This window comes from Arthrobacter sp. P1_B3 (genome assembly GCF_056406615.1).
This window is the reverse complement of record NZ_JBFTZV010000004.1, coordinates 114,239-229,581: the sequence shown is the minus strand read 5'-3', so window position 1 is coordinate 229,581 and position 115,343 is coordinate 114,239. Positions and strand designations below refer to the sequence as shown.

Annotated in this window: 99 protein-coding genes, 2 tRNA genes and 1 riboswitch (2 of these 102 running past the window's edge); of the genes, 64 read left to right on the top strand and 37 right to left on the bottom strand. The window is 67.8% G+C overall.

Annotated elements, in window-relative coordinates:
- The 4 genes from dapC to AC1D2F_RS06645 all read left to right on the top strand — a co-directional run.
- A protein-coding gene (gene dapC, locus AC1D2F_RS06660) for a succinyldiaminopimelate transaminase (RefSeq protein WP_476966434.1) crosses the window boundary here: on the top strand, positions 1-144 show its end. Its footprint begins 1,005 nt before the window's first position; only the last 144 of its 1,149 coding nucleotides appear in the window; the start codon falls outside the window, past its left edge; the stop codon is at positions 142-144.
- Between the two features lie 228 nt (positions 145-372).
- Positions 373-1,656: a citrate synthase gene (locus AC1D2F_RS06655; protein WP_028275687.1), complete on the top strand. Its 1,284-nt coding sequence runs from the start codon at positions 373-375 to the stop codon at positions 1,654-1,656.
- A 194-nt stretch (positions 1,657-1,850) separates the two neighbouring features.
- Positions 1,851-2,528, top strand: coding sequence for a TetR/AcrR family transcriptional regulator (locus AC1D2F_RS06650; protein ID WP_476966433.1), 678 nt, complete (start codon positions 1,851-1,853; stop codon positions 2,526-2,528).
- A gap of 48 nt (positions 2,529-2,576) precedes the next feature.
- The gene (locus AC1D2F_RS06645) at positions 2,577-3,188 is read left to right on the top strand and encodes a hypothetical protein (protein ID WP_364745712.1); all 612 of its coding nucleotides are present in this window, start codon (positions 2,577-2,579) and stop codon (positions 3,186-3,188) included.
- 21 nt (positions 3,189-3,209) lie between these two features.
- On the opposite strand, the gene AC1D2F_RS06640 is transcribed toward AC1D2F_RS06645, so the two are convergent.
- Positions 3,210-4,061, bottom strand: a complete 852-nt coding sequence (locus AC1D2F_RS06640; RefSeq protein ID WP_476966432.1) for a hypothetical protein — start codon at positions 4,059-4,061, stop codon at positions 3,210-3,212.
- Between the two features lie 110 nt (positions 4,062-4,171).
- Complete coding sequence (dapD, locus tag AC1D2F_RS06635; RefSeq protein WP_229995010.1) at positions 4,172-5,182, bottom strand: 2,3,4,5-tetrahydropyridine-2,6-dicarboxylate N-succinyltransferase; 1,011 nt, start codon at positions 5,180-5,182, stop codon at positions 4,172-4,174.
- Between the two features lie 133 nt (positions 5,183-5,315).
- On the opposite strand from dapD, the gene dapE reads away from it, so the two are divergent.
- A complete protein-coding gene (gene dapE, locus AC1D2F_RS06630) occupies positions 5,316-6,476 on the top strand; it encodes a succinyl-diaminopimelate desuccinylase (protein WP_414645489.1) in 1,161 nt (386 codons plus the stop codon).
- A gap of 118 nt (positions 6,477-6,594) precedes the next feature.
- Here dapE and AC1D2F_RS06625 read toward each other — a convergent pair whose 3' ends face one another.
- The 4 genes from AC1D2F_RS06625 to AC1D2F_RS06610 all read right to left on the bottom strand — a co-directional run bounded on the left by AC1D2F_RS06625 (position 6,595) and on the right by AC1D2F_RS06610 (position 9,876).
- Positions 6,595-7,431 (bottom strand): amino acid ABC transporter permease, encoded by an 837-nt coding sequence (locus tag AC1D2F_RS06625; protein ID WP_229995009.1) that lies wholly within the window; start codon positions 7,429-7,431, stop codon positions 6,595-6,597.
- Entirely contained in the window at positions 7,428-8,078 is a 651-nt protein-coding gene (locus AC1D2F_RS06620; RefSeq protein ID WP_229995008.1) for an amino acid ABC transporter permease, read from the bottom strand. The genes AC1D2F_RS06625 and AC1D2F_RS06620 overlap by 4 nt, the downstream gene beginning before the upstream one ends.
- A gap of 99 nt (positions 8,079-8,177) precedes the next feature.
- Complete coding sequence (locus tag AC1D2F_RS06615; RefSeq protein WP_229995007.1) at positions 8,178-9,062, bottom strand: glutamate ABC transporter substrate-binding protein; 885 nt, start codon at positions 9,060-9,062, stop codon at positions 8,178-8,180.
- A 58-nt stretch (positions 9,063-9,120) separates the two neighbouring features.
- A complete protein-coding gene (locus AC1D2F_RS06610) occupies positions 9,121-9,876 on the bottom strand; it encodes an amino acid ABC transporter ATP-binding protein (protein WP_229995006.1) in 756 nt (251 codons plus the stop codon).
- A 208-nt stretch (positions 9,877-10,084) separates the two neighbouring features.
- Here AC1D2F_RS06610 and AC1D2F_RS06605 point away from each other — a divergent pair, with 208 nt between their 5' ends.
- From AC1D2F_RS06605 to AC1D2F_RS06590, 4 genes are all read left to right on the top strand, one after another.
- On the top strand, positions 10,085-10,969 hold the full coding sequence (locus AC1D2F_RS06605; protein WP_229995005.1) for an LOG family protein: 885 nt from the start codon (positions 10,085-10,087) through the stop codon (positions 10,967-10,969).
- 50 nt (positions 10,970-11,019) lie between these two features.
- Entirely contained in the window at positions 11,020-11,376 is a 357-nt protein-coding gene (locus AC1D2F_RS06600) for a DivIVA domain-containing protein (RefSeq protein ID WP_364745725.1), read from the top strand.
- Positions 11,377-11,477: 101 nt separating this feature from the next.
- Positions 11,478-12,719, top strand: coding sequence for a hypothetical protein (locus tag AC1D2F_RS06595; protein ID WP_229995015.1), 1,242 nt, complete (start codon positions 11,478-11,480; stop codon positions 12,717-12,719).
- Between the two features lie 268 nt (positions 12,720-12,987).
- Positions 12,988-13,155 (top strand): DUF3117 domain-containing protein, encoded by a 168-nt coding sequence (locus AC1D2F_RS06590; protein ID WP_079550332.1) that lies wholly within the window; start codon positions 12,988-12,990, stop codon positions 13,153-13,155.
- A 125-nt stretch (positions 13,156-13,280) separates the two neighbouring features.
- On the opposite strand, the gene AC1D2F_RS06585 is transcribed toward AC1D2F_RS06590, so the two are convergent.
- On the bottom strand, positions 13,281-13,913 hold the full coding sequence (locus AC1D2F_RS06585) for an O-methyltransferase (protein ID WP_229995003.1): 633 nt from the start codon (positions 13,911-13,913) through the stop codon (positions 13,281-13,283).
- 273 nt (positions 13,914-14,186) lie between these two features.
- Here AC1D2F_RS06585 and sigE point away from each other — a divergent pair, with 273 nt between their 5' ends.
- The 3 genes from sigE to AC1D2F_RS06570 all read left to right on the top strand — a co-directional run bounded on the left by sigE (position 14,187) and on the right by AC1D2F_RS06570 (position 16,666).
- Positions 14,187-14,840: an RNA polymerase sigma factor SigE gene (gene sigE / locus AC1D2F_RS06580; RefSeq protein ID WP_476966431.1), complete on the top strand. Its 654-nt coding sequence runs from the start codon at positions 14,187-14,189 to the stop codon at positions 14,838-14,840.
- A gap of 116 nt (positions 14,841-14,956) precedes the next feature.
- Positions 14,957-16,189, top strand: coding sequence for a hypothetical protein (locus AC1D2F_RS06575; protein WP_476966430.1), 1,233 nt, complete (start codon positions 14,957-14,959; stop codon positions 16,187-16,189).
- 81 nt (positions 16,190-16,270) lie between these two features.
- Positions 16,271-16,666: a twin-arginine translocase TatA/TatE family subunit gene (locus tag AC1D2F_RS06570; RefSeq protein ID WP_476966429.1), complete on the top strand. Its 396-nt coding sequence runs from the start codon at positions 16,271-16,273 to the stop codon at positions 16,664-16,666.
- Positions 16,667-16,749: 83 nt separating this feature from the next.
- On the opposite strand, the gene AC1D2F_RS06565 is transcribed toward AC1D2F_RS06570, so the two are convergent.
- The 3 genes from AC1D2F_RS06565 to AC1D2F_RS06555 are packed head-to-tail and all read right to left on the bottom strand — an operon-like array spanning position 16,750 to position 20,001.
- Entirely contained in the window at positions 16,750-17,892 is a 1,143-nt protein-coding gene (locus AC1D2F_RS06565) for an Mrp/NBP35 family ATP-binding protein (protein WP_476966428.1), read from the bottom strand.
- 11 nt (positions 17,893-17,903) lie between these two features.
- Positions 17,904-18,737, bottom strand: a complete 834-nt coding sequence (locus tag AC1D2F_RS06560; protein ID WP_414645490.1) for a DUF1003 domain-containing protein — start codon at positions 18,735-18,737, stop codon at positions 17,904-17,906.
- Positions 18,718-20,001, bottom strand: a complete 1,284-nt coding sequence (locus AC1D2F_RS06555; protein ID WP_229994998.1) for a magnesium transporter MgtE N-terminal domain-containing protein — start codon at positions 19,999-20,001, stop codon at positions 18,718-18,720. Before AC1D2F_RS06555 ends, AC1D2F_RS06560 begins: the two co-directional genes overlap by 20 nt.
- A gap of 77 nt (positions 20,002-20,078) precedes the next feature.
- Between AC1D2F_RS06555 and AC1D2F_RS06550 the strand changes: the two genes are divergently transcribed.
- Positions 20,079-20,960 carry a YflT domain-containing protein gene (locus AC1D2F_RS06550; protein WP_476966427.1) on the top strand — a complete coding sequence of 294 codons (882 nt, stop codon included), beginning with the start codon at positions 20,079-20,081 and terminating at the stop codon, positions 20,958-20,960.
- Between the two features lie 91 nt (positions 20,961-21,051).
- Here the strand turns inward: AC1D2F_RS06550 and AC1D2F_RS06545 are convergent, their stop codons facing one another.
- Positions 21,052-22,635, bottom strand: a complete 1,584-nt coding sequence (locus tag AC1D2F_RS06545) for an aminopeptidase P family protein (protein ID WP_476966426.1) — start codon at positions 22,633-22,635, stop codon at positions 21,052-21,054.
- 123 nt (positions 22,636-22,758) lie between these two features.
- Between AC1D2F_RS06545 and AC1D2F_RS06540 the strand changes: the two genes are divergently transcribed.
- A complete protein-coding gene (locus tag AC1D2F_RS06540) occupies positions 22,759-23,604 on the top strand; it encodes a PHP domain-containing protein (RefSeq protein ID WP_476966425.1) in 846 nt (281 codons plus the stop codon).
- Between the two features lie 110 nt (positions 23,605-23,714).
- On the opposite strand, the gene AC1D2F_RS06535 is transcribed toward AC1D2F_RS06540, so the two are convergent.
- From AC1D2F_RS06535 to AC1D2F_RS06525, 3 genes are all read right to left on the bottom strand, one after another.
- Entirely contained in the window at positions 23,715-24,587 is an 873-nt protein-coding gene (locus tag AC1D2F_RS06535) for a DNA-methyltransferase (RefSeq protein WP_229994994.1), read from the bottom strand.
- An 8-nt stretch (positions 24,588-24,595) separates the two neighbouring features.
- The gene (locus AC1D2F_RS06530) at positions 24,596-26,353 is read right to left on the bottom strand and encodes a DEAD/DEAH box helicase (RefSeq protein WP_476966424.1); all 1,758 of its coding nucleotides are present in this window, start codon (positions 26,351-26,353) and stop codon (positions 24,596-24,598) included.
- A gap of 317 nt (positions 26,354-26,670) precedes the next feature.
- Positions 26,671-28,173 carry an RNB domain-containing ribonuclease gene (locus AC1D2F_RS06525; protein ID WP_364745744.1) on the bottom strand — a complete coding sequence of 501 codons (1,503 nt, stop codon included), beginning with the start codon at positions 28,171-28,173 and terminating at the stop codon, positions 26,671-26,673.
- 38 nt (positions 28,174-28,211) lie between these two features.
- Between AC1D2F_RS06525 and AC1D2F_RS06520 the strand changes: the two genes are divergently transcribed.
- Positions 28,212-28,886 carry a ferritin-like fold-containing protein gene (locus tag AC1D2F_RS06520; protein WP_476966423.1) on the top strand — a complete coding sequence of 225 codons (675 nt, stop codon included), beginning with the start codon at positions 28,212-28,214 and terminating at the stop codon, positions 28,884-28,886.
- Between the two features lie 96 nt (positions 28,887-28,982).
- On the opposite strand, the gene thiE is transcribed toward AC1D2F_RS06520, so the two are convergent.
- Positions 28,983-29,678 carry a thiamine phosphate synthase gene (gene thiE / locus AC1D2F_RS06515; RefSeq protein WP_476966422.1) on the bottom strand — a complete coding sequence of 232 codons (696 nt, stop codon included), beginning with the start codon at positions 29,676-29,678 and terminating at the stop codon, positions 28,983-28,985.
- Between the two features lie 26 nt (positions 29,679-29,704).
- Positions 29,705-29,825: riboswitch (TPP riboswitch) on the top strand.
- On the opposite strand from thiE, the gene thiO reads away from it, so the two are divergent.
- The 4 genes from thiO (at position 29,820) to AC1D2F_RS06495 (ending at position 32,953) form a co-directional block, all read left to right on the top strand.
- Positions 29,820-31,160 (top strand): glycine oxidase ThiO, encoded by a 1,341-nt coding sequence (gene thiO / locus AC1D2F_RS06510; protein WP_476966421.1) that lies wholly within the window; start codon positions 29,820-29,822, stop codon positions 31,158-31,160. (Overlaps the previous riboswitch by 6 nt.)
- Positions 31,157-31,393, top strand: coding sequence for a sulfur carrier protein ThiS (thiS, locus tag AC1D2F_RS06505; protein ID WP_229994168.1), 237 nt, complete (start codon positions 31,157-31,159; stop codon positions 31,391-31,393). Before thiO ends, thiS begins: the two co-directional genes overlap by 4 nt.
- Before the next feature lie 5 nt (positions 31,394-31,398).
- Positions 31,399-32,223, top strand: coding sequence for a thiazole synthase (locus AC1D2F_RS06500; RefSeq protein ID WP_290369369.1), 825 nt, complete (start codon positions 31,399-31,401; stop codon positions 32,221-32,223).
- Between the two features lie 58 nt (positions 32,224-32,281).
- A complete protein-coding gene (locus AC1D2F_RS06495; RefSeq protein ID WP_476966420.1) occupies positions 32,282-32,953 on the top strand; it encodes a 4a-hydroxytetrahydrobiopterin dehydratase in 672 nt (223 codons plus the stop codon).
- Positions 32,954-32,983: 30 nt separating this feature from the next.
- Here AC1D2F_RS06495 and AC1D2F_RS06490 read toward each other — a convergent pair whose 3' ends face one another.
- From AC1D2F_RS06490 to AC1D2F_RS06480, 3 genes are all read right to left on the bottom strand, one after another.
- The gene (locus tag AC1D2F_RS06490; RefSeq protein WP_229994166.1) at positions 32,984-33,286 is read right to left on the bottom strand and encodes a hypothetical protein; all 303 of its coding nucleotides are present in this window, start codon (positions 33,284-33,286) and stop codon (positions 32,984-32,986) included.
- A gap of 120 nt (positions 33,287-33,406) precedes the next feature.
- Positions 33,407-33,631 carry a DUF3107 domain-containing protein gene (locus AC1D2F_RS06485; protein WP_229994165.1) on the bottom strand — a complete coding sequence of 75 codons (225 nt, stop codon included), beginning with the start codon at positions 33,629-33,631 and terminating at the stop codon, positions 33,407-33,409.
- Positions 33,632-33,692: 61 nt separating this feature from the next.
- Positions 33,693-34,358: a TetR/AcrR family transcriptional regulator gene (locus tag AC1D2F_RS06480; RefSeq protein WP_414645492.1), complete on the bottom strand. Its 666-nt coding sequence runs from the start codon at positions 34,356-34,358 to the stop codon at positions 33,693-33,695.
- Between the two features lie 137 nt (positions 34,359-34,495).
- Here AC1D2F_RS06480 and moeB point away from each other — a divergent pair, with 137 nt between their 5' ends.
- On the top strand, positions 34,496-35,719 hold the full coding sequence (gene moeB / locus AC1D2F_RS06475; RefSeq protein WP_364745758.1) for a molybdopterin-synthase adenylyltransferase MoeB: 1,224 nt from the start codon (positions 34,496-34,498) through the stop codon (positions 35,717-35,719).
- Between the two features lie 84 nt (positions 35,720-35,803).
- Positions 35,804-36,838, top strand: coding sequence for an SDR family NAD(P)-dependent oxidoreductase (locus AC1D2F_RS06470; RefSeq protein ID WP_364745761.1), 1,035 nt, complete (start codon positions 35,804-35,806; stop codon positions 36,836-36,838).
- Between the two features lie 15 nt (positions 36,839-36,853).
- Here the strand turns inward: AC1D2F_RS06470 and AC1D2F_RS06465 are convergent, their stop codons facing one another.
- On the bottom strand, positions 36,854-38,218 hold the full coding sequence (locus AC1D2F_RS06465; RefSeq protein ID WP_364745764.1) for a glutamyl-tRNA reductase: 1,365 nt from the start codon (positions 38,216-38,218) through the stop codon (positions 36,854-36,856).
- Positions 38,219-38,421: 203 nt separating this feature from the next.
- Between AC1D2F_RS06465 and hemE the strand changes: the two genes are divergently transcribed.
- The 10 genes from hemE to hemL all read left to right on the top strand — a co-directional run bounded on the left by hemE (position 38,422) and on the right by hemL (position 49,689).
- Complete coding sequence (gene hemE / locus AC1D2F_RS06460) at positions 38,422-39,537, top strand: uroporphyrinogen decarboxylase (RefSeq protein WP_476966440.1); 1,116 nt, start codon at positions 38,422-38,424, stop codon at positions 39,535-39,537.
- A 4-nt stretch (positions 39,538-39,541) separates the two neighbouring features.
- Positions 39,542-41,032, top strand: coding sequence for a protoporphyrinogen oxidase (gene hemG / locus AC1D2F_RS06455; RefSeq protein ID WP_476966419.1), 1,491 nt, complete (start codon positions 39,542-39,544; stop codon positions 41,030-41,032).
- 290 nt (positions 41,033-41,322) lie between these two features.
- Positions 41,323-42,111: a hypothetical protein gene (locus AC1D2F_RS06450; protein ID WP_476966418.1), complete on the top strand. Its 789-nt coding sequence runs from the start codon at positions 41,323-41,325 to the stop codon at positions 42,109-42,111.
- Between the two features lie 136 nt (positions 42,112-42,247).
- Positions 42,248-42,994 carry a hydrogen peroxide-dependent heme synthase gene (gene hemQ, locus AC1D2F_RS06445; protein WP_229994159.1) on the top strand — a complete coding sequence of 249 codons (747 nt, stop codon included), beginning with the start codon at positions 42,248-42,250 and terminating at the stop codon, positions 42,992-42,994.
- Positions 42,991-44,274, top strand: coding sequence for a ferrochelatase (locus AC1D2F_RS06440; protein ID WP_476966417.1), 1,284 nt, complete (start codon positions 42,991-42,993; stop codon positions 44,272-44,274). Before hemQ ends, AC1D2F_RS06440 begins: the two co-directional genes overlap by 4 nt.
- Positions 44,271-45,269 carry a hydroxymethylbilane synthase gene (hemC, locus tag AC1D2F_RS06435; protein WP_229994157.1) on the top strand — a complete coding sequence of 333 codons (999 nt, stop codon included), beginning with the start codon at positions 44,271-44,273 and terminating at the stop codon, positions 45,267-45,269. Before AC1D2F_RS06440 ends, hemC begins: the two co-directional genes overlap by 4 nt.
- 20 nt (positions 45,270-45,289) lie before the next feature.
- Positions 45,290-46,279, top strand: a complete 990-nt coding sequence (locus tag AC1D2F_RS06430) for a uroporphyrinogen-III synthase (RefSeq protein ID WP_476966416.1) — start codon at positions 45,290-45,292, stop codon at positions 46,277-46,279.
- Complete coding sequence (gene hemB / locus AC1D2F_RS06425) at positions 46,276-47,259, top strand: porphobilinogen synthase (protein WP_364745785.1); 984 nt, start codon at positions 46,276-46,278, stop codon at positions 47,257-47,259. The genes AC1D2F_RS06430 and hemB overlap by 4 nt, the downstream gene beginning before the upstream one ends.
- Positions 47,256-48,344, top strand: a complete 1,089-nt coding sequence (locus tag AC1D2F_RS06420; RefSeq protein ID WP_364745787.1) for an LLM class flavin-dependent oxidoreductase — start codon at positions 47,256-47,258, stop codon at positions 48,342-48,344. The genes hemB and AC1D2F_RS06420 overlap by 4 nt, the downstream gene beginning before the upstream one ends.
- A 13-nt stretch (positions 48,345-48,357) precedes the next feature.
- The gene (gene hemL, locus AC1D2F_RS06415; RefSeq protein ID WP_229994153.1) at positions 48,358-49,689 is read left to right on the top strand and encodes a glutamate-1-semialdehyde 2,1-aminomutase; all 1,332 of its coding nucleotides are present in this window, start codon (positions 48,358-48,360) and stop codon (positions 49,687-49,689) included.
- A gap of 72 nt (positions 49,690-49,761) precedes the next feature.
- Here hemL and AC1D2F_RS06410 read toward each other — a convergent pair whose 3' ends face one another.
- The 4 genes from AC1D2F_RS06410 to AC1D2F_RS06395 all read right to left on the bottom strand — a co-directional run bounded on the left by AC1D2F_RS06410 (position 49,762) and on the right by AC1D2F_RS06395 (position 53,335).
- Positions 49,762-50,499, bottom strand: a complete 738-nt coding sequence (locus AC1D2F_RS06410) for an amino acid ABC transporter ATP-binding protein (RefSeq protein ID WP_364745790.1) — start codon at positions 50,497-50,499, stop codon at positions 49,762-49,764.
- Positions 50,496-51,260 (bottom strand): amino acid ABC transporter permease, encoded by a 765-nt coding sequence (locus AC1D2F_RS06405; protein WP_229994151.1) that lies wholly within the window; start codon positions 51,258-51,260, stop codon positions 50,496-50,498. Before AC1D2F_RS06405 ends, AC1D2F_RS06410 begins: the two co-directional genes overlap by 4 nt.
- Before the next feature lie 3 nt (positions 51,261-51,263).
- The gene (locus AC1D2F_RS06400; protein WP_229994176.1) at positions 51,264-52,199 is read right to left on the bottom strand and encodes an ABC transporter substrate-binding protein; all 936 of its coding nucleotides are present in this window, start codon (positions 52,197-52,199) and stop codon (positions 51,264-51,266) included.
- Positions 52,200-52,624: 425 nt separating this feature from the next.
- Positions 52,625-53,335 carry a 3'-5' exonuclease gene (locus AC1D2F_RS06395; RefSeq protein ID WP_229994150.1) on the bottom strand — a complete coding sequence of 237 codons (711 nt, stop codon included), beginning with the start codon at positions 53,333-53,335 and terminating at the stop codon, positions 52,625-52,627.
- 97 nt (positions 53,336-53,432) lie between these two features.
- Here AC1D2F_RS06395 and AC1D2F_RS06390 point away from each other — a divergent pair, with 97 nt between their 5' ends.
- The 3 genes from AC1D2F_RS06390 to AC1D2F_RS06380 all read left to right on the top strand — a co-directional run bounded on the left by AC1D2F_RS06390 (position 53,433) and on the right by AC1D2F_RS06380 (position 60,879).
- Positions 53,433-53,849: an MGMT family protein gene (locus AC1D2F_RS06390; RefSeq protein WP_229994149.1), complete on the top strand. Its 417-nt coding sequence runs from the start codon at positions 53,433-53,435 to the stop codon at positions 53,847-53,849.
- A gap of 113 nt (positions 53,850-53,962) precedes the next feature.
- A complete protein-coding gene (locus AC1D2F_RS06385) occupies positions 53,963-57,259 on the top strand; it encodes an ATP-dependent helicase (RefSeq protein ID WP_229994175.1) in 3,297 nt (1,098 codons plus the stop codon).
- The gene (locus AC1D2F_RS06380) at positions 57,256-60,879 is read left to right on the top strand and encodes an ATP-dependent helicase (protein ID WP_476966415.1); all 3,624 of its coding nucleotides are present in this window, start codon (positions 57,256-57,258) and stop codon (positions 60,877-60,879) included. The genes AC1D2F_RS06385 and AC1D2F_RS06380 overlap by 4 nt, the downstream gene beginning before the upstream one ends.
- Positions 60,880-60,931: 52 nt before the next feature.
- Here AC1D2F_RS06380 and AC1D2F_RS06375 read toward each other — a convergent pair whose 3' ends face one another.
- Positions 60,932-62,563: a macrolide 2'-phosphotransferase gene (locus tag AC1D2F_RS06375; protein ID WP_476966414.1), complete on the bottom strand. Its 1,632-nt coding sequence runs from the start codon at positions 62,561-62,563 to the stop codon at positions 60,932-60,934.
- A gap of 176 nt (positions 62,564-62,739) precedes the next feature.
- Here AC1D2F_RS06375 and nudC point away from each other — a divergent pair, with 176 nt between their 5' ends.
- The 3 genes from nudC to AC1D2F_RS06360 all read left to right on the top strand — a co-directional run bounded on the left by nudC (position 62,740) and on the right by AC1D2F_RS06360 (position 66,769).
- Complete coding sequence (gene nudC, locus AC1D2F_RS06370; protein WP_414645493.1) at positions 62,740-63,819, top strand: NAD(+) diphosphatase; 1,080 nt, start codon at positions 62,740-62,742, stop codon at positions 63,817-63,819.
- A gap of 140 nt (positions 63,820-63,959) precedes the next feature.
- The gene (locus AC1D2F_RS06365) at positions 63,960-66,098 is read left to right on the top strand and encodes an ATP-dependent DNA helicase UvrD2 (protein ID WP_476966439.1); all 2,139 of its coding nucleotides are present in this window, start codon (positions 63,960-63,962) and stop codon (positions 66,096-66,098) included.
- 29 nt (positions 66,099-66,127) lie between these two features.
- Positions 66,128-66,769 (top strand): M48 metallopeptidase family protein, encoded by a 642-nt coding sequence (locus AC1D2F_RS06360; RefSeq protein WP_229994147.1) that lies wholly within the window; start codon positions 66,128-66,130, stop codon positions 66,767-66,769.
- A gap of 7 nt (positions 66,770-66,776) precedes the next feature.
- Here AC1D2F_RS06360 and AC1D2F_RS06355 read toward each other — a convergent pair whose 3' ends face one another.
- The gene (locus tag AC1D2F_RS06355; RefSeq protein ID WP_364745797.1) at positions 66,777-68,291 is read right to left on the bottom strand and encodes a zinc-dependent metalloprotease; all 1,515 of its coding nucleotides are present in this window, start codon (positions 68,289-68,291) and stop codon (positions 66,777-66,779) included.
- 257 nt (positions 68,292-68,548) lie between these two features.
- Here AC1D2F_RS06355 and AC1D2F_RS06350 point away from each other — a divergent pair, with 257 nt between their 5' ends.
- The 4 genes from AC1D2F_RS06350 (at position 68,549) to AC1D2F_RS06335 (ending at position 73,515) form a co-directional block, all read left to right on the top strand.
- Complete coding sequence (locus AC1D2F_RS06350) at positions 68,549-69,697, top strand: YlbL family protein (RefSeq protein ID WP_476966413.1); 1,149 nt, start codon at positions 68,549-68,551, stop codon at positions 69,695-69,697.
- A gap of 216 nt (positions 69,698-69,913) precedes the next feature.
- Positions 69,914-72,922 (top strand): UPF0182 family membrane protein, encoded by a 3,009-nt coding sequence (locus tag AC1D2F_RS06345; RefSeq protein WP_229995990.1) that lies wholly within the window; start codon positions 69,914-69,916, stop codon positions 72,920-72,922.
- Positions 72,923-73,129: 207 nt separating this feature from the next.
- A tRNA-Met gene (locus AC1D2F_RS06340) sits at positions 73,130-73,203 on the top strand.
- Positions 73,204-73,438: 235 nt separating this feature from the next.
- Positions 73,439-73,515: transfer RNA gene (locus AC1D2F_RS06335), tRNA-Met, on the top strand.
- A gap of 119 nt (positions 73,516-73,634) precedes the next feature.
- Here the strand turns inward: AC1D2F_RS06335 and AC1D2F_RS06330 are convergent.
- The 3 genes from AC1D2F_RS06330 to AC1D2F_RS06320 form a co-directional block, all read right to left on the bottom strand.
- Positions 73,635-75,059, bottom strand: coding sequence for a cryptochrome/photolyase family protein (locus tag AC1D2F_RS06330; RefSeq protein WP_476966412.1), 1,425 nt, complete (start codon positions 75,057-75,059; stop codon positions 73,635-73,637).
- A 144-nt stretch (positions 75,060-75,203) separates the two neighbouring features.
- The gene (locus AC1D2F_RS06325; protein ID WP_229995992.1) at positions 75,204-75,995 is read right to left on the bottom strand and encodes a PspA/IM30 family protein; all 792 of its coding nucleotides are present in this window, start codon (positions 75,993-75,995) and stop codon (positions 75,204-75,206) included.
- Between the two features lie 139 nt (positions 75,996-76,134).
- The gene (locus tag AC1D2F_RS06320; RefSeq protein ID WP_476966411.1) at positions 76,135-78,186 is read right to left on the bottom strand and encodes a TPM domain-containing protein; all 2,052 of its coding nucleotides are present in this window, start codon (positions 78,184-78,186) and stop codon (positions 76,135-76,137) included.
- A 296-nt stretch (positions 78,187-78,482) separates the two neighbouring features.
- Between AC1D2F_RS06320 and AC1D2F_RS06315 the strand changes: the two genes are divergently transcribed.
- From AC1D2F_RS06315 to AC1D2F_RS06290, 6 genes are all read left to right on the top strand, one after another.
- Entirely contained in the window at positions 78,483-80,240 is a 1,758-nt protein-coding gene (locus AC1D2F_RS06315; protein ID WP_476966410.1) for a S1C family serine protease, read from the top strand.
- A 299-nt stretch (positions 80,241-80,539) separates the two neighbouring features.
- Entirely contained in the window at positions 80,540-81,340 is an 801-nt protein-coding gene (locus AC1D2F_RS06310; RefSeq protein ID WP_229993195.1) for an electron transfer flavoprotein subunit beta/FixA family protein, read from the top strand.
- Between the two features lie 16 nt (positions 81,341-81,356).
- A complete protein-coding gene (locus tag AC1D2F_RS06305; protein WP_476966409.1) occupies positions 81,357-82,310 on the top strand; it encodes an electron transfer flavoprotein subunit alpha/FixB family protein in 954 nt (317 codons plus the stop codon).
- 4 nt (positions 82,311-82,314) lie between these two features.
- The gene (locus AC1D2F_RS06300) at positions 82,315-83,094 is read left to right on the top strand and encodes a PIG-L deacetylase family protein (protein WP_476966408.1); all 780 of its coding nucleotides are present in this window, start codon (positions 82,315-82,317) and stop codon (positions 83,092-83,094) included.
- Positions 83,095-83,169: 75 nt separating this feature from the next.
- Positions 83,170-83,700: a gluconokinase gene (locus AC1D2F_RS06295; protein ID WP_229993190.1), complete on the top strand. Its 531-nt coding sequence runs from the start codon at positions 83,170-83,172 to the stop codon at positions 83,698-83,700.
- Between the two features lie 45 nt (positions 83,701-83,745).
- Complete coding sequence (locus AC1D2F_RS06290; protein WP_229993194.1) at positions 83,746-85,149, top strand: GntT/GntP/DsdX family permease; 1,404 nt, start codon at positions 83,746-83,748, stop codon at positions 85,147-85,149.
- A gap of 151 nt (positions 85,150-85,300) precedes the next feature.
- On the opposite strand, the gene AC1D2F_RS06285 is transcribed toward AC1D2F_RS06290, so the two are convergent.
- The 4 genes from AC1D2F_RS06285 to AC1D2F_RS06270 form a co-directional block, all read right to left on the bottom strand.
- Positions 85,301-86,188 carry an anti-sigma factor gene (locus tag AC1D2F_RS06285; protein WP_476966407.1) on the bottom strand — a complete coding sequence of 296 codons (888 nt, stop codon included), beginning with the start codon at positions 86,186-86,188 and terminating at the stop codon, positions 85,301-85,303.
- 10 nt (positions 86,189-86,198) lie between these two features.
- Positions 86,199-86,804 carry an ECF RNA polymerase sigma factor SigK gene (gene sigK, locus AC1D2F_RS06280; RefSeq protein WP_476966406.1) on the bottom strand — a complete coding sequence of 202 codons (606 nt, stop codon included), beginning with the start codon at positions 86,802-86,804 and terminating at the stop codon, positions 86,199-86,201.
- A 293-nt stretch (positions 86,805-87,097) separates the two neighbouring features.
- The gene (locus AC1D2F_RS06275; RefSeq protein WP_476966405.1) at positions 87,098-87,565 is read right to left on the bottom strand and encodes a tRNA (cytidine(34)-2'-O)-methyltransferase; all 468 of its coding nucleotides are present in this window, start codon (positions 87,563-87,565) and stop codon (positions 87,098-87,100) included.
- An 85-nt stretch (positions 87,566-87,650) separates the two neighbouring features.
- Positions 87,651-88,625, bottom strand: a complete 975-nt coding sequence (locus AC1D2F_RS06270; RefSeq protein WP_364745812.1) for a J domain-containing protein — start codon at positions 88,623-88,625, stop codon at positions 87,651-87,653.
- A gap of 141 nt (positions 88,626-88,766) precedes the next feature.
- Between AC1D2F_RS06270 and AC1D2F_RS06265 the strand changes: the two genes are divergently transcribed.
- Positions 88,767-89,690 carry a diacylglycerol/lipid kinase family protein gene (locus tag AC1D2F_RS06265; RefSeq protein ID WP_476966404.1) on the top strand — a complete coding sequence of 308 codons (924 nt, stop codon included), beginning with the start codon at positions 88,767-88,769 and terminating at the stop codon, positions 89,688-89,690.
- A 36-nt stretch (positions 89,691-89,726) separates the two neighbouring features.
- Here AC1D2F_RS06265 and AC1D2F_RS06260 read toward each other — a convergent pair whose 3' ends face one another.
- Positions 89,727-90,164 (bottom strand): Sec62 family protein translocation protein, encoded by a 438-nt coding sequence (locus AC1D2F_RS06260; protein ID WP_229993184.1) that lies wholly within the window; start codon positions 90,162-90,164, stop codon positions 89,727-89,729.
- A 91-nt stretch (positions 90,165-90,255) separates the two neighbouring features.
- Between AC1D2F_RS06260 and AC1D2F_RS06255 the strand changes: the two genes are divergently transcribed.
- On the top strand, positions 90,256-91,026 hold the full coding sequence (locus AC1D2F_RS06255; RefSeq protein WP_229993183.1) for a helix-turn-helix transcriptional regulator: 771 nt from the start codon (positions 90,256-90,258) through the stop codon (positions 91,024-91,026).
- 74 nt (positions 91,027-91,100) lie between these two features.
- On the opposite strand, the gene AC1D2F_RS06250 is transcribed toward AC1D2F_RS06255, so the two are convergent.
- Entirely contained in the window at positions 91,101-92,006 is a 906-nt protein-coding gene (locus AC1D2F_RS06250; RefSeq protein WP_476966403.1) for a DMT family transporter, read from the bottom strand.
- 94 nt (positions 92,007-92,100) lie between these two features.
- On the opposite strand from AC1D2F_RS06250, the gene AC1D2F_RS06245 reads away from it, so the two are divergent.
- The gene (locus tag AC1D2F_RS06245) at positions 92,101-93,342 is read left to right on the top strand and encodes a cysteine desulfurase family protein (RefSeq protein ID WP_229993181.1); all 1,242 of its coding nucleotides are present in this window, start codon (positions 92,101-92,103) and stop codon (positions 93,340-93,342) included.
- Here AC1D2F_RS06245 and AC1D2F_RS06240 read toward each other — a convergent pair.
- Positions 93,339-94,577, bottom strand: coding sequence for an NAD(P)/FAD-dependent oxidoreductase (locus AC1D2F_RS06240; protein ID WP_229993180.1), 1,239 nt, complete (start codon positions 94,575-94,577; stop codon positions 93,339-93,341). The two genes, AC1D2F_RS06245 and AC1D2F_RS06240, sit on opposite strands and share 4 nt — an antisense overlap.
- Positions 94,578-94,782: 205 nt before the next feature.
- Between AC1D2F_RS06240 and mnmA the strand changes: the two genes are divergently transcribed.
- The 7 genes from mnmA to AC1D2F_RS06205 all read left to right on the top strand — a co-directional run bounded on the left by mnmA (position 94,783) and on the right by AC1D2F_RS06205 (position 103,405).
- Positions 94,783-95,895: a tRNA 2-thiouridine(34) synthase MnmA gene (gene mnmA, locus AC1D2F_RS06235; RefSeq protein ID WP_081801692.1), complete on the top strand. Its 1,113-nt coding sequence runs from the start codon at positions 94,783-94,785 to the stop codon at positions 95,893-95,895.
- A gap of 296 nt (positions 95,896-96,191) precedes the next feature.
- Positions 96,192-97,820, top strand: coding sequence for an ABC transporter substrate-binding protein (locus AC1D2F_RS06230; protein ID WP_229993179.1), 1,629 nt, complete (start codon positions 96,192-96,194; stop codon positions 97,818-97,820).
- Between the two features lie 134 nt (positions 97,821-97,954).
- Complete coding sequence (locus tag AC1D2F_RS06225) at positions 97,955-99,046, top strand: ABC transporter permease (RefSeq protein WP_229993178.1); 1,092 nt, start codon at positions 97,955-97,957, stop codon at positions 99,044-99,046.
- Between the two features lie 2 nt (positions 99,047-99,048).
- The gene (locus AC1D2F_RS06220) at positions 99,049-100,062 is read left to right on the top strand and encodes an ABC transporter permease (protein WP_229993177.1); all 1,014 of its coding nucleotides are present in this window, start codon (positions 99,049-99,051) and stop codon (positions 100,060-100,062) included.
- Entirely contained in the window at positions 100,059-101,762 is a 1,704-nt protein-coding gene (locus AC1D2F_RS06215; RefSeq protein WP_476966402.1) for an ABC transporter ATP-binding protein, read from the top strand. The genes AC1D2F_RS06220 and AC1D2F_RS06215 overlap by 4 nt, the downstream gene beginning before the upstream one ends.
- Before the next feature lie 180 nt (positions 101,763-101,942).
- Positions 101,943-102,359, top strand: a complete 417-nt coding sequence (locus AC1D2F_RS06210) for a chorismate mutase (RefSeq protein WP_229993175.1) — start codon at positions 101,943-101,945, stop codon at positions 102,357-102,359.
- Between the two features lie 2 nt (positions 102,360-102,361).
- Positions 102,362-103,405 (top strand): uroporphyrinogen decarboxylase/cobalamine-independent methonine synthase family protein, encoded by a 1,044-nt coding sequence (locus AC1D2F_RS06205; protein WP_229993174.1) that lies wholly within the window; start codon positions 102,362-102,364, stop codon positions 103,403-103,405.
- Between the two features lie 57 nt (positions 103,406-103,462).
- Here the strand turns inward: AC1D2F_RS06205 and AC1D2F_RS06200 are convergent, their stop codons facing one another.
- Positions 103,463-104,185 (bottom strand): DUF4166 domain-containing protein, encoded by a 723-nt coding sequence (locus AC1D2F_RS06200; protein ID WP_229993173.1) that lies wholly within the window; start codon positions 104,183-104,185, stop codon positions 103,463-103,465.
- A 179-nt stretch (positions 104,186-104,364) separates the two neighbouring features.
- On the opposite strand from AC1D2F_RS06200, the gene mtrA reads away from it, so the two are divergent.
- The 7 genes from mtrA to secA all read left to right on the top strand — a co-directional run bounded on the left by mtrA (position 104,365) and on the right by secA (position 115,003).
- Complete coding sequence (mtrA, locus tag AC1D2F_RS06195; RefSeq protein WP_090583650.1) at positions 104,365-105,039, top strand: MtrAB system response regulator MtrA; 675 nt, start codon at positions 104,365-104,367, stop codon at positions 105,037-105,039.
- Positions 105,040-105,235: 196 nt separating this feature from the next.
- Entirely contained in the window at positions 105,236-107,116 is a 1,881-nt protein-coding gene (mtrB, locus tag AC1D2F_RS06190; RefSeq protein WP_229993172.1) for an MtrAB system histidine kinase MtrB, read from the top strand.
- Positions 107,113-108,831 carry an LpqB family beta-propeller domain-containing protein gene (locus tag AC1D2F_RS06185; RefSeq protein WP_229993171.1) on the top strand — a complete coding sequence of 573 codons (1,719 nt, stop codon included), beginning with the start codon at positions 107,113-107,115 and terminating at the stop codon, positions 108,829-108,831. The genes mtrB and AC1D2F_RS06185 overlap by 4 nt, the downstream gene beginning before the upstream one ends.
- Positions 108,832-109,048: 217 nt before the next feature.
- Positions 109,049-110,029, top strand: coding sequence for a ComF family protein (locus tag AC1D2F_RS06180; protein ID WP_229993170.1), 981 nt, complete (start codon positions 109,049-109,051; stop codon positions 110,027-110,029).
- 155 nt (positions 110,030-110,184) lie between these two features.
- Complete coding sequence (gene hpf, locus AC1D2F_RS06175) at positions 110,185-110,910, top strand: ribosome hibernation-promoting factor, HPF/YfiA family (RefSeq protein WP_229993169.1); 726 nt, start codon at positions 110,185-110,187, stop codon at positions 110,908-110,910.
- Positions 110,911-110,943: 33 nt separating this feature from the next.
- A complete protein-coding gene (locus tag AC1D2F_RS06170; protein WP_229993168.1) occupies positions 110,944-112,161 on the top strand; it encodes a winged helix-turn-helix domain-containing protein in 1,218 nt (405 codons plus the stop codon).
- A gap of 103 nt (positions 112,162-112,264) precedes the next feature.
- Complete coding sequence (gene secA, locus AC1D2F_RS06165; RefSeq protein WP_476966401.1) at positions 112,265-115,003, top strand: preprotein translocase subunit SecA; 2,739 nt, start codon at positions 112,265-112,267, stop codon at positions 115,001-115,003.
- A 145-nt stretch (positions 115,004-115,148) separates the two neighbouring features.
- On the opposite strand, the gene AC1D2F_RS06160 is transcribed toward secA, so the two are convergent.
- On the bottom strand, positions 115,149-115,343 hold the final stretch of the coding sequence (locus tag AC1D2F_RS06160) for an Rv3235 family protein (RefSeq protein ID WP_229993166.1). Its footprint extends 288 nt past the window's final position; only the last 195 of its 483 coding nucleotides appear in the window; its start codon lies off the right edge, out of view; its stop codon occupies positions 115,149-115,151.

Here is a 115,343-nt window from a genome sequence, read left to right as displayed (position 1 = left end):
GTGGGCCGCCTCGCGGACCGCGGAATCGTCGTCGGCCCCGGGGTTTTCTACGGCGACGCCGGAAGCGGGTTCATCCGGGTGGCGCTGACCGCCAGCGACGAGCGGATCGACGCCGCCGTCTCGAGGCTGGCCCCGGACGCGTAACAATGCTGTGACGCGTGCCACATGTGGCGTGTTTTCGGCGTTATGGACGCCTTACGGATTAGTACCACCCGCGAAGTGAAGGTACTTTTTAACTGACGATCAATGGTGGCTTTCCACAAGAAGGCAGCGCAGCCTTTGGAAATCCTGTCCGCACAGGATCCGCGGGCAGCTTCACCAGATGTTGGACCAGCTTTCGACAGAGGCCCCGATGCCTCATGAGGAGACTCCATGACTGAAACCACCAGCGCAACCCTGCGCCATGCCGGCGGCGAGCTCGAACTCCCGCGCATCAAGGTTGTAGAAGGAAACGAAGGCTACGACGTTTCCAAGCTGCTGAAGCAGACCGGCGCCGTCGCCTTCGACCCCGGTTTCATGAACACCGCAGCCACCACCTCGGCCATCACCTACATCGATGGTGACGCTGGCATCCTGCGCTACCGCGGCTACCCGATTGAGCAGCTGGCCCAGCACTCGAGCTTCCTGGAAGTCTCCTACCTGCTGATCTACGGCAACCTGCCGACCCCCACCGAGCTGGAATCCTTCGACCAGAGGATCCGCCACCACACGCTGCTGCACGAGGAGCTCAAGGGCTTCTTCAGCGGCTTCCCCCGTGACGCCCACCCGATGCCGGTATTGTCCTCGGCCGTGTCCGCGCTCTCGACGTTCTACCAGGACTCGCTGGATCCGTTCAACGCGGAACAGGTGGAAGTGTCCACCATCCGTCTCATGGCCAAGATGCCGGTCATCGCCGCCTACGCCCACAAGAAGTCGATCGGGCAGCCGATGCTGTACCCGGACAACTCGATGAACCTGGTGGAGAACTTCCTGCGCCTCAGCTTTGGCCTGCCGGCCGAGCAGTACGAGGTGGACCCGGTTATCGCCAAGGCCCTGGACCTGCTGCTGATCCTGCACGCTGACCACGAGCAGAACTGTTCCACGTCGACTGTCCGCCTAGTCGGCTCCTCGAACGCCAACCTGTTCGCGTCCGTCTCCGCCGGCATCAACGCCCTCTTCGGCCCCGCCCACGGTGGTGCCAACGAGGCAGTCCTGAAGATGCTGCGCCAGATCCAGGCCGACGGCATCAAGCCTGAGGACTACATGGAGAAGGTCAAGAACAAGGAGGACGGCGTCCGCCTCATGGGCTTCGGGCACCGCGTCTACAAGAACTATGACCCGCGCGCCAAGATCATCAAGGCCACCGCCCACGAGGTCCTCAGCAAGCTCGGCGGAAATGACGAGCTCCTGGACATCGCCATGCGCCTTGAAGAGAAGGCCCTGGGCGACGACTACTTCATCCAGCGCAAGCTCTACCCCAACGTGGACTTCTACACCGGCCTGATCTACAAGGCCATGGGCTTCCCCGAAAAGATGTTCACGGTGCTGTTCGCAATCGGACGCCTGCCGGGCTGGATCGCCCAGTGGCGCGAGATGATCAGCGACCCCAACACCAAGATCGGCCGTCCGCGCCAGCTCTACGTCGGCGAGCCGGAACGCAACTACCCGTCGCTGTAGTCCGCCCGCCTGCCATGGCAGGCACGCGACAGCAAGCACGACGCCGGCCGCGCACCTCCTTGAGGCGCGCGGCCGGCGTCTTTCCCGGGGTGCGCCATGCCGCTGTGACCTGCGCCGCTGTGACCTGCGCCACGCGTCCGGAGGTGTCGGTGTGCCCTCAGGCGGCGGCGGCACGGACGTGCTAAAAAAGACCAGTGCCTAAATTTGTCGACGCCGTAATCCGGCGACAGGAAGTAGTTGACGCGGTCTTCAGGATCATCGCCGCGGATGGTCTTGAGCGGGCCTCCCTGCGGGAGGTTGCAGATGAAGCGCAGCTGGCTGTCGGCTCGGTGCGGCACTATTTCGCCAGCAGCGACGAGCTCCTGACCCACGCGTTCGCCGTGGTGGTAGACCGGATCGTCGGACGCCTCACGGACGCGGACTCCTTGCTGGGCGACCTGCTGCCAGGGTCGGCGGAGCACCAGGCTGCCCTCATGGCACTGCTGGGTGAGTTTCTTCCGGTGGACGAGGAACGGGCGGTCGACGCCTGCGTCTGGATGGCCTTCAAGAATGCGGCCCGGACCAAGCCGTTCCTGGCCGCCGAGGCCGACCGGAGCCATCGCGCGGTGGCAGCAGTCGTGGGCGGACTTATCCTGGGCCTGGCCGCCGGCACGATCGACCCCACCGACGCCGATGGCCCCGCCGGAGTCGACCAGCAGGTGCTCGTCACGGAGGCGGAGCTGCTGCTGGCCGTCCTGGACGGTCTGACGATGCACGCCCTCCTGCAGCCTGAGTGGATGACGGCTTTGATGTGCAAGGACGTGCTCGAAGCCCATCTTGAGGGCCTGAACCGCAGGCTGTCGGCAGGGCAGCTTGCCGTTAACGCGTCATAACAACAGGAATAGACTGAGATAGTACGTCTTGCCAAGGGAGGCAATTGGATGCACCACACCGGCGGACCTGGCTGGCGGATCACGATGGATACTTCTGGTCCCATGCTGATTGCCCTTTACGTTCGTGACGCTGCCGGTCTGGACACTGCGGGGCACCCGGCGCTGTGCCACGCGGCCCCGAAGATCCGCGCCGCGGACCACTCTCATCTGATCGCCGAGGTTGGCGGCCCGGCGGCGCTCAAGACCGAATGGGAGGCCTGGTGGGAACAGCTGCTGAAGGCCTATCCGGAAATGTCCCCCGAGCTCTCCCCGCCGGGTTTCCGTGCCTTCGGCAATTCGCCGGCGCTCCGGCGCGTGCTGCAGGCCCACTTCGGGGCGGCCCTGACATGGGCCCGGGAACGCCGCGCGGAATACCTGGCCCTCGAGGCGGAGCGCGAAGCCAACGGCAACAACGAACTGCTGGCCGACATGGTGGAGGACCGCCTGCTTGACGTGGGACGCGCGTCAAAGGATTTCGGCCTGACGATCATCGAACTCCCGCTTGCGGAGCCGCGGGCCTGGTACCTGGAGCCCGACAAGATCATCATGAGCCGCGAGCTGTTGTCCCAGCCGGAGCTGTTCCGCAGCTACGTGCAGCCGGTGGTCGACCTACTGGTCTGAATTCGTGCAGCCCGCCGGGGCTCAGGCGCCGGGCGCGCCGGCGACGGTTACCCGGACCTGGCCGGCCGGGACTGAAGCCGGCTGCCAGCCGTCGCGGGACTGCCGGTTCCAGGCCCGGCCGTCGACCTCGACGTTGGTGATGGCGAGCTCCTTGGCGTTGGCCACTGCCCACTGCCCCACAGCCCAGGCCTGGGTCCCTTCGGCATCGACGAGCAGCGTCCGGCCGTTGGTGGACGTCTGGACGTCCCCAAGCGCAGCGGTCAGCTCTGAGGTGACGGCAGCGGGATCCCCGGCGGTGTCGGCGGACCGCAGCGAGCAGTCCAGGCCTGCGGGCGTCTGGCCGCTCAGGGCGGAGGCGAACGCACGGGCCATCGGCTCATGCTGGGCATAGGCGTCCGGGTATGCCGAGCGTTGGACCTGCTGGGCGGCATCGGTGATCTCCAGCGACTCGTACCCGGAGATCTCGACGAGCGCATCGTAGAAAGCATTGCTGGCGTGGTAAGGGTCCATCACCTGCGCCGTGGTGCCCCAGCCCTGGGACGGCCGCTGCTGGAACAATCCGCGCGAGTCGGGGCCGGCCTGGTCGCCATGGCCGATGTTGCGCAGTTTGGATTCCTGCATCGAGGTGGCCAGCGCGATGCTGGCGGCCCGGGCGGGAAGCCCGCGCCGGACAGCGACGGCGGTGATGAGGGAAGCGTTGGCCGCCTGGTCGGTGGCGAGGTCATCGCCGCCGCTGCCCGCGGCCGTGCAGCGTTCGGTGATCAACGTTTCCGATCGCTGCAGGAACGCCACCGCGGTGTAGATCGCGCCGGCGACCATCGCTAGGGTCAGCAGAAGAACGATCCGGCGCCGCCAGCTCCCTCTTCGTGCCACGAACTTACTCCCTCAGGCCCTTGCGGGCTGCGTCTTCGGCTGCTTCATCGTTGGGGGTTGACCCCGCCGGGCGGTCTTCGCCGCCCGCCATACCGTACCAGCCGGTGCGGTCAGTTGGCGTGCAGGGCCTCGTTGAGCTCCACGGTCTGCCCCTTGCGGGGGAGGACCTCAACCTCGCCGGTGGTGGAATTGCGGCGGAAGAGCAGGTTCGGAACCCCGGAAAGCTCCACGGCCTTGACGATCCGGCTGGTGTCTTCACCGTCGGCGTCCTTGGGGCCGATCACACGCACACGGGTGCCGGCGGTGACGTAGAGCCCGGCTTCGACGACGGAGTCGTCGCCGATGCTGATGCCCACGCCGGAGTTGGCGCCGAGGAGGACCCGCTCGCCGAGGGCGATCTTTTCCTTGCCGCCGCCGGAGAGGGTTCCCATGATCGAGGCCCCGCCGCCGACGTCGGACCCGTCACCGGCGACGACGCCGGCCGAGATCCGGCCCTCCACCATGGAGGTGCCCAGCGTTCCGGCATTGAAGTTCACGAAGCCCTCGTGCATGACGGTGGTGCCTTCGGCCAGGTGCGCACCCAGCCGGACCCGGTCGGCGTCGGCGATCCGGACGCCGGAGGGAACCACGTAGTCGACCATGCGCGGGAACTTGTCCACACCGAAGACGGTGACGGCGCCGCGCTTGCGCAGGCGCGCCCGGGTCAGTTCGAAGTCCTCCACGGCGGCGGGGCCGAAGTTGGTCCACACCACGTTGGGGAGCTTGCCGAAAATGCCGTCGAGGTTGATGCTGTTGGGCTGGACGAGCCGGTGGGAGAGCAGGTGCAGGCGAAGGTAGGCGTCCGCCGTGTCCGCGGGTGCTTCGTCCAGGTTGATCTGGGCGAAGACAACCTTCTGCTCGGTGCCCCGGTCCGGGTCGATGCCGCCGGCGGCGATGTCGATCAGCGACTGGTCCGCGTTCTCGAGCTCGCGCAGGTGCTCCTCCGCGATTCCGAGCGCGGGCGCCGGGAACCATACGTCCAGCACGGTGGCATCACCGTTGCGGGTGGACACGGTGGCCACGCCGTAGCCGAAGGCGGAGCGGGCGTCGGTGGGCACAGCGGAAGCAGCAGTTTCAGTCATGGCCCAAGTCTAACGAGAGGGCCCGCGGGCGCTGAAACGTGAGACGCCCAAGTGACAGGAGACGCTCGCCACCTATGCATGGGGACGGCACCTGTTGCGGCCCCGCGGGAAGGCGAACAGATAAAGTGGGACGGTGACCCCCACGAACCCGCGCACCCCTGCCACTGCCAGCGTCCCTGTCCGCACTCCGGTCCACTTGGACCTCCGCCAGGACGTAGCCCTGCTCACAGCCGCCCTGATTGACATCAACAGCGTCTCCGGCAACGAAAAGGTCCTGGCAGACGCCGTGGAACATGCCCTGCGCCTGCTGCCGCAGCTGGAGCTGGTCCGCGACGGCGATTCGATCATCGCCCGCACCAACCTCGGCCGCACCGAGCGCGTCATCCTTGCCGGGCACCTGGACACCGTGCCGCTCCCCATCACCGAGGGCTCGCTCGGGACCGTGCCGGCGTACTGGCCCTCCGGGGCCCCGGGGGAGGGGATCCTCTACGGCCGCGGCGCCACCGACATGAAGGGCGGCGTCGCCGTGCAGCTGGCGCTGGCCGCCACCATGTTCGACGCCGGGGCGGCGCCGGACAAGGACGTCACGTTCGTCTTCTACGACCACGAGGAAGTCGAGGCCGTGAAGAGCGGCCTCGGCCGGCTGGTGCGCAATCACGGATCCCTGCTCGGCGGCGACTTCGCGATCCTGCTCGAGCCAACCGACGGGACGGTGGAGGGCGGCTGCAACGGCACCAGCCGCTTCGAGGTGACCATGCGCGGCGAGGCTGCCCACTCGGCCCGGGCCTGGATGGGCAGCAACGCCATCCACGCCACGGCCCCGATCCTGGCCCGGCTGGCGGCGTATGAGCCGCAGACCGTGACGGTTGACGGCCTGGACTACCGCGAAAGCCTCAACGCCGTGAAGATTAACGGCGGCACGGCCGGCAACGTCATTCCGGACAAGTGCGTGGTGGAAATCAACTACCGCTTCGCGCCGGACAAGACCCCGGACGGGGCCGAGGCCGTCGTGCGCGAACTGCTGGACGGATTCGACGTCGTGCGCACCGACAGCGCCGCCGGGGCGCGGCCGGGACTGCACCACCCCGCCGCCGCGTCGTTCGTCGTCGCCGTGGGCGCGGAGCCGAAGCCCAAGTACGGCTGGACCGACGTCGCACGGTTCAGTGAGCTCGGCATTCCCGCGGTGAACTTCGGACCCGGCGACGCGCTGCTGGCGCACAAGGACAACGAACACGTCGAGGCAGACGCCATCAGGGAATGCCTGCGGGCGCTGCGGATCTGGCTCGGCGCCTAGCAGCGCACAGCGCAAGCCAAGCACGCACGAACGGGGCAACGGCACGCAGGAAGCCCGCAACGCACAAAGGGTCCGGAACCTCCGAGAGGTTCCGGACCCTTTTGTGGGTGGACGGGCTTTACTTGGCCGCAGGGATCCCGGCGACCGGCACGTGCGCCACGCCGCCGGCGGCCCGCTTGGAGCCGCGGCGTTCGAGCCAGATGGCCAGGCGGGAGACCGCCAGGTCGATCGCGATGTAAATGGCCGCGGCCACGAAGAACACCGGGAACAAGTACTGCGGGCCCAGGAAGTCGGCCATGACCTGCACGGCCCGGAGCAGCTCGCCGTAGGCGACGATGTAGCCGAGCGAGGTGTCCTTCAGCAGCACCACGAGCTGCGCGACCAGCGAGGGCAGCATGCGCCGAATGGCCTGCGGCAGCTCGATGGTCAGCCGGCACTGGAAACTGGTGAGGCCGATCGCCAGGCCGGCCTCACGCTGGCCTTTGGGCAGCGACTGGACGCCGGCACGGATGATCTCGGCGAAAATCGCCGAGTTGTAAAGGACCAGGCCGGCGACCACGGCGATGAATGAGCTGGTGGCAAAGACGAGCAGCACGAACAGCATCATGAGCACCACGGGCATGCCGCGCAGGAATTCCAGCACGATCCGGGTGGGCACCCTGACCCAGGCGTTGTCCGAGATGCGCAGCAGGCACAGGAGCAGGCCCAGCGGGAAGGCAATCACGGCCGCCACCGCCGCGGCGGCGAGCGTGGCGCCGATGCCGGCGGCGATCAGGGCCCAGACCTCGGGGAGCTGGAAGACCGCCCAGCGTTTGGGGTCGAAGATTCCCTGCTGGGCGAGGGTCATGACTGCCAGGACGAGCAGGCCGCCGATCACGATCACGCCGATGATGGAACCGATCAGCGAAATCCGACGGGCTTTGGGGCCGGGGACGTCATAGAGAACAGAGCTCATCGTGCGATCGCCACCTTTCGTTCAACGACGCTGGCGAGGTAGCCCAGCGGGATGGTTATCAGCAGGTAGAAGAATGCGACGCCGACCAGAACCCACATCACGGCGTCGCCGTTGGCGTTGGCCAGCTGCTTGCCCTGGCCGAAGAGTTCCAGCACATAGAACGCGCCGGCCACAGAGGAGTTCTTGACCAGGGCGATCAGAATGTTGATCAGCGGCGGGATCACGGTGCGCAGGGCCTGCGGCAGGATGATCAGGGAGAGCACCTGGCTGAAGTTCATACCGATGCTGCGGGCGGCCTCCGCCTGGCCCACCGGGACACTGTTGACGCCGGAGCGCACGGCCTCGGCGATGAAGGCCGAGGTGTAGGCGCTCAGGGCGATGATGGCGGCGACCTCGAACTGTTGGAACGTGACGCCGAGGCGGGGCAGAACCACCGCCGCGAAGAAGAACGCGATGGTCAGCGGCGTGTTCCGGACGATCTCGACGTACGTCATGCTGAAGCCGCGCAGCGCGGCGACGGGCGAGACGCGGGCGGCCGCCAGTACGGTGCCGAAGACCAAGGCGATAATTCCCGAGACCACGGACAAGAAGAGGGTTCGGAGAAAACCGTCCCAATACTGGGGGAGGTTTTCAATGATGACGTCCATAAGTTCCTTCAGCTGCGTTGAGGGGATTCCAGGCGAAAGACGGGAGTGGCGGCCGCCGGGCTGCGATGGATCCGCAGGCCCGGCAACCGCCACAGCCGACTAGTAGCGGTCGATCGTGGGAAGCGCGGGCGCGGTCTTGATGACGGTACCGGCGGTGTCCTCCCAGGCCTTCTTGTAGGACCCGTCCTTGTCGAAGGCCTCCAGCTGGTCATTGATCCACATGCGGAACGCGGTGTCGTCCTTCTTCAGGCCAATGCCGTACGGCTCCTTGGTGAAGGTCTGATCCGATGCCAGCTTGAAGGCGTCCGGTTCCTTGGACACGAAACCGGCAAGGATGACGTTGTCGGTGGTGACCGCTTCAACCTGCTTGTTCCGCAGCGGCTCCAGGCAGGCGGAGTACGTTGCGGCCGGCACCAGCACTGCTCCGTACTTCTCGACGATCGTCGAGGCCGGGGTGGAACCGGTCACGGAGCAGACGTTCTTGCCCTTGACGTCCTCGGGCTTGGTGATGGAATTGTTGTCCTTGTTCACCATGAGGGCCTGTCCGGCCTCGTAATACGGTCCGCCGAAGTCGACTTCGGCCTTGCGCTTGTCGTTGATGGTGTAGGTGGCGACGATCATGTCCACCTTGCCCTGCTTGATGAATTGCTCGCGGTTGGCGGAGACAGTTTCAACCCACTCGATCTTGTCGGCGGGGATGCCCAGCTTGGCGGCCACCAGCTTGCCGATTTCGACGTCGAAGCCGATCGGCTTGCCGTCAAGGCCCTTCTGGCCGAAGAGCGGCTGGTCGAACTTGGTACCGATGGTGATCTTGCCCGCGGATGCAAGCTTGGCCATGGTGGAATCGGCGGCAAAGCTCGGCTTCTCGGCTACGGGCGGGTTGGTGGTCGTGGAGGAGCTGCCGCCACAGGCGCTCAGGCTGAGCGCCAGTGCTGCGGAAGCGGCAACCAGAAGGGATTTCCTTCGGGTCAAAAATGCCTTCATGACATTCCTTTCATTGGGCGGCCGCCGTCCGGCGGCCAGGGTGCGAACTCGTAGTCGGTCAGTGTGTCAGCAGCTTGGACAGGAAATCCTTGGCCCGGTTGCTCTTGGGGTTGTTGAAGAACTCCTCCGGGGTCGCGTCCTCGACGATCTGGCCGTCGGCCATAAACACGACGCGGTCGGCCGCCTTGCGGGCGAAGCCCATCTCGTGGGTGACCACGATCATGGTCATGCCTTCCTTGGCGAGCTGGACCATGACGTCCAGGACCTCGTTGATCATTTCCGGGTCGAGGGCCGAGGTGGGCTCATCGAAGAGCATCACCTTTGGCTTCATGGCCAGGGCGCGGGCGATGGCCACACGCTGCTGCTGGCCACCGGAGAGCTGGGCCGGAAGCTTGGGGGCCTGCTGCCCGACGCCGACGCGCTCCAGCAGTGCCATGGCGTCCTTGTCGGCCTCGCCCTTGGGGACGCCCTTGACCTTGATGGGGCCGAGGGTGATGTTTTCCAGGATGGTCTTGTGGGCGAACAGGTTGAAGGACTGGAAGACCATGCCGACGTCGGCGCGCAGCTTCGCCAGTTCCTTGCCCTCCGCGGGCAGTTCCTTGCCATCGATCTTGATGTCGCCGTCGTCGATGGTCTCGAGGCGGTTGATGGCGCGGCAGAGCGTCGACTTGCCGGAACCCGAGGGGCCGATGACAACAACAACCTCACCCTTGCGGACGTTCAGGTTGATGTCCTTCAGGACGTGCAACTGGCCGTAATGCTTGTTCACGGCCTTCAGGGAGACGAGGGCATCGCCGGGCACTTGAGTAGTCATAGAACGAATCTAGCGAAGATTGACGCAATATGACCGCAATCACTCGGTTTAGTGCAGATCGTGATTCAAGAGATACCTGCACGTCAGCGTCGCCTGCGGGGCGTCCGCCGGCCTCCCTGCGGCCTCCCGCCCCGGTCCCCGGCCGCCGCCTGCTGCCGCTCCCGCGTCGACGCGCCGACGCGGCGTCGGCCGAGTTCCGCGCTAGCCTATGGGCATGAGTACCGATCCGCAGCACGGCCCCAAGCAAAACGCAGAACAGCAGCCCGCCGGAAAGCCGGCCCGCGAGGCCCGCACCACCCCGGCGCCCAACGGTATCCGCCACAAGGGCCCGCTTGAGCTGCGCCGCAAGGCCGCGAAGGTCACGATGTCCGATCAGACCTTGCTGGACACCAAGGGACCGGGCCAGTTCATCCACACCGACCCCTGGCGCGTCCTGCGGATCCAGAGTGAGTTCGTGGAAGGATTCGGCGCCTTGGCCGATCTCGGCCCGGCGGTCAGCGTCTTCGGCTCCGCCCGCACCGTGCCGGGGAGCCGGAACTACGAGCTCGGCGTCGAGGTCGGACGCCGGCTGGCCGAGGCCGGACTGGCCGTGATCACGGGCGGCGGACCCGGGTCGATGGAGGCCGCGAACAAGGGCGCCGTGCAGGGCAATGGCGTCTCCGTGGGACTCGGGATCGAACTGCCCTTCGAGCAGGGCATGAACCAGTGGGTGGACCTGGGCATCAACTTCCGGTACTTCTTCGCCCGCAAGACCATGTTCGTCAAGTATGCCCAGGGCTTCATCGTGCTCCCCGGCGGCCTCGGCACCCTGGATGAGCTCTTCGAAGCCATGGTCCTGGTCCAAACCCGCAAGGTCACGTCCTTCCCGATCGTGCTGCTGGGAACGGCTTTCTGGAGCCCTATGCTCGCGTGGGTCCGGGACACACTGGTCGCGGAGGGGATGGTTTCGGCCGAAGACCTGGACCTCGTGCAGGTGGTGGATGACCCCGCGCTGGCCGTCGAGCTGGTCGTGGAGGGCGCCGCCCGACACCGGAACCCGAACAGCGGCTCCACCAACGGCGGCGGCACCGTGAGCACCAAGGGAAACGGCTAAGGAACGCGGGGCTGACCCGTCCGGCCGCCGGCGTCTGGCACGATGGTCTAGTGAGTCTCTTCCTGGTCTTCCTGGCGATTGTGCTGATCGGCGTCGCCGTCCTCCTGGGCACCGGCCTGGCGCCGAAAATCTTCCGCCGACACCGGGACGGCGGTGCCGGCGAGTCCTTTGACGACGGTTTCGATGAGCCGGTCGCATCCCTGCCGCCGGTGCTGCTCCCCGAGCGCGCGGCCGCGGCGGATATCGACCGTCTGCGCTTCGCCGTCGGACTCCGCGGGTACCGGATGGACCAGGTGGATCAGGTCCTCGATGATCTGCGGGACCAGATCATCGCCAAGGACCAGAAGATCGAGGCCCTCGGGGAGGAACTGGAACGCCTCCGTCCGCCGACCGAAGAGCGTCCGTGAGCCACGTGGAAGACCCGGAGACTGTCGCCGAGCCTGAGGCCCTGAAACCGCAGGGATTGAACGCGGCGCTGTGGAGCCGCATCGCGGCCGCGGGCGCCCGTATGGCGCGGTGGCCGTGGTGGGTGCAGGTCGCCGGCCTGTACATCGCCGCCCGGCTGGTGAGCGCCTGCATCTTCATGGCTGCCGCCCTGCACCAGGGCGTGAATCCGTGGTTTCCCGCCAAGCCCGACTATTGGAACTTCATCAATATCTGGGACGCCCGCTGGTATGCCGAAGCGCTCCAGGCAGGGTATCCGGCGCTTCTGCCGACCGACGACGCCGGCACCGTCCAGGAGAACACGTGGGCCTTCTACCCCCTGTTTCCCGTGCTGGGCCGGGTGGTTTCCGGGCTCACAGGCACGGGTCCGGCGTGGTCGCTGACGGCCATTGCCCTGGTCTCCGGGATAGGCGCAGCCCTCGTGGCGTACAGGATTTTCCGGCACCGGGCCACGCACCGCTCAGCGCTCTGGGGGACCGTGTTCCTGGCGACTTTCCCGGTGGCGCCGGTCCTGCAGGTGCCTTACGCCGAATCCCTCAACCTGCTGCTGCTAGGCGCCGCGCTGCTGCTCGTCATGGAGCGCCGGTACCTGTGGGCCATGCCCGTCGTGGTCCTGATGTGCCTTTCCCGGCCAACCGGGGTTCCATTTGCCGTGATGCTGGGGCTGTTGTTGCTCTACCGCTTCTGGCAGCGCCTCGCGGCGCCACGCCTCACTGCGCAGGGCTTCGCCACGCAGGGCCCCACTGCGCAGGGTCTCACAACGCAGCGCCCGGACGGCGTTGCCGTCCCCAGCAACCCGGAGCTCTGGTCCCTGGCCGGCCTCACCGCCGTCAGCGGCATTGGCGCGCTGCTGTGGCCGGCCATCGCCTGGGCCGCGACCGGCGATCCGGGCGCCTACACCAAGACCGAAACCGCATGGCGCGGCGATGACCTGGTGCCGTTCAAGCCGTGGTTCGACGCCGGCATCATGCTGTTCGGGCCGACGCTCGGCGTGCTGGCACCCTTCGTGTTCGTTGCCGCGTTCACCCTGTTGATGATGTCCCGGCCCGTGGCCGCCCTTGGCACTGAACTGAGGCTCTGGTGCTGCTGCTACATGGGGTACCTGCTGGTCTTCCTGCACCCCCAGACCAGCACGTTCAGGATGCTGCTGCCGCTGTTCCCGCTCGCCCTCAGCGCCGCCCTTCTCTCGCGTTCCCGCGCCTACCGCGGTGCCGTGGTGGTCATGTTCGTGCTGTTGCAGATCGTGTGGATTGTGTGGCTGTGGGCGTGGGCGCAGCTGCCGGGCGGAGGGGACTATCCGCCGTGACGCACAGCACCATTTCGCGGTGCCGGACCGGCGTGGCGGGACGCGCTGGAAAGTCCAACGATTAGCTACGTGCGCATTGTTACGCGATAATAGAGGGTAAGCAAGGACAGAAGCACACTGAATAAAAGCAGACTGAGTATTCGGAAGCGATCTATTTGTGAGTTTGCCTGTCACGGCGGCCTGGAGGGCTGCCGGGCGGCTTGATTGGCCAAGCGGACGCAGCCCGGCCGGGCTGGTATGTCAGGGACTAATGGAGGGGATATTCCTTATGGCGGCAATGAAACCACGCACCGGCGACGGCCCAATGGAAGTGACGAAAGAGGGACGAAGCCTGATCATGCGTGTTCCGCTCGAAGGCGGGGGGCGGCTTGTAGTCGAACTCAATGCCGCTGAGGCGACAAACCTCAAGGAATGCCTCGTCGGCGTCACCGAATAGCGTCACGCCAAGAGCTTCGCAAAAGGGCGGGGTCCCGGCCAACAGGCTGCGGACCCCGCCCTTTTCTGTCTGCGCTTGACCTCTGCGTCGTGGCGGCGACTCTTTGGCTGCTGTTTCTTGGGCTGCTACTTCTTGACGGCGATCAGCAGGCCGTCGCCGGTGGGCAGCATCGCGGAGGCAAGGCGGTCGTCGTCGCGGATGGACTTGCCGATCTGGCGCAGCACCACCGTGGTGGCTTCCCGGGCGGCCGGATTCGCGACGCGGTCCTTGTCGAGGGCATCGTTGACGATCAGCAGGCCGCCGGACTTGAGCAGCCGCACGGCCTGTTCCACGTAACTGGGGTAGCTCGGTTTGTCGGCGTCGATGAACACAAGGTCGTAGGCCCCGTCCGTAAGGCGGGGCAGGACATCGCCGGCCCGGCCCGAAATGGTGCGGGTGCGGTTGGCGGGGCTGCCTGCTTCCTGGAACGCTTCGCGGGCGGCCTTGAGGTGTTCGACGTCGACGTCGATGGTGGTCAGGACAGCCTGCGGGCCCAGCCCGCGCAGGATGCACACGCCGGACACTCCCGCGCCGGTGCCGATCTCCACCGCGGTCTGTGCCTTGGACGCCGCCGCCAGCACAGTCAGCACGGCGCCCACGCCGGGACCGATCGGGGTCACGCCAAGCTCGAAAGACCGTTCGCGCGCGTGCAACAGGACCTCATCCTCGGCAGGCAGATCTTCTGCGTAGGACCAGCTCGTGGACTTATCGGCGCTCATGGGATATCGCTTTCTGGGCGGCAGGGGAGTGTTCACTACAGCGTACTGTGTCCGGCGGGACGGGACAGGGAGGCGCCAGCACCGTGGCCCCGGCAGGAGGGGAGCAGTTCTGCCTTCGGCGGAAGACCGCGATGGATCAGGAAATTCCCAGCTTATTTTGAAATGATGGGTATCCGCTCATCCGCGTGGTGATCGGCGTCGAATGAAGGGTGCAGGAACCTGTGCGAGCAGGCACAATTCAGGCGTAGGTACCATCCATGAGGGGAGCGGACGATGTCGATTCTGGCACCTGTCCCGGCAACTGAGGCAACTGATTCAACCGGCCAGTCACGGACCGCGGCGGACGCCGAATGGGTCCGGCCGACCTGGGAGGAAGTGGTGACGAACCACTCCGCCAAGGTCTACCGCCTTGCGTACCGGCTGACCGGAAACAAGTACGACGCCGAGGACCTCACCCAGGAGGTGTTTGTCCGCGTCTTCCGTTCGCTGGAGAACTTCAAGCCGGGCACGCTGGACGGCTGGCTGCACCGGATCACCACCAACCTGTTCCTGGACCAGGCGCGGCGCAAGAGCAGGATCCGCTTTGACGCCCTGGCCGATGACGCCGAGTCGCGGCTGCCGGGCCGGGAGCCCGGGCCGGAGCAAAGCTTCGAATTCAACAACCTCGACGTCGATGTTCAGGCGGCGCTCGAGGAACTTCCGCCGGACTTCCGCGCCGCCGTCGTGCTGTGCGACCTCGAGGGGTTGTCCTACGACGAGGTCGCCGCCGCGCTGGACATCAAACTCGGGACCGTCCGGTCCCGGATTCACCGCGGCCGGACCATGCTGCGTGAAAAGCTCGCGCACCGCGACCCGCGTCCGGCGCAGACGGCCAAGCAGTCCCTCAAGCCGCGGCTCAAGATGCCGCGCATCGCCGGCCTCCTCTGAACCTGTCAATGGGTTTGCTGAGACGTTTACTGGGAGGCTCTGGCTGCGGGTTCTGGGGCAGGACCGGCCGTGCCAGGATCGGCGCTACGAAATGGGCCGCCGGCCGCCATGATCATGTGGAATCGTGCGCCGAATGCCGTGCCCGGCAACAGCGCGAGCGCCAGTACCTCGAGAAGCTCCGCGGCGCCGCCGTGCCCGAGGCCAGCGAGGACCTGACCGCGCGGCTCCTGGCCCGGACCGGGCAGTTGGCCGCGGAACGCGCGGCGGCAGAACGGAAAGCCCCAGCGGAGCCGGAACGGACAGACGCGGAACAGACGGCCCTGGAACGGGCAGCGCCGGAACGGGCAGACGCGGAACGGACAGACCCCGCGGACACGGCGGCGACGGAACAGGGCGGCGCCCCTCGGTGGCCCTCAGGGCAGTTCCCCGCAGAATACTCCGTGCCGGAGCGGGCAGCGACCGCCGGAACGGCAGCCGGTAGCGCCGCCCCCCGCTCACAGGGCGAACGCCGCCGCGGCTCCCGCCTGCCAGTGCTGGCAGTCGGAGGAGCCGTCGCCGCCTTGGCCCTCATGACCGGAACCGCGTACGTCATGGGAGGCGACGACGCAGTCCCCGCCGACGGCGCGGGGGCTTCCGCCCTCGCGAACCCGGACATCGCCGGGCTGCCCGCCAGCCGTGAATCGCTCGGTGCGGGGGAGCTGTTCGACGCCGGCGGATCGGGCAGCCCTGGCGTCCCCGGGGCAGAGGGAACCGAGCCCCGTGTTGCGTTCGGCCTGGGCGGTGAGCCCGACTTCACCCCCGGCGGGACGCTGAGCACCGTGCAGCTTGCCGCGTTCCGCTCGCAGGGATGGACATGTCCGGAGCTGCATGACCTCGGATTCCACCTCATCTGGGCCCGCGCCGGCGCCATCGCCGGCAACGAGGTCCTGGAGCTTCGCCTCACGGACGGCCGGCACTATGCCACGGTCCTCGAACAGCACGCTGCGACCCGGGGCCCGGGTACGGCGCCCGCACCCGCCCGGGGCGAAGTTTCACCCATTAACGTGCTGACCGGACACGCCGCCGTGGCGGACGGCTTCACCCCGGCCAAGGCCGGCACGCCGTCGGGCGTACCCGAAACCGGAAATGGCACCCTTTGGGTCAACCCTGCCCCGCCCTACCGGGCCATCTACCAGACCTCCGCGGCCACGTACACGTACATTTCGGACCTGCCGGCCGAGCAGGCCGACGACGGCGTCGCCGCGCTCACCCGGGTCAGCAGCGGCACTGCGGTGCAGGCATCACGGAACGGAATTCCGGAGCGGATCGAGCGTGGACTGAGCCGAATCCTGGAGCACCTGGCCCCGTGAGGCAGGGACGGGCCGGACATGGTCGGCATTCGGCCTTCGCGAAGTCGTCGCCAGCCCGAACGAGAGGGTAATCTTCCTAAAGTGCTTGGAATCAATGGACCGGAGTTCTTACTTCTGCTGATCATCGGCCTTCTGGTGATTGGTCCCAGCCGGCTGCCCGAATACACCCAGAAACTTGCCAATATCGTCAAGGAAGTGCGCCGGATGGCGTCCGGTGCGCGGGAACAGATCAAAGAAGAAGTCGGCATCGACATCGATGAGGTCGACTGGAAGAAGTACGATCCCCGGCAGTACGATCCCCGCCGGATCATCAAGGAAGCGCTCCTGGACGACGACACCAAGCCGGTGAGCACGGGAGCCCCCACCACGGTGTCCGCGGCCGCCGCCGCGACGGCGGTCGCAGAGCGCCGTCCGGCGCGGGTTATCGAGCGGCTGCCCGAGGGCGAACCGGCACCCTTCGACTCAGAGGCGACCTAAGACCCCCAGCGGCGCCTGTGCCCTGATGGCGGGGTCCGGCCCCGACTCCGGGGCCCGGCGGCAGCAGCCTCCAGCGGGCGCCGTCAGCGGGGCTGCAGGCCCAGCGGCATACCCTTGAGTCCGCGGGGAACGGACGCCAGCTTGCCGGCGATTCCCGTCAGAGCCACGGCCGCAGGCGTCTCCGGACGGCCCAGCACCAGCGGCACCCCGGAATCCCCTCCTTCACGCAGCAGGACTTCGAGGGGAATCTGGCCCAGCAGGGGCACGTCCTCACCTACGGTGGCCGAGAGGCGCTCGGCGAGCACGGCGCCGCCGCCGCTGCCGAACAGTTCCATCCTGCCGCCGTCGGGCATTTCGAGGTATGACATGTTTTCCACGACGCCGGCCACGGTCTGGCCCGTCTGGGTCGCGATCGCGCCGGCCCGCTCGGCAACATCCGCGGCGGCCGCCTGCGGCGTGGTCACGACGAGGATCTGTGCCTTGGGCAGCAGTTGGGCGACGGAGATCGCGATGTCACCGGTGCCCGGGGGCAGGTCCAGGAAGAGGGCGTCGAGGTCGCCGAAGTAGACGTCCGTGAGGAATTGCTCGAGCGCCCGGTGCAGCATCGGGCCGCGCCAAGCCACGGGCTGGTTCCCGGTGACGAACATGCCGATGGAGATCACCTTGACCCCGTAGGCAACCGGCGGCAGGATCATATCGTCCACCCGCGTGGGGGCCTGCGTGATGCCCATCAGTCCCGGAACGGAGAAGCCGTAGACATCCGCGTCCACGATCCCGACACGGAGGCCCTGGGCAGCCAAGGCGCACGCCAGGTTGACTGTCACCGAAGACTTGCCCACGCCGCCCTTGCCGCTTGCGACTGCGTACACCCGGGTCAGCGAGCCGGGCGCGTTGAACGGGATGCCGCGCTGGCCGCCGGCGCCGCGCAGCCGCTCCTTGAGCGCGTCGCGCTGCTCCTGCGTCATGACTTTCAAGTCCACCTCGACGCCGGTGACGCCCGGGACGGCGGACAGGGCCGCCTCGGTGTCGGCTGAGATGGTGCCGCGTAACGGGCAGCCCGCGATGGTCAGAAGTACCACGATCCGCACGCGGCCGCCGTCGGTGATCTCCACGGACTCCACCATGCCGAGCTCGGTGATGGGGCGGCGGAGTTCAGGGTCGATCACGGTGGCGAGTGCGCCGTGCACGGCCTGGTCCAGGGACGTGCGCTCCAGCGGGGTGCTCATGCGGGCGATGCTCAGCTTTCGGGGATGGTGCGGTGTGCGGGCTGGCGGACGGGGTCGGAAATGGCCTCCGAAAGGTTCTCCGGCTTGCCCTGCGGCGGCTTCTCCCGCTTGGCCTCGGAAGGGTTCCCCGGTTTGTCCCCGGCAGGCTCCTTCGCCGGTTCATCCCGCTTGCCGCCCGCCTTAACGCGCGGGATCTGCTGGGTCCGGGGGCTCCGCTGCTTGTCGCGCCGCTCCTTCATCTTCTCCTTGACCTTATCCCGCGGGGTCTCGTGGACGCCGGCGGAAGGATCGTGGTTGCGCAGTTCCTCCTGGGCCTCCAGCATGTCCTCCAGCAGGCTGCGCAGCTCGGCGCGGACGTAGTCGCGGGTGGCGACCTCGCGCAGCGCGATGCGCAGGGAGGCAAGTTCCCGGGTCAGGTATTCGGTGTCGGAGAGGTTGCGTTCGGCCCGCTGGCGGTCCTGCTGGAGCGAGACCTTGTCCCGGTCGTCCTGGCGGTTCTGCGCGAGCAGCAGCAGCGGGGCGGCGTAGGAGGCCTGCAGGGACAGCATGAGGGTCAGCAGCGTGAAGCCGAGTGCCCGTGAGTCGAACTGCCATTCCTCCGGAGCCCACGTGTTCCAGCCCAGCCAGAAGAGGCAGAACACGGTCATGTACATCAGGAACTGGGGCGTGCCCATGAAACGGGCGAACCCTTCCGTGGCATGGCCGAAGGCGTCCGGGTCGGGACGGAAATTGGGCAGGATCCGCTGCCGGCCGCTCAGGGGCGTGTCGAGGCCGCCGGTTGTCCTGTTGCCAGGACGGACATTGGAGGTCCGTGGTGCTGTGGGATCAGCCAATGCGGCCTCCAAGCTTCCTTATCGGGGCGTCGTCATCGTGGGCGCGCCAGTCGTCCGGCAACAGATGATCAAGCACGTCGTCAACAGTCACCGCCCCCACAAGCCGTCCGTCCTCGTTGACAACGGGGAGTGAGTTGAGGTTGTACGTTGCCAGCGTGCGGGCGACCTCGCTGATGTGGGCCTGGTCGGAGACCGGTTCCAGGTTCTTGTCCACCAGGTTCCCCAGCGGTTCCGGCGGCGGAAAGCGCAGGAGCTGCTGGATATGGACGACGCCGAGGAAACGTCCCGTCGGGGTCTCCAGCGGTGGCCTGGCGACGAAGATTGAGGACGCAAGAGCGGGGGAGAGCTCCTCCCGGCGGACGTGCGCGAGTGCCTCGGCGACCGTTGCTTCCGGGGGCAGGATCACCGGCACGGGCGTCATGAGCCCGCCGGCGGTGTCCTCGTCGTATTCGAGCAGGCGGCGGACGTCCTCAGCGCCCTCGGGTTCCATCAGCTGCAGGAGTTCCTCGGCCTGCGCGCTCGGGAGCTCGGCAAGGAGGTCCGCGGCGTCGTCGGGGTCCATTTCCTCGAGGACGTCCGCGGCGCGGTTGACGTCCAGGGCGGAGAGGATCTCCACCTGGTCACCTTCCGGCATCTCCTGCAGGACGTCCGCGAGCCGCTCGTCCTGGAGTTCGCTGGCAACCTCGAAGCGGCGCTTGTCGCTCATTTCCTGCAGGGCTTCGGCGAAGTCGGCCGGCTTGAGGTCCTCGTGCGTGGCCACGAACTGGGTGGCGGCCTGCGGCTCGGTCTTGGCGCCCTGCAGTGCATCGGCCCAGTCGATGATCATGGTTTCGTTGCGGCGCAGCCGGCTCAGCGGCGAGAGGGAGTGGCCGCGGCGGACGAAGAGCTTGCTGACGAACCAGTCGCCGGAGCGATGCCGGTCCATGGCGATGTCCTCGATGGTCGCATCGCCGCTGCCGTCCGCGAGGGTCACCCTGCGGTCGAACATTTCCGCCACCACGAGGGTTTCCGCGCCGCGCTGTTCGAAGCGGCGCAGATTGACCAGACCGGTGCAGATGATCTGGGTTTGGTCGATGGACGTAATCCGGGTCATTGGGACGAACACGCGCTTCTTGCCGGGGACCTCGACGACGATGCCCACCACGTGCGGGGCGCCCCTGGTTCCGCGGGAGAGCACCACGACGTCGCGCAGCCGGCCCAGGCGGTCGCCCAATGGGTCGAAAACGTCCAGTCCGAGGAGGCGCGCGACAAACACTCGCGAAAGATTCGTGCTCACTCCTACAGGCTACCGAGTCTGCTCTCTTTTAGCTGAATTTCCAGCCGCACACCAGCCGGATAGGTGAGAATGGGCTTATGTCAAACATTTTTGGTCCCAGGGCCGGTGCCCCCAACGGTTCGGACGAGGCCCGAGCCGTCCCGAGAGGCGACGTCGTCGGTTCCTACAACTCCTACCTGGATGCCCAGAAGGCGGTGGACTATCTGGCTGACCAGCAGTTCCCCGTGCAGATGGTGTCGATCGTGGGCAACGAACTGAAGATGGTGGAGCGGGTGACTGGCAGGCTGACCTACCCCCGCGTCGCCCTGTCCGGCGCCCTCAGCGGCATGTGGTTCGGCCTGTTCGTCGGCGTCATGCTGTCCTTCTTCTCCACGACCCCCGGCTATTTCTCGATTGTGACGTCCGTGCTGATGGGTGCCGCGTTCTTCATGCTGTTCGGCATCGTCACCTACGCCATGCAGCGAGGCAAGCGTGACTTCACCTCAACGAGCCAGGTGGTGGCGACCAACTACGACGTCGTGGTCTCCTTCGAGGCCGCCGGCGAAGCGCGGCGCCTGCTCCACCAGCTGCCCATGACGCCGCATGACGCGTCAGGTGCAACGGCCGGCGGCTACGCGCAGCACGACTACCGTCACCAGGAACCGCAGCAGCCCAGCCCGCAGCAGTCCGGGCAGCAGGGCCATGCGCCCCAGCGTCCCGCAGGCTGGAACGATCCGTACGGCCAGAGGACGCCGGAGACCGGCGGCGAGCCAGCCGGACAGTATCAGGGCGGTGTGCCACAGCAGGAGGATGCCGCAGGCCCGGCCCAGACGGCACCGGCCACGGAGGAGACAGCCCGGCCCGCTGGCCGGGTCTCGGGTGTGACCTATCCGGACCTTCCGGACGGCCGCCCGCAGTACGGGGTCAGGGTCACGGACAGCGACAAGCCCGCCCCGGGCCAGGATGGCCAGCAGCACTGATTCCAGACGGCACTAAAAGGGGAGGGTCCCGGATTTCCGGGACCCTCCCCTTTTCTGGTCTAAGCCTTTTTCGGAGCTACGCCTTTTTGATTTACGGCGTCTGGCCGTCCACCTCCAGGTAGATGCCCGCCATCCAGGACTCGACGTCGTCCGCCTTGCGCGGCAGTGCAGCGCTGAGGTTGACGGGGCCGCCGGCCGTCATGAGGACGTCGTCCTCGATCCGGACGCCGATGCCGCGATATTCCTCGGGGATCCCGATGTCTTCACTCTTGAAGTACAGGCCGGGTTCGATCGTGAACACCATTCCGGGCGTGAGCACGCCGTCGAGGTAGAGTTCCCGCTTCGCCTGGGCGCAGTCGTGGACGTCGAGGCCGAGGTGGTGGCTGGTGCCGTGCGGCATCCACCGGCGGTGCTGCTGGCCCTCGGTGCTGACGGCTTCCTCCACGGAGACGGGCAGGAGGCCCCATTCGGCGAGCCGTTCCGCCAGGACGGTGGTGGCTGCGGTGTGGATGTCCCGGAACTTGGTACCCGGCTGGGCAGCGGCAAAGCCGGCGTCGGCGGCGTCGAGCACTGCCTCGTAGACCTTGCGCTGGATCTCGGAGAACTTGCCGTTGGCCGGCAGCGTGCGGGTGACGTCGGCCGTGTACAGGGAGTCGGCCTCGACGCCGGCGTCCAGCAGCAGCAGTTCACCGGCATTGACCTTGCCGGTGTTCCGCGTCCAGTGCAGCACGGTGGCGTTGTTGCCGGAAGCGGCAATGGTGTCGTAGCCGAGCTCGTTGCCTTCCTCGCGGGCCCGGGCGAAGAACGCCCCTTCCACCACGCGCTCGCCGCGGTGGTGGGTCAGCGCCCGGGGAAGAGCCTTCACGACCTCCGTGAAGCCTGCCACGGTGGCGGCGACGGCGGTCTTCATCTGTTCGATTTCCCACTCGTCCTTGAGGAGGCGCAGTTCCGAGAGGGCCTCGGTGAGCTTTTCGTCCAGGGCGTCGAGCACGCTCAGGTCAAGGTTGTCCGGGTCCTTGGCCGTGTTGTAGCGGGCTGTGTCCACGAGGGCGTCGATGTTGTCGTCAACCTTGCGGACCAGCCGGATGGAGATCCCGCCGATTTCGGGCGCACCGACGTTCTTGGTAATGGCGAGTTCGAGTTCGGCTATGTCCGCGGTGGCCAGTCCGAGCTTCGCCTGGAACTCGGCCAGGGTCGGGCGTGCGCCGATCCAGAACTCCCCGGAGCGCGAATCAGCGTAGAACTGCTCGGTGTCGCGGCCGGCCAGTGGGCGGAAGTACAGGGTGGCGTGGTGGTTTCCGCCGTCGTCGCCCGCGCCCTCCGCCACCGGTTCCAGGATCAGGACCGCATCCGGTTCGTGGTCCAGGCCGAGGCCGGTGAGGTGCGCGAAGGCCGAGTGCGGCCGGAAGCGGTAGTCGCAGTCGTTCGAGCGGACCTTCAGCGGGCCGGCGGGGATGACCAGGCGTTCACCTTTGAACTGGCCCGAGATGGAGCGGCGCCGGGCTGCGGCGTGGCCCGCGACGGCGTCCCGTTCGGGGAGCTGTTGCGTGGCCGGCGCCCAGTTGCTGGCCATGAAGGCCTTGAAAGCGTCGGAGGTGGGCCGCTGCGAGCGGTTGTTGACGCGCTCTTCGAGGGGCTCGGAAGCGGAGACTAGGGTGTTATCTGCATCGTTCACCGTCCCATAGTCTCACCAGCGCCGCGGCTTAGGCCAACGGCGCGCTCGCGCTGCAGGGCGGCTGCGGGGCCCTGACACGAAGGAGGCGGGGCTTTGGATCCGGCCATCTACTAGGCTGGTGAGGTGAGGATTGACCTGCATGCGCACTCCAACGTTTCCGACGGCACCCAGGCGCCGGCTGACGTCATGGAGTCCGCAGCCGCTGCCGGCCTCGATGTCATCGCCCTGACCGATCACGATTCCACTGCAGGGTGGGCCGAGGCCGCCGCCGCTGCCCGGAAAACCGGGGTCGCCCTGGTCCCGGGCATGGAGATCTCGTGCCGCACGGCGGAAGGCATCAGCGTCCACTTGCTCAGCTACCTCCACGACCCCGGGCATCCGGGACTGCTTGAGGAAATCACGAAGTCAAAGGATGCCCGGCACACGAGGGCACAGCGGATGGTCACCCTTTTGTCCGAGGACTACCCGCTGACATGGGACGACGTGATCCATCACGTCGCGCCCGGCGCCACCCTGGGCCGCCCGCACATTGCCGACGCGCTCGTCGCCGCCGGCGTGGTGGAGGACCGGGCCGAGGCCTTCGGTTCCATCCTCACCTCACGATCGCGCTACTGGGTCCAGCACTACGCGCCGGAGCCGGCGCTCGCCGTCGAACTCGTCCGTGCAGCAGGCGGCGTCCCGGTGTTCGCCCACCCCGTCGCCTCTGCCCGCGGGCGGATCGTGGGGGAGGAGACCTACCGGGAGATGATCGACGCCGGGCTGGCCGGCCTGGAAATCTACCACCGGGACAATCCGGAGGAAGGCCGTAAGTTCCTGCGCCGCATCGCCGAAAAATACGGCCTGCTGGTCACGGGGTCTTCCGATTATCACGGCACAGGCAAGCCCAACCTGCTGGGGGAGAACCTGACCTCCGCGGAAGTCTTTGCCCGGATCGAGGAACTGGGCACTGGCTCGTCCGTGGTCCGCTGAAGGCCCGCGACCCCGCGTTGCGCTATCACTTTGCGGCCCCTAGCCGCCGGAATAGCCGCCACAAGTGATAGCGCAACGGGCGAAGTGGCGGGTCAGGCCGGGCGGCGGGGTCAGGCCGTCGGGAACGACGTGAACTGCGCCTTCGCGGCCAGGCGCTTGGCCATGACGTCGATGGCCGGCTGGTTCTGGTCCACGCACACGAACCTGCGGTCGAGTTTCGCGGCCACGGATCCGAGCGTGCCGGAACCGGCGAAGAAGTCCAGGCACCAGTCGCCGGGCCGGCTTGAGGCCGCAACCACGCGGCGGATGAGTCCCTCCGGTTTCTGCGTCGGGTAGCCGGTCTTCTCCTTGCCGGTCGGCGAAACGATCGTGTGCCACCACACGTCCGTGGGAAGCTTGCCGAGCTCGCGCTTGGCGGGGGTGACAAGTCCGGGCGCCATGTACGGCTCACGGTCCACCTCGGCGCTGTCGAAGTGGTACTTCGCCGGGTTCTTGACGTAGACAAGGATGTTGTCGTGCTTGGTGGGCCAGCGGTACTTGGCCCGCGCACCGTAGTCGTACGCCCAGATGATCTCGTTCAGGAAGCATTCCCGGCCGAAGATCGCGTCCAGCATGACCTTCGCGTAGTGCACCTCGCGGTAGTCCAGGTGCAGGTACAGCGTGCCGTCGTCGGCCAGGAGCCGCCAGGCCTCCACGAGCCGGGGCTCGAGGAAGGACCAGTAGTCGCTGAACGCGTCGTCGTACTTATGCAGCGCACCCTTGATGGTGTCGTAGGACCGGCCCTTGAACCCGACGCGGTCACCCTCGCCGCCGGCGTTGAGCACCATCTTGGTTTCCTGGCGCCGCTGGACCCTGCCGGTGTTGAAGGGCGGGTCCACGTAAATCAGTGTGAAGGCGCCGTCCGGCAGCGTGGGGAGGTATTCCGCGTTATCCGCGTGAACCACCAGGTTGCTGCCGTCCGGCGCCCAGACGGTGTCAGTCATGGAGGGGATTAGGCCTCGGCGCCGCTCGGCTGTGCGTCGCCGCCGGCCACTACCTCGCCGTTGCGACGGCGGGTGCGGGTCCGGCGCCGGGCACGGGTTGCCCGGTCCACCTCGGTGGGGGCCTTCGCCGTTGCGGCGGCAGCAGTTTCCGGGCCCTGTCCGCTGGCGGTGGACACGGTATCGGCCTCGGCGGGACGGCGACGGCGGTCGCCGGACCGTCCGCCGGCTTCGGCGCCGCTGCGGCGCGAGTCGCGGCCGCCGGTGCGGCTGCCTTCACGTGCACCCTCACGGCCGCCGGTGCGGCTGCTCTCGCGGGCGCCGTCACGGCTGCCCGTACGGCTGCCTTCTCGGGCGCCGTCCTTTGCGCTGCCGCGCGAGTTCTTCTTGCCGGTCTCGCCGAGGTCCTCGAGGACCTCCGCGTCGACGCCGGCGAGCACTCGCTTGTCGCGGGGGAGCCGGCCCTTGGTGCCCGCAGGGATGTCGAGTTCCTCGAACAGGTGCGGCGAGGAGGAATAGGTCTCCACGGGCTCGGGGTAGCTCAGGCCCAGGGCCTTGTTGATGAGCCCCCAGCGCGGCATGTCATCCCAGTCAACGAAGGTCACAGCGGTACCCTTGTTGCCCGCGCGGCCGGTGCGGCCGACGCGGTGCAGGTAGATTTTCTCGTCCTCGACGCACTGGTAGTTGATCACGTGCGTGACGTCGTCGACGTCGATGCCGCGGGCGGCGACGTCGGTGGCGACGAGGACGTCCACCTTGTTGTTGCGGAAGGCGCGCAGCGCCTGTTCGCGGGCGCCCTGGCCGAGGTCGCCGTGGATGGCGGCGGCGGCGAAACCGCGGTCCACCAGTTCCTCGGCCACCTTCGCTGCGGTGCGCTTGGTCTTGGTGAAGATGATGGTACGGCCGCGTCCGCGGGCCTGCAGGATGCGGGCTACCACTTCCACCTTGTCCATGCTGTGGGCACGGTAGATCAACTGGCGGATGTCGCGCTTGGTCAGGCCTTCGTCGTCCGGGTCCGCGGCGCGGATGTGGGTCGGCTGGGTCATGTAGCGGCGGGCCATGGCGATGACCGGGCCGGGCATGGTGGCCGAGAACAGGAGCGTCTGGCGGACCGCGGGGGTACCGGCGATCAGGGTCTCGACGTCCGGCAGGAACCCGAGATCCAGCATTTCGTCGGCCTCGTCGAGGATGACGATCTTGACGTTCTTCAGGCTCAGGTGCTTCTGCTTGTAGAGATCGATCAGGCGGCCGGGGGTGCCGACAACAACTTCGACGCCGTTCTTCAGCGCCTCGACCTGCGGCTCATAGGCGCGGCCACCGTAAATGGTGGCGATGCGGGCGTTGCGCTTCTTGGCGGCGTTCTCGAGGTCCTTGGCCACCTGGACGGCGAGTTCGCGGGTGGGCACAATCACCAGGGCCTGCGGGGCGCCCGGCACGGCCAGCTTGTCGAAGCCGGCGTCGTCACGGCCGACGACGCGCTGCAGCGCCGGGATGCCGAAGCCGAGGGTTTTGCCCGTACCGGTCTTGGCCTGGCCGATGATGTCATGCCCCGCCAGTGCCACCGGCAGCGTCATGGCCTGGATCGGGAACGGGTGGGTGATGCCGGCGTCGGCCAGCGACTCCACGATATCCGCGCGGACGTTGAAGTCGGCGAAGGTCTTTTCGGCAATCTCGTGCGGCTTTTCGTCCGAGATAATTGTTTCTTCGGGCTCGATGGTCTCCGTGCCGGACTCATCGGTCAGAAGCTGGTGCGTGTGCAATTCACTCACAGGGGAGTTTCCTTATTCATTTTGGGCTGCGCTGCTTGCTCAACGGGGCCGGCCGAAGTGGCCGTTCCGGAGCACGCTCAGGCGCGCAAGCATTTCCAGTGGAAGCCGATCGCGGGCTATCTAAATGCTGGCACTGGGGACCAGCGGGTGGATCTCAAGATCGCGTAGGGGCGGGCTTGTTGAATTCGAAAATCATGGAAATCAACGACCGGGCATCCATTTCTACTTCTCCAGTCTAGCTGTACGAGGCCCGGATCCTCGACTGGACCCGTCATCACGCCCCGGGAGCGTGCCGGCTGCGGACTGATAAGGGACTGTCAGCCCACGAGCTCCAGCTGGATTTCGCGTGTGGCGATGTCTGAGGACACCACCCGGACCCGGACTTGCGTGCCCGGTTCCAGTTCGCCGGGGCATCGCGCGGTCACGGCGGGCTCGGCGATCTGGACGATCCCGGACGGGCCGTTTCCGTTGCCGTTGGCTTTGCCGCCGTTCCCATTCCCGTTCCCGCTGCCATTGGTGTTGCTCTTCGCCGGTTTGGGGCCGGAGATGACGACGGCGTCGAATTCCTGGCCGACGTGGTTGACGAGCAGCGCCGCCTCCACGGTGTCCAGCGACAGCCGCTCCAGTTTCGCGGCAAGCTGGTCCGAGGTGCCCATGATGGCCGGGAGGGACGGCAGGGCATCCCGGGCCCAGGCCGGAACTTCGGTGCCGTTGCTCAGGGCCTCGCAGATCACCAGCACGAAGCGGTCGACCAGCCGCCGCAACGGCGCCGTGGAATGGGCGTAGGCGGCGCCGATGGCGGACTGGACTGCGGCTCCCGGCACCGTGCCGTCGAAGTGCGTGTACCCGGCACCGCGGAAAAGCATCCCGGCCGAATGCACAATGGCCAGCTGCCGGGGGTCCGTGGGGTCCAGCGTCCGCAGGTACTCGCCGTAGCGCATTTCCCCGTCCCAGGGCTTGCCGAGAGCGTGGGTCTGGCGGTGGAAGTGCCTCAGTGAAGCCTCATCAGGGGCGGGCATGGTGCGCAGGATGCCGACCTTGCCCTGGAGCATGAGCGCGGCGGCGGCCATCCCGGTCATGAGCGAAATCTGGGCGTTCCAGTCCTCCACCGGCAGCGGCGGGGCCGCCACGATCCGGTAGCCGCCGTCGGGCAGCTGCTGGATTTCCTGTTCCGGCATGTTCAGGCTTGCGCCGCCGCGCAGGCGTTCCAGCTCCACCCGTTTGATGCCTACCTCTTTCAGCAACTGCAGCACGGGCGCCGCGGTGCCGGCGTCGAGCTCGGCCTGGACGCCTTTGTAGCTGAGTTTCGCGCGGCTGCGGACCTGTGCACGGCGCACGAGGACTGAGGTCACCTCTGCCGCGGCGTCGAGCTCGAACTCCCAGACGAACGCCGCGCAGAGCTGCCCGGCGAGCAGGCTGCCGGCGGCCTCGCTGATGATTTCCGGGTGCAGCGGAATCCGGCCGTCCGGAGTGTAGAAGGTCTGGCCGCGGCGCCGGGTCTCGGCGTCGAGCGCGCCGCCCGGGGCGACAAAGGACGGGACGTCGGCGATGGCGTAGAACACCTTGTAGCCGCCGTCGCTCCGTTCGATGAACAGGGCCTGGTCGAGGTCAGTGGACGATGCCGGATCAATGGTCACGAACTCGACATGTGTGAGGTCCAGGTCCGGCAGCTTGTGCTCGGCCACCGCCGCCTCCGCGTCGCGCAACACGTTCTCGGGGAACGGACCGGGAAGTTCCAGCGTGGTGCGCAGCGCCTTGAGAGCCCCGGCAAGCTGGTTCTGCTGCTCGTGGACACTGGGGGTCAGGCGATGATGGGACACGAAAATCAGGGTAGCCCGATTTCCGCTATTAGTCTTGGATGATGAGCGCAACTGCGGACGATCCGGCCCTCTACAACAGCTTCCTGGCGGATCTGCTGGGAGTCATGGCGTACGGCGAGCTTTCTGCCTTCGAACGGCTGTCCTCGAGCGCCCGGTATTCGCCCACGCTGCATGACCGTGCAGTGCTGGGCAGGATGGCCGTGGACGAGTTCCAGCACTACGAACTCGTCCACGCCCGGCTCGAGCACATGGGCCTGGACACGGAGGCTGCCATGCTGCCGTTCCAGCCCTCAGTGGACCACTTCCACGAGCGCACGCGCCCGGCGGACTGGTACGAGGCGCTCATGAAGGCCTACGTGATCGACACGGTCTCCGCTGACTTTTACAGCGCCGTCGGCCGGTACGTCGACGCCGGGACCCGGGAGCTGATCGGGCAGGTCCGCTCCACAGGCGAGTCTACGGCCGTGCTGCAGGAGCGTCTCAAGGCGGCCCTGGCCGATGACCCCCGGCTCGCGTCGCGCCTGGCGCTGTGGGCCAGGCGCCTGCTGGGTGAGGTCCTGACCCACGCCCAGCGGGTCAGCCTTGAGCACGAGTTCCTCGCCGGGCTCTCGGGGCTGGACGACGCCGACGCCAGGGAGCTGGTCAGCGGCCTGACGGCCGAACTCGCAGCGAACCACGCGCGCAGGATGGCAGGGCTGGGGCTGGCCGGGTAGGTCCAGTACCGAGCGCCAGCCGCGGTGCCGGCGAGGTTGCCGGCCAGGGTGGCCGCGGCCCGGAACGCCGGCGGGCTTGCGGGCCGGGGAACCTGCCTAGGATTCCGCAGCGTCCAGCGCCGCCAGCAGTGCACCCGCGGCGTGGGCCGGATCAGCGGCGTCGGTGATCGCCCGGACCACCACGATCCGCCGGGCGCCGGCCTCGACTACCTGCTCGACGTTGCTGAGGTCGACCCCGCCGATCGCGAACCACGGCACGACCCCGTCGACTTTGCCGGTGCCGTCCGCTTCCGCCCGGCCGATTGCCTGGGCGGCGTAGCGCACCAGGTCGAGGCCGACGGCGGCGCGTCCCGGCTTGGTGGGCGTCGCCCACACGGGTCCCACACAGAAATAGTCGAGTCCTTTACGGCCTGGTGAGGCGGCAATGGCGGCGTCCACCTGTTTCGGGCTGTGGGTGGACAGGCCGATCACGGCATCCTTGCCCAGGAAGCCGCGGGCGGCGTCGAACGAAATGTCCTTTTGGCCGATATGGAACACCGGCGCCCCGGACAAGGAGGCGATGTCAGCCCGGTCATTGACGGCCCACAGCCGTCCGTGGCGCTGTGCTGCCGCGTGAAGGACCTCCAGGAGTTCGAGTTCCTCCGCCGCCTCGAGCGATTTGTCGCGCAGCTGGATGATGTCAACGCCGCCTGCGAAGGCGGCGTCAACGAAGTCCTCGAAGTCGCCGCGGTCCCTGCGGGCGTCGGTGCAGAGGTAGAGGCGGGCGGTGGTGTGGAGGGGGTCCTGGCTCATGGCACCAGCCTAGTTCCTCTAAACTGGGCGCATACCGCGGGAGCCCGCAGCAGCCATGTCGCCGCTGCACGGCTGAGAGGGCGTCAGAGCCGACCGCTTGACCTGATCCGGCTAGTACCGGCGTAGGGAAGGAATTTTTTTATGGGCTCACGAGCCGGCCGCGCAGCCGAAGCCGCAAATGACGCCGCTTCCAGAGTTTGTGACGCCGGGCCCGGTACCGCAGGGGACATCAGCGCCGAAGGCATCACCACAGACATCACCGCAGACGTTGCCGTGATCGGCGGCGGCGTGATCGGCCACGGCATCGCGTTCGAGGCCAGCCGCGCGGGCCGGTCCGTGGTGCTGATCGATGATGCTCCCGGCAGCGGAGCCAGCTGGGCCGCGGCCGGCATGCTGGCCCCCGTGAGCGAGCTGCACTACCAGGAGGAGCAGCTCCTGGAGCTGATGCTTGAGTCCTCCCGGCTGTGGCCCGGATTCGCTGCCGAAGTCGACGCCGGTGCGGGGATGGACGCCGGTGCCGGGGGCACGGAATGCCGGGCCGGTACCGGCTACCTGACGACGCCGACCCTGGCCGTCGGGGCCGACGCGGCGGACCGGCGCGCGCTCGCGGACCTGAGGGAAGTCCAGCAGGCCTGCGGCCTCACCGTGGAACCGGTGACAGTGCGCGAGGCGCGGAGCCGGGAGCCGCTGCTGAGTCCCGGCATCTCGTGCGCCTTCGACATCCCGGCCGATCACCAGGTGGACCCCCGCCTCCTGATCGCCCGGCTCGCCGGCGTGCTCGGCACGGAGGGCGGGAGTTTGATCCGGCGGCGCGCGGCGGGCCTGCTGTGGCAGGACGGACAGGTTGCGGGCGTACGGCTGGCGGGTGGCGGTTTCGTGCGGGCCGCAGAAACCGTCGTCGCCAACGGGCTCGGCGCCGCCGGGCTCGAGGAGCTGCCCGCCGGACTGGCGCTGCCGCTGCGGCCCGTCTACGGCGACATCCTGCGCCTTCGCGTGCCCCCGCATCTTCAGCCGCTGCTCACCGCAACCGTGCGGGGCATGGTGCGCGGGGTTCCGGTGTACATCGTTCCCCGCCAGGACGGCACCGTGGTGATCGGAGCCACCCAGCGCGAGGACGGACCGTCGAATCCGCATGCCGTATCTGCCGGCGGCATCTACCAGCTGCTGCGGGACGCCCAGCAGCTGGTGCCCGCGGTCGCCGAGCTGGAGCTGCTGGAAGCCACGGCCCGGGCCCGGCCCGGCACCCCGGACAACGCCCCGTTGCTGGGGCGGGTCGCGCGCCCGGGCGGCGGGGACGTCCCGGGACTGATCATCGCCACAGGTTTCTTCCGGCACGGCGTCCTGCTGACCCCCGCCGCTGCCGCCGTATGCCGGCAACTCATGGACGGGACGCCGGACCCGCGCTGGGCAGGGTTCCGCCCCGACCGTTTTTCCCGCATCCCGGATACGTCCGGAGACAGCCCCAACAAGGAAGCAGCATGAACATCAGACTGAACGGAACGGAGCGGAGCGTCGCCGACGGCGCCTCCGTCAGCACACTCGTCAGCCAGCTCACGGGCCGCAGCATCGGCCCCGACGGCCGGGCTGCAGACGGGGGCAAACTCGGTGTCGCCGTGGCCCGCAATGCCGAAGTGGTGCCGCGCAGCCAGTGGCACGCCACGGCGCTCGCCGACGGCGACGACGTCGAACTTGTCACGGCAGTCCAGGGAGGATGACCAGCATGAACGAGACGACGTTGGCAGGAACACCGGCCGTACCGGTGACCGGGGCGGTGGCCGACCCGTTCGTGGTCGACGGCGTGGAGCTCAGCTCCCGCCTCATCATGGGTACCGGCGGTGCGCCGAGCCTGGACGGGCTGGGGGCCGCGCTCGTGGCCTCCGGGACCGAACTGACCACGGTGGCGATGCGCCGCTATTCGCCGGCCGAGACGGGCTCGCTGTTCCAGCTGCTCGAGGACCAGCAGATCCGGGTGCTGCCCAACACGGCCGGCTGTTTCACCGCCAAGGATGCTGTCCTCACCGCCGAGCTGGCCCGGGAGGCCCTGGAAACGGACTGGGTCAAGCTCGAAGTCATTGCCGACGAGCACACCCTGCTGCCGGACGCAGTCGAACTCGTGGACGCCACCGAACAGCTCGTGGCCCGCGGCTTCAAGGTCTTCGCCTACACCAACGACGACCCCGTGCTTGCCCTCCGGCTCGAAAACCTCGGCGCGACGGCCGTGATGCCGCTGGGCGCCCCGATCGGCACCGGCCTGGGCATCCTGAACCCGCACAACATCGAGCTGATCGTCTCGCGCGCGTCCGTGCCCGTGGTGCTGGATGCCGGGATCGGCACGGCCTCGGACGCGGCCCTGGCGATGGAACTCGGCTGCGACGCCGTGCTGCTGGCCACGGCCGTGACCCGGGCGCAGAATCCCGTGCTCATGGGCGAGGCCTTCAAACACGCCGTCATCGCCGGTAGGCTGGCAAAAAAGGCTGGCAGGATCCCGCGCCGCGAGCATGCGCTGGCGTCCTCGGCGATGGAAGGCCGGGCCGAATTCCTCTGAGTCCGGCCGCTCCCGGTAGGCCGCCAGTCTTGTCGGTCAACCAGTCAAGGAGAGTGTCATGGCAGCCACGGACGACATCCTCACCCGCCCCCAGCTCGACGAAGCGCTGGCGGGCCTGCCGGACTGGCGGTACCGCCTCGGCGGGCTGGTGACCGTGTACACGGCGCCGACGGCGGCCGCGGCACTGGAGCTGATCGCCGCCGTCGGGCGCCTCGCCGAAGAGCAGAACCACCACCCGGACCTGGACTGGCGCTACAACCGGGTCTTTCTTCGCTACAGTTCCCATGACGCCGGCACCGAGGTGACGCCGCGGGACGTCAAAGCGGCGACGGCGGCCAGCGTGGCGGCCGCCGCAGTCGCTGCCACCGCGCAACCGGGGTTGTACCGGACGGTGGAAGTGGMCATCGATTCGGACAATCCCGCCGGGATATCGGAGCTCTGGCGGGTCGCCCTCGGTTACCGCAAGGGCAGGTTCGGGGATCTCACCGACCCCTACGGCCGCGGCCCCTCGCTCTGGTTCCAGGAAACCTCCACCCCGAACGCCAACCGCATCCACCTGGACATCCACCGGAGCAAGGCCGAGTCCGGCTCCGTACTGGAGAAGACCGCGGCTACCGGGGCCTCAATGAACCGTGACCACGCACCCAACTGGGTGGTGGTCACGGATGCGCAGGGAAACCGTCTGTGCCTGTGCACCGAAGACGGCCACGGGCCGGACCTGCCGGCGTAGGGCAGCCCCCCTTGACGGGGTAATGCCCGGTCAGAGCTTCAGGATGGTTGTGAGCCGCTCGGTGTCCTGCCGGGTCCGGGTCTTGCCGAGGTACACGACGGCCGCGATCGAGGCCGCAGTGCCCAGGACCATCGGCAGGATCCACGGGATCCAGGTCAGGCCCGGCTGGTACCCGAGCCCGGCGGCAATGAAGATGATCCAGCTCAGCATGCCGACGGTCGCAGCGACTCCGGCTGGGACGCTGACGCCGTATTTCGTGTGCCGCTTGTCGTTAGCCCACACCACGAAGCCCGCAGCAACGGTCACCATGGCAACCACAATCAGAGAAAGCATTCAGGACACCTCACGCTTGTGAAGAAAACGACAGTGAGTAAACGGTAGTGAAGAAAGCGAAGCGGTACCGAAGGATTCAGCCGGGAAACTGCTCCGACGGCGGCCGCTCGGACGGCGGGGCTAGAGAGCGCCGAAGCCGACGCGGCGGGCCTCTTCTGCTCCGATTTCCACGTAGCCCAGGACATTGGCGGGGACGATCACCAGGCGGCCCTTGTCGTCCTTCAGCCGCAGTTCGCCGCCCTTGGCGATCGCCTCGGCGACTACCTTGGCGACGGTGTCGGCGTCCTGGGTCGATTCGAGGACAAGTTCGCGGCCAATGTTCTGAATACCAATCTTTACTTCCACAGCAAGGCCTCCCAGCCAATCAACGTCCAAAGAATGTCTAAGGTCAATCTCTATTTGTAGTCTAGGTCTCTTTGGGGAAGCGGGAGATTCCGCGCCAAGCTAAACGGTAGATGAGGTCGCTGGCAACATCGAGGTCCAGGTTCCCGTCCGTTTCCAGCCAGTACCGGGCGCTCACGTGGGCCATTCCGGCGAGCCCGCGGCCCAGCAGTTGGGCTTCGAGGTCGGGCAGTTTCGTGTCCTCGGCGATGACGCGCGCGACGGCGTCGGCAAAGGTCTTGTTGAACGTTTCCAGCCGTGCGCTGACGTCGGGATCGTTAATCAGGTCCGATTCGAAGACGAGCCGGTGCGCCTGGTCGTCGTGGGCGATGAAGCGGAAGTAGGCGCGCATGACCGCCTGGACGCGTTCGTCATTGTCTGTGGTGGAATTCAGCGCGCCAAGCAGCAGATCGATCAGCTTGCTGAGGTGGCTGTCCAGCAATGCGAGGTAGAGGTCCCGCTTGGAAGGGAAGTGCTGGTACAGCACCGGCTTGCTGACATGGGCGGTCTCGGCGATCTCATCCATGGCGGCGCCGTGGTAGCCGTTCGCGACGAAGACTTCCTGTGCAGCCGCCAGCAGCTGCGCCCGGCGTTCGTCACGGGGGAGGCGGGCCGAACGCTGTCCGCTCCGCGTCTGTCCGGCCGGCGGCTTGCCGTTCTCGTCCCGCTCCGCCGGTGCCTGATGAACCACTGTCGGCCTTCTTTCCCTTTTCACCCCAATTGCGCGCAATCGCACTCAACTGCACTTGTACTGAACTACCTTGCACTCAATTACACCTTACGCGCGGGTAATATGACCTGGCGGTATCTTGGGGCATAGATTGAAGTATGGCTTCCAAGTTCACCGCTTCCGGTGCCCCCGCAACCCCCCGGCCGCAGCTGGACCCGCGGCCCGGACCGCTGGTTGCTCCGGCAGGGGACCTCAGCCCCGACGAGGTGGAACGCTACTCGCGCCACCTGATCATTCCGGAGATCGGCGCGATCGGCCAGCGGCGCCTCAAGAACGCGAAAGTTCTCGTCATCGGGGCCGGCGGCCTCGGCTCCCCCGCCCTGCTCTATCTCGCCGCCGCCGGGGTCGGCACCCTCGGGATCGTCGATGACGACGACGTCGACCTCAGCAACCTCCAGCGCCAGATCATCCACGGCGTCGCGGATGTGGGCCGGCCCAAAATCGAGTCCGCCCGCGATGCCATCGCCGCCCTGAACCCACTCGTGGATGTCCGGCTCCACAACGTCCGTCTCGACGCATCCAACGCACTGGAACTCTTTGCCGGCTACGACCTCATCCTCGACGGCGCCGATAACTTTGCCACCCGCTACCTCGTCAACGACGCCGCCGCCATCCTCGGCAAGCCCTACATTTGGGGATCGATCTTCCGCTTCGACGGCCAGGTCAGCGTCTTTTGGGAGCAGTTCGGGCCCACCTACCGGGACCTCTACCCGGAGGCGCCGCCGGCTGGATCGGTCCCGTCCTGCGGCGAAGGCGGCGTGTTCGGCATGCTGTGCGCCGCCGTCGGAGCGCTGATGGTGACCGAGGCCGTCAAGCTGATCACCGGCGTCGGCCGGTCCCTGCTGGGCCGGCTGGCGCTCTACGACGCGCTGGGCGGCACCTGGCGCGAAATCAAGGTGGCCCGGGACCCCGAGGCGGCGCGGATCACGGAACTGACCGATTACGAGGCCTTCTGCGGCATCACCCCAACGGCGGATGCGGGTACCGAGCACACAGTGACGGCTGCCCAGCTCGCCACCATGCTGGCCTCGCGCAAGGCCGGCCTCAAGGACTTCCACCTCGTGGACGTGCGGGAACAAGGGGAATACGAGATCGTCCGCATTGACGGGGCGGTGCTGATCCCGCAGGGCCGCATCCTTGCCGGGGAAGCGTGGCAGGAACTGCCCCAGGATGCCGAAATCGTCTTCCACTGCAAGGGCGGAACACGTTCCGCTGCGGTCCTGTCCGCAGCCCGCGCCGCCGGGTACGAGCGCGTCAGCCACCTCGAAGGCGGCATTCTCGCCTGGGTCCGGGACGTGGAACCCGGGAAGCCTGTGTACTGAAGCCTGGACTGAGGCCATCCGGCCGGCCACGTCGCGGCCGCCGATAAACACTCCGCCGAGCGGCGCCCAACGAAAGGCCTGGTCATGAGCGAGGAAACCACCGGGACGTCCCAGCGCAAGATTGGCTCCGGCTTTGGCCGGGATTCGACGGCGGCCGAGGTCATTGCCGGCATCGACCTGGCCGGGAAGACCGCGATCGTCACGGGCGGCTACTCGGGACTGGGCCTGGAGACCGTGCGGGCACTGGCCTGGGCCGGCGCCGCCGTTGTGGTGCCGGCCCGCCGGCCGGAGCATGCCCGGGACGTCCTCGCTGCGGCCGGGCTGACGCCGGCAGTCGAAGGCGGCGATGTCAGCGTTGCTGAACTGGACCTTGCGGACCAGGCCAGCGTGAAGGAGTTCGCCGCCGGTTTCCTGGCCGGTGCTGCGCCCGGCGCTGCGCCTGGCGCAGTCGTCCGTCTGGACATCCTCATCAACAACGCCGCCGTCATGGCAAGTCCGGAGCGGAGGGTGGGTCCAGGCTGGGAATCGCAGTTCGCCACGAACCACCTGGGCCATTTTTCCCTCACCAACCTGCTGTGGCCGGCCCTTGCCGCGGCGCGGGGAGCCCGGGTGGTCTCGCTGTCCTCTACCGGCCACAAGCTCTCGGGGATCCGTTTCGATGACATCAATTTCGACGCCGGCTACGACAAGTGGCGCGCCTACGGCCAGGCCAAGACGGCCAACGCGCTCTTCGCCGTCCAACTCGACGCCCTGGGCCGGGACTTTGGCGTGCGCGCCTTCGCCGTGCATCCGGGCGGGATCATGACCGAACTGCAGCGGCACCTGCCGCGGGAGGAGATGATCGCCGCGGGCTGGATGGACGAGCACGGCACGCTCGACCCCCGGTTCAAAACACCGGCGCAGGGCGCCGCCACCTCGGTCTGGGCCGCGACGGCGCCGGCGCTCGAGGGAATGGGCGGCGTCTACTGCGAGGACTGCGACATCGCCGAAGCCACGGTGCCGGGATCGCCCGAAGCGAGGATCAGGGGCGTGGATGCCCATGCGGTGGACCGGGAGGCTGCCGCACGGCTGTGGCAGGTGTCGGCCGAAATGACCGGGATCAACGCTTTCCCCGGATAAGCCCGCGCGGGGAGGCTACGCGGTTTCGCGGATGTCGCCCGCAGCGGGGCCGAGGTCGCCAGGGTTATGGACAGCGGGGGTGTGGTCCACGGGGCACGCGGCCGCGGAACCGGCAGAACCGGCGGGGGGCTCCACCGTAATGCCGTACAACGCCTCAAGACCGGCAACGTAGGCGTCCTGCTGTCCGTTGGAGGCCAGTTCGCGCGCCCGGACGGTGGGGACGTGCAGCAGTTGTTTCACCATGCGGCGCAGGGCGAATTCGACTTCCTCGGCGGCGGCCGTGCAGCCGTGCCGGGCGCGGACCTTTTCCATTTCCGCGTCCAGGACGTTCATCGTGTGGCGGCGCAAGGCGACGATGGCGGAGTCAACGGACCGTGCCTCGCGCTCCTGCTCGAACGCGCTGGCCGCCCCGGACACGATGCTGCTGGCCTGCTCGAGCGACTCGGCCTGTTCCTGCGGTGCGGCCAGCCGGACGGATTCCAGCGTGAGCAGTTCGACGCCGTCGAGGTCGCCCACCGCGGGATCGAAGTCATGGGTCAATGCGAGGTCGATCGCGATGAGAGCCTGGGGCGAGTTCGCCCGGATCCGGGCGAGGTCGTCCGCTTCGACCCGGCTGTCCGAACCGCTGCAGCCGATCATGACGTCGGCCGCGGCAACTGCGGCCGGAAGAGTGTCCTCGTCCAGGGCCGTGCCGCCCCGGGTGGCGACGAAGCCGGCGGCGCGCCCGGAGGAGGAATAGACGCAGACATCGGTGCAGCCGCGCTCGCGCAGCAGCGACATGGTGGCTCCGGCGTAGGCGCCGGTCCCGAAGACAACGGCTTTCTTGGTGGACCAGTCCGGGTTTTCGGACAGGTCCGTCGCGAGATCGAGCGCCACGGAGACGATGGAAAGGCCGCGCGAACCCAGCGCCGTCTGGGCGCCGACGTCCTTGGCTGTCTTTGATGCGGCCTGGAACAGCCGGACCAGGCCGGAGCTGGCAGTGCCCTCGTGTTGGGCCGTGATCAAGGCCCGGCGTACCTGGCCGGCAATTTCGCGTTCGCCGACCACGGCGGAGTCCAGTCCTGAACTAACCGCGAAGAGGTGCTGGCTGACCTCGGCACCGGTGCGGGTGCTGAAGGCGCGGGAGACAAGTTGATCGTTGAGTCCGCTGGCTCCGCTGATCTGGGTAATGAGGGCTGCCCGGGCGGCGTCGACGGCATCCGGATGCGGGGCTTCGCCGTAGATTTCAAGGCGGTTGCAGGTGGCAAGGACAACGGCACCCGCCACGGCCGGCGATCCGGCGAGGGCGGATGTGGCGAGCCCTGAAGCGCCGGTGCTCAACTGAGCAACGGTTTCGAGGTCGATGTCGGCGTGTGTAGCCACCAATGAAAAAAGAACCACAGCATCACCATCATAGCTTTTTCGTCTCCGTGTAGAACAACTGCCCGGCGTGGGCTCGGGCACGCTGGCCTGTGATTCCCGCCACGGTGCGGCCCAGGATGGGCGTCGTGACAGGCTGTCGTTATCTTTTGGGCACAAATTTGGGCACAATCGAAGGCATGACTCCAAGCGCTGCGGCACGAACCGGCACCACCACATTCAGTATGTCCGAGGGCAGTGCTGCCACCGACGACGCCGTCGTGGATGCCGCCACCGGCGGCCTCGATGCCGGGCACCCGCTGATGGACGGCCGCACCGCGGGCTCCCCGCTGATCACCGCCTACCGCGGCGGCAAGCCCTCCCGCCGTCCTGTCTGGTTCATGCGCCAGGCCGGCCGCTCGCTGCCCGAATACCTCAAGATCCGCGAGGGCGTCGCGATGCTGGACTCGTGCCTGCGCCCGGAACTGGCGTCCGAGATCACGCTGCAGCCGGTCCGACGCCACGACGTCGATGCCGCCATCTTCTTCTCGGACATTGTGATCCCGCTCAAGCTGGCCGGCGTCGGCGTGGACATCGTCCCCGGCGTCGGACCCGTCCTGGACAAACCGGTCCGCACGGCCGCGGACGTCGCCGCCCTGCCGCAGCTGACCTGGGCGGCCCTGGAGCCTATCCGCGAAGCCGTCCGGCTCACCGTGGCCGAGCTCGGCAGCACCCCGCTGATCGGCTTCGCCGGCGCGCCCTTCACCCTCGCCGCGTACATGGTGGAAGGCAAGCCGTCCCGCGACCACCTCGGTCCGCGCACCATGATGCACGCCGACCCCGAGACCTGGACTGCCCTGGCCAACTGGGCCGCGGACGCCTCCGGAATGTTCCTCCGGGCACAGCTGGAAGCCGGCGCCTCGGCCGGCCAGCTCTTCGACTCCTGGGCCGGTTCGCTGGGACTGGCCGACTACCAGCGCTTTGTTGCGCCGGCGTCGTCCCGTGCCCTGGACCACGTCCGGCACCTTGGCGCCCCGCTGATCCACTTCGGCACCGGCACCTCGGAGCTGCTCGTCGCGATGCGCGACGTCGGCGTCGACGTCGTGGGCGTCGACTACCGGCTGCCGCTGGACGAAGCCAACCGCCGCCTCGGCGGCACCGTTCCGCTGCAGGGCAACATTGACCCAGCCCTGCTCGCGGCACCGTGGGAGGTCCTCGAAGCGCATGTCCGCGACGTGATCGCGGCGGGCTCCGCCGCACCCGGGCACGTCGTGAACCTCGGCCATGGGGTGCCGCCGGAGACGGATCCTGCGGTGCTCACGCGCGTGGTCGAACTCATCCACTCCATCGCTCCGGAGTAAGGGCATGGACGCAGGCGCCACCGGGACTGCCTTGGTGGGCACCGCGGTCGTGATCGGGGGCGGGATCTCCGGCCTGCTTGCGGCCCGGGAGTTTGTCCGGGCAGGCGTCCGCACCACCGTCCTGGAGGCCGGGGAGGCCTGGGGCGGCTGCGTCGGCAGCCATACCGTGGCCGGATTGACCTTGGACAGCGGGGCGGAGTCGTTCGCCACCCGCACCGCTGCCGTAGCCGATCTCGCCGCGGAGCTCGGGCTGGCCGGCGAGATCGTCGCGCCGAACCCCGGCGGCGCCTGGGTCCAGCTGCCCGAAGGCCCGCGGGAACTGCCCAAGACCGGAGTGCTGGGCATCCCGGCCAGCCCGTGGGACCCGGAAGTCCGCCGGTCGCTGGGCTTGCTGGGTTCCCTCCGCGCCTCCATCGATGCCGTGCTGCCGGCCTCGCTGGGCACCGGTGCCGCGGCAACGAGCGTGTCAGCCCTGGTCCGCCGGCGGATGGGCAGTCGGGTCCTGGACCGACTCGTGGCACCGGTTGTCGGCGGCGTCCACTCGGCCGATCCCTCGGTGCTCGACGTCGACATGGTGGCCCCCGGACTGCGGGCCGGCATCCGTCAGCACGGTTCCCTCGCCGCCGCCGTCGCGGCCCAGCGCAGGGGAGCGGCGGCTGCCACAGCCGGGTCTGCGAAGGCCCAGTCCGCAGGGATTGCGAAGGCCGGGTCCGCCGTCGCCGGGCTGCTCGGCGGAATGCACACCCTCGTCGCCGCCCTGCTCGCCGATCTGCGTCAGCGCGGCGTCACCCTGCTCAGCGGCACCCCGGCCCGGTCAGTGCAGCGCACGGCCGGCGGCTGGCGCGTCGCAACAGACCAGGCCACCTTCGACGCCGGGGTCCTCGTGGTTGCGGTGGAGGGTCCCGCCGCCGTCGGGCTGCTTGAGGAAACCCTGCCGGAACTTGCCGGCCTCCGCCCCGACGCCGGACCCGATGTCAGCCTCGTCACCCTTGTGGTGGATCTGCCTGCCCTTGACCGGGCGCCACGCGGCACCGGCGTGCTTGTGGCTCCGCAGAGCGCGGGCGTGCAGGCCAAGGCGCTGACGCACGCCACCGCCAAATGGGCCTGGCTGGCGGAGCGGACAGGCCCGGGACGGCATGTGCTTCGGCTCTCCTACGGGCGCGCCGCTGCCCCAGGGGCGACGCCGGGGTCCGGAGGCGGGGGAGCGGCCGCGGCGCCGCGCTCTGATGATGAACTGTTCCGCGCAGCACTGGCTGACGCCTCGGCCCTGCTGGGCGTTTCCGTCAGCGCCGGGGACGTGGCGGACTGGGACGTGGTCCGCTGGGCCGGTGCACTGCCCTTTGCGTCGCTCGGCCACAGGCAGCGTGTCGCGGCCGTCCGGAGCATCTGTGCCGCTGACGGCACGCTTGCCGTGGTGGGCGGCTGGCTGTCCGGCAACGGCCTGGCCGCGATTGTGGCCGACACCCCGGGGCAGGTCCGCACCCTGTTGTCCTGAAGGCCGCTGCCCTGAAGGCTGTTGCCCTCAACGCGGCCGCACTCAAGGCTGCAGCTGTGGGTGCCCCTGCCCTGAACACGCCTGCCTCAGATCGGCTGCCCTGACCCCGGTCCGGCGAGTCCCAAAAGCACCCTCAGTCACACGAATCACAGCTGCTCCAAGGGCACCCTGAACCCCTCCGATCCCGTGGGTTTCCTGCCGCTAATTCGCGGTTTTTGCAAGTTTTTCCTGCAGGTCGATTCCGGCTAGGGTCGATGACCATGGTTATTTTCAGGTCCAAGGTGTCCACAATGAAGACCGGGCGCTATCGGGGCCTTCGACACGGTGCGGCGGCAGTCGCACTCGGGGCCCTGCTGGCTGCCACCGCAGGGGTTCCTGCCTCACAGGCGGCCACGGGGTTGTCCGCGGCGGCGTCCACCGTTCCGTCGACGCAGGGCTCGCTGTCGCTCGGCCTCGATGACGTGCTGAACGGGCTGCTGGGCTCCTCGACGACGCCAAGCCCTTCGCCGTCCGCCGGCTCGGGCGAGTCCACCCCGTCGCAGCCGCCGTCGCACGGCAACAGCCCGGAACCCAGCGACCCGGAGCCCAGCGACCCCGAGCCCGACGAGCCCGAACCCACGGCCCCGAACACCAGCACCCCGCCGTCCAGCACCCCGTCCGCGAAAGCTGCGCCGCCGGCCGGCCCGCCGTCCACAGCCCCGGTGCCGGGAGCGCCCGCCACAGGCGGTTCTGCTCCGGCTCTGCCGGCCACCGGGCAGGCTCCCGGCCAGCCAGCCCTGGGGAGCACGGGCGCCGACYCGGCCGCCGATGCCCAGCCCGGAACCGCTGTGCCGGCCGCGGGCAGCGGTACCGGCACGCAGGCGCCGTCGAAGCCCGCCGCGCCGCGGCCTTCCGCAACCAGTTCAAGCTCGGCCGGTTCGTCCACGGCCCCGGCCAAGGGCCACTCCGGCAACACCTCCCTGCAGGCCACCTCGGCGGTGGAACCCGCCGGGCCGTCCCCGCTGATCGGCTGGGGCATCTGCCTGGTGGCGCTCTCGCTCGGCGCCGGCGTCGCGGTCGTCCGGATGCGCCGGAGCTGACAGACCCGTCCCCGCGGACCGGAGCTGACGGACCCGTCCCCGCGGGCCAGCCTCCCGGTGTGAAATAAAGCACTTCTACGCGTTGTAGAAGTGCTTTTTTTCGACTTAGCTGGGGAGAGGAGGCAGACTGGTATGCATGAGCCACACTTCTGCCGAATCTGTCACTAAAACCGGAATGTCAGTCCCCGGAGAATCAGTCGCCGGGGCACCGGCGCCCGAAGATTCAACTGAGCAGTTCTTCACCCTCTGGACCGTTTTCAAGCGGTCCGCGGACATCTTGCGCGGCGCGGACGCAGCCGAAGACTTCGACGCGCTGATGAAGAGTCTCGCCGACGCCGGCGTCGTCCACCGCGGCAGCTACGACGTCTCGGCGATGCGGGCCGACGCAGACATCATGGTCTGGCTGCATGGTCCCCGGCCGGAAGCGCTGCAGCGGGCAGTCCGGGACATCCGGCGCAGCAAGCTGTTCGCCGGCACGGAGATCGTCTGGTCCGCCATGGGCGTGCACCGCGAGGCCGAGTTCGCCAAGAACCACACCCCGGCGTTCTCCCGCGGTGTGGAACCTGCTGAGTGGCTCTGCGTCTACCCCTTCGTCCGCTCCTACGAGTGGTACCTCCTGCCGGACGCCGAGCGCGGCGCCATGCTCCGCGACCACGGCATGCTGGGCCGCGACTTCCCCCAGGTCATCTCCAACACGGTTTCCTCCTTCGCCCTGGGCGACTGGGAATGGATCCTCGGGCTGGAAGCCCCCGAACTCGTGGACCTCGTGGACCTGATGCGGCACCTGCGGGCCACCGAAGCGCGGCACCATGTCCGGGAAGAAATCCCGTTCTACACCGGCCGCCGCGTCACCGCCGCCGAGATTGCCGAGGTCCTGGCATGAGCCCGCTGGATCCCCAGGAATCCGCAGCCTCAGTAACCGCCGTGAACCCTGTCACCGAGGCCGGCCGGATGGCCCCCAAGGAGTACGACGCCGTGCTCCTCGCCTCCTTCGGCGGACCCGAAGGCCAGGAGGACGTCATCCCGTTCCTCCGCAACGTCACCCGCGGCCGCGGCATCCCCGACGAACGGCTCGAAGAGGTCTCGCACCACTACCGCGCCAACGGCGGCATCAGCCCCATCAACGGACAGAACCGTCAGCTCAAAGCCGGCCTCGAGGCCGAACTTGCCGGCCGCGGCATCGGGCTGCCCGTGTTCTGGGGCAACCGCAACTGGGACCCGTACATCCCGCAGACCCTGCAGGAGATCTACGACGCCGGCCACCGCAAGGTCCTCATGCTCACCACGAGCGCCTACTCCTGCTACTCCAGCTGCCGCCAGTACCGCGAGGACATCGGCATGGCGCTGACCGAAACCGGACTCGACGGCAAGCTCGAGGTCGACAAGGTGCGCCAGTACTTCGACCATCCCGGCTTCGTGGAACCCTTCATCGAGGGCACCGCCGCCGGCATCGCCGACGTCCGCGCCCAGCTGGCCGCGGCCGGCACCCCGGACGCCCCCATGCACATCCTGTTCGCGACGCACTCCATCCCGACCCGCGACGCCGAGGCCGCCGGCCGCTCCGAGGGTGAGCCCCGAGATTTCGAGGAAACCTCCGCCTACGTGGCCCAGCACCTGGCCTCCGGCACCGAGATCATCCGCCGGGTGGAGGCCGAGACGGGCCTGACCGCACCGTGGTCGCTCGTCTACCAGTCCCGCTCCGGCGCCCCGCACGTGCCGTGGCTCGAACCGGACATCAACGACGCCATCGAGGAGCTCGCCGGCCAGGGCGTCAAGGGCATCGTGATTGTGCCCGTGGGCTTTGTCAGCGACCACATGGAAGTGGTCTGGGACCTGGACACCGAGGCGCTGGAGACCTGCGCCAGGCTGGACCTGGCCGCGACCCGCGTCCCCACGCCCGGAACGCACCGCAAGTTTGTCGCCGGGCTCGTGGACCTCATCTGCGAGCGAACCGCCGCGAACAACATCGCGGAGCGGCCGCACCTGACCAAGCTCGGCCCCTGGTATGACGTCTGCCGTCCCGGCTGCTGCGCGAACTTCCGCGGCGACAAGCCCACCATCGCCGGCGCCGACACCATGGTGGGGACCGGACACGATCCCTACCGGGCCGCGCCCACGGCTTCGGGCACGGCTGCGACGGCGGCGGGCCGGGTGACCCCATGACCGTCCGGATCGGCACCCGCGCCAGCAAACTGGCCCTGACCCAGACCCAGCAGACAGCGGACCAGCTGGCCGCTCTCGGCGGGTTCCCTGTCGAGCTCGTCCACATCCGGACCGACGGCGATGTCCTCAAAGGCTCGCTGTCCCAGATGGGCGGCACCGGCGTGTTCGTCGCCGCGCTGCGCGACGCCCTGCTGCAGGACAAATGCGACGTCGCCGTGCATTCGCTCAAGGACCTCCCCACAGGTCCCGCCCTCGGCCTGAGCCTCGCGGCCACACCGAAACGCGTCGACGTCCGGGACGTGCTGTGCGCCCGCGACGGGCTCAAGCTTGCCGATCTGCCCAGCGGGGCGAGCGTCGGCACCGGCTCCCCGCGGCGCGCGGCCCAGCTCCGCGCCGTGCGTCCGGACCTGGACATCCGCGACATCCGCGGCAACGTGGACACCCGGCTGGGGCGCGTCCCCGGCCTGGCGGGCAACACGAACGACGCCGTCGTTGACGGCAAATCCGGCGACCTCGACGCCGTCGTGCTCGCCGCCGCCGGACTGCACCGGATCGGCCGGCTCGACGCGGTCAGCGAGTACCTCGAGACGGACGTCATGCTCCCTGCCGCCGGGCAGGGCGCCCTGGCGATCGAATGCCGCACCGCCGATGCTCCCCGCAGGGCCGGGTCCACGGAGGGCTCCCAGGGCGTGCTGGCGCAGGCCCTCGCGGCCCTCGATGATCAGGACACCCGGCTCGCCGTCACGGCGGAACGCGCTTTGCTGGCCCGTCTGGAGGCCGGATGTGCCGCCCCGGTGGGCGCCTATGCCTACCGCAAGGGCAGCATGCTGTACCTCGAAGCGGTGGTCTGCGCGGTTGACGGCACGGCAACCGTCCGCGACAAGAAGGCCACCGACGGCCTCACCGAGGTCGGGGCAACGCTGCTCGGGATCGAGCTGGCGGAAGTCCTGCTGGCCCGCGGCGCCGCCGACATCGCGGACCTGGCAGCTTCCTGAACAGCGGATTCCACCACTTCATGGGACGGCACAGCGACCATCACCACACGGGCGGAACACCGGGCATGAGGGTGCCGGACGGTGCCCGTGTGCTGGTAGCCCGCAGCCCGGACCGGGCGGGGGAGCTCGTCACGGCCCTCCGCCGTGTCGGTGCCGAGCCCTTGCTCCTGCCGCTGATCGACTTCGAGCAGGCCAGTGACCAGCACTCCCTCGACGTCGCCTTCGACGCCCTCGGCGCCGGGGCCTACACGTGGCTCGTGATCAGCAGTGTGACCACCGTCCAGGCTCTTGAGGCGAAGGCGGCCGAACGCGGCGCCTCCCTCAGCAGCTGGCTGCCCGGCAGCATTCTCGTGGCCACGATCGGCCCGGCGACCCGCAGCTTCCTGGAATCCCGGGGCATCAGCGTCGACCTTGCCCCCACAGGCCAGCAGTCCGGAACGGGTATGCTCGACATCTGGCCCCAGAACCAAGGCAGCGTGCTCCTGCCCCAGGCGGACATTGCCGACCCGCGGCTGCGCAAGGGCCTCGAGGCCCGCGGTGCGGCTGTCCAGGCCGTCACCGCCTACAACACGGTCGACTATCCGGCCGATCCGCGCCGGGCCCTGCCCGCGTCTGCACCGACCTCACCGCAGACCTCACCGCAGACGTCGCCGCAGACCTCGCCGCACGGGACCGGTCCCGCAGGGCAGGACGCGCCGCCGCCCACCGTGCTCACGGTGGCCGAGGCGAAAGCGGAAATCGGTGCCGGCCGGCTGCACGCCGTCGTCGCCGCCTCGCCCAGCGCAGTCCGCCGCATCCACGCGGACCTCGCCCCGCTGGGCAACTGCCGTTTCGTCGCCATCGGACGCTCGACGGCGGCCGAGGCGGCCTCACTCGGACTCACCGTCGCCGCCGTCGCCCAGGAGCCTACGGCGTCCGGCCTGGTTGCCGCCGTCGTCCGGTCCCTGGACCACCAGCACTCTTCACCTCATCCGTCAGTCGCAGAGCCCTCAGCAAAGGACACCACATGAGCTTCCCGACCCACCGCCCACGCCGGCTCCGCACCACCCCGGCCATGCGCCGGCTGACCGCTGAACACCGGCTCTCGGCCTCGGAGCTCATCCTGCCGGCCTTCATCCGCGAAGGCCTGAGCGAGCCCAACCCGATCGCCTCGATGCCCGGCGTGCAGCAGCACACCACCGATTCGCTCCGGCGCGCCGCGGCCGAGGCCGTGCAGCTGGGCGTCGGCGGCATCATGCTGTTCGGCGTCCCGGCAGTCCGGGACGCGCTCGGCACGGCCTCCCTGGACCCCGACGGTGTGCTGAACAAGGCCATCCGGGACGTCCGCGCCGAGGTCGGCGACGAACTCGTGGTCATGAGTGACGTGTGCCTGGACGAATTCACCGACCACGGCCACTGCGGCGTCCTCGACGCCAACGGCTACGTCGACAACGATGCGACCCTGGAAATCTACGGCCAGATGGCGGTCGCGCAGGCCGAGGCCGGCGCCCACGTCCTGGGCCCCTCGGGCATGATGGACGGCCAGGTCGCCGTGATCCGACAGGCCCTCGAGGACGCCGGGCACGCCAACACCGCCATTGTGGCCTACGCCGCGAAGTATGCCTCCGCGTTCTACGGCCCGTTCCGCGAAGCCGTCGACTCGCAGCTGACCGGCGACCGACGCACCTACCAGATGGACGCCGCGAACCGTCGGGAGGCGATCCTGGAGGTCGACCTGGACCTGGCAGAAGGCGCCGACATGGTCATGGTGAAGCCTGCCATGAGCTACCTGGACATCCTTGCCGACGTCGCCGCCATGAGCCCCGTCCCCGTGGCCGCCTACCAAATTTCCGGCGAGTACTCGATGATCGAGGCCGCCGCCGAGAACGGCTGGATCGACCGCCGTGCCGCCATCACCGAGTCCGTCCTGGGCATCAAGCGCGCCGGTGCCAACATGGTGCTGACCTACTGGGCGAGCGAGCTCGCCGGCTGGCTGAAGGAATCCCGGTGAACACGGCCCCCGAGCCCCGGATCTCGACGCCCACTGCCCCGGTGGGGTCCAACCGCATCCTCCTCGGCCTGAACACCTTCGGTGACGTCGGCGTCTTCCCGGACGGCCACCCCGTTCCGCACGCGCAGGTGCTGCGGCAGCTCCTGGAACAGGCCGAACTTGCGGACGAGATCGGCCTGCACGCCTTCGCGGTGGGGGAGCACCACCGCCGCGATTTCGCGGTTTCGGCCCCGGAGGTCTTCCTGGCCGCGGCGGCCGCCCGCACCAAGAACATCCGGCTCGGCTCCGCCGTGACAGTGCTCAGCTCCGATGACCCCATCCGGGTCTTCCAGCGCTTCGCCACCGTGGACGCCATCTCCGGCGGCCGGGCAGAGGTCATGCTGGGCCGCGGGTCCTTCATCGAATCCTTCCCGCTCTTCGGCCTCGACCTGGCCGACTACGAGGTCCTCTTCGAGGAAAAGCTTGAGCTCTTCGACAAGGTCCGGGCACAGAAACCGGTCCACTGGGAGGGACGCACCCGGCCGGCCATCAACGGCCTGAGCGTCTATCCGCCGCTGGAACACCACCTGCTGCCGACCTGGATCGGCGTGGGCGGCACCCCCGAATCGGTGCTGCGCTGCGCCGAGTACGGCTACCCGATCATCTTCGCGATCATCGGCGGCCAGCCGCGGTCCTTCGCGCCGCTGGCCAACCTCTACCGTGAGGCCATGGGAAAGTACGGGCACCCGATGCAGCAGATGGCCACGCATTCACCCGGCCACGTTGCCGCGACGGATGAGGAAGCCCGGGAGGAGTTCTTCCCGCACTGGCTCGAGCAGCGGAACCGGATCGGGGCCGAACGCGGCTGGGGTCCGGCCAGCCGGGGCGAGTTCGACGCGATGTGCACGCCCGAGGGAGCCCTCTATGTCGGCTCGCCCGAAACCGTGGCCGCGAAGATCGCCCTGCTCAAGAAGAACCTGGGCGTGGACCGCTTTGACCTCAAGTACAGCAACGGCACCCTGCCGCACACGGCGATGATGCGCTCCATCGAACTTTTCGGCACCGACGTGGCGCCCCGCGTGGCCGCGCTGCTGGCCGCGAACTGAAAGAATAGGAACCATGACTTCCAGCATGCCTCGCAACGAGGAACTCTTTGACCGCGCCCGCCAGCTGATGCCGGGCGGCGTGAACTCACCCGTGCGCGCCTTCGGTTCCGTGGGCGGGACGCCGCGGTTCATGGTGTCCGCCAAGGGTGCCTACCTGACCGACGCCGACGGTGCCGACTACGTCGACCTCGTCTGCTCCTGGGGCCCGGCGCTGCTGGGGCACGCCCACCCGGACGTCCTCGCCGCCGTGCACGCCGCCGTCGACCGCGGACTGTCCTTCGGCGCCTCCACGCCGGACGAGGCGAACCTTGCCGCCATCGTCAAGGAGCGCGTCCCTGCCGCCGAGCGCGTCCGGATGGTGTCCACCGGCACGGAGGCGACCATGACGGCCGTCCGGCTGGCCCGCGGCTTCACCGGGCGGAACCTCATCATCAAGTTCGCCGGCTGCTACCACGGCCACCTCGACGGCCTCCTCGCCGCCGCCGGCTCCGGCCTGGCGACCCTCGCGCTGCCCGGCTCGGCCGGCGTCACCGCCGCTACTGCCGCCGAGACCCTCGTGCTGCCTTACAACGACCTCGACGCCGTCGAAGCCGCCTTCGCCAAGCACGGTGACAGCATTGCCGCCGTCATCACCGAAGCCGCTCCCGCCAACATGGGCGTGGTCACCCCCGGCGACGGCTTCAACGCCGGCCTGTCCCGGATCACCCGCGAGCACGGCGCCCTGCTGATCCTCGACGAGGTCCTGACCGGCTTCCGCACCGGCTACTCCGGCTACTGGGGCCTCACCGGCGGGGCCGCCGACGCCGCCGAGCCGTGGACCCCGGACCTGCTGACGTTCGGGAAGGTGATTGGCGGCGGCATGCCGACGGCGGCCCTCGCCGGACGCGCGGAGGTCATGGACTACCTGGCGCCCCTGGGACCCGTCTACCAGGCCGGGACCCTGTCCGGGAACCCGGTCGCCATGGCCGCCGGGGTCGCGACCCTCACGCACGCGACCCCCGAGGTCTATGCGTTCGTGGACGCCCGCTCGCTGGAACTCTCCGCGGCGCTGTCCTCCGCCCTCGACGCGGCCGGCGTGGACCACTCCATCCAGCGCGCGGGCAACCTGTTCTCCGTGGCGTTCGGCACGGGCGCCCGGGGTGTCCACAACTACGAGGACGCCCAGGGCCAGGAAGTGTTCCGCTATGCCCCGTTCTTCCACTCCATGCTGGACTCCGGCGTCTACCTGCCGCCGTCGGTCTTCGAAGCCTGGTTCCTCTCCGCCGCGCACGACGACACTGCGATGAACCGGATCTTCGATGCCCTGCCGGCCGCGGCGAAGGCGGCAGCCGGCGCCACGGCGTAGCCTGAGCCCTTTAACGACTGATGGCACCCGCCGCGGCGGGTGCCATCAGTCGTTAATGCCGCGGCCGGCGAACTACAGAACGTCCGCGAGGAACCCCTGCAGCCGTTCAGTCCGCGGGCTGGTAAAGATTTGTTCCGGCGGACCGGACTCGACAACGACGCCGGCGTCCATGAAGGTCACGGTGTCCGAGACGTTGCGGGAGAAGCCCATCTCGTGGGTCACCACCACCATGGTCATGCCGCCCTTGGCGAGGTCGGCCATCAGCGCCAGCACACCCTTGACGAGCTCCGGATCGAGGGCGGAAGTGGCCTCGTCGAAGAACATCACCTCCGGCTTCATGGCCAGGGCGCGGGCAATGGCGACGCGCTGCTGCTGGCCGCCGGAGAGGTTGGCAGGACGCGCGTCGGCCTTGTGCTTGAGCCCCACCAGGTCGAGCTGCTCGAGCGCCTCGGCCCGGGCCTGCTCGGCCGGCAGCTTGCGCAGCTTCCGCAGCGCCAGCGAGACGTTGTCCACCACGGTCTTGTGCGGGAACAGGTTGAACTGCTGGAACACCATGCCGATCCGCTGGCGCAGCTCGTCCGGGTTGTCCTTCAGGACCGAGCGGCCATCGAGCAGGATGTCGCCCTGGTCCGGTTCGATCAGGCGGTTCATGACCCGCAGCAGCGTGGACTTCCCTGAGCCGGAGGGGCCGATCACCGAGGCGGTGGTGCCCGTCGCGACGTGCAGGTCGATGCCGCGGAGGACATGGTTTGAGCCGAAGGACAGGTGAAGATTCTTGCCGGTCAGTGAGCCGGAGGCGAATTCGCTCATGCCTGAGCTCCCTTCCCGATCAGGGCCGCGGCGTCGTCCGGCTGCCGTTTCTCCGGACGGCCGGTACGCAGGCGCTTGTCGATGTAGTTGACCAAGTGGGTCAGCGGAACGGTCAGGATGAGGTACATGAACGCCGCGGCAACCAACGGCGACAGGTTCCCCGTGTTGGCGGCGGCATCGTTACCGATCCGGAAGATCTCACGCTCGCTTGCGAGGAGGCCCAGCAGATAGATCAGGGAGGAGTCCTTGATCAGCGTGATGAACTGGTTGACCAGGGCCGGGAGCACCCGCCGGATGCCCTGCGGAATCACCACGAGGCGCATGGATGAGCTGTAGCTGAATCCCAGGGCGCGGGAGGCCTCGAGCTGGCCCTTTTCCACGCTCTGGATGCCCGAGCGGAAGATCTCGCCGATGTAGGCCGCCGCCATGAGGGTCAGGGCGAAGATGGCGAGCGGGAACGGGTTTGTGGATCCGGTCAGTGCCCGGACTATGGGTCCGAGCCCGAGGCCGATCAGCAGGATGACCACAATGGCGGGAACGCCGCGGAACACATCCGTGTAGATCCGGGAGAGCACCCGCAGCGCAGTGCTCCGGGATGTGCCCATGACGGCCAGGACCATGCCCAGGATGCACCCGAGCACACCCGAGGAGACCGCCAGGATCAGGGTGTTCCGCAGGCCGAACATGATCATGTTCGGCAGGACGGCCGCCATCGCCTCCCAGTCAAAGAAGGTCTTTACGAGTTGATCGAGTGCATCCATGGACTAGGACTTCGGAACGGTGACGGCCTTGGAGCCCGGGGACCACGTGGCCGGGGTCTCGCGGTCCGGGTACCATTCCTTGGTCAGCTTGGACCAGGTGCCGTCGGCAATCACGGCGTCGAGGCCGGAGTTCAGCGCGTCAATGAGCGGCTGGTTTTCCTTGTTCACGGCGTACGCGGTGAAGTTCTGGGTGTTCACAACCGACTCGGCGATGACGGTTCCGTCGCCTTCCTTGACCTGGCCGGTGGCCTGCTGCGACGGTGCGACCCAGGCGTCAACCTGGCCGTTCTTCAAGTTGGCGTAGGCGGTGTTGTAGTCCTCGAAGCGGACCGGCTCGATCTGGAGCGTGTTGGTGACGTAGTCATCCTGCACGGTGCCCTGGACTACGGCGATGCGGGTGTCCTTAGTCAGGTCCTTGAAGCCTTTGATGTTGGAGTCCTTCTTCGCCACCACGGCCATGTAGCCGAAGTCGTAGCCGTTGGTGAAGCCCACGGTCTCGCGGCGGGCGTCAGTGGTGGAAATCGAGGAGGACCCGAGGTCGAACTGCTTGTTCTGGACCTGGGCGAGCAGCGACGCGAAGCCGGTCGCCTTGAACTCCACCTTGAGGCCCAGCTTGTCCGCAATGGCACGCAGGAGCTCGTTGTCGTAGCCGGTGAACTTGCCGGACTCGTCGATGTAGATGTTCGGCGGGGCGTCCGAAAGCGTTCCGACAGTCAGGGTTCCCTCACTGATCAGGCCGAGCTTGGACTTGTCAATCTTGTCCAGGGGAGTGACGTCCTTGGTCGTGTATTTGTCCAGGGATTTCTGGTCGCTGCCCTGGAGGGCATCGGAGGGTGAGGCCGTTGTCTGCGCCGACCCGCCGCCGCACGCTGCAAGGGAGACCGCCACGGCGAGGGCCACGGGAACGGTTGTCAGCCACTTCAAGGCTTTGCTTTTCATCACGCAATCACTTTCGTCTGAATTCAGAGGGTCGCGGGAGGCTCATCGGGCCCCCGGCCGCTGATTTGGGCGCCGGGTGGAGCAGGCACACCGCGAAAGATAATTGTGTCATCCGACGTGGACGCCCATTCAATCCGAACGAATCAGGGCTGGTGCGAGCGTTTCACGAAGTATCTTCAGGATTCCGGGTGATCGGCCGTGATCCTGGCAGCGGCGGCACGGGGCTGCGGAATCATCGGCAAAGGAGCACCCGGCAGTTGGAAGCCCCGGGTAGTGTGAGCTCCGTCGCAATTGCTGGATTTACGTGCAGCGGGGGTCTAGTTAAGCCGTTCCAAGGGCGAACGTTTCGTTTTAAGAAGTGCTCCCGCACCCTGCTCCGGACGTCAAGGAGCCCCGGCGTCCAGTTGTCCCGGCGTCCGGAAATCCTAGAAGTCGCCGCGGCTGGCGTCCTCGGGCGGCAGGACGGGCCAGTCGCCTTCGATCACGGCGGCTGGCTTCGTTTTGCGCAGGTAGCTCTGGAAATCCGCGGCCTGGGCCGAGGCCCATTCGACCTGGAGCTGGTGCAGGTGGCTCGCCGGCATCCTGAGCTTGGGGAATTTGCCGGCCATGGCGTCGAGCATGCGCAAGGTTGCCAGGGCGTCGGCAGCGGAGGTGTGGGCATTGTCCAGGCTGACGCCGTATTCCTCACACAGGGCGGTGAGCGTGCGCTTGCCCTTGCGGTACCGGTCCACCTGCTTGTTCATGATGTAAGGGTCCAGGACCGGGAAGCGGCTCAACTGCGGGACGCCGTACCGGGCCGACTCTGCCGCGAGCACGGTGAAGTCGTAGCTGGCGTTGAAAGCGATGACGGGAACGTCGGCGTCGAACAGCTCCTGCAGCACGGCGGCGAGTTCGCGCGTCACCTCGGCGGCCGGGCGGCCTTCGCGGCGGGCTTGCTCGGTAGTGACGCCGTGGATATCGCTGGCCTCGGTGGGAATCTCAACGCCCGGATCGGCTAGCCATTCGTGTTCCTTGATCACTCCGCCGACGGAGTCCACCACTGTGACCGACGCCGTGACGATCCGTGCCGAGCGGGAGTTGCGGCCCGTTGTTTCGAGGTCGAAGGCTGCGCGGGGAAGGCTGTTCCAAGTGCTCATGCGTCAACGCTACCTGCTGCCTCCGACAGTTCTTGACCGCCGTGCCCGCGTGCCGTCCGGGATCGGGTCCAGCGTCCGGAACGGCTAGGCTGGACCGATGCGGACGGAGTATGTGGAGGCGGTGCTGGAGCTCGTGGCGTTGATCCCGGCCGGTACTGCGGTGGCCTATGGCGACGTTGCGGAACTCCTCGGCTCCGGCGGCCCGCGCCAGGTCGGTTCGGTCATGAGCCACCATGGCAGCAGCGTGCCCTGGTGGCGCGTCCTGAAGTCCAGCGGGGACGCGCCTCCCGGCCTCGAGCACGAGGCCTTGGCCCTCTATCTCCAGGAGGGTACCCCGCTGCTGGGCCGTTATGACGACTTCCTCCGGACCGGCGAGGGACGCTGGCGCGTTGACCTGGCCTCCGGCCGGTGGGCGCCCACCGACGCCGACTTCGACCGGATCGACGCCATCGCGGAGCGGCTCGAGCGGGAGTCGCATAAATTGTCGGTACCCGATGATGAAATGACTGTGTGAGTACCCCCAGCCACGGCCAGAAGTTTGAACAGGCAGAGATTAAACAGGCAGAGTTTGAACAGGCAGAGTCAGAGCAGGCACAGTTTCAGCAGGCAAAGTCTCAGTCTGCAGGACTGCGCCTGCTGCCGCCCCGGACCCACCACAGCGCGGTCCCGGTGCTGTCGCTGGACCAGCTCGGCGCCGTCGAGGTTCCGTCCGGCTCCGGCCCCGTCCTGGTGCCAGGAGCACCCGGCACCGGTAAATCGACGGTCCTCGTCGAGGCTGCCGTCCGCCGCACTCTCCGGGACGGCCTGGACCCGGAGCGGATGCTCATCCTGGCTCCCGGAAGGCTCGCCGCGGACACGCTCCGCGACCGCTTCACGGCCCGCTTGGACCGGAGCCTGAGCACGACGCCGGCGCGGACCTGGGCGTCATATGCCTTCGATCTGATCCGGCGTGCCAAGGCAGAAGGCCTCCTGCCGCTGCCGCGCCAGCCGAAGCTGCTCTCCGGCCCGGAACAGGACCTGATCATCAAGGAGCTGCTGGAGGGCCATGCGCTGCCCGGCCTCGAACTGCCGTGGCCGGAGGACCTGGACGCTGCCCTGCAGACCCGCGGTTTCCGCCAGGAAGTGCGCCAGCTCTTTGACCGGATCATCGAATCCGGGCGGACGGCCGAGGACCTCGTGGCGTTGGCCCGGCAGTGCAACCGGCCCGACTGGATTCCGGCGGCCGCACTCTACTCCGAGTACCGCGACGTCCTGGACCTGCGCATGCCCGAGGCCTTTGACCCCGCCGGCATCATCACTGCCGCACGCCAGATCTTCCAGGACTCACCGGATTTCCTCGCCGCCGAGCGTGACCGCCTGCAACTGATTCTGGTGGACGACATCCAGGAGGCGAACCCCGCGGTCTTCGAATTGCTGGCGGACATCGCCGCCGGCAAGGACGCCATCATCACTGCCTCGCCGGACACTGTGGTTCAGGGCTTCCGCGGGGCGCGCCCGGATCTCGTGGCGGAGCTTCCCCGCCTCCTGGCCCCTGACGCAGTGATCCTGGAGCGTCCCCTGTGGACGGCGCATCGGCATGCCCCGGACGTGGCAGAGGCATGGCTGTCGGTGGCCGGGCGCATCTCCCGCAGGTCCGGCGGACAGTCCGCACGCCGGCTCGAACAACCTGAACCGGTCCCGGCGCCGGGATCTGAGCTCCCGACGCCGGACGGGGCGCCCCGCGCCGCCGGCCGCCCTGGGGCGGTCGAGGCCCACCTGCTGCCGTCCCCGGTCCACGAACTGCGGTACGTGGCGCAGCGGATCCTCGAAGCACAGCTGAACGACGCCCGGGAACTTGGGGACATTGCCGTGATCGTGCGCAACGGCGGCCAGCTCAGCCAGCTGCAGCGGTACTTGGCCGGCCAGGGGATTCCGGTCCGGATTCCCGTCGCCGAATCCGCCGTCCGGGACGAGGTCGCGGTCCGTCCACTGCTGGATGCCTATGCGGTGGCCCTGGACCCCGCCGCGCTCACGCCCGAGTCGGCCGTGTCCTTGCTGACGTCCCGGATAGGGGGCGCCACGTCGATTGAATTGCGGAGGCTGCGGCAGTCGCTGCGCCGGGAGGAACTCCTGGGCGGCGGCGGACGCACCAGCGACGCCCTCCTGGTCGAAGCTCTGCTGGAGCCCGGGGCGCTGGCAACGCTGGGCATCGAGGGGCACTCGGCCCGCCGGATCGCCCGGATGATCCGGGCGGGGCAGGACGCCGCCGAGGCCCCAGGAGGGAACGCCGAGACGGTGCTTTGGGCGCTCTGGCATTCCACCGGCCTTGCCTCCCGCTGGACCGAGGCCGCCCTCGCCGGAGGGTCGGCCGGTGCCAGGGCCGACCGTGACCTCGATGCCATGATGGCGCTTTTCCATACCGCGGAACGCTTTGTCGACCAGCTGCCCGGCTCCGGCCCCGAGCAATTCCTTGAATACCTGCTGAGCCAGGAACTGCCCATGGATACCCTGGCCGCCCGGGCGCAGCTGGAGGACGCGGTGGAACTCATGACCCCTGCCAGCGCCGCCGGCCGGGAGTGGCCTGTGGTGATCGTGCCGGGACTGCAGGAAGGCGTGTGGCCCAACACCCGGCTGCGCGGCGAACTGCTCGGCAGCACTTTGTTCGCCGACGCTGTCGAACACGGTGTGGAATATGCCCTGCGACTGGATCCGCAGAGCCGGCTGCGCGAAATCCGCTATGACGAACTCCGAAGCTTTTCCACCGCGGTGTCCCGCGCCCGCGAGGTGCTGATCTGCACTGCCGTGTCCTCGGAGGATGAGCAGCCGTCCTCGTTCCTGGACTATGTGGCGCCGCTGCGGCCGGGGCAGGACCGCCGGGGCTTTACGCCGGTCGAGCGTCCGCTGACCCTCCGGGCGCTGGTGGCGGAACTGCGCCAGTACGCCCAGCTCGACCCCAAGGCTGCGGAGTCGGCCGAAGCCGCGGCCGTGCTGGGAGCCCTGGCCACAACTGAGCCGCCGGTTCCGGGCGCACACCCCGCGAGCTGGTGGGGACTGGCCGAGTTGTCCTCGGAGGAGCCGGTTGTTCCGCCGGGCGGTACCGTGTTCGTGTCGCCCTCGAAGGTCGAAACCGTGCAGAAATCGCCGCTGGACTGGTTTGTCCAGGCCGCCGGCGGAGAAGCCGCGACGGATTTTGCCCGCAGCCTGGGAACTCTGGTCCACGCCATCGCGCAGGACCTCCCGGACGCCTCGGGAAGCGAATACGTCGCGGAACTCGTCCGGCGCTGGCCCACACTGGGGATGAAGGACAACTGGGAGGGCAAGCTGGACTTCCAGCGTGCCGAGTCCATGGTCCGCAAGCTCGCCCAGTATGTCCTCGTGATGCGCAGCGAGGGCCGGAGCCTGATCGGCGTCGAACAGGACTTTGAAGTCAAACTGCCGGACGTTCCGGCGGAGACCACCGCCGGACCCGCCTCCGAACCCGGCGACGGCGGGAGCCTCGGACCGGCGCGGCCCGCCGTGCTGCGGGGCCAAGTCGACAGGCTCGAGATCGACGCCGAGGGCCGGCTGGTGATCATCGACCTCAAGACCGGCAAGCGCCAGCCCGGCAAGGCGGATCTGGACCGCCACCCGCAGCTGGGCGCCTATCAGGCCGCCGTGCTGGCCGGGGGCTTTGCAGGTCCCGACGACGGGCCGCCGCCGCTGCCAGGCGGGGCCGTCCTGGCCCAGCTGGGCACCACAACCAAGAGCCCCGGCATCCAAGCCCAGGCCCCACTGGACCCGCAGGACAACTGGGCGCTGGAGATGGTCGGCGACGCCGCCCGTGTGATGTCCGGCAGTGTTTTTCAGGCCCGCCACGATCCGTCCAAGGGAGGCCACGGCGGCCACGGCTGCCGGCTCCCTGAAGTGTGCCCGCTGTGCGTGCGGGGAAAGCAGGTTACTGAATGACCCCCGAGGCGCCGGCGACCGGCCCGGCCGGCCTGCATCCGGCACCGAATCCCCTTCCCGCACCGCGGTTCAGCCCGGAGGAGCTGTCGGCACTGCTGGGGGAGAAGAACAGCCCCACTGCCGAACAGTCCCTGATCATTTCCTCGCCCCTCACGCCGCGGCTCGTGATCGCCGGCGCGGGCTCGGGGAAGACCGCCACCATGGCGGACCGGGTGGTCTGGCTCGTTGCCAACGGCCGGGTCCGGCCGGAGGAGGTCCTCGGCGTCACCTTCACGCGTAAGGCCGCCGGTGAACTCGCCTCGCGGATCCGGGCCAAGCTGGCCGCCCTGACGCGCATCGCGGCGGCCGACACCGGGAACACTGTCTTCCCGGCCGGGCTGCTGAGCACGGACGCGCTCGAACCCAAGGTCTCCACCTACCACTCGTACGCGAGCGGCATCGTGTCCGACTATGGCCTCCGCCTCGGCGTCGAACGCGACGTCGTGTTGCTCGGCGGCGCCCAGTCGTTCCAGCTCGCCAGCGAGGTCGTGGAAGCCTTTGACGGGGACTACGAACACTTCCGGTCCGCCAAATCGACGCTCGTCAAGGCCGTGATCCAGCTGGCAGGAGAATGCGCGGAGCACCTGCAGGACCCGGCCGAGGTCCGTGGCTGGCTGCTGGAACGGGTCGCCGCGTACGAATCGCTGCCGTACGTCGCAGAGGCCAAGAAGAACCCCACCCAGGCGGCGGGCGAGCTCAGCGCGATGCTGCGCACCCGCGCCAGCGTCGCGGACATGGTGGGCCGCTACTCCGCGGTGAAGCGCGCCCGCGGCGCCCTGGACTTCGGCGACCTCGTGGCCCTGGCGGCCCGGGTGGCCAACGAGATTCCGGTCGCCGCCCAAACGGAACGGCAACGCTACAAGGTAGTGCTGCTCGATGAGTTCCAGGACACCTCGCACGCCCAGTTGGTGCTGTTCTCCCGGCTCTTCGGTGACGGCCATGCCGTCACCGCGGTGGGGGACCCGAACCAGTCCATCTACGGATTCCGGGGAGCCTCCGCCGGGCAACTTTTCCACTTCGTCCGTGAATTCCCGGTCCTCGTCAGCGGCGACGGCACCGCCCACAGCAGCGGCGGAGACCAGGAAACCGGCGGGGACCAGGAAACCGGCGGGGGCCAGGAAAGCGGTCCGGCCGGCCCGGCCCGGCGCTTCGCCGTGGCGCCGACCTCGTATTTGACCACCGCGTGGCGCAACGGGCGCAACATCCTGGCCACGGCCAACCTCATTTCGGCTCCTCTGAGCAAGGCGGCGGCGAACCTTGGGACCGCCGGTGCCCGGGAAACTGCCGATGCCGTCGAGGTACCGCCATTGCAGCCCAGCCCGGCCGCCGTCGAGGGCAGGGTCGTGATGGGACGGTTCGCCACGGACGAATCCGAGGCCGCGGCGATCGCCGGAGACGTGCTGAAATTCCGCGTGACGGACTTCGACGCCGCGCAGCCCGCCGACCCGGTTCCGCCGGCCATGGCCGTCCTCTGCCGGCGGCGGGCACAAATGGAATGCATTCGCCGCGAATTCGAAGTCCGGGGCATTCCCTATGAAATCGTCGGGCTCGGCGGGCTGTTGGACACACCGGAAATCATCGATCTTGTGGCCACGCTCCGAGTCCTGGCCGACCCCGGCCGCTCGGACTCCCTCATGCGCCTGCTGGCCGGCGCGCGGTGGCGGATCGGCCCGGCGGACCTGATGGCGCTGCGGGACTGGTCCAGTTTCCTGGCCCGCCGTCGGGGCCGCCCTGGCGGCCTGGACGGCGACGACGCCGGGCGTGCCGACGAGGATACGATCGATGACGCAGTGATTGAAGGCGACATCACGGATTCCGCCAGCCTGGTCGAGGCCCTGGACTGGCTGCCCCGCGACGGCTGGACCTCGGCGCACGGCCGCAGGCTGAGCCCGGAGGCCCGCGGCCGGCTGCAGCGGCTCTCTGACGAGCTCCGGCAGCTGCGCAGCTACATGGGCGACGATCTCACCACCTTGCTGGGCGAAGTCGAACGGGCGATGCTCCTGGACATCGAAGTTGCCGCGCGGCCCGGGATCAGCATCCATCAGGCCCGACGCAACCTGGACGCCTTCCAGGACGCAGCGGCCGGGTTCCTGCACACCTCCCACCGGGTCGACGTCTTGGCGTTCCTCGCCTGGCTTGAAGCCGCGGCGGCCGAGGAAAACGGCCTCGATGCCGCAGCGCCGGAGGTGAACCACGAGGCCGTCCAGCTCCTGACCGTGCATGCGTCCAAGGGGCTGGAATGGGATGTCGTGTTCGTTCCCGGGCTCAACGCCGGAGCGTTCCCCAGCAGCCGGGACTCGCGGTGGAGCAGCGGCAGTGCGGCATTGCCGTGGCCGTTGCGCGGCGATCGCGCCGATTTGCCCCAATGGGACCTCGACCAGCCGGACCAGAAAGGCTGGCTCGACGCGGAGAAGGACTTCAAATCTGCCGTCCAGGCGCACGGCGAAGCCGAGGAACGGCGCCTGGCCTACGTGGCGTACACCCGTGCGAAACACGTGCTCTGGATTTCAAGTGCCGCGTGGGTGGGATCCCGGGCCGGTTTGGCCGAGATGTCACCCTTTCTTTCCGGGCTGGAGGGCCTCACCGCCGACGGCGCAGCCGAAATCCACCCGCTGTCCGTCAGCGAGGACGCGCTGCCCGCGGATAGCCCCTTGACCTCTGAACTCGAAGTCGCCGCCTGGCCCTACGATCCCCTCGAGGGGCCGCATGACCCCCGGACAGGGAAACGGCTGCGGCTTGTCCCGGGCCGGCGTGCGGCCATGGAATCCGCCGCAGCCCGCGTCCTGCAGGCAATGGACGCCGGCCCGGACAGCCACGTGGACAGTGACTCGGCTGCGGCCCCGGCGCACGCCGGTGGAGACGGCGGACGGCGGCCAGTCCTGCGCGGCCCTGCGGCCGGATGGGCAAGCGAAGCGGCCACCTTGCTGGAACGCCGCTCCCGGCGTTCAGTGGTCCAGGACGTGCATCTGCCGGGCCATATCTCGGCGTCCACTCTGGTCGACCTGGAAGATGACGCAGGCTCCGTCGTGGCCCGCCTCCGCAGGCCGGTCCCGCGCGAACCGGGGATGTCGGCCCGCAAGGGCACGGCCTTCCACGCCTGGGTGGAGGAATACTTCGGCGCCGCCGGGATGCTGGACTTTGGTGAGGCTGCCGGCGCTGACGACCACATCGACGAGGCCTACGGCCTGGATTCCATGGTGGAAACTTTCCGCCAGTCCGGGTGGGCGCACCGCGCCCCCGCCCATGTCGAAGTCCCGGTCGAGACACGGATCGGCGACGTCGTGGTCCGGGGCAGGATCGACGCCGTGTTCCGTGACGCCGACGGCGGCTGGGACCTTGTGGACTGGAAGACCGGTCGCCGCCCCTCGGCGGCCCAGCTGAAGGTGAAGGCAGTCCAGCTCGCCGTCTACCGCCTGGCCTGGGCCCGGCTCAAAGGGATCCCATTGGAGGACGTCCGGGCCGCCTTCTACTACGTGGCCGACAACCAGGTGGTCCGTCCGCACGACCTCGGATCAGCGGAAAAGCTTGAGGAAATCGTGGCGGCCGCGCTGGGGAGGACAGCAGCGGCGAGGGGCGCCTAGGCGGATTCTTCCGGCCGGATCGCGCTTGCCGGAATTCGCCCAGCAGGGGGTTCTAGCGGGACGTGGTGTCGACCACCGTGATGGCGGCGGTCGACGTGTTGTCACGAGCGCCGGGCTCCACTGCGGATTCCGCCTGGACTGCGGACTTCGGCTGGACTGTGGAATTCGGCTGGACTGTGGAATCCGGCTGCAAGACGGCGATCGATTGCGTCGACGTGTCCTCGGCGGCGGGAACCGCAGTCTCAGCGTCGCTTTGCCCGGCCTCACCTGCGTCGGAATCCGGGACCCCTGCCTGCGGGGCATCGTCCTGCGTGTCATCAGCCTCGTCGGCAGCCGATGCATCGGCTGAGCCGGGGCTCCGGGGGGCCTCGGGGATGCTGGGCGCGGATCCGGCGACCGGCCCGGCGTCGGCGTCCGCGGCTGTGCCCTCGGGTGTTTCCGTGTCTGCGACCGGCTGTACGACGGCCGTCGGGGCGTCAGCCTCCGCCTCCCGCGRGATCGGCGTGACGTGCACGGCGGGCCTGACACTGATTTCAGCAGAAGCATCATCAGCCGGACCGGTACCGGGTACCGGCTCCATGGGCAGCAGCGTGACCTTGCTGACGGCGGGCGGCGCACCGCTGGCCGGATTGGCCGGAAGTGCCGGCGCGGCCGAAGCCGCGGGCGTCGCCGTCGGCGCATCGGCATCGGCACCTGCACTGGCTTGTTCTGCGCCGGGTTCGGGGGCCGCGACCGGCTGCGGCAGCGGTTCCACGCTGATGGGCTGGCCGCCGTGTTCGGCGACGTCGTCGGCCAGAGTGGCGAGCATGGACTCTGCCTCGTCGATCATGTCCTGGTTGCCGGCGGCCATGCCCTTGACCAGATACTGCGCCAGGGCGAATTCGGCGGACAGCGCAGCCCGCCGCAGCAGGTGGGCATCGGGAACATCGCGCCGGCTGGAGGTGTAGTGATCCAGGACCGCGTTCACAAAGTCCAGTTCGTTCGAGGCGACCAGCCAGGCCATGTCATCCGCCGGGTCGCCGATGCGCAGGTCGGTCCAGCCCGTCACGGCGGTCACCCGGTCACCGTCGACCAGCAGGTTGTCCTCGTGGAGGTCGCCGTGAACGACACAGGGATTGAAGCGCCAGAGGGAGACGTCTTCCATGGCGTGTTCCCAGCGCCGCAGCAGCAGCGGCGGGATTTTTCCGGTCGTGGCGGCCTGGTCCAGTTCATTGAGGCGCCGCTGGCGGAATTCGTTGGGCGTGTAGCTGGGCAGATCGGCATTGCTCACAATTGACCGCGGGAGGTCATGGATCGCGGCCAATGCCGCCCCGATTTCGCGGGCCACGGCGGGGGAGCCGCTGCTGAGGTCGTCCAAGGAGCGGGTGGCGCCGGCCAGGTGCGAGTAGACAAACGTGCTGAGCTGGCCCTGCCGGACAGTTCCCGCCACAGTGGGCATCAGGAACGGCAGCTCGGCCCGGATGCCGGGAGCAAAGGCCCGCAGAACCAGGAATTCGGTTTCCAGCCGGGCGCTGGCTTCGGCGTGCCGGGGGGAGCGGACACGCCAACGCTTGCCCTCGGAGTCCAGCAGGAGGGCTGCGTCGAAGTCCGCCGGATCGTCGGGCGCAGAGCTGACGGCGGTCGGGGTCAGGCCGGGCACCGCCGCTGTTGCTACAGCTGCCAGTTCGATAGGTTTCCTTCTCACCCTTCCACGGTAGATTGAGCGGCGCCCAAGACGGCGATGCACTCCGGCGAGTCTTGAGATAGGGACTAAATGAGGGCGAAAACCCCCGCAAACGGCCTGTCCCGCACACGCCGTGGAGCGCGCGGCGGCGTGGGCGGCAAATGTCAATTGTCTGCCCGAGTCAGTACGGTGGGTACATGAGTCTTGCGGAGTCAGCTACATCAGAGCAAACCCCCTCCGAATCCTCGGCACCCGACGCTGCGGCACCGCCGGTGCAGGTTCTGCCGGCAAACCACCTGATGGACACGGTCCTTCCCGTGCGCCCGGCCCTGGTCGACCGCGGATCCGCGGCACGCGTGAAACCCGGAATGCTGGCCGAGCTGGTGGGTTCAGGCTCGGCGCAGGCCATGGTTCTCTCCGGCCGGCAGGCCCTCGTCAGCGACAGCAGCCTCGTTCTCCTGGACGCGGCAGAGCTCGCCGGGCACTTGGCGAACACCCCGTACGCTCCGGAACACGTGATCTACCTCGGTTCCGCCCTGGCAGGTTCGGACCTCGACGCCGGCACCGAACTCGTCCTGTTCGTCCTGCCGCTCCAGTTCGAAGTCCGGGCCGAGGAGTTCGAGGCCCACGTGGCCGGCATCCCCAGCGATGCGCAGTGGGCGGGTTTCCGCGAAGTCGCGGCACGCTTGAACGCCACGGACACGGCACTGTTCGTCGAGGCCAGTGCCATCGCCAACTGGCACGCCACCCACACGCATTGCCCCCGCTGCGGCACCCCCACGCAGCCGGAAGCCGGCGGCTGGGTCCGGCGCTGCCCGGCCGATAACTCCGAGCACTTCCCCCGGACGGATCCGGCCATCATCGTGACCGTGGTGGGTCCCGACGGGAGGCTGCTGCTGGGTGGAGGGGGCCCGCTCGACGCGCGGAACTACTCGACCCTCGCCGGCTTCGTAGAGCCGGGGGAGTCGCTTGAACAGGCGGTGCAGCGCGAGATCGGCGAGGAAGTCGGGGTCCGCGTCACCGCCTCCCAGTACCTCGGATCGCAGTCGTGGCCGTTCCCCGCCTCCCTGATGCTCGGTTTCACGGCCACCACACCGGACACCGAAGTCCGGCCCGACGGCGTCGAGGTCACCAGGGCGCGCTGGTTCAGCCGGAGCGAACTGCAGGACGCGGTCCTCAGCGGCGAGATCGTCATTTCCAGCAGGCTCTCCATCGCCCGGTCCCTCATCGAACACTGGTACGGCGGCGTCATTGAGGACGCCGCGGACAGCGCCTGACCCGGCCTGCCCCCATCCGCAGGACACCCACTACTGACTGAGCAGCAAAAGTGACCACAGAGAAATTGAATTTCAGCACTATCCCCGGCGGGGAGCCGTCCGGCGGCACCACACCCGGCGGTACCACACCCGGCGATGCCCTGTCCGAAGTTGCGAGGGAACCGGACTCCCGATCGCTGGAGGAACGGATCCTCGGCGGACTCGACGCCGAGCAGCGCGAGGTCGCCAGCACCCTCCAGGGGCCCATGTGCGTGCTGGCCGGAGCCGGCACCGGCAAAACCCGCGCCATCACGCACCGGATCGCCTACGGCGTGCACTCAGGGGTGTACAGCCCGCAACGGCTCCTGGCCGTCACCTTCACGGCCCGGGCTGCCGCCGAGATGCGCAGCCGGCTCCGTGACCTCGGAGTCGGCAACGTTCAGGCCCGCACCTTTCACGCCGCGGCGCTGCGCCAGTTGCAGTTCTTCTGGCCGCAGGCGGTCGGCGGCACTTTGCCCAACCTGCTGGACCACAAGGCACAGATGATCGCCGAGGCCGCCAGGCGGCTCCGGCTCAGCACGGACCGCGCCTCCATCCGCGATCTCGCCTCCGAAATCGAGTGGGCCAAGGTGTCCATGCTGACCCCGGCGAACTATCTGGAAAATGCCCAGGGCCGCGGCACTCCGGGCGGCTTCGACCTGACGGCCGTGGCGCGGGTCTTCCAGTCCTATGAGGACGTCAAAACCGACCGCAACGTCATCGACTTCGAGGACGTGCTGCTGATCACCGTAGGCATCCTGCAGGAGGACCCGAAAGTGGCGGCGACCGTCCGCGAACAGTACCGGCACTTCGTCGTCGACGAGTATCAGGACGTCTCGCCGCTGCAGCAGCGGCTCCTGGAGCTGTGGCTCGGCGGCCGCGACGAGCTCTGCGTCGTGGGCGACGCCAGCCAGACCATTTACTCTTTCACCGGCGCCTCCCCGAAGCACCTGCTTGGCTTCAAAGCCATGTATCCCGAGGCCCACGTCGTCAAGCTGATCCGGGATTACCGGTCCACGCCCCAGGTTGTCAGGCTCGCCAACGACCTCCTCGGGGGCCGGCGCAGCGGCGGCCCCGTGGCGGACGCCGCCTGGGCCACACCGCTGCAGCTCGTGGCGCAGCGGCCGGCAGGCCCGGTGCCGCGGTTCACCGAATGTTCGGATGACGAGGCGGAAGCCGCCACGGTCGCCGCGCGGATCCGCGAACTCCTCGACGCCGGAACACCGGCGAGCCAGGTCGCCGTACTCTTCCGCACCAACGGACAGTCTGAAGCCTACGAACAAGCGCTGGCCTCGGCAGGGATCGGGTACCAGCTGCGCGGAGGCGAGCGGTTCTTCGCGCGTAAGGAGGTCCGGGACGCCATCCTTCAGCTCCGGGCCGCCACCCGGGCAGTGGCCGAAACCGCCACGCCCGAGCCACTCGGGCAGCTTGTCCGCGACATCGTCGCCTCCCTGGGCTACACGGACGCGGCGCCGCACAGCGGGGGCGCGACCCGGGAGCGCTGGGAATCGCTGGCCGCCCTCGTGGCGCTGGCCGACGAACTCGTGATCACCAGGGGCCCGCAATTTTCACTCCCGGATTTCGTCAACGAGCTCCAGGAACGGTCTCTGGCCCAGCATGCACCGACCGTCCAGGGCGTCACCCTGGCATCCCTGCACGCCGCCAAGGGACTGGAATGGGACGCCGTGTTCCTGGTCGGGCTGAGCGAGGGACTCGTGCCGATCTCGTTCGCGGACACTCCGGAAGCGGTGGACGAGGAACGCCGGCTCCTGTACGTGGGCATCACCCGCGCCCGCGAACACCTGTTCCTGTCCTGGTCCACTGCCCGGACACCGGGCGGGCGGTCCAACCGGAAGCCCTCACGCTTCCTGGATGGCCTGCGCCCCGACTCGGTGGCCAGCTCCCAGCTGAGGGGCAAGGGGCCGGCGCCGCGCCGGAAGGCGGCCGTCCCGGCGTCGTGCCGGGTCTGCGGCAGCATGGTCTCCAGCGGCGCCGAGCGGAAGGTGGGGCGCTGCAACCAGTGCCCGCCCAGTTACGAGGAACAGACATTCGACGCGCTGAGGCAATGGCGGAAGGACGTGGCCCTCGAGGCGGACGTTCCGGCCTTTGTCGTGTTCACCGATGCCACCCTGACCGCCATCGCCGAGGCTCGCCCCGAATCGCTGGAACAGTTGGCCCAACTCGCCGGCGTGGGCCCGTCCAAACTGGAGAAGTACGGTGAGGCCGTCCTGACGGTCCTGGCCGAAAGCGCGGTTCAGTGATGTCCGGTGCAGGGGGTTCCGGTTCAGTGATGTCCGGTGCCGGGGGTTCCGGCGCGGTTCCGGCGGCCATACCGCTGACCACTGCCGACGGCGCCCCGGTGCTGGTGCGCCGGTCCGCCCGCCGACGACGCACGGTCGCCGCGTTCTGGGAAGACGGCACCGCCGTCGTCGCCATCCCCGCCTCCTTCAGCAGGGCCCAGGAACGGGAATGGGTTCACCGCATGCTTGAAAAACTGCGGCTCCAAGGGGCCCGGGGCGCGCGGGGTTCCGGCCGGCGGCGCCCCCGCAGTGATGCCGAGCTTGCCGCCCACGCCGCCGAGCTGTCGGCGAAGTACCTTGGCGGCAGGGCGGTGCCCTCCTCGGTCCGCTGGGTCACCAATCAGAATTCGCGCTGGGGTTCGGCGACACCGTCCGAAGGAACCATCCGGCTCTCGGCGAAGCTGCAGCCCATGCCGCAATGGGTAATCGACTATGTGCTGCTGCACGAACTCGCTCACCTCCTGGTGGCCGGCCACGATGCCGCATTCTGGCGGCTGCTGGCGGCATACCCGGAGACGGAGCGCGCCAAGGCCTTCCTGGACGGGGTCTCGTTCGCGACCTCGCGCGGCCTGGCGCCCGGCGGATACGACGAAGCCCCGGACGGAATCGAAATCCCGGCCGGGGCCCCTTAGCTTTCGGCTAGGCCTTCGGTTTGCCGCCGTCCTCCGGACGGTCCCCGTCGTTGGCCGGACGGTCGTCGTCGGCCGCCGGTTCCTGGCCGGACCCGGTGGGCTCCGCACCGTCGTCGGACTTAGCGGTGCCCCCGGTGTCGGTGCTCCCGGCGTCCGTGGCCTCGGTGCCCGCGGGTTCGTCAAAGCCTCCGCTGAGCAGCTTCTGCAGGGCGTCATCCACTTCGCTGTCGCTGGCCTCGGCGAGTTTCCGGCGTTCGCTGAAGCCCTGTGGATCTTCCAGGTCCTCTGCCGTGGGCAGCAGGTCGGGGTGCTGCCAAACGGCGTCGCGGCCCTCCACGCCACGCTCGTCCTTGAGCAAAGCCCAGAGCGCGGCGGCCTCGCGGAGCCGGCGCGGCCGCAGTTCGAGGCCCACCAAAGAGGAGAACGCGTGCTCCGCGGGACCGCCTGTGGCCCGGCGCCGCCGGACGGTTTCGCGCAACGCAGCGGCGGAGGGCAGCAGCTTCTCGGTCGCTCCCCAGGAAAGTTCGTCCACCCAGCCCTCCACCAGGGCAAGGGCCGTCTCCAGTTTTTCGAGGGCCTGCTCCTGGGCAGGTGTGCGCTGCGGCATGAAGACACCTTGCGAGAGCGCCTCCTGGATGCCCTCGGGGTTGCTGGGATCGATCTCCCGTGCGAGTTCTTCGATCTTGGACGTGTCGATGTGGATACCGCGGGCGTAGGCCTCGATCGCGCCGAGCAGATGCCCGCGCAGCCAGGGGACCTGGACGAAGAGGCGGGCGTGGGCCGCCTCGCGCACGGCGAGGAACAGGCGGATGTCGTTCTCCGGCAGGCTGAGGCCCTCACCGAACTTCGCCACGTTGGCCGGCAGGAGTGCCATTTCGAGGTCTGCCAGGGGCACACCGATGTCCGTCGAGCTGACCACCTCGGCCGAGAGTGCGCCGATCGCCTGGCCAAGCTGCATGCCGAAGATCGCCCCGCCCATGTTCTGGATCATCGAGGAGGCGCCGCCCATCATGGACTTCATTTCCTCGGGCATCTGCTCGGTCATGGCGGCGGAGAGCGCATTGGCAATGCTGTTGGCGACGGGCTCGGTCAGCCGCTTCCACGTGCCGAGGGTTTCCTCGACCCACTCGGCACGGGACCACGCCCGGCCGATCAGCCCCGTGGCCGGAAGCCCGGTGACCTGGTCGAGCCAGAGTTCGGCCAGCCGGAGGGCCTCATCGACCTCCCGCGACTGCTGGGCGGTGACCGAGGGATCGGATCCGCTCGCCGCAACCCGCCGGGCGTTCTCATGCGCCAGTTGCCAGTTCACGGGCCCCTCCGAGGGGGCGCTCATCATCGCCTGCACTTGGGAGAACATCTGGGCAAGGAGGTTTGGATCGTCCGGGAGGCCGGCGGCCTTGGCGAGTTCGGCGGGGTCGATATTGCCCATGCCCGCCCCGCCCATCAGGTTCTTGAGCATTTCGGCCAAGGGATCCTTGGGTTCCTCGTCGCCATTGGACGGATTGAGTGGGTTGGAGGTCATGATCCCGCCGATCGTCGGTGTGGCTGCTTCTCAACTTCACGGTACCCCTCGGCAAGAGCGGCTGTCTGCCGAAACCGCGCCACGTTCGCTGTAGGCAAAGAGCGGTCCGGGGTGCCAAGCGCGTAGGCTTGGAAGTTGGAATATTTGCACGCGGCAGCCTCGGGTTTGGCTGCGGCCCTGGTGCGTGGTCGCGGTGTCCTTTCAGGCTTGTCCTGCCGGGGCCGCCGGCCCTCGTGCCGGCACGGAGAGGTCGTTCAATGACAGTCACCCAAGGTGAGCAGCCCGCCAGCGACCCAGCGGCCGGCCCTGTCCGGGGCAGGAGGGCGCGGCTGGCCGGCATGGGCGTGCGGCGCAAGCGCAACAACCGGTCATCAGCCATGCTGGTCTCGGGGCTGCTGGCCGTTGCCCTGGGCATCACTGCGGTGAGCCTGCCGGTGCCCTACGTGATCGAGTCTCCCGGACCCACCTTCAACACAATCGGCCAGGACAACGGCAAACCGGTCATCAGCGTCAGCGGCCATGAGACGTTTCCCGCCAAAGGCAGCCTGGACCTCACCACGGTCTATGTCGACGGCGGTCCCAACGGTCCCGTCAGCGTCCTCGAGGCGTTTTCGGCATGGCTCAACGGGACCAAGGCCGTCTACCCGCAGGAGCTGCTGTTCCYGACCGGCGTCACCAAGGAGCAGTCCCAGCAGGAGAGCGCGACGGCKATGACCACCTCCCAGGAGAACGCCGTCGCCTCGGCACTGAAGGAACTGAATATTCCGTTCGGGCAGAAACTGCAGGTGGCCGGCCTCCCGGACGACTCCGCCTCGACGGGGCTGCTGCAGGCAGGGGACGTCCTGGTCTCCATCAATGACAAGCCCATCACGGCCCTCGGCGTCGTCCAGGCGGAACTGGCCGCCGGCAACGGCAAGCCCGTCAAGGTCATTGTGGAACGCGCCGGCGGCCGGGTGCCTGTCACCATCACTCCGGCCAAAAACAGCGCGGGCCGCTTCATCCTCGGCGTCTTGCTGCAGTACAAGTTCACCTTCCCGTTCAACGTCACCATCTCCCTCGACAAAGTCGGCGGCCCCAGCGCGGGCATGATGTTCGCGCTTGGCATCATTGACACCGTCACCCCGGGCGACCTGACCGGCGGCAAGCACGTCGCGGGAACCGGAACCATCACCCCGGACGGTGCCGTGGGACCCATCGGCGGGATCGCCCAGAAAATGCAGGGGGCGCGGTCCGGCGGGGCCACGTTGTTCCTGGCCCCGGCAGCCAACTGCGACGACGTCCTGGGCCACATCCCCGACGGCCTGCAGGTGGTCCGGGTGGAGAACCTCACCGAGGCCCGCAAAGCGGTTGAACTGGCCGCGTCAGGCGGCGACACATCGGGCCTTCCGGTCTGTTCCAGCAACTAGACTGACCGCGGAACTAAGCGCCCTCCCCACTCGTGGCACTAATGACGGCCGCCGCCGTCCCGCGGGGACCCTGCTGCAGGGCCCTGACGGAACGGCAGCGGCGGCCGTTAGAATGCATCAAACCCTGCAATACCGGCACTTAGCCGCCCGACTGAGTCACAGCAGCGACTAATAACTAAAAACCAGCAGTAGACGACCAGCTATGAGGTACCGAGTTTGTCCCGTCCCGCCAGCCCTGCCCCGCCCGGAAGACCCCAGACACGACGCGGCGCCCTGACGCCGACGCTCATCATCGTGGCCCTGATCGTGGTCGGATTCATCTTCTTTGCCAATGTCTGGACGGATGTCCTCTGGTACCAGCAGCTGGGCTTCTTCGAAGTGTTCATGACCGAGAACCTGGCCAGGATCGGGATCTTCATGACAGGTTTCGCCGTCATGTTTACCGCCGTCTTCTTCGCCATCCGGATTGCCTACCATGCGCGGCCGGTGTACGCTCCCGACTCGGAAATCCGGGACAACCTGAACCGCTACCAGGCCCAGCTCGAACCCGTGCGGCGCGTCGTGATGGTGGGCATTCCTATCCTCTTTGGCCTGTTCGCCGGCAGCGCCGCCGCCAGCCAGTGGCAGAAAGTGCTCCTGTTCTTCAACCAGGAGGCCTTCGGCCAGAACGATCCGCAGTTCGGCCTGGACATCAGCTTCTACCTCATGACCCTTCCGTTCCTTGGCTTCGTCACGGGGTTCCTCATCAGCGTCACGGTGGTCGCAGGCCTTGCCGGCATCCTCACGCACTACCTTTACGGCAGCATCCGGATCATGGAACGCGGAATCTTCACCAGCCGCGCCGCCCAGATCCACCTGGCTGTCACGGGCGCTGCCTTCCTGGTGCTGATGGGCGTCAACTTTTGGCTGGACCGCTATTCCACCGTGCAGAACAACGGCGGGCGCTGGGCCGGTGCGCTGTACACGGATGTGAACGCCGTCATTCCGACCAAGGCCATCCTGGCCGTGGCCGCGGCGATCGTCGCCGTGCTGTTCATCGTCGCCGCGGTGATCGGCAAGTGGCGTCTGCCGGTGATCGGCACCGCCATGCTCATCATCACGGCCATCCTCGCCGGCGGCGTCTACCCGTGGGTCATCCAGCAGTTCCAGGTCCGGCCCTCGGAGCAGACGCTGGAGAACGAATTCATCAAGCGGAACATCGCAATGACCCGCGCCGCCTACGGCCTGGACAAGGTTCAGGAGAAGCGGTACAACGCCACCACCGCAGCCACCTCCGGTGCGCTGGCTCCCGATGCGCAGACCACCGCCAACATCCGTCTGCTCGATCCGAACCTGATCTCGGATGCGTTCTCGCAGCTTGAACAGTACCGGCCTTATTACCAGTTCCCCAGCGCCCTGAATGTGGACCGCTACGAGATCGACGGCAAGATCCAGGACACGGTCATCGCCGTCCGTGAACTCAACCCGGACGGGCTGGCGACGAACCAGCAGTCCTGGCTGAACCGGCACGTGGTCTACACGCACGGCTATGGCGTCGTCGCGGCCAAGGGCAACAAGTTCACCGTGGACGGCAAACCGGACTTCCTGCAGTCGGGTATCCCGTCCAACGGCGCGCTCGGCAACGACTCGACCTATCAGCCCCGCGTCTACTTCGGCCAGGACTCGCCCGACTACTCGATCGTGGGTGCCCCGGCCGGTGCCGCGCACCGCGAGCAGGACCGGCCGGCGGCCAAGGAAGGCGACGGCGAAACGCAGTACACCTTCACGGGCAACGGCGGCCCGAACGTCGGCAGCTTCTTCAACAAGATCCTCTACGCGATCAAGTTCCAGTCCTCGGACCTGCTGCTTTCCGACGGCGTGAACGCCGAGTCCCAGATCCTCTACGACCGCAACCCGCGGGACCGCGTCGAAAAGGTGGCGCCCTACCTGACCGTGGACGGCAATCCGTATCCCGCCGTCGTCGACGGCAGGGTGAAGTGGATCGTGGACGGGTACACCACGAGCCCGTACTTCCCGTACTCCCAGCAGGAGCAGCTCTCCGCGGCGACGGCCGACTCGCAGACCGCCGCGAATCGGACGGTAGCCCTGCCGAACAGTTCGGTGAACTACATCCGCAACTCGGTCAAGGCCACCGTGGACGCCTATGACGGCTCTGTGACGCTGTATGCCTGGGATGACCAGGACCCGGTACTGAAGTCCTGGCAGAAGGTCTTCCCCACGTCGGTGAAGCCCTATTCCGAGATGTCCGGTGCGCTCATGAGCCATGTGCGGTACCCGGAGGACCTGTTCAAGGTGCAGCGCGAACTTCTTGGCCGCTACCACGTGACCAACCCGGACAGCTTCTACACCAACATTGACGCCTGGTCCGTACCCAACGACCCCACCGTCAAGGACGAGGTCAAGCAGCCGCCGTACTACATGTCGCTGAAGATGCCCGACCAGGACAAGCCGGCGTTCCAGCTGACCTCGTCGTTCATCCCGCAGGTAGTCAACGGCAACGCCCGCAACGTGCTCTACGGCTTCCTGGCCGCAGACTCCGATGCCGGCAACCAGAAGGGCGTCAAGGCGGACAGCTACGGGCAGCTCAGGCTCCTGCAGATCCCGCCGGAGACCCAGGTCCCGGGCCCCGGCCAGGCACAGAACAAGTTCAACTCCGACCCCACCGTTTCGCAGGCACTGAACCTGCTGCGTCAGGGTGCGTCAGCGGTGCTCAACGGCAACCTGCTGACCTTGCCGGTCGGCGGCGGCATGGCGTATGTCCAGCCCGTGTATCTGCGGTCTACCGGTGAAACCTCCTACCCGACGCTGCAGCGCGTCCTGGTGGCGTTCGGCGACAAGATCGGGTTCGCGCCCACGCTGGACGAGGCACTGAACCAGCTGTTCGGCGGAAATTCGGGGGCCGCGGCAGGGGACTCGGCGAACAAGGGTCAAACGCCGGCCACGCCCACCACCCCTGGGGGTACACCGGCAGCGCCTGGCACCACCGACGCGAAGGCAGACCTGAAGGCCGCCCTGGACGAGGCCAACGCCGCGATCAAGGCCGGCCAGGACGCCCTCGCAAAGGGCGACTTCGCGACCTATGGTGACCAGCAGAAGAAGCTGGCCGCCGCCTTGCAGAAGGCGCTCGAGGCCGAAGCGAAGCTGGAAACCCCGGCCGCCCCGGCGGGCACCGCCTCGCCGTCGGCCACACCGTCGGCCACTCCGTCAGCGACGGCGGGCAGCTAACGCAGCGCTAGCGACCAACGGCAGGCCGGGTTTGCCCTCTCCGGAGAGGCGAACCCGGCCTGTGGTGTAGACGGGCCGGCCGCGGTCTGCGCGGCTTTGGCCGCGGGGCCCCGGGGCCCGGGCGGAAGCTCCGGCGGGCGGCGAGATACACATCACGCCACCTCGATTTGGCCTCAAGTTCACCGGCAGGTAGAGTTGATCTTGCGACGCGGGGTGGAGCAGTTCGGTAGCTCGCTGGGCTCATAACCCAGAGGTCACAGGTTCAAATCCTGTCCCCGCAACTGGAGAAAAGGTCCGGAACATTGGAAACAGTGTTCCGGACCTTTTGCTTTAAGCGTTCCGGACCTTTTGCTTTAAGCACTGACTAGGCACCGCGACCGCGACCCGGAACCCGCGCGACGGGACCCGACACAACCGGCGACCGGAGGCGAGCCGGACATCCCTGGACCGGGACTGGGGCAGGTTTGGGGCCGTGGTCAGGACGGCCCGGAAACTAGGGTAGAGTTGATCAAGCGACGCGGGGTGGAGCAGTTCGGTAGCTCGCTGGGCTCATAACCCAGAGGTCACAGGTTCAAATCCTGTCCCCGCAACCAGGAAACACCAGCAGTACACAGAAAGGCCCGGATCTGATGATCCGGGCCTTTCTGTTTCCTCTGCGGGCGGCTACCTCTGGGGCGCCGCCCGGGCCCTCTTACGGGCGCTCAGCCGGCCGTCAGCCGTCCTGGAGCCGCTGATAGGTCGCCAGTGCGCGCGCCCGGGACTCGGCAAGGTCCACGATGGGTGCGGGGTAGCCGGGGGCGGCGCCGTTAGCTTTCCAGGGCTCGTGGACGGCTTTGTCGTCCAGCGCGGCGAGCTCGGGAATGTACCCGCGCAGATATCGCCCGGCGGCGTCGAACTTCTTGCTCTGCGTAACCGGGTTGAAGATCCGGAAATACGGCGAGGCGTCGGCCCCCGAGCCCGCGACCCACTGCCAGTTGGCCGGGTTGCTCGCGGCATCGGCATCCACCAGCGTGTCCCAGAACCAGGCCTCGCCCAGCCGCCAGTCGGCCAGCAGGTTCTTGACCAGGAAGGACGCGGCCGCCATCCGCACGCGGTTGTGCATCCAGCCCGTCTGCCAGAGCTGGCGCATGCCCGCGTCCACCATCGGGTAGCCGGTGCGGCCCTGCTGCCAGGCTTCCAGCTCGGCTCCGGCCGCCGGCTGCCACTCGAAGCGGTCGAACTCCGGCCGGTAATTCCGCGTCGCCAGGTCCGGATTCTCATAGAGCAGCTGCCAACAGAATTCCCGCCAGCCAAGTTCGGAACGGAAGATCCCGACGTCGGCCGGCGCTCCCGGCGCAAAGCTGTCCCGCAGTGTGTGCCAGATCCGGAAGGGGCTGATTTCGCCAAAACGCAGATGCGGAGAGAGCCGGCTGGTACCTTCGACGCCGGGGACGTCGCGGCCGGTGCCATATTCAGCCGCCGGCCCGTCCACGAAATCCGTGAGGCGGCTGTAGGCGCCAGCTTCTCCGGGGGTCCAGGTGGCAGCCAGCCCGGAGCTCCAATCGGGATCACGGGGGAGCAGGCCCCATACGTCGAGTGTTTCGCTTGCCGGCAGGCCGCCGCTGCGGGTGCGTGCCGGGGCCGGCAGCTGGTCCGGGGCCTCCAGAGGGTGCCGGGGCTCGGTGCCGGCCAGGCAGGCCTTCCAGAAGGGCGTGRAGACCTTGTAGGGGCCCCCGCTGCCGGTCCGCACGGTCCACGGCTCGAACATGAGGTTTGCCTGGAAGCTCGTGGCGTTCATGCCCGCGTCAGTGGCCCAGCTCTTCAGGCCGGCGTCGACGGCGCGTTCTGGCCCGCCGTAGCGGCGGTTCCACAGCAGGGTGTCGGCTGACGTCTCCACCGCGAGGTCCTGGATGATCCGGGCGGCCGGGCCGCGGCGGAGCACCAGCCGCGAGCCGGTGGCCTCCAGCGCGGCGGCGAGCCCGGCCAGGGAGTGGTGGAGCCACCACTTCACTGCTCCGCCCAGGGGCCGGACGCCGGGCGACTCCTCGTCCAGGATATAGACGACGGTCAGGGGTGTGCGCAGGGCGGCGGCTTCCGCCAGTGCCGGATTGTCATCCAGCCGGAGGTCGTCACGGAGCCAGACAAGGGTCGCAGACATGGATCCACGGTACACGCGCGGCCGCCGTCACGGCCGGCGGTGCGGTGCAAAAGGGCACAACAAAGGGCCGGGCTCCGGCGGGCGACCCTGAGGTGGCAGGCTCACCCGCCGTAGTCCGGCCCTGGGTCAGGAACGGCCGGCCGGTCAGAGCTTGTCGAAGTCGGCCTCGTCGACCGTGGAACCGGACTCGGTGCTCCGGTCCCCGGTGCCGATGGCGGCGGGGGAGCCGCCGGACTTCAGCGCTGCCAGCCGGGCTTCGATCTCGGTCTGCTCGCCCAGGTCTTCCAGCGAGTTGAACTGGGCGTCCAGGCTCGACTCGGCGAGTTCCTGCTGGCCGCGGACCTTGGCTTCCTCGCGGCGGATCTTCTGTTCGAAGCGGCCCACCTCGGAAGTGGGGTCCATGATGTTGATGCTCTTGAGGGCGTCGTGGACCTGGCTCTGGGCCGCTACGGTCTTGGACCGGGCCACCAGCTCATTGCGCTTGCTGGTCAGCTCGTTGAGCTTGCCCTTCATCTGGTCAAGCCCGTGCTTGAGCTTGTCCACCACCTCGGTCTGGGATGCGATGCTCGGCTCTGCGGCCCGGGCCTCGTTCTCAGAGCCCATCTGGCGCTGCAGTGCAATCTTGGCCAGGTTGTCGAACTTCTCCGCGTCTCCGACGTCGCCCTTGGCGCGGTATTCGTCGGCTTTGCGTGAGGCGGCGAGGGCCTTTTTGCCCCAGTCCTGGGCGTTGCGGACGTCCTCGTTGTAGTCGTCCTGGAGCATGCGCAGGTTGCCGATGGTCTGGGCCACGGCGGACTCGGCCTCCGCGATGTTGTTCGTGTAGTCGCGGACCATCTGGTCCAGCATTTTCTGCGGATCCTCGGCCTGGTCCAGCAACGAGTTGATGTTTGCCTTCGCCAGCTGCGCCATGCGGCCGAAAATGGACTGCTTAACCATGGTGTTACCTTTCGTCCTGCTCCGTTGTCTCACTGATTCCAGTGATCGATGGTGTATCGCATCTATTCGCTGTCCGGTCCGGCCGGCGCGTGGTCTGTACTCTTCCCGTCAGTGTTTCCCGTCCGGGGGCGGCCACAGCCTAGAAACTGCCGGAGTCGCCGCCGCCGAAGTCTCCGCCGCCGCCAAAGTCGCCGCCGCCACCCCAGCCGCCGCCGGAATCGTCGCCGCCCCAGCTGCCTCCGCCGCCGCCCCAGCCTCCGCCGCCTCCGCCGTGGAGGATCGAGTTGATGAGGATTCCACCGAGGATCGCGCCGCCGAGGCCGCCTCCGCCGCTGCCGCCGAACATCCCGCCACGGCCGTAGCCCTGGTTGGCGTAGCCGCCGAATTGGTCAACATCGGACTGGGCCAGCTGGGCGGCCTGCGCCGCCAGGGCGTGGGCCTGCTGCGCGTACTGCAGCGCAGTGACCGGGTCGGTGCGGGAGATCGAGAGCGCATAGTCCAGGTTCCGCTGTGCTTCGGCCAGGCGTGTGCGGGCATCGGTGCCCACGCCTCCGCGGCGGGCAGTGATGTAGTCCGACGTCGCGCTGATCTGGGCCTGGGCCGACATGATGCTCTGATGTAGCGAGGCCTGGGCGCGGCGGGCCTGTTCCTGCTGGTCGCGGATTCCGCCCAGGGACTGGTCCAGTGTCTGGTGCGCCGTTTCGACCCGCTCCAGGGTGGCGATGGGATCGATTTTTCCGCCCTGGATTTCCGCTTTGACCTGCGCCAGCGCCGCTTCGACGGCGGCCACCGGACCGGACAGCTCCGGATGGGCGCCGGACTGGAGCATCGCCTTGGCCTGCGCCAGGTCCTGGGCGGTGTCGACGACGGCGGATTCCAGGCCACTACGGGCCTCATCCAGGCTGCCGGCCACCTTGGTGATGGCCCCGATCAGCACGTTCGTCTGGTGCAGGCTTTCCTCGGCTGCCCGCACGGCCACCGCGGCAAGGCTGTTCTCGCCCGCGGCGAGCTTTTCCTGCGCCGCGGTTGAGGCGTTCTGCACGAATTCGAGGCGTTCCTTGGCCTGGTTGATGTTGTCCGCCACCTGGACCAGGGCGCTTTCGGCGTACTTGGCGCGCAGATCCGTCAGCGATTTTTCGGCGCTGGCAATCTTGGCCTCGGCTTCCGCGGCGCCGGCACCGACGGCGGCGAGGGCCTGCGGGGCGTTCTTCTCGAGCTCCCGGAGGGAATCGAAGTCCGCCTTCTGTTCCTGCAGCGAGGCCAGCGCGGCCTCGGCGCGGCGGATGATTTCGCCGAGCCAGCTCCGTTGCTGCTCCTCGGTGTCGGGAATGTGGTCGTCGAGCTGCTGCTGCAGCTTGAACGACTCCGTCATGTGGCCCTTGGCCTCCTGCAGCGCCTTCGTGAAATTACCCACCGCGGAATCGCCATACTGGGCCTGGGCGAATCCCAGTTCCTGCTCGCTGGACTTGATGGCGTCATCGGCCTCGATCAGCAGCGAATCGCTCTTACGGCGCAGTTCGGTCACGCTGAGACCCGCCAGCGGATCCGCCTGCGCACCTTGTGACCCCTTGGACGCTCCCGCACCCTGGCTGGCCTTCTTCCGGCGGTTGCGGAAGTACAGATAGGCTCCGCCTCCTGCCACGGCCACGACGCCGACCCCCACCAGTACGGCACTGCCCGCCCCGGCGTCGGACGGCACCGAGCCGCTGCCGCCGGACGCCGCGTCGCCCACCGCGGCAGCGGTGTCAATGGCCGCCTGCGCGAAGTCGCGCTTCCCGCCGGCCAGGTTCGGAACTATGGCGTTCTGGGTGATGTTCGACGTCTTGGAGTAGATCGCGCTGGCCGAGTTGGGGGAGAAGTAGTACTTCCCGTCGTCAGACATGGTGAGGATGACGTCGGCCTTGCCCATGCCCTTGTTCGTCGCGACAGCCTGGGCCCACGCCTTGGGGTCGGCCGGATTCTCAAACGTCTTTGCCGTGATGACATACAGGTTGTACTTGTGGTCCTTCAGGAGCTTCTGGATGGCGTCCTGAACTTCGGCCTTGCGGCCGCCGAGCACGCTCGCACTGTCCACGATGTTCTGCCCGGACGGAATGGTCACCGGATCTTCGGCCAGGGCTGGAGCGGCGGGGAGCGCCAGCAATCCAGCCACGCCAAGGACGGCGAGAAAACGATTCAACTTAGACCGCATGTGCAACCCTTCAGCACTTCTGGGACCGGTTCGGTCGAACCAGCCGTCACAGAATGCAGCAGCGCCCCCACGCAGATGTAAAGCCGCAGGTCGCTGTGGCATTTCCATTTGATTCTATGGTGCACCCAAATGGCAGTCCACCTAGGGGAATATGCCACCAGCGAAACGCGCTTAAACTGGGAAGCACGGGCCCGAAGGCAGCAATCCATCCGTTCAGGAACCTCCCAGTAAATGTCCGCTCTAGTGTCAGCCTGAGCGTCCATAGTTATAGGCAGACGAGGATGAAAGGAAGTCTCATGACTGAGAACCCAGTGCCGGGTGCGACACCGGAGCCGACACAACAGAACCAGGAACCGGGAGGACCCCAGGAGGGCTCGCCGGATCAGTCGCATGCCGGCCGCACGCCTGAGGCGGCGCCCGGAAGCCCGGCGCCCGGAAGCCCGGTGTCCGGAAGCCCGGCGCCCGGAAGCCCGACGCCCGAGAACCCGACCCTCCGCCTGGACCGCGCCGAGGACGGCGCGCCGCGGCCGGTCTACCAGCAGCAGCCCTCCGAGGCACAGCGCTCCGCCGCGGACACCCAGCAGTTCGGCGCCCCGGCCCAGCAAACCGGCCAGTACGGCGGGTTCTCCCAGGCCGGCCAGGGTCAGGGCCAGCCCACCCCGCCCACCCACCCGCCCTACGGCCAGTCCCAGTCAGCCCAGTCCCCTTATGGCCAGGCCCCGTACGGCCAGTCCTCGTATGGCCAGTCCCAGTACGGTGCCCACTCCGGCGGCCAGCCGGCGTCGGGTCCGTCCTATGCTTCCGTCCCGGGCTTTGCGAACGACCCCGCGCACGCCCCGAAGCGCAAGGCGGCGTTCGGCGTCCCGACCCTTGTGGCCAGCATCGTGGCGGCCGGCCTGATCGGCGGCGGCGTGGTGGCCGGCAGTAACGCGCTGCTGTTGGACCGTTCCTCCACGGCGGCCTCGAGCAACACAACCCAGGCCGGTCCGGTGATCGTCAACAACAGGGAAGACGTCAACGCCATCACCGCCGCCGCACTCAAGGCGTCCCCCAGCGTGGTGACCATCAAGGCAACCAGCGGAAGTGACGGCGGTACCGGCAGCGGGATCATCCTGGACACCCAGGGCCACGTGCTGACCAACACCCACGTGGTCACCCTCGACGGCAAGGCTGCGAACGCCACGATGGAGGTCCGGACGAGCGACGGCAAGGTCTTCTCCGCGAAGATCGTCGGTACCGACCCGCTCTCAGACCTCGCCGTGATCAAGATCGACAACCCCTCGGGGCTGGTCCCGGCAACCCTCGGTGACTCGGGCAAACTTAACGTCGGCGACACCGCCGTCGCCATCGGTTCGCCGCTGGGACTCACCGGCACAGTCACGGACGGCATCGTCTCGACCCTGAACCGGACCATCAGCGTGGCATCCTCGGCTGCGCCGAAGGACGGTGCGGATAACTCCCAGGGCGGGGACCAGGGCTTCCAGTTCGCGCCTCCGGGCGGCGGCGAGACCCCGAGCACCGCGGATCAGGGATCCATCTCGATCAACGTCATCCAGACGGACGCGGCCATCAACCCGGGCAACTCCGGCGGCGCGCTGGTGAACACCAAGGGCGAAGTCATCGGCGTGAACGTCGCGATCGCCTCCGCCGGCGGCGACTCGGCCAGCGGCAGCAGCAGCGGCAACATCGGCGTGGGCTTCAGCATCCCCATCAACCACGCCAAGCGCGTGGCCCAGGAGATCATCAGCGGCGGCAAAGCCACACACGCGCAGTTCGGCGTCAGCGTGAAGCCCAAGGCCGCAGGCTCGTCCTCCTCCGGATTCTCGGTGGGCGCGGAGGTCGCGACCGTCGAGTCCGGCTCGGCCGCTGACAAGGCCGGCGTCAAGGTCGGCGACGTCGTGACGAAGTTCCAGAACCTGACCATCAGCGATCCCAACCAGCTGACCGCCGCAGTGCGGGAACAGCCCGCCGGGGCCACGGTCAAGGTGACGGTCCTGCGCGGCGGCCAGCTGAAGGACTTCGACGTGACCCTCGGGACTGCAGCCGAGCAGTAGAAGCAGAGCAGTAGAAGCAGAGCAGCAGCAGGAAGGGCTGGGCGCACCAAACGGTGCGGCCCGGCCTTTTCCGTGCCCGGCCTTTTCGGTGCCCGGCCTCCGCTCACGGGGTGGCCCCTGTTGACGAGGACCCCCGGACGCGGCGGGGCGCTGACACAGACGTTAACCGTGGCCGCGCTGCCCGGCAGCTATATGGTTAGCTAGGAACAGCCCGGCTGCCGGGCGTTCCGTGGCCATGTCCCCGCAGGGGCGGCTATCCACCCGCATGGAAGGCTGCTGTAAACACAGTGGAAGAAACTCTGAAAATCATTGTGCTGGTCAAGCACGTGCCGGATGCGCAGTTCGACCGCCACCTCACCGGTGCGGCCAACACGGTGGACCGCTCCGAGAGCATCCTGTCCGAACTGGACGAATACGCCCTGGAGGCGGCGCTGCAGCTGAGCGAGGCCCGCGGCGGCGAAGCGGCCGGCAACAAGGTCATCGCCCTGAGCATGGGGCCGGCCGGGGCCGTCAACGCGGTGAAGAAATCCCTCCAGATCGGCGCCTCTGAAGGCGTGCACCTCAGCGACGAGGCCCTTGCCGGTTCCGACGCCGCGGCCACGTCGCTGGCCCTGGCCGCCGCGATCCGCCACCTGGGCGCGGACGCCCCCGCAGACCTCATCCTCACCGGCATGGCCTCCACGGACGGCGAAACCTCGCTGGTGCCGGCACAGCTCGCTGAGCGGCTGGGGCTCCCGCAGGTAACTTTCGCCGCGTCCCTGGAGCTCGACGCCGGCAAGCTCACCGCCCGGCGCGACGGCGACACCCACGCGGACACCATCGAGGCCGACCTGCCGGCCGTCGTTTCGGTCACCGACCAGATCAATGATCCCCGCTACCCGAACTTCAAGGGCATCATGGCGGCGAAGAAGAAAACCATCACCACGTTGAGCCTGGCCGACATCGGCGTCGACGCGGCCCAGGTGGGCAAGTCCGGTTCCTGGACCGCCGTCGAGACCGCAGAGGTCCGTCCGCCGCGCACGGCCGGCACCATCATCACCGACGAAGGCGACGCCGGCATCCAGCTGGTCGAGTTCCTGGCCGCCCAGAAGCTGCTCTAAAGGGGATTATCCGAACATGGCAAAAGTACTCGTTTTCATCGACAACCCCGGCCGGGCGCTGAAGAAGTCGAGCCTGGAACTGCTCACGATCGCCCGCTCCCTCGGCGAACCGGCCGTCGCCTTCAATGGCGAACTGCACGATGATGCCGCTGCGGCCCTTGCTGAGTACGGCGTCCAGGCACTCTACCGCCCGTCCGCGGCCGACCTCGACGACTATCTTGTGGGCCCCAAGGCCTCCTACCTCGCCGCCGCGGTCCAGGCTTCCGGTGCCACCGTGGTCCTGACCGAAAACTCGGCCGAGGGCAAAGAAATCGCCGCCCGGCTCAGCATCAAGCTCGGCGCCGGTGTGATCACCGACGTCGTGGCCGTGGACCCCGACGGAACGGCCCACAAGTCCGTGCTGGCTGGTTCGTACATCACAACGGCCAAGGCCACGACGCCCGTGGCCGTTCTCACTGTCAAAGCCAACAGCATCACTCCCGAGCCTGCCGTCTCCGGTACGGCACCGGAGACTGTCACGATTGAGGTCCCGGAGACGGCCACCGCCGCCTCCGCACGCATCACCGCACGCAACGAAAAGCCCGCCAGCGGTCGCCCCGACCTGACCGAGGCGCGGATCGTCGTGGCCGGCGGCCGTGGCGTGGACGGCAACTTTGGTCCGCTGGAAGAACTCGCCGACGCCCTGGGCGCGGCCATCGGCGCCTCGCGGGCCGCCACGGACGCGGGCTGGATCGGGCATGACGCGCAGGTCGGCCAGACCGGCAAGACCGTCTCGCCGCAGCTCTACATCTCCGCGGGCATTTCCGGAGCCATCCAGCAGAAGGCCGGCATGCAGACCGCCAAGGTGATCGTGGCCGTGAACAAGGACGCCGAATCGCCGGTTTTCGAGATCGCGGACTTCGGCGTTGTGGGCGACCTCTTCCAGGTTCTGCCGCAGGCAACCGCGGAAATCAAGAAGCGCAAAGGCTGACAGCGTGAGCACCAACGCCGTTCCGGCGCAAAGCCCGTTCGACCCGGAGACCTCCCGGATCGAGCGGGTGCTTTGTTTCACCGCCCACCCCGACGACATCGATTTCGGCGCCGCCGGCACAGTGGCCGCATGGACCGCCGCAGGAGTCCAGGTGAGCTACTGCATCATGACCGACGGCGACGCCGGCGGCTTTGATCCCGCGCAGCGCGAAGAAATCGTGCGGCTGCGCGTTGCGGAGCAGCAGCGCGCCGCCGCGCTGGTCGGCGTCACGGACATCCACTACCTGCACCAGCGTGACGGCTACCTCGAACCCTCGCATGAGGTGACGCGCGAGGTGGTGCGCCTGATCCGGCAGCTCCGGCCCGACGTCGTGGTGTCCATGCATCCGGAACGGAACTGGAACAGGATCCAGAAGAGCCACCCGGATCACCTGGCCGTGGGGGAGGCCGTGACCCGTGCCGTGTATCCCGCGCTGGAAAACCCGTTCGCGTACCCGGAACTGGCCGAGTCCGGTCTGGAGGCCTACAAATTGCCCTGGTTGTGGCTCTTCGCCGGGCCGGAAGAGCGCGAGAACCACTTCGTGGACGTCACCGGGCACGTGGACAGCAAGCTTGCCGCCATCCACATCCACGTCAGCCAGCATCCCGACGTCGACGCCATGGAGCGCACGGTCCGCGGCCTCATGCTCGGCACCGGGGCCCGCGCCGGACTTCCCGCCGGACGCAGTGCCGAGGCCTTCCATGTCGTAACAGTCAACGGCCAGGGGACCATCGCCGGCTTCTAGTGTTGCCGCAGCACAACCTCTGCCATAAGCTGGCCTCTGTTTAAATCATATTTAATTGATGGAAGGCAGACTTTGATGGCGAAGACTGCGCAACACCCCGTTCTTGTGATCATGGGCGTCTCCGGATCCGGCAAATCAACTGTCGCGGGACTCCTGGCCGGCAGGCTGGGCTGGGACCTTGCCGAGGGCGACGACCTCCACCCCGAATCAAACGTGGCAAAGATGCACGCAGGACAGCCGCTGACCGACGAGGACCGGTGGCCCTGGCTCGAAAGCATTGCCGACTGGATCCGGTCCCGCACCGAAGCCGGGAATCCCGGCGTCGTAACCTGTTCGGCGCTGAAGAAGCGCTACCGGGACATTCTGCGCGGCGAAGGGGTGGTCTTCGTGTTCCTCGAGGGATCACGGGACAAGATCTCCGACCGGCTGGCCTCCCGTCACGGGCACTTCATGCCCCCGGCCCTGCTGGAGTCCCAGTTCGACGCGCTCGAAGCGCCCACAGCGGACGAAAACTTCATTTCCCTGTCCGTCTCCGCAACGCCGGCGGAAGAAGCGCAGGAAATCATCACCCGACTTAATCTCGACGCTGCCGACGCCAGGCCCTGAGCCTTCCCGCGTTCCGCCGCCACCAAGGAATTTTTTGCGAAATCACTGATAGCAACGCAGCTTCCGGCTGCCGTTGAGGCCGGGTCCGGCATCAACACCCAATTACTCATCATCGCGGGCCTGGGCATCGCCCTGCTCGTGGTGCTGATCGCCAAATTCAAGTTCCACCCCTTCCTGGCCCTGATTCTGGGGTCCGGATTCGTCGGCCTTGCCGCCGGCGTGGAACCGGCCAAGGTGATCATCAACTTCGAAGACGGTGTGGGCGGCGTCCTGAAGGAAGTGGGCCTGCTGGTCGCGCTCGGCGCGATGCTGGGCAAGCTGCTCGCCGACTCCGGCGGCGCCAACCGGGTGGTCGACACCCTTCTGGCCAAGGCCACCGGAAACAAGCTGGTCTGGTCCATCACGCTCGTCGCCGTGATCATCGGCCTGCCGATGTTCTTCGAGATCGGGCTCGTCCTGCTGCTGCCGGTGATCGTCCTGGTCACGCAGCGCTCGAAGATGCCGCTGATGCGCATCGCAATCCCGGCGCTGGCCGGCCTGTCCGTGCTGCACGGCCTGGTGCCGCCGCACCCGGGCCCGCTCATCGCGATCAGCGCCGTCAAGGCGGAACTGGGCACCACCCTGGCCCTCGGCATCCTTGTCGCCATCCCCACGGTGATCATCTGCGGCCCGCTCTTCTCCCGCCTGGCAGCCCGGTGGGTGCCCGTGGGCGCCCCCGCCGTCGCCGGCGGCGTCGACACCGTGCACGGCGCGGACACTGAGGGCGTCAAGCGCCCGCCGAGCTTTATCGTGACGCTGTCGACCATCCTCTTCCCGGTGGTGCTCATGCTGCTCAGGGCTGTCGTGGACATCATCTGGCCCGACCCCAAGACCGCCCCGGCCATCCGGATGTTCTTCGACTTCGTCGGGCAGCCGCTGGTGGCGATGACCCTGGCCGTCCTGCTGGCCATGGTGACCTTTGGCTACGCCGTGGGCCTTAACGGCGCCAAGATTACGAGCAAGATTGCTGCCAGCCTGGGCCCGATCGCGGGGATCATCCTGATCGTCGGCGCCGGCGGCGGCTTCAAGCAGACGCTGATTGGCGCCGGCGTGGGTGACTCCGTGAAGGCCTGGGCCGAGGGGACCAACATGTCCGTCCTGCTGCTCGGCTTCATCGTGGCCGTTGCCCTGCGGCTGGCGACAGGCTCCGCGACCGTCGCGACCGTGACGGCCGCCGGCATCGTGGCACCGCTCGCCAGTTCGCTGACGCCGACGCACGCCGCCCTGCTGGCCCTCGCGATCGGCGCCGGCTCGCTGTTCTTCTCGCACGTGAACGACGCCGGATTCTGGCTCGTCAAGGAGCTGTTCGGACTCACGGTGGGCCAGACGTTCAAGACCTGGTCGGTCATGGAAACGCTGATCTCCGTGGTGAGCTTCGGCCTGGTCATGCTGCTCTCGCTGGTCATTTAGCCGGGTCACGAAGTCAGCCGGACAAGCAGTTAGCGCGCCAACGCAGAAGCCGCCCGGGCCTTGAGTCCTTCCTCGGAAGGAGCCAAGGCCCGGGCGGCTTTCTGCGTCCGGGCGGCCTGTGTGAACCGCGCATGGCTGGGTCCTGCGGTGGCTAAGCGTTCAGCGGCGCCGCGGCGACGGTCGGCAGGGTTGGTGTCGCGGATCCGCCTTCGGGTTCCACGGTGATGCCCAGGGCGGCGGCGGAGCCGATGCCCTTGACCACCGCGGGCTTGGACAAAGCTTCAGCGTCCATGAGCCCCTGCGACACCGGGGCCGAGCCGTCCTTCGGGATCAGCCACATCTGGTACACCTTGCCCGCGGGCGGAGCCGGGACGCCGTTCATTTTGACGACGGCGGCGTCCTTGGACGGGGAAATCGACACGGTGGCCGTGCCGCCGCCGTTGACGTCGACAGTGGCCTGCCGGACGTCGCTGGCCTGCATTACCTGGTTCAGCGGATCATTCTGGTTTGCCACATACGCGCCCACGCCGACGCCGCCCAGGGCGATCACGGCTGCAGCGGCGACGCCGACAAGCCAGTTCCGCATGCCCTGCGGACGGCGGCGTTCTTCCCTGCGCTTGCGGGCCACGCCGAGCTCGTCAGCGCCGGCCATTCCCGAGCTCTCGCGGACCGGATGTGGCATCACAGGTGTCGTTTGCGGACCCGTGCCGGGCAGGGGCGTTGCCGCGGGGGACGGCTGGGCCGCCGGCGCCGGCAGGGAGGCCATAATCCGGTCCAGCAGCCCGGGCGGAGGCTCTTCCTCGGCCGTGAAGCTGGTGGCCAGGGTCTCCCTGGCCTGCCGGACGCGGTCATTGAAGGCATCGCGGTCTGCGGCCGGTGCAGAGGCGAGGAACTGCTCGATCGCGGCGCGTTCGGCGTCGTCCACGGCGTTGAGGGCGTAGACCTCGGCAAGGTCCACGACACGGCCGGAAGCCAGATCGGTGGCGATCTCGGCAGTGAAGCCGCCCGGGAGGCGGTTGTCGTTCTCATGTGGGTTCATGTCGGTCAATTCAGCTCACCCCCAGGCAGGTCTTCAGTCGGATCAGTCCATCGCGGATGCGGGACTTGATGGTAGGAACCGCGGCGTTCAGCCGCTCGGCCACTTCCCGGTAGGTGAGGCCGCCGTAGTATGCCAGCCGCACGGACTCCTGCTGCGTATCGGTCAGCGTCTCCAGGCACCGGACCACGGCCTCGGTCTCAAGCCGGCTGCCGACCTCGTCTGAGACGGAATCGTGGTCGATCTCCTGGCTGCTGGCCCCGTATTTGGCTTCGCGGTCCGTGGCGGACTGCGAGGACCGGACCTTGTCAACGGCACGGCGGTGCGAGATGGTCATGAGCCAGGCGAGCGGGCTGCCGGCCGCGGGATTGAACTTGGCAGCGTTCTGCCAAACCTGCAGGAAGACTTCCTGCGTGGTGTCCTCGCTGAGTTCGGTATCGATCAGGACCCGGCGTGCCATGCCGAAGACGCGCCTGGAGGTGAGGCTGTAGAACTCCGCGAACGCCGCCTGGTCGCCCTGGGCAATCAGTTCCAGCAGGCTCCCGAGCCGGCCGTTGATGTCGGCTGAGGTACCCGCAGGTGCTGCGGCCTCGGGGTTCGGGGCATTCGGAGTATCCATCACTCCCAAGCATAAGGCGCCCAGCGGCGCAAGAGGGCCAAGGCGTGCTGCATGCGGCGGGAGGCCGGCCCCTGCCTCCCGGGCGGGGTGTCTATACAGATGTACTGTTCTCACCCGCCTCTCCTCGCTCCCTTCCGTTTCTCCCAAAACGCTGAGTCGACGGTTTCGTGTGCCCGCCTTCAGAAGTGATTCGGCGCAGCCCGGAACCCGGATGGGCGCGATCTGCGGGATTCTTTCCCGCGGGCTCCCTAGGGGGCAGCCGCCGGTTCAACCGGCCGTACGCGGCGGACCCGCTACAGCTTGGCCCCAGCGAACCCGTTCTGGCGCCATGCCTCATAGACGGCGATGGACGCCGCGTTGGCCAGGTTCAGCGACCGGAGGGAGGGCAGCATCGGCAGGCGGACGCGGGACGTCACCCGGGGGCTGTGCTTGATGTCCTCGGGCAAACCCGCGGATTCAGGACCAAACAGCAGGACGTCGCCGGCGCGGTATCTGATGTCTGTGTAGGTGGTCTCGCCGTCGGAGGTGAAGGCAAATACCCGTTCCGGCTCCAGCGCCGCCCAGGCTGCGTCGATGTCCGGGTGGACGGTCACGACGGCGAGGTCGTGGTAGTCCAGGCCCGCCCGCCGGAGCTTGGCGTCGGAAAAATCAAAGCCCAGGGGCTCCACCAGGTGCAGTTCGGCGCCCGTGATGGCGGCAAGCCTGATGGCGTTTCCGGTATTGCCGGGGATTTCGGGGGTGTGGAAGAGGATGCGGAACACCGTTCCATCCTAGCGAGCCGCCGGCGTCGGCCGTGCCGCGGATCCTCCGTCCCGGAGCCCCGTGGGGGAGGGCCAGCGGCGGAACCTAGTGCATTCCGCGCAGCAGGCGGGCCAACACGGGCACGTTGACGGTGTTCGGGGCCGGTCCCGAGCCGAGGAACTGCTTGAGGCCGCGGGCCAGGCCCGCGGCGTTGACCACCTCGACCAGCCCCGAACCTTCCCCGTACCCGCTGCCCTGGCCGCCGGGTGCGCGGCGGTGCCGGTCGATGACCGGTTGATGCAGGTTGCCGTCGGTGCTGTGGACGACAATCCAGCCGGTGACGTTGAGCTCGGGAAAAATGTCCTGCATCCGGCGCACGACGTGGGCCAGTTGGGGCGGGGCGACGGAGCGTCCGCCGTGTGTCAACGTGCTGCCGTTCCACGCGTAGGCGCCCGGCGGCAGCAGCATGGACCCGATGATTGCGAGCCGGTACCCGGCAAGGACTGCGTGGTCGATGTGGCTGTTGTCCGCCGGGGACTGCAGCCCGTTGACAAGGCGCGCCGACGGGATGGCGGTCAGGATCTGCCTGCTGATGAGCTGCACAGTCCGCATCTCCCGTTGGATCCGGGCCTCGGCCCCGAAGATCCCGCGCTTGCGCGGCATGCCGTGGACCTGCTGTCGGGCTACACCGGCGGGAATCAGCGGCACCGCCGTCCCGTCGCCAAACTGCTCGAACGGGGGAACATAGACGGGCGGGTCGGCAGCCGTATTCCGCGGCGTGTTCGGGCGGCGCACGTTGGCGGATGCCCTGCTGCCTGCGGCCGGGGCGTCGAAGTGGGCGCCGTCGTCGGCGGCGGTTGAGGAATATGCGCTGCCGTAGGAGCGGTCATAGTCCGCGCGGCGCTTTGCGTCGATGAGTGTCTCGTACGCGAGGGTGACACGCCGGAAGGCTGCGGGATCGCCGCCGTGATCCGGGTGCGCGAGCCGGGCGGCCTTGCGGTACGCCACTTTGATGTCCTTCTCCGTCGCCGTCACGGGGATCCCGAGGACCTGGTAATGCGAGCTGCTGCCCTGCGTCAAACAGAGATCCTTTTCATCGATGGTGCCGGCGTTGAGAATGCCAGACCGTTCGTGGGCGCCCGGCAGGCCCAGTTTAACCGGCTGGGGGAATAACGTGCGCGCGTACCGGGATGGTTCCCGGCGGCTGGCATAATTGCGCGCATGCTGATCGCCGTCGCCGTCAACCCGCGCGCATCCTTTGGCCGGGCGCGGCACGCCGGGAAGGAAGCGGCGTCGCATTTCCGCGCAGCCGGGGCGGAGGTCCTGTTGCTGTGCGCGGACAACTATGCCGGGCTCGCGCAGGCGGTTGAGGACGCGCTGGAGTCGGGCGTGGACGCCCTCGTGATGGTGGGCGGCGACGGCATGGTTCACCTTGGGTTCAATGCGCTTGCCGGTGCCGCTGCACGTGCCGGCGCCGGCGCCGGGGACGGCGGCCGGGTTCCGCTGGGCATCATTCCCACCGGGACGGGCAACGACACGGCCCGGGCGCTGGGCCTGCCGCTGCACAACCTCCCGGCGGCCTGCGAACGGGTGCTGGAGTCTTTGGCCGACGGCGGCCGGATGATCGACGCCGGCAGGATCACCGCTGGAGGAACCTCCCGCTGGTTCGCGGGCGTGGTCTCGGCCGGGTTCGATGCCGCCGTCAATGAGCGGGCCAACCACTGGCGTTGGCCGCGCGGCAAGATCCGCTACCAGCTCGCCATGCTTCGCGAACTGGCCTCGTTCCGGGCCATCAATTACACGGTGACGGCCGACGGCGTGAGGTGGCAGCAGGACGCCATGCTGATTTCCGTCGCCAACGGCCAGTCGATCGGCGGCGGGATGAGGATCGTCCCGGAGGCCGTCCTTGATGACGGCCGCCTGGACCTGTTCATTGTCAGCCGGTTGTCCCGGACCGGGTTGCTGGCCGTGTTCCCGAAAGTGTTCGCCGGCAAGCACGTGGGCCACCCCGCCGTGCAGCTTCGCCGGGTCCGCACCGTGGAACTGGCGGCCAGCAACATCGTGGCCTACGCCGACGGCGAGCGGATCGGGGCGCTCCCGATGACCATCGAGGTCGTTCCGCGGGCCGTCTGTGTTCTCGCGTAGTGGCCCGGCGTAGCGGCTTGGCCTAGGCGCTAGGCGCTAGGCGTCGTGGCCGGCGCGGCCTTGCGCGGCCTTGCGCGGGGACAGCCTGTTCAGTGCCAGGGCGCCCACGAGTAGTCCGAAATCACGCAGTGCGACGTCATAGAAGCCGCCGAGGACGATCAGGTTGATGATGATGCCCAGCAGCCAGGCGGCCACGAGTGCCGATCCGAAGCGCGGGCGCAGCGCCACCATTACGCCGGCGATGATTTCCACCACGCCAACGATGTACATGATGGTCTGGGCCGGCAGCGGGACTACCGAGGTCACCACGGGGGCCAGGTACATGGTCCAGTCGGTCAGCAGATTCGTGAACTTGTCCAGACCGAACAGGATGGGCGCAACCGTAAAGACGGTCCGCAACAAGAGAAATGCCTGGCGGTGCGGGTCCGCCGCGAGCTGCTGTGCGTCAGTGGCGAGGGCTGGGGAAACTTTCATGGCATGCTCCTTCTAAAAATGGATAATTCGATTTTAGAACGCTGCAGGAGGATTAAGCAATGATTCTTGTTTTTAGAGATATTCTTGTTCCATGACCAAACTTCCGTGGAACCGCAGGCTTGCGGCGGTCGCGTCCCTGGGCGACGAGAGCCGCAGGATGCTGTTTGACTACGTCGCCTCAGCGGCAGACGCCGTCGGCCGGGACGACGCCGCCAAGGCGGTGGGCCTGGCACGGAGCACAGCCTCGTTCCATCTGGACCGGCTGGTGAAAGACGGGCTGCTGGCCGTGGAGTTCCGCAAGCTCGGAGGGCGGGAAGGCCCCGGTTCGGGCCGGCCCGCCAAGCTGTACCGGGCCGCCGTGGATGAGGTGGAGGCCTCCGTCCCCGACCGCCACTATGATCTCGCCGGCGAGTTGCTGGTTTCCGCGATCGAAGCTGCAACCAGCGACGGCGGATCGCCGCAGGATGCCCTGCTCCGGGCCGCACGCGCTAAGGGGCAGTCAGCGGCTGAGTCGGCAGCCCGTGCACCCGGGCGCGAGCCGGCAGGGGCCATCGTGGCGGGGGATGCGGAAACCGCCGGCGGGCCCGAAGGTGCCGGCCCGTTCGCTGACTTCCTGACGGGGCAGGGCTACTGCCCGGCGGACGACGGCGGCGGGGGACTGGTGCTGATGAATTGCCCGTTCCATCGCCTCGCCGCCGGGCATGCAGATGTGGTCTGTGCCATGAACGGAGCCTACCTGGGCGGGGCATCCGCGGCCCTGGGGATCGACCCGGGGCGGATCGAGGCGCTCGCCATCGAAGATCTCAGGGAGCAGGGGAGCGCGCAGCCCGGGCAGTGCTGTGCCCGCATCCTGCCTGCATGACAGGGCTGCCTGGCGTGGCCGTACTGCCGGCATGGCCGGACCGCCTGTGGGACCCGGACCGCCCGGCATCGCGGCTACCGGCCCCGCGCCCCCGCCGTTGAGGCGGCCGGCGCTCCGAGCCTGCGCCGGCCCTTGATCCCGGTCAGCAGGACGCCTCCGATCACCGTTAGGCCGCCGACGATCTGCACGGGAGTGAGCGGCGTCCCCAGCAGCACGGTGATGATCGCCGTGAAGACAACCATCAGGTTGAGGTAGTTGCCCGCGGTCCCCGGCGGCGTGTTCCTCAGCGCCAGGTTCCAGAGGAGGTAGGAACCAAGGGAGGGGAACAGGGCGATGTACGCCAGTGACCAGCCTTCGCCCACGGTGTCGGGAAACTGGACGTTCATGGCCAGGGCGAGCGGCGCCAGCGTCACGGTCGCAATCGCCACCTGTACGGCCGTGGCGGAGATGGCCGGCACCTTCAGCCGGCGGGCAATGATCGTGTAGAAGCCCCAGACGATGATCGCACCGGTCATCAGGAGTTCGCCGGTATTGATGGAGAGGCTGAACACGCGTGCCAGCTCACCCTGGGTCAGGACGAGCAGCACACCCAGCAGGCCAAGGCAGATGCCGAGCCAGCCCAATCGGGTGGTCCTCTCGCCGAGCAGGACGATCGCCATGACCACAATCAGGGCCGGGTTGGCCGCCGTAATGAGGGAGGCGTTGATCGCGGACGTGTATCCGAGCGCGCTGTAGAGCAGCAGCGTGTAGCCGCTCATGCCCAGGACGCTCAGCGCCAGGAGCACGGGCCAGCGGCGCAGCACCGCGCGCCAGTCCGGTTTCTCAACGAAGTGGGCCAGGAGCAGCAGCGGCACGGCGGCCAGGCTCCAGCGCCAAAAGGTCAGCTCCAGCGGCGTCATGGAGGCGACGGCGGCCTGTCCGACGACGTAATTGCCGGACCAGAACAAGGTGGCCAGCACAAGGTAGAGGGGCGATTTCACCGCTTGAATGTACACCAGCCCCGCGCCCTTCCCCGGCGTCTTCGCCCACCGCCGCCGAGGGGGGCGCAGGCGCCACCGCAGGTAGAATTGGGCTGTGCCTGTATACCTCGACCACGCCGCCACCACCACCCTCGCCCCGGAGGCGCTGGCTGCACTGACGCGCGAACTGGCCCGGACCGGCAACCCTTCCTCGCTGCACGGATCGGGCCGCCGTGCCCGGCGCTCCGTAGAGGACGCGAGGGAAGTGCTGGCGGCGGCCGCCGGTGCCCATCCCTCGGAAGTCATCTTTACCTCCGGCGGGACCGAGGCGGACAACCTTGCAGTCAAGGGCCTGTACTGGGCGCGGCGCGCCGAGGACCCTGCGCGTACCCGCATCCTGTGTTCCGCCGTCGAACATCACGCGGTGCTGGACACCGTCGAGTGGCTCGAACGGCATGAAGGTGCCGAAGTCTGTTGGCTCCCGGTGGACGCCGAGGGCCTCGTGGACCTGGCGGTGCTCGAGGCCGAGCTGTCCCGGGATCCGGCGTCGATCGCCCTGGTGACCGTCATGTGGGCCAACAACGAGGTCGGCACCATCCAGCCCGTCGCCCGCGTTGTGGAACTGGCCCACGCTGCCGGCGTGCCCGTCCACTCCGACGCTGTCCAGGCTTTCGGCTCCATACCCGTTGACTTCCGCGGGACGGGCCTGGACGCGATGTCCGTCTCCGGGCACAAGATCGGGGGACCGGTTGGCGTCGGCGCACTCATCCTGGGCCGGGCGGTGAAGCTGACACCGGTCCAGCATGGCGGCGGCCAGGAACGCGACGTCCGCTCAGGGACCCTGGACACTGCGTCGATCGCCGCCTTTGCCGCGGCCGCCGAGGCAGCCGCCGCGAAACTCCCCGAGGAGGCCGCCAGGATCGCGGCCCTTCGGGACCGGCTGATCGACGGCGTCCATGAGGCCGTCCCCGAAGCCGTGCTCCGGGGCGCCCCGGGCCCCGGGAGGTTGCCAGGCAACGCGCATTTCACGTTCCCCGGCTGCGAGGGAGACTCGCTGCTGTTCCTGCTGGACCTCGCCGGCGTCGAATCCTCCACGGGCTCCGCCTGCACTGCAGGTGTTCCGAGGCCCTCACATGTGCTGCTGGCCATGGGCCTGGATGAGGACACGGCGAGGGGTGCGCAGCGTTTCACGCTGGGGCATTCCTCGACCGACGCCGACGTCGATGCCCTGCTCGCCGCACTGCCGGGCGCCTACGCGCGGGCCCGCCAGGCCGGCATGGCCGGGCATGAGTCCAGCATCCAGACCGCGGGAACGGTGGCCCGTGAATCTGCCCGTCAGGCTTCCGCGGGGAGCTAATTCAGGAGTTGATCCAGCGGTGCCGAGGAATCGGCTAGCAGGTCCGGGCTCACGGGGGTGCGTGCGCTGATCAGCGCCTTGATCGCTTTCTGCGGCTTGGCGGAGCGGGGCCAGTTGACGTTCATTCCGGCCACCACCTCGCCGCCCCGCTGCCAGAAGGCAATGAACTCCTTGTCCGCAAGCGAGCCGCGGATGACCGGTGGCCCGCCTACCAGCGTGGGGAAGCCCGAGTACTCCATGCTGACGTCGTACTGGTCCGTGTAGAAGTACGGGATGGTGTCCAGTGCGGCGTCGAGGCCGAGCATCGCCTTGGCAGCCACCTTGCCGCCACCCAGGGCATTGGACCAGTGCTCGCTGCGGTGGTGCTCTCCGGTGAACGGGTGCAGGGCATTGGCGACGTCGCCGGCGGCGAAGATCCCGGGCATCGAGGTCCGCAGCGACGCGTCGGTGAGTATGCCGTTGCGGATCCCGATGCCGGCCGCCTCGGCCAGGCTGAGCTCCGGCACCACGCCCACGGCGATGACCACGACGTCGGCGGGCAGGACCTCGCCTGCGTCGGTGACCACCCCGGTGACCCGTCCTGACCGCCCCTGAATCTCGGCAGCGGCCGCCGGAAGTCGGAACCGCACGCCGTGGGCCTCGTGCAGCTCGCGGAAGAAGCCACCCAGGTCCGGGCCGATCGCCGCCCCGAGCGGCACCTCCTCCAGCCCCAGCAGGGTGACGGAATTTCCGTAGGTGCTGGCGGCGGCGGCCAGTTCCATCCCGATCCAGCCGGACCCGATCATGACCACGTTCAGGCCGCCGTCGGCGAGGCGGGCGTGGAGGCGCCGGCTGTCCTCCACCGTCCGGAACGTGCTGACGCCGTCGAGCCCGATGCCTTGCAGGGGGATGCTTCTGGGCCGCGCTCCCGTGGCGAGCAGCAGGGAGGCGTACTCCAGCTGCCCGCCGCCGTCCAGAACCACGGCCCGGGCAGCCGGGTCCAGAGCCGTGACCTGGACGCCGAGCCGGAGGTCGACGTCGTTCGCGTCGTACCAGTCTTCGGGCACCACCGGCAGGGCGTCGTCGCCGGCCTTGCCCAGCAGGTACTCCTTGGACAGCGGCGGGCGTAGGTACGGCTGGTGGGACTCGGCGGCCACCAGCACCACCGGGCCGCTGAATCCCTCCCCCCGCAATGTCTTGGCTGCGGTGGCACCGGCCAGTCCGCCGCCCACGATCACGATGTTTTCAACAGCCATGTCCGCTCGATTCCCGCGTCTGCGCGCTTCCGATTCTAAAACCGCTAGTCCTGACGCTAGAAGCGGGAAGCGGCCCCGTCAAGGCTTTTTGGGGAGGATTCGGCGTGGCGATAGAATGGCGTCGCAGGCATTGTGCTATTTCCCCGGACTTTCAGCGAGCCACAGCCCGGTGCCTGCGACACCCTGAACCCTATAGAAAGCCAGTATGCGAGTTCTTGCAGCAATGAGCGGCGGCGTTGATTCCGCCGTTGCCGCCGCCCGCGCCGTCGAGGCGGGGCACGACGTCGTCGGCGTCCACCTCGCGCTGTCCCGGATGCCGGGCACCCTGCGAACCGGCAGCCGCGGCTGCTGCACGATCGAGGACTCCCGTGACGCCTGGCGTGCCTGCGATATCCTCGGGATCCCCTACTACGTCTGGGACTTTTCCGAGCGGTTCAAGGAAGATGTGGTCCAGGATTTCATCGATGAATACGCCGCCGGCCGCACTCCCAATCCGTGCATGCGCTGCAACGAGCGCATCAAGTTCGCCGCCCTGCTGGAGAAGGCCATCGCCCTGGGCTTCGATGCCGTCTGCACCGGCCACTACGCCAAGGTCATCACCGACGCCGACGGCAACCCCGAGCTGCACCGTGCTGCGGACTGGGCCAAGGACCAGAGCTATGTGCTGGGCGTGCTGACCCACGAACAGCTCAAGCACTCGATGTTCCCGCTCGCGGAGACGCCGTCCAAAGCCGAGGTGCGCGCGGAGGCGGAGCGCCGCGGCCTCTCGGTGGCGAACAAGCCCGACAGCCACGACATCTGTTTCATCCCCGACGGCGACACCGCCGGCTGGCTCGCCGAGAAGATCGAAATGACCACGGGCGACATCGTGGACGAGTCCGGGGCGAAGGTCGGCGAGCACCCGGGCGCCAACGCGTTCACCGTGGGCCAGCGCCGGGGCCTGAAGCTGGGCACCCCGGCCGCGGACGGCAAGCCACGGTTCGTGCTGGAGATCCGGCCCAAGGAAAACAAGGTGGTCGTGGGCCCGGAGGCGCTGCTCGCCATCGACGAAATCCGCGGCATCAAGGTCTCCTGGGCGGGGCTGCCCATCGCCGAAGTGGCCACTGGCGAGGAGTTCGACTGCTACGCCCAGGTCCGTGCCCACGGCGACCCCGTCCCGGCCCGCGCCCACATGGCGGGGGACGAGCTTGTGGTCACCCTCACCGAGCCGCTGCGCGGCGTGGCTCCCGGCCAGACCGTGGTGCTCTACCAGGGCAGCCGCGTGCTGGGCCAGGCCACAATCGATGCCGCGCGCTCGCTGCAGCGGGCAGCGCTTTAGGCGCCCGCCACACCGAATCCAGCGAAGGGCCCCGCCACGTGGCGGGGCCCTTTGTCGTGTGGCCTCGGCCGTCCAGGCGTCCGGATGCGCAGGACCCTGCCGAAGATCCGGGCGGAATCCTGAAGAAAATGAGAGAAACCTTCGAATCGTGTAAATTTTGTGTCTCAACTCACAAAATGCAACGTTTCACCGAATGATTGTCTGGTTGAATCTAGGGATCAGCAAAGCGTGCCGCCCGACGAGTCACTCGTTTCACTTCGGGCTGCGCTAGAACGCATCGAACAGAAAGTTCACAGATGGCAATGAACAAAAAGGCCTGGCAGAGCGTCATCGCGCTGGCCGGGGTTTCCGCCTTTGCACTGACGGCCTGCACCGGGCCGACCGGCGGCGCTGGCGGGTCATCAGCCGCAGCTAGCGGTCCGATCGCCTACGGCACCACGGACAAGGTCACTGCCTTGGATCCGGCGGGCGCGTATGACAACGGTTCGTTCATGGTGATGAACCAGATCTACTCCTTCCTCCTCAACTCGAAGCCCGGCAGCGCAGATCCCGTGCCGGACCTGGCCGAGTCCGCGTCCTTCACCTCGCCGACCGAGTACACGGTCAAGCTCAAGCCGGGCCTCAAGTGGGCCAACGGCCACACGCTCGACTCCAAGGACGTCAAGTTCTCCTTCGACCGGCAGACCAAGATCAACGATCCTGCCGGTCCCGCAAGCCTGCTGACCAACATCGAAAGCATCACCGCCCCCGATGCCAACACCGTGGTCTTCAAGCTGAAGCAGGCGAACGACCAGACCTTCGCTCAGATCCTCAGCAGCCCCGCCGCGCCGATCGTAGACGATGAAGTCTTCCCGGCCGACAAACTGCTTGACGACGACTCGATCGTCAAGGCCAAGGCGTTCTACGGCCAGTACGTGATCGACACGTACAAGAAGAACGAGCTGGTCAGCTTTAAGGCATTCCCTGACTACCAGGGAGTCCTCGGCAAGCCGGCCAACGATGCCGCCACGATCAAGTACTACGCCGACCCCACCAACATGAAGCTGGACATCCAGCAGGGGAACATCGACGTCGCGAACCGCAGTCTGAGCGCCACCGACGTCGATGACCTGAAGAAGGACTCCAAGGTCAAGGTCAACGTTGGCCCCGGCGGCGAAATCCGCTACATCACGTTCAACTACGACACCATGCCGTTCGGCGCCAAGGCTCCGGATGCAGATCCGGCCAAGGCGCTCGCCGTCCGCCAGGCCATCGCGAACCTCGTTGACCGCCAGTCCATCGCGGACCAGGTCTACAAGGGCACGTACCTGCCGCTGTACTCCAACGTTCCCAGCGGTTTCCTCGGTGCCAACGAATCGTTCAAGGACGCATACGGCGACGCCGGCAAGCCGAGTCTGGACAAGGCCAAGAAGGTCCTGGCCGACGCCGGTGTGACGACCCCCGTCTCGATGAACCTGCAGTACAACCCGGACCATTACGGCAAGTCCTCCGGCGACGAGTACGCCATGATCAAGGACCAGCTGGAGAAGTCCGGTTTGTTCAAGGTCAACCTGCAGTCCACGGAATGGGTCACCTACAGCAAGGCCAGCCGCGCCGATGAATACCCGCTGTTCCAGTTTGGCTGGTTCCCGGACTTCAGCGACGCCGACAACTACCTGACCCCGTTCTTCCCGGAGGGCGGCTTCCTGAAGAACCACTACAACAACCCGACCGTCAACGACCTGATCAGCAAGCAGCTCACCACCGTTGATAAGACTGAACGCGAGTCCACGATCAAGGATGCGCAGAATGCCCTCGCCAAGGACATCTCCACGCTTCCGTTGCTCCAGGGCGCGCAGGTTGCCATTTCCGGCAGCGGTGTCAAGGGTGTCGATTCCACCCTCGATGCCTCCTTCAAGTTCCGTTTGGGAACTATTTCCAAGTAAGGCTGCATCCTTGCTGTCCTGACCAGCCTGCGAGGCGGGGCGCCCTCAAGGCGCCCCGCCTTTGCTGGTCATTGCCGCACCCCGCAGTTCACGCCGGCCCGCCCAAGGCCGCGACAGCACAATCTTAGGTACCAATGACAACATTGACTGAGGCGCCGCTAAACGACGCCGACGGACTTCTTCCGTCCAAGAAAAAATCCTCGGGTGGGGGCTTGGGGACCTACATCCTGGTCCGGTTCTTCCTGATCATTCCGACCATTTTCATTTTGGTGACTTTGGTCTTCTTCCTGATGCGGGTCATCGGCGACCCCATCACCGCAGCCCAGGGCGGCAGGCTTCCCCCGGAGGCGCTCGCGCAGCGCATCCACGAGGCCGGCTACGACCGCCCGATCCTCGTGCAGTACCTCGAATACGTTGGCCAGGTGGCGACCGGCAATTTCGGCACCACCATCACCGACCGCCGGCCCGTTGTCGAAATGATCATCACCTTTGGCACGGCAACCCTGGAACTGGCCATCAATGCCCTCATCGTGGCGCTCTTGGTCGGCATCCCGCTCGGGCTCATCTCCGCCTACAAGCGCGATAAGGCGCCCGACGCCGTCCTGCGGTTCTTCGCCATCCTCTGCTATGCCACCCCGGTATTCTTCGCTGGCCTGCTGATGAAGCTGGCCTTCTCCGTCTGGCTCGGCTGGCTGCCCGTCGCAGGACGGGCCTCCACCAGGACCGAACTGGCCATGGGAAGCCTGGCCGCACCGACCGGGATCTATTGGCTGGATGCCTTGCGCAGCGGCAACATGGCCGCGTTCGGCGACGTCGCGGCCCATTCAGTCCTCCCCGCACTCACCCTGGGGCTGCTGACGGCAGGGGTCTTCCTGCGGCTGGTCCGCACCAACGTCATCGGCACACTCGGCAAGGACTACGTCGAGGCCGGCAGGTCCCGTGGCGTTAGTAATTACCGCCTCGTGACCAAGCATGCCTACAAACCGGCCCTCATCCCGATCATCACGGTCATGGGGCTCCAGATTGCCCTCCTGCTAGGCGGCGCCGTCCTCACGGAGTCCACCTTCGAGTGGAAGGGCCTCGGCTACCAGCTGGTGCAATACCTGAACGCCCGCGACTTCGTCGCCGTCCAGGGAATCGTTGTAATGCTGGCGGTCATCGTTGCCGTCACGAACTTCATCGTGGACGTCGTCGCAGCCCTGATCGACCCGCGAGTGAGGTACTAGCCATGAATGCAACCAAAGTAAGCGGGCGCAAGCAGCCCCTCTTCTACCGGCTGCCGGTGATCTCGCATTTCCGCTCGAGCGTCGGGCTTCAGCGCGGCATGCTCGTCACCGGCCTGGTCCTGTCCGTCGTCTTCCTGCTCGTCGCCGTGTTTGCGCCGTGGATCGCGCCCTACGGGTTTGCCCAGCTCAGCGACGCCGCGGGTCCCTTCCCGACACAGCAGCCCCCCAGCCCGGCGCACATCTGGGGCACCACGGTGGGTGGCTATGACGTCTATTCCCGAGTGCTCTGGGGTGCCCAGACCGCCGCGGTGGTCATCATCGTCGCCGTGGCCATGTCGATTTTCCTCGGCGTAGCCCTCGGCCTTGTCAGCGGGTACTTCGGCGGCTGGCTCGACCGGGTGTTCGTGGTGATCGCCGATGCGATCTACGCTTTCCCGTCCCTGCTGCTGGCCATCGTGATGTCAATCGTCATCAGCCACGGCCAGTCCAGTTTCTGGGGAGGCATTGTTGCCTGCTCCATCTCCATCTCGGTGGTGTTCGTCCCGCAGTACTTCCGCGTCATCCGGGCCGAGACCATACGGCTAAAGGCGGAGCCGTACGTCGAGTCAGCCAAGGTGGTGGGTGCCTCAAGCATTCGCATCATGGGTCGGCACATCTTCAAGAACGCAACGCGCACGCTGCCATTGATTTTCACGTTGAATGCGTCCGAGGCCATCCTGACCCTGGCGGGCCTCGGCTTCCTGGGGTTCGGCATCGAACCGACGTCCGCCGCCGAGTGGGGTTACGACCTGAACAAGGCCATAGCAGACGCCTCCTCGGGCATCTGGTGGACCGGTGTTTACCCCGGTACGGCGATCGTCCTGACCGTGCTTGGGCTGACCCTCGTCGGTGAGAGCATCAACGACCTCAACGATCCCCGCCTGCGGGGCCGCAAGAAGGCTGTGGCAGGCAAGGGCGGACCTGACTCCACCGCCGGTGCCCAGGCTGCACTCGAAGCAGAATCGAGAGTTCTATGACCATCAACATCGACAAGCCCGGCCAGGGCGCAGGCCCGGTCCTGGACATCGACCGCCTCAAGGTCACGTTCGCCACTGATGCCGGGGATGTGTACGCCGTCAAAGACGTCAGCCTCCAGGTCAACCCCGGCGAGGTCGTGGCCATCGTTGGCGAATCGGGATCCGGCAAGACTGTGACGGCCAAGACCATCCTGGGGCTCTTGCCGGAGACGGCCATCAGCCAGGGCGCGGTTCTGATCAACGGCAACAACGTCATCAGCGTCAGCGAGGCGAAACTGCGGGAGATCCGGGGCCGCGATGTGGCCATGGTGTTTCAGGAACCATCCACCGCCCTTAACCCGGTCTTCACCGTGGGCTGGCAGATCGCCGAAGGAATCCGCGCACACGCCGGCACCGGCGGCCGCAGCAAGGTCTCGGCCAAGGAAGCCAAGGCGCGGGCAATTGAAGCCCTCCGCAAAGTGGGCATCCCGGACCCGGAAACGCGGGTCAACTACTACCCGCACCAGTTCTCGGGCGGCCAGAAACAGCGCGTTGTGATTGCCGCAGCGCTGGCCCTGAACCCTGGCCTCATCGTGGCGGACGAGCCGACGACTGCCCTGGACGTCACCGTGCAGGCCGAGATCCTTGAACTGCTGCGGGACCTGCGCGACAACTACGGAACGTCCATCGTGCTGATCACGCACAATATGGGCGTTGTCGCCGACCTCGCCGACCGCGTCGTGGTCATGTACCAGGGCGACGTCGTGGAGGAGGCATCCTCACGGGTGCTCTTCGCCCAGCCCAAGGAGGACTACACCAAGAAGCTCCTCGCCGCTGTGCCGCACCTGGGCCGCAACTCCGCGTCGGAGGGCATGGTGGAACGCGCCCACCAGGGCGGCAAAGTGCTAGTTGAGGCCAAGAACCTGACCATCGAGTACCCTGGGCGGCTGGGCAGTCCGGCCTTCAAGGCCGTCGACGGCGTCAGCTTCACCGTGTCTGAAGGCGAAGTTTTCGGTCTCGTGGGGGAGTCGGGTTCCGGCAAAACCACCATCGGCCGGGCGATCGCGGGTCTCAATCGGACCACGGGGGGCAGCCTGAACGTGCTGGGTTACGAAATGCTGAAGTTCAAGGAGCGCACCTTCAAGCCGCTCCGCAAGGAGATCGGCTTCGTGTTCCAGGACCCGGCGGCCTCGTTCAACCCGCAGCTGACCATCGGCGACTGCGTGGCGGAACCGCTGATCATCCACTCCAAACCGACCGCGGCTGAGGCGCGCAAGCGGGTCGGCGAGCTGCTCGAGTCCGTGCAGCTGCCGGCGTCGTACGCTGACCGGTTCCCGCACGAACTCTCCGGCGGGCAGCGCCAGCGCGCCTCGCTGGCGCGGGCGCTCATCCTGAACCCGAAGCTGCTCATCGCCGATGAGCCGACGTCGGCCCTGGACGTGTCCGTGCAGGCCGTGGTGCTGGAGCTGTTCAAGGAGATCCAGCAGGAGTTCGGCTTCGCGTGCCTGTTCATCAGCCACGACCTCGCCGTGGTGGACATGCTCTCCCACTGGGTCGGCGTGCTCTACAAGGGAAAGATGGTGGAGCAGGGCCTCGGCAACCAGGTGATGGGCAACCCGCAGCACGACTACACGAAGAAACTCATCGCCTCGCTGCCTGTTCCGGATCCCGACGAACAGGCCAGGCGCCGCGAGGCGTTCAAGGCCGTGCTCCACAGCTAACTGCCACGACCGAGTCTGGGCCGATGCAGCGCCGGGCCTGGCTCGTGCAGGGCCACTGCCAAATGGGCATGCCCACCTTTCAACGAACGGTGGGCATGCCCATTTTGGTGTCTCCGGCGGCCGACTGCAACGGCGCTTAACAGCGGGAGGCATTGGCCGCCGTGCCCCTAGACTGGACCAATGACCGAGCAGAACCTCAATCTTCCTGAAACCGATTCCTACGACCCGGCGGCAAGCTCCCTGGCCGGTTCCGTGGATCCCGCGGTAATGGCGGAGCTGTTGTCGATCCGCTCAAGCATCGACAACATCGATGCTACCCTCGTCTTCCTCCTCGCCGAACGCTTCAAGGCCACCCAGAAGGTCGGCTTCCTCAAGGCCGCGCACAAGCTTCCCGCAGGGGACCCGGGCCGCGAAACGGCGCAGATCGCCCGGCTGCGGCATCTCGCGGCCGAGGCCCACCTGGACCCGGCGTTCGCGGAGAAATTCCTGAACTTCATCATCGGTGAGGTCATCCGCCACCATGAGGCCATCGCCGAAGACCATCAGGCCGCCCAGGCCTCCGGCTCCGCGGACGCGGCCCGCGCCGCAGACGCCTAGCCATGGCCGGAACAGACTCGCCCGCACCGGGCCAAGTGACCGCGACGGGCCTGGGCCCGTGGCCCGGCGAGGACCCGGCCGAGGCCGCCCGCATCATCCGCGGAGAACTGGGCAGCCCGCATCTGCCGTTCCTTGCCGAACTTCCCGACCGCGGCGTCGGCTCAGATGCCTTAGGCCGGACCGCGTCCCTGCTCGTGGAGCTGGCCGTCGACGTCCAGCCGCATGGCTGGAGGTTCGTGGACCGTCCCGGCAAGGACCTGCAGCGGGCGAAATCCGCCCTGTCCACCGACATAAACATCCTGGCGGACGTGATCGGGGTCGAGGAAGTGCCGTCGGAGGATATCAAGATCCAGCTGCGCGGGCCGCTCAGCCTTGCCGCCGGCCTGCACCTGCACAACGGGGAACGGGCCCTGATCGACTATGGCGCCCGCCGCGAGATTGCGGCTTCGCTGGCAGCGGGTGTGGAAGGCTATCTCAAACGGGTGGCAGAGGCTGCCCCCGGTGCCCGGATCGTGGTGCAAATCGACGAACCGGAGATTGCCTCCGTGCTGGCCGGCACGATTCCCACCTCCAGCGGTTACCGGACCTTGCGCTCGGTGCCGGGCCGGGAAGTCACCGAGTCCTGGCAATTGGTCGTCGACGCGCTCCGGGCCGCGGGCGCCGTCGAAACCGTCGTGGCCGTCTCCGAAGTCGAGGCGCCCTTCGAGCGGATCCTGGCGGCGGGCGCCGACGGAATCGCCGTGCCGCTCCGGGCCCTGACCTCGCGCCAGTGGGAACAACTCGCGGGCGCGGTGGAGGCCGGCAAACGGCTCTGGGCCGGCGCGCTGGACGTGTCTGATCCCACCGCGAGGTTGCCCAGGGTTGGCGACGTCGTGGAAAACGTGTGGCGCCCGTGGCGGCAGCTGGGTCTTCCCGCGTCCACGCTGGGGGCGCTGCGCGTCACGCCGTCGGAGGGCCTGGCGGGGCACTCACCGGCCGCGGCGACGGCGGTCCTGACCCGGCTGACCCAGGTGGCGGACGGCCTCAACCAGCTGGCCCTCGGCTAGCGCAGCCGAAGGGACTGCCGGCGCCGCAGGGCCTGCCGGGGCCGCCGGATGCTCCCGTCAGATCCTGCTCTCCCAGCCGTCCGGACGGGCGTGCGCTGGCAGGTAGCCCGGCGTCGCAACTCCACCGGGGTAGGGCTCGAGCCGGTAGTCGAAATGGCCGGCGTACACCAGTACCAGGCCGAGCTGGGGCTGGATCACCTTGACCTGGATCCGGTGCCGCCCGCCGTCCTGGGGCTCCCACCACTGCTCGGCATAGGCCTTGGCATCGACGGCGGCCGGCAGCGGAATCCGCAGCGGGCCCAGGAACAGCCGGGACGCCTCGGACACGCCCCGGAGCCGGCCCTCCGGCGTGACGCTGAGATTGAGGTCCGTGACGAGCCGCCGGAAACGCCCTACATAGTCGACCAGCCCCGGCGTGTGCCCGCCGTCATCAAACCCGGAGTCATCAAAACTGGTGGTGTCCTGAAACAGCCGGGTGGTACCGGGGAAGAAGATTTCCCGCCGGGCCGTCAGGCTTGACCTGCCGAACGGGTCCAGGTGGGCGTGGTTCTCGATCCGGAAGCGAATGCCCTCGCCGTACTCGGGAAAGAAGGCCTGCTCGCCGGTGGTGAGCCGGAGCAGGGGACGCAGCCAGGCCTGACGGCAGCCGACGACGTCGAACACCCCTTCGCCGACGCCGTAGTGGCCCGACCCCGGTGCCAGGGCGAAGTAGTCTTGGAGCTCAGGCTGTAGTCGGGCAAAGTCGCTGCCCAGGGCGCGCTCGTAGATGGGGGTGTTCACGGGTTCCTCCTGCGGTCCGGGCCGGTTCACTTGGCCTGTCCACAGCATGCAGGACAACGCGGCGATTGTCACAGCGTCCCGTGCATCGGCGGGGTCCGGCGTCGGTGGCAGGCCCGCCTGCGCCATGCCGGTGGGCCGCCCGATACGACAAAGCCAATTCAATGGGGGAATATATAACTATGAAGGCACGCATTCTGGTAGTGGATGATGACGAGGCGCTCGCCGAGATGATCGGTATTGTGCTGCGCAATGACGGCTTTGAACCCGTCTTCTGCGCGGACGGCGGACAGGCGCTGGACGTGTTCCGCGCCTCCAAGCCGGACCTCGTCCTGCTCGACCTCATGCTTCCGGGAATGGACGGCATTGAGGTTTGCCGGCAGGTCCGTGCCGAGTCTGACGTCCCGATCGTGATGCTGACCGCCAAGGCGGATACCTCGGATGTGGTCCGCGGCCTCGAGTCCGGGGCCGATGATTACGTGCCCAAGCCGTTCAAACCCGCCGAGCTTGTCGCCCGGGTCCGGGCCCGGCTCCGTCCGGGTGACCAGAAGGCTCCGGAAACCCTGCGGATCGCCGACGTTACGATCGACGTCGCCGGCCACCTGGTCAGCCGCGGCAATGACCGGATTTCCTTGACCCCGCTGGAGTTCGACCTCCTCGTCGCCCTGGCCCGCAAGCCGTGGCAGGTGTTCACCCGTGAGCTGCTCCTGGAGCAGGTCTGGGGCTACCGGCACGCCGCAGACACCCGGCTGGTCAACGTCCATGTCCAGCGGCTGAGGTCGAAGATCGAACGTGACCCCGAAGCTCCCGAAGTTGTATTGACGGTCCGTGGTGTCGGCTATAAAGCAGGTTCCTGAGCCTGCGGACCGCGGTGTCCGGCAGGCCATAGACACGGACACAGCGCCGGACACGACGACGGCAGAGCCATCCGCGGCATCATCCGCAAAGTCATCCGCGTCGTCAACCGCAGGGCCGTCCACCCCACCCGGGCACGGAACGCCGCCTGCCGGCAGCGGGCCGGGACTTCGGCGCGGACTCGCCTTCCGGACCCGGTTGTGGGCAAAACGCGCGAGGATCGTTGGCGTCAGGGTCGCGCGGTTGGTCCGTACCGCGATGCAGCGTCTCTTGCCCGGTATCAGGTACCTGCTCCGGGCCGTGCAGCGGAAGTGGCGGCGTTCGCTGCAGTTCCGCACCGTCCTGACCACGCTGATGCTGGCCATTGGTTCATTCGCGGTAGTGGGCGCGTACCTGTCCAACCAGATCGCCAACAACCTGTTCCAGGAACGGCTCGCCCAGGCCGAATCCGAGACGCGCTACAACGTCAAGCAGGTCCAGGACACGTTCGACGGCGCCCAGGTCACGGACCAGTCCAGCGTCATCACCCTGGTCTATGACACCCTGAACGCGGTCGAAGGCCGCGGATCCGTGATCCAGAGGCGCTACGTCTTCGAGGCAATGCCGGAGCAGACCAAGCCGCGCAACCGTTGGGTTGAATCCCGGGCCTCGGACCAACTCACCATCGGCGTCATCCCCCCGGACCTGCGCAAGGCCGTGCAGAACTCGGGCAAGGACCAGTACTGGGCGTCCACGCAGTTCCCCGTGGGGACCGAAGACCGGCCCGGCATCGCCGTCGGCAACAAGGTGACCTTCAACGGCACCGTCTACGAGCTCTACCTCATCTATGACCTCAACACGGCGCAGAAGACGCTGGACGAGATCCAGAACGTCCTGCTGGCCGGCGGTGCCGTGCTGGTGCTCATGATCGGCGGCGTCGCCTGGTATGTCACCCGCAACGTGGTCAGCCCGGTCAGCCATGCTGCCGTCGTCTCCGAGAAGCTCGCGGCCGGACAGCTGCAGGAGCGCATGGTGGTCAAGGGCGAGGACGAGGTCGCCCGGCTTGGTGCCTCGTTCAACCACATGGCCGCAAGCCTTCAGGAACAAATCACGCAGCTGGCCACGCTCTCGCAAATGCAGCAGCGGTTCGTCTCCGATGTCTCCCACGAGCTCCGCACGCCGCTCACCACCGTGCGCATGGCCGCGGAAGTCCTCTATGACGCCCGCGAGGACTTCGACCCCATCAACAAGCGGTCCGCGGAGCTGCTCTACAATCAGGTGGAACGCTTCCAGTCGCTCCTGGCGGACCTGCTGGAAATCTCCCGCTTCGACGCCGGCGCAGCCACCCTCGACGCCGAACCCACGGACATTGTGCAGCTCGTCGCGCACGTCATTGAGGGAGTGGCACCCGTCGCCGCCGAATACGGCTCCGCCGTTACCCTCAACGCCCCGGCCGGGAGCGTCATTGTCGACATGGACGACCGCAGGATCGACCGAATCCTCCGCAACCTGATCCTGAACGCCCTCGAACACGGCGAGGGCCGCCCGGTGAACATCTCGGTGGCCGCAAGCGACACAGCAGTGGCCGTGGCCGTACGGGATCACGGAATCGGCATGACACCGGCTGAGGCGGCCCGCGTCTTCGACCGCTTCTGGCGCGCCGATCCCGCCCGTGCCCGCACCACCGGCGGCAGCGGGCTGGGGCTGTCCATCGCCGCCGAGGACACCAAGCTCCACGACGGCTGGCTGCAGGCCTGGGGGAGCAAGGGCCACGGGTCGAACTTCCGCCTGACCCTTCCGCTGCGCCGGCATGAGCCGATCACCAGGTCCCCGCTCCACCTCGAACCCGTCAACGTCGGGCTCCCGGAGACGGGCCGCCAGCGGACCATGGTCTTGCTGGACCCGCAACGGTCCGCGGAGACCCCGGCCGCGACACCAGGGGCCGGGACACCAGGGGCCGCGGCCCGCGGGACCATGGCTGACGGGTTCAGGGGATTTAGTGGCGACTTTTCTGGCGACGGCGGCGGCGCCGTCGGCGGGGCAACCCCGGACGGCGGCTCGGCCGGCCCCCGGGAAACCGGCATGGAGGGCAGGGCATGAACGGGGTTTCGGGCAAGTTCACCCGCGTGGGGGCTGCGCTGCTGGCTCTCCTCCTGCTCCTGTTGACCTCGTGCGCCCAGATTCCGCGCTCGGGGCCGGTGGGCAAGAGCACGGACGAGAGTGCGGGAAACCCCAACGCCCCGGTCTTCTTCCCGGCCGCGCCCCGTCCCGGCGCCGGACCCGAAGCAGTGATCGAGGACTTCTACCTCGCCGGCAGCGGCTACGAGGACGACTACGCCGTGGCCCGGCAGTACCTCACGCAGGCTTCATCGGTGGCGTGGAAGCCGGACCAGCGGGCGCTCGTCTTCCGGAAGGCCGCTGTGGTGGCCACCGGCGTCGAAAACGTCTTCAACTACCAGCTCGACGTCGCCTATTCGGTGGACGCCGACGGCGTGGCCACGCAGCTTCCCGAGGGCACTACCGAAAACATCCCCGTCACCCTGACCCAGGTGGACGGCGAGTGGCGAATCTCCGATCTCCCGGACGGCACGGCCATTCCGGAAGAGACCTTCAAGGTCATCTACGGCGCCTACCCGATCTACTTCTACGACCCCACATTCACGTACGCCGTACCCGATGTCCGGTGGTTCATCCGGAAGAAGACCGTCAAGGCGATGACGAGCGCCCTCCTGGGCGGCCCCGCCCCCTACCTCAAGGGCGCCGTCGTCAGCGCGTTCCCCTCGGGCATCAAGCTGGCCCGCGAGTCTGTGCCCGTCGTCTCCGGTGCCGCGCAGGTGGATCTCACCGCCAAGGACCTGGTGGAGGCCTCCAACGAGGACCGGCTGCGGATGCAGACACAGCTGGCCCTGACGTTCCGCAGCCAGCCGGATGTCGTCAATGTTGAGCTCCGTGCCAATCAGGACCTGGTGCGCGTCGAGGACAACGGCACGGTCCTGCCTCCGGTCCGGGACGAAAGCGTCCCCGCTTACCAGATCGCCGTCAGCAACAATGACCTGGTCCGGTACGAGAACAACAGGCTCTCACCGCTGCCGGACATCCAGTCCGTCGCGGCACTGTCACCACGGGCCCCGGCGGAGTCGACCGAGTCCCAGGCCGCCGCGTTCCTCAACGCCGCCCGCACCACGATGTACTCGATCGTTCCGGGCCAGCCCGCCAGGGCACTGTCCACGCGGGCTACGCTGTCCCGGCCTTCGTTCGGCCGCTACGACTGGGTCTGGACCGCCGGGCCGGGTGCTGCCGGCGCCACCGAGGTAGTGGCCTACCGGCCGGTCGGTGTGGCGGAGAACGCCAGCGTGCCCACCGTGACCCTGTCGCCGGGATGGCTCGCCGGCCGGACCGTCAAGGAGTTTCGGATTTCCCGGGACGGTACGCGTGCACTGGTCATTTCGGAGCAGAACGGCAAGAGCAAGGTCCAGATCACCGGGATCATCCGGAACGCGGACGGCACCCCGAGGGATCTGACCACGCCCCTGACTCTCCTGACTCCCCGGGATCCGGATCAAGGGGTCTGGGTGGATGACACCACGGTCGCGGTCATGAAGGCTTCCGGCAGCGATGCCGTCTCGCCGGAACTGTTGTCCCTGACCTCGGCGCAGCCGCAGCAGCTGGCACCGTGGCCCGGACTGACGGCCCTCAGCGCAGGCAACGGGACATCCGAGCTCTACGGCCAGTCCGCCGAGGGGATCTTCCAGCGGCTGGGCAACGGCTGGTCACCGCAGCTCAAGGGCCCTATCGACCCGTCCTTCCCCGGCTGACCCAGCGCCTTCTGAGCCAGCGCCTTCTGACCCAGCGCCTTCGGGCGGCGGCGCCTTCCGAGCCAGCGCCTTCGGGCCGCGGCGCTGGGCCGCTATCCGTGGGCCGCTATTGGTGGGCGGCTACCAGCCAGGGCCGGTGAGGGCGCCGGACGGCGTGTTGTCCACATAGCGGGCCGCGGGGCTATAACCGGGGGCGCCCACGGTCCAGGATCGAAGGATGAACAGCCACACGGGCCAGGGCGCCGGCCAGGGGCGGCCGGCCGCGGACCCGGACCTTGCCCCGCCCGCACCGACAGCGGCGCGACACCGCGGCAGCTACGCGCGGCCGCTGGCGAGGCTGTGCGACCTGACGGCCGAGGCAGCGGCGGAGGTGCTCGCCCTGGCCCTTCCAGTGGACTGCGCCTGCTGCGGGGCGGAGGACTTGGCACTCTGCGGCGCGTGCTCCCGGAAGCTCCGCCTGCTGACGCTGAGGCCTTTCCGGGCAGAGGCCCAGGCTCCGGCCCTGATGGATATGGACGGGTCCGTGCTGCTGCCCGTGGTGGCGGCCGGGGCGTACCGGGCCGAGCTGGCGCAGTGCCTGCTGTCCTTCAAAAGCCACGGGCAGGCCCGGCTGGGCGCCGAGCTGGCCCGGGGCCTGGCGCGGGCGCTCCATGCCGCGGCCGGGCCGGCGCAGGGACTCGTCCTCGTCCCCGTGCCCACGAGCACCGCCGCATTCCGCAAGCGGGGATTCAGTCCCGTCCACCTCCTGCTCCGTCGGCTGGTCCGCGGCCATGCAATCCCAGGATTCACCGTCGCGGACGCGCTTCGGAAAACCATGCCGCCCGCGCGGAGCCGGATGCCCCCCGCCTTGCCACTGTTGGACTGGTTGCGGGCCGGCCGGAAAGCGGACGGCTACCTGTCCGGCGGACAGAAAGGACTGGGCCGGGGTGCCCGCGCCCGGCGCGTACGCGGATCCATGCGGACCAGGTCCGGCCCATGGCCTGCCCGAGTCGTGGGACGTTCCTGCATCATCGTCGATGACGTGCTGACCACCGGTGCCACCTTGGCGGAGGCGGCCCGTGCGCTTCGGGCCGCAGGGGCCATTGTCAGCGGCGCCGTCGTGGTGGCCGCGACACGCCCGCCGGCCACCGCCGACGTCGGCGCCGCCAGCCCCGCGGTGGCGCAGGGGAACGGCGGGACGCAAAAAAATAAACCGTAAAAGGATGAATAACAGGTGTCTATGAACTAACGTCGAAGATGGGTACCAAGAACAGATGTACCTGTCGATAGCGGCTCGGAAAGGGGCTCGACTGTCAGTCAGATCGGCCCCGGGAAGTACCGCCGTCGTGTCACCGAAGTCATTTGGAGGGCACCATGGAGTTCATGATCAGCGGACGCAACTTGACGGTCTCAGACCGGTTCCGCGAATATGCCGACGACAAGATCTCAAAGATCGCGTCGTTGGGAGACAAGGTCCAGAGGGTAGACGCGAAGGTCACCAAAGAGACCAAAGCCCGCCAGACCGCCGAATCGCTCACGGTTGAGTTGACAGTCCTGGGGCGCGGCCCAGTAATCCGCGCAGAAGCGAGTGCCGCCGACAAGTTCGCTGCGTTCGATCTCGCTTACAACAAGCTTCTTGAACGCCTGCGCAGGGCCAGGGACCGCAGAAAGGTCCACCACGGCCGGCACACGCCGAAGTCCGTCACCGAGGCCACGGCAGCCCTGGAGCCGGCGAGCCCCAGCGAACCGCTCTACGTGGAGGCGGCGCAACAGCTTCAGGCCCAGGCGCCGGCGGCAGAGAAGTCGCCGTACGATGTCGAAAACGATATTCCGGCCGGCGATTCGCCCGTGCTGATCCGCAGGAAAGTGTTCGCCGCGGCCCAACTCACCCTCGATGACGCCGTCGACAACATGGAACTTGTGGGTCACGACTTCTACCTTTTCGTGGACAAGGAGACCAAGGCGCCGTCGGTCGTGTATCGCCGTGACGGCTGGACCTACGGGGTCATCTCCCTTGACCAGACGTGCGAGCCCGGACATTCGAGTCTGGAAGAGAAAATCCTGGCCTACCGTTCAGAGGATGAGCCCGCCAGCGCATAAGCTGGTGCAGACTTTTCCGACGAAGGGACTAACGTGCAAGCATCGCTGAGCCTGGCACAGGCACGGCGGATCGCATTGGCAGCCCAGGGATTGGAGAAGGAACGGCCCGCCGGACCCGTGAGCGCACGGGCGGTGGGCCGTACCTTTACCCGGCTGCACCTGGTCCAGATCGACTCCGTCAATGTGGTGTCCCGCAGCCACTTCCTGCCCTTCTTCTCGCGGCTCGGCAACTACGACCGAGCGATCCTGGCGCGGATGGCGGGGACCCACCCGCCCCGGATGATGGAGTACTGGGCCCACGAAGCCTGCTTCATCCGGCCGGACCACTTCCACGACCTCGTGCAGTGGCAGAACCGCAAATGGGTGGGCGCGCACAGCATGGACCCCGAACTGCGCAACGGGGTGGCGGCCAAGGTGCTGGAAACCCTGGCCGCCGGGAAACCGATGACCGCCGCCGAACTCACAGCCCGGCTCGGCCACGTGGAGGATCAGCAGCGGGAGAACTGGGGCTGGAACTGGAACGCCGTCAAAAGGGTGCTGGAACATCTCTTCGAAGAGGGCGTGGTCTCCGCCTCCTCCCGGACCGAATCCTTCGAACGGCGCTACACCCTCACCGCCAGGGTGCTCCCCGGCCCGGGCGTGGAAGCGGCGGCGCCAGAACCGGACGCGGCTGCCGCGATGGACCGGCTGATCGACGCCGCGGCCCGGGCCCACGGTATTGGGACCGTGCGGTGCTTCGCGGACTATTTCCGGACCCCGCAGAAGGCAGCCGCCGTGGCAGTGCGGAACCTCGTGGACAGCGGCAGGCTGGAACCGGTCGCAGTGGCCGGCTGGGACCGGCCCCTGTACCGCCACGCGGAGGCGAAGCTTCCGCGCTCAGCCACCGGCCGGGCGCTCCTGAGCCCCTTCGACTCCTTGGTGTTCGAACGCCGGCGGCTCGAGGAGCTGTTCGGGTTCCACTACCGGATCGAGATCTACACGCCCGAGCCGAAGCGGAAGTACGGCTACTACGTTTTGCCGTTCCTGCTCCGCGACGCGATCGTCGCCCGGGTGGACCTCAAAGCGGACCGGGCCGGCGGCCTGCTCCTGGTAAGGACCGCCCATGCGGAAGCCGGCGCGCCGGCGGACACCGCCGTCGAACTCGCCGCGGAACTGCAGCTCATGGCAGAGTGGCTGGGGCTGGACGGGGTAGTTGTCTCGCCAACGGGGAACCTCGCGCCGGCGCTCGCCGAAGCCGTCGCTGCCCGGTAATTCGCACTATCCGCTGTGAGGGAACAGGCGCCACCGGCCCTGCGTCTCTCCCGTAGACTAAACACGCCAGAATTCGGCAGCTTGAGACTGGGAGCAACTTCACGTGGCATCACTTATCGAAAAACTTCTCCGCACAGGTGACAAAAGAACCCTGCGGCAACTGCGGAACTATGCCGATTCCATAAATGCCCTGGAGAGCTCCTTCCAGACCTTCACGGATGCCGAGCTCCGTGAAGAAACTGACCGCCTGCGCGAACGCCACCAGGCCGGCGAGAAGCTGGACGATCTGCTGCCCGAAGCCTTCGCGGCTGTCCGCGAAGCTTCATCCCGTACCCTTGGCATGCGCCACTTCGATGTCCAGCTCATGGGCGGCGCCGCCCTGCACCTGGGCAACATCGCCGAAATGAAGACCGGTGAAGGCAAGACCCTGGTGGCCACCGCTCCGGCCTACCTCAACGCCCTCGCCGGCAACGGCGTCCACGTCATCACCGTGAACGACTACCTCGCCGAATACCAGTCCGACCTCATGGGCCGTGTCTACCGCTTCCTCGGCCTGACCAGCGGCTGCATCCTGTCCAACCAGGATCCCGCGGTGCGCCGCGAACAGTACGCCGCGGACATCACCTACGGCACCAACAACGAATTCGGCTTCGACTACCTGCGCGACAACATGGCGTGGGACAAGTCCGAGCTCGTCCAGCGCGGCCACCACTTCGCCGTCGTCGACGAAGTGGACTCGATCCTCATCGACGAGGCCCGCACCCCGCTCATCATCTCCGGCCCGGCCCAGGGGGACACCAACCGCTGGTACAGCGAATTCGCCAAGGTGGTCACGCGCCTGCACGCCGAGACCGACTACGAGGTCGATGAGAAGAAGCGCACCGTCGGTGTCCTCGAGGCCGGCATTGAAAAGGTCGAGGACTACCTCGGCATCCACAACCTCTACGAGTCCGCCAACACCCCGCTGATCGGCTTCCTGAACAACGCCATCAAGGCCAAGGAACTGTTCAAGCGCGACAAGGACTACGTCATCCTTGACGGCGAGGTGCTGATCGTCGATGAGCACACCGGCCGCATCCTCGCCGGCCGCCGCTACAACGAGGGCATGCACCAGGCCATCGAAGCCAAGGAAGGCGTCGAGATCAAGGCCGAGAACCAGACGCTCGCCACGGTGACGCTGCAGAACTACTTCCGCATGTACGACAAGCTCGCGGGCATGACCGGCACGGCCGAGACCGAGGCCGCCGAGTTCATGAGCACCTACAAGCTCGGCGTCGTTGCCATCCCCACCAACCGCGACATGACCCGGATCGACCAGGCCGACCTCGTCTACAAGAACGAGACGGTCAAGTTCGACRCCGTCGTCAAGGACATCACCGAACGCCACGAAAAGGGCCAGCCGGTCCTCGTCGGCACCACCAGCGTCGAGAAGAGCGAATACCTCTCCCGTCTGCTGGCCAAGGAAGGCGTCCGGCACGAGGTCCTGAACGCCAAGAACCATGCCCGGGAAGCGTCCATCGTGGCCCAGGCCGGCCGCAAGGGCGCCGTCACGGTCGCGACCAACATGGCCGGCCGCGGTACCGACATCATGCTCGGCGGCAACGCCGAGTTCACCGCCGTCGCCGAACTGGCCAAGCGGGGCCTGGACCCGGAGGATAACTCCGAGGAATACGAGGCCGCCTGGCCCGAGGCGTTCGAATCTGCCAAGCAGGCCGTCAAGGACGAGCACGAGGAAGTCCTGAACCTGGGCGGACTCTACGTGCTCGGCACCGAACGCCACGAGTCCCGCCGCATCGACAACCAGCTCCGCGGCCGTTCCGGACGCCAGGGCGACCCAGGCGAGTCCCGGTTCTACCTCTCGCTGACCGATGACCTGATGCGCCTGTTCAACTCCGGCGCGGCAGAACGGCTCATGAACAGCTCGGTGCCGGACGACGTCGCCCTCGAATCCAAGCTCGTCTCGCGCGCCATCGCCTCGGCCCAGGGCCAGGTGGAAGGCCGCAACGCCGAACAGCGCAAGAACGTCCTGAAGTACGACGACGTCCTGAACCGCCAGCGCGAGGCAATCTACGGTGACCGGCGGCGCATCCTCGAAGGCGATGACCTCCACGAGAAGGTCCAGTACTTCCTCGAAGACACCATCAACGCCTTCATCGACGAGGCCACGGCCGAGGGCACCGGCGATGACTGGGACTTCAACCTCCTGTGGTCCAATCTCAAGACCCTGTACCCCGTGAGCTTCACCCCGCGCGACGTCATTGACGAGGCCGGCGGCAAGTCCCGCGTCACGGTCGACTTCCTCCGGGAAGAGATCCTCTCCGATGCCCGCCTGGTTTACCAGGCCAGGGAGCAGGCGATCGGCTCCGAGAGTATGCGCGAACTGGAGCGCCGGGTGGTCCTGTCCGTCATCGGGCGGAAATGGCAGGAACACCTCTATGAGATGGACTACCTCAAGGAGGGCATCGGGCTGCGCGCCATGGCCCAGCGCGACCCTCTGGTGGAGTACCAGCGCGAGGGCTTCATCATGTTCCAGGCCATGATGGAGGCCATCCGCGAGGAGAGCGTCGGCTTCCTGTTCAACCTCGACGTCGAAGTGACGCCGGCCGAGGACGTTGTGGTGGCCGATGCCGAGGGCCAGCACACCGAACACCACGAGCCGCAGATCCATGCCGCCGGACTCGAGGCCCCCGAGAAGCCCGCGCAGCTGCAGTACACCGCCCCTGGCGAAGACGGTGCCGCCCAGACCCGGATCGAGGCGAAGGGCACCGGACGCTCCGGAAACCCGGCCAAGGCCGCGGCGCAGGACATCGGCCGCCGCACGGCAAAGAAGAAGCGGCGCTAGGCACGACGCCAACATGGGGGAGGACCGGAGCAACAGCTCCGGTCCTCCCGTGTTTTGTGCCTCCTTTCCCTGGCAGGCCGGGCCCGGTTTCTGACCGCTTCTGCCTTCGGCCGCTTCTGCCGGCTTCTGCCTGCGTCCCCGCCGTTCAGCCGATCTCCAGCACGGTGACACGCCAGGCCGCCGTGCCGCGCTCCAGCCGCAGCGCCACCGCGCGGACCCGTGATTCCTCGACCACGACCGCGCTGGCCTCGTAGACGTCATCCGAAACGCGGCAGGCCCGGACGGACCGGACAGACGGGTTGCGGTGCAGCCGGCCGGCCGTGGGCGAGCTGCCGGAGGC

Excerpts from the sequence above, each read along its gene's own strand:
- AC1D2F_RS06440 (WP_476966417.1), top strand. The coding sequence starts at position 42,991 with ATGAGCCCGCTGGATCCCCAGGAATCCGCAGCCTCAGTAACCGCCGTG.
- AC1D2F_RS06620 (WP_229995008.1), bottom strand. The coding sequence starts at position 8,078 with ATGGACGTCATCATTGAAAACCTCCCCCAGTATTGGGACGGTTTTCTC.
- AC1D2F_RS06180 (WP_229993170.1), top strand. The coding sequence starts at position 109,049 with ATGAACAGCCACACGGGCCAGGGCGCCGGCCAGGGGCGGCCGGCCGCG.
- hpf (WP_229993169.1), top strand. The coding sequence starts at position 110,185 with ATGGAGTTCATGATCAGCGGACGCAACTTGACGGTCTCAGACCGGTTC.
- AC1D2F_RS06325 (WP_229995992.1), bottom strand. The coding sequence starts at position 75,995 with ATGGTTAAGCAGTCCATTTTCGGCCGCATGGCGCAGCTGGCGAAGGCA.
- AC1D2F_RS06295 (WP_229993190.1), top strand. The coding sequence starts at position 83,170 with ATGGCGAAGACTGCGCAACACCCCGTTCTTGTGATCATGGGCGTCTCC.
- AC1D2F_RS06400 (WP_229994176.1), bottom strand. The coding sequence starts at position 52,199 with ATGAAAAGCAAAGCCTTGAAGTGGCTGACAACCGTTCCCGTGGCCCTC.
- AC1D2F_RS06565 (WP_476966428.1), bottom strand. The coding sequence starts at position 17,892 with ATGAGCACCCCGCTGGAGCGCACGTCCCTGGACCAGGCCGTGCACGGC.
- AC1D2F_RS06615 (WP_229995007.1), bottom strand. The coding sequence starts at position 9,062 with ATGAAGGCATTTTTGACCCGAAGGAAATCCCTTCTGGTTGCCGCTTCC.
- AC1D2F_RS06380 (WP_476966415.1), top strand. The coding sequence starts at position 57,256 with ATGACCCCCGAGGCGCCGGCGACCGGCCCGGCCGGCCTGCATCCGGCA.
- AC1D2F_RS06230 (WP_229993179.1), top strand. The coding sequence starts at position 96,192 with ATGGCAATGAACAAAAAGGCCTGGCAGAGCGTCATCGCGCTGGCCGGG.
- AC1D2F_RS06645 (WP_364745712.1), top strand. The coding sequence starts at position 2,577 with ATGCACCACACCGGCGGACCTGGCTGGCGGATCACGATGGATACTTCT.
- AC1D2F_RS06215 (WP_476966402.1), top strand. The coding sequence starts at position 100,059 with ATGACCATCAACATCGACAAGCCCGGCCAGGGCGCAGGCCCGGTCCTG.
- moeB (WP_364745758.1), top strand. The coding sequence starts at position 34,496 with ATGGCTTCCAAGTTCACCGCTTCCGGTGCCCCCGCAACCCCCCGGCCG.
- AC1D2F_RS06205 (WP_229993174.1), top strand. The coding sequence starts at position 102,362 with ATGGCCGGAACAGACTCGCCCGCACCGGGCCAAGTGACCGCGACGGGC.
- AC1D2F_RS06305 (WP_476966409.1), top strand. The coding sequence starts at position 81,357 with ATGGCAAAAGTACTCGTTTTCATCGACAACCCCGGCCGGGCGCTGAAG.
- AC1D2F_RS06260 (WP_229993184.1), bottom strand. The coding sequence starts at position 90,164 with ATGAAAGTTTCCCCAGCCCTCGCCACTGACGCACAGCAGCTCGCGGCG.
- AC1D2F_RS06590 (WP_079550332.1), top strand. The coding sequence starts at position 12,988 with ATGGCGGCAATGAAACCACGCACCGGCGACGGCCCAATGGAAGTGACG.
- hemL (WP_229994153.1), top strand. The coding sequence starts at position 48,358 with ATGACTTCCAGCATGCCTCGCAACGAGGAACTCTTTGACCGCGCCCGC.
- AC1D2F_RS06285 (WP_476966407.1), bottom strand. The coding sequence starts at position 86,188 with ATGAACCCACATGAGAACGACAACCGCCTCCCGGGCGGCTTCACTGCC.
- AC1D2F_RS06430 (WP_476966416.1), top strand. The coding sequence starts at position 45,290 with ATGGGACGGCACAGCGACCATCACCACACGGGCGGAACACCGGGCATG.
- sigE (WP_476966431.1), top strand. The coding sequence starts at position 14,187 with ATGTCGATTCTGGCACCTGTCCCGGCAACTGAGGCAACTGATTCAACC.
- AC1D2F_RS06535 (WP_229994994.1), bottom strand. The coding sequence starts at position 24,587 with ATGACTGACACCGTCTGGGCGCCGGACGGCAGCAACCTGGTGGTTCAC.
- thiS (WP_229994168.1), top strand. The coding sequence starts at position 31,157 with ATGAACATCAGACTGAACGGAACGGAGCGGAGCGTCGCCGACGGCGCC.
- AC1D2F_RS06625 (WP_229995009.1), bottom strand. The coding sequence starts at position 7,431 with ATGAGCTCTGTTCTCTATGACGTCCCCGGCCCCAAAGCCCGTCGGATT.
- AC1D2F_RS06225 (WP_229993178.1), top strand. The coding sequence starts at position 97,955 with ATGACAACATTGACTGAGGCGCCGCTAAACGACGCCGACGGACTTCTT.
- AC1D2F_RS06500 (WP_290369369.1), top strand. The coding sequence starts at position 31,399 with ATGAACGAGACGACGTTGGCAGGAACACCGGCCGTACCGGTGACCGGG.
- hemC (WP_229994157.1), top strand. The coding sequence starts at position 44,271 with ATGACCGTCCGGATCGGCACCCGCGCCAGCAAACTGGCCCTGACCCAG.
- thiE (WP_476966422.1), bottom strand. The coding sequence starts at position 29,678 with ATGAGCCAGGACCCCCTCCACACCACCGCCCGCCTCTACCTCTGCACC.
- hemG (WP_476966419.1), top strand. The coding sequence starts at position 39,542 with ATGGACGCAGGCGCCACCGGGACTGCCTTGGTGGGCACCGCGGTCGTG.
- AC1D2F_RS06220 (WP_229993177.1), top strand. The coding sequence starts at position 99,049 with ATGAATGCAACCAAAGTAAGCGGGCGCAAGCAGCCCCTCTTCTACCGG.
- AC1D2F_RS06470 (WP_364745761.1), top strand. The coding sequence starts at position 35,804 with ATGAGCGAGGAAACCACCGGGACGTCCCAGCGCAAGATTGGCTCCGGC.
- AC1D2F_RS06320 (WP_476966411.1), bottom strand. The coding sequence starts at position 78,186 with ATGCGGTCTAAGTTGAATCGTTTTCTCGCCGTCCTTGGCGTGGCTGGA.
- AC1D2F_RS06265 (WP_476966404.1), top strand. The coding sequence starts at position 88,767 with ATGCTGATCGCCGTCGCCGTCAACCCGCGCGCATCCTTTGGCCGGGCG.
- AC1D2F_RS06240 (WP_229993180.1), bottom strand. The coding sequence starts at position 94,577 with ATGGCTGTTGAAAACATCGTGATCGTGGGCGGCGGACTGGCCGGTGCC.
- hemQ (WP_229994159.1), top strand. The coding sequence starts at position 42,248 with ATGAGCCACACTTCTGCCGAATCTGTCACTAAAACCGGAATGTCAGTC.
- AC1D2F_RS06520 (WP_476966423.1), top strand. The coding sequence starts at position 28,212 with ATGATGAGCGCAACTGCGGACGATCCGGCCCTCTACAACAGCTTCCTG.
- hemB (WP_364745785.1), top strand. The coding sequence starts at position 46,276 with ATGAGCTTCCCGACCCACCGCCCACGCCGGCTCCGCACCACCCCGGCC.
- AC1D2F_RS06405 (WP_229994151.1), bottom strand. The coding sequence starts at position 51,260 with ATGGATGCACTCGATCAACTCGTAAAGACCTTCTTTGACTGGGAGGCG.
- AC1D2F_RS06605 (WP_229995005.1), top strand. The coding sequence starts at position 10,085 with ATGGGCATGAGTACCGATCCGCAGCACGGCCCCAAGCAAAACGCAGAA.
- AC1D2F_RS06210 (WP_229993175.1), top strand. The coding sequence starts at position 101,943 with ATGACCGAGCAGAACCTCAATCTTCCTGAAACCGATTCCTACGACCCG.
- AC1D2F_RS06595 (WP_229995015.1), top strand. The coding sequence starts at position 11,478 with ATGGCGCGGTGGCCGTGGTGGGTGCAGGTCGCCGGCCTGTACATCGCC.
- AC1D2F_RS06360 (WP_229994147.1), top strand. The coding sequence starts at position 66,128 with ATGTCCGGTGCCGGGGGTTCCGGCGCGGTTCCGGCGGCCATACCGCTG.
- sigK (WP_476966406.1), bottom strand. The coding sequence starts at position 86,804 with ATGGATACTCCGAATGCCCCGAACCCCGAGGCCGCAGCACCTGCGGGT.
- AC1D2F_RS06185 (WP_229993171.1), top strand. The coding sequence starts at position 107,113 with ATGAACGGGGTTTCGGGCAAGTTCACCCGCGTGGGGGCTGCGCTGCTG.
- AC1D2F_RS06585 (WP_229995003.1), bottom strand. The coding sequence starts at position 13,913 with ATGAGCGCCGATAAGTCCACGAGCTGGTCCTACGCAGAAGATCTGCCT.
- mnmA (WP_081801692.1), top strand. The coding sequence starts at position 94,783 with ATGCGAGTTCTTGCAGCAATGAGCGGCGGCGTTGATTCCGCCGTTGCC.
- AC1D2F_RS06550 (WP_476966427.1), top strand. The coding sequence starts at position 20,079 with ATGTCAAACATTTTTGGTCCCAGGGCCGGTGCCCCCAACGGTTCGGAC.
- nudC (WP_414645493.1), top strand. The coding sequence starts at position 62,740 with ATGAGTCTTGCGGAGTCAGCTACATCAGAGCAAACCCCCTCCGAATCC.
- thiO (WP_476966421.1), top strand. The coding sequence starts at position 29,820 with ATGGGCTCACGAGCCGGCCGCGCAGCCGAAGCCGCAAATGACGCCGCT.
- AC1D2F_RS06315 (WP_476966410.1), top strand. The coding sequence starts at position 78,483 with ATGACTGAGAACCCAGTGCCGGGTGCGACACCGGAGCCGACACAACAG.
- AC1D2F_RS06255 (WP_229993183.1), top strand. The coding sequence starts at position 90,256 with ATGACCAAACTTCCGTGGAACCGCAGGCTTGCGGCGGTCGCGTCCCTG.
- hemE (WP_476966440.1), top strand. The coding sequence starts at position 38,422 with ATGTCCGAGGGCAGTGCTGCCACCGACGACGCCGTCGTGGATGCCGCC.
- AC1D2F_RS06395 (WP_229994150.1), bottom strand. The coding sequence starts at position 53,335 with ATGAGCACTTGGAACAGCCTTCCCCGCGCAGCCTTCGACCTCGAAACA.
- AC1D2F_RS06390 (WP_229994149.1), top strand. The coding sequence starts at position 53,433 with ATGCGGACGGAGTATGTGGAGGCGGTGCTGGAGCTCGTGGCGTTGATC.
- dapD (WP_229995010.1), bottom strand. The coding sequence starts at position 5,182 with ATGACTGAAACTGCTGCTTCCGCTGTGCCCACCGACGCCCGCTCCGCC.
- AC1D2F_RS06410 (WP_364745790.1), bottom strand. The coding sequence starts at position 50,499 with ATGAGCGAATTCGCCTCCGGCTCACTGACCGGCAAGAATCTTCACCTG.
- AC1D2F_RS06610 (WP_229995006.1), bottom strand. The coding sequence starts at position 9,876 with ATGACTACTCAAGTGCCCGGCGATGCCCTCGTCTCCCTGAAGGCCGTG.
- mtrA (WP_090583650.1), top strand. The coding sequence starts at position 104,365 with ATGAAGGCACGCATTCTGGTAGTGGATGATGACGAGGCGCTCGCCGAG.
- AC1D2F_RS06655 (WP_028275687.1), top strand. The coding sequence starts at position 373 with ATGACTGAAACCACCAGCGCAACCCTGCGCCATGCCGGCGGCGAGCTC.
- AC1D2F_RS06355 (WP_364745797.1), bottom strand. The coding sequence starts at position 68,291 with ATGACCTCCAACCCACTCAATCCGTCCAATGGCGACGAGGAACCCAAG.
- AC1D2F_RS06490 (WP_229994166.1), bottom strand. The coding sequence starts at position 33,286 with ATGCTTTCTCTGATTGTGGTTGCCATGGTGACCGTTGCTGCGGGCTTC.